Origin of the sequence: Bordetella pseudohinzii (assembly GCF_000657795.2) — a bacterium.
In the GTDB taxonomy this organism is placed as follows: Bacteria; Pseudomonadota; Gammaproteobacteria; order Burkholderiales; family Burkholderiaceae_B; genus Bordetella; species Bordetella pseudohinzii.
The window spans coordinates 1-114,749 of record NZ_JHEP02000009.1 but is presented as its reverse complement, the minus strand read 5'-3'; the positions used below and the strand labels follow the sequence as shown (position 1 = coordinate 114,749).

Sequence of the window (114,749 nt, the reverse complement as noted above, 5' to 3'; positions counted from 1 at the left end):
TTGAAATCATGGGCGGTGGGAATCGATATCGGTGGCACGTTCACCGATGTCGTGGCGCTGGACTACGAAGCCGGAAGATTGCACAGCCTCAAGGTGTTGACCACGCATGGCGACCCGGCGCAGGGCGTGGCCGACGGCGTGGCGCGGCTGATCCGCGACAAGCAGATCGATCCGGCGCGGGTGGCGCGCGTGGTCCATGCCACGACCTTGTTCACCAATGCGCTGATCGAGCGGCGCGGCAGCCCCACCGGCTTGCTGGTGACGCGCGGCTTCAAGGATGTGATCGAGATCGGTCACGAGCGCAAATATGATCTCTACGATCTGACCGTGGAGGCCGCGCCGCCGCTGGTGGAGCGCCGCCTGCGCGGCGAGATCTCGGCGCGCATGGATGCGCGGGGCGCCGAACTGGCGCCGGTCGATGCCGCCGAGGTCCGGGCGGTGGCCGCCGATCTGGTGGCGCAGGGGGTGGCGTCGCTGGCGGTCTGCCTGCTGCATTCCTATGCCTCGGATGCGCATGAGCGTCAGGTGCTGGACATCCTGCGGCGCGAGTTTCCGGCCCTGGAAGTCACGCTGTCTTGCGATGTCGCGCCCGTGGTGCGCGAATTCGAGCGCATCTCGACCACCACGGCCAATGCCTACATCAAGCCGCTGGCCAATCGCTATCTGGACCGCCTGCAGGCGCGCCTGGCCGATCTCGGCCTGCGCGCCGGGGTGCTCATGATGCTTTCCAACGGCGGGCTGTCGCATATCGCCGAGGCCAAGCGCACGCCCATCGAATTGCTGGAGTCCGGCCCGGCGGCCGGGGCGATTTCGGCGGCGCATTACAGCCTGCGCGACCGCCGGGCCGATCTGCTGGCCTTCGATATGGGCGGCACCACGGCCAAGCTCTGCCTGGTGGAGGACGGGCGGCCGTCGATCGCCTTCGGCTTCGAGGCCGCGCGCCAGAAACGCTTTGCCGAAGGCAGCGGGCTGCCGGTGCGCATCACCACGGTGGACCTGATCGAGATCGGCGCGGGCGGCGGCAGCATCGCGCACCAGGATGCGCTGGGCCTGCTCAAGGTCGGACCGCAAAGCGCGGGTTCGGAGCCGGGGCCGGCCTGCTATGGCCGGGGCGGCGAGGCGCCGACAGTGACCGACGCCAATCTGCTCCTGGGCTATCTGAACCCGGCCTATTTCGCCGGCGGCACGGTGGCCATCGACCCCGCGCTGGCCGGGCAGGCCATCGGCGGCATCGGCGCCAGGCTGGGGCGCGAGGCGCTGGACGTGGCCTGGGGTATGCATGACATCGTGGCCGAGAACATGGCCGGCGCGGCGCGCGTGCACGTCGCCGAGCGCGGCCGCGATCCGCGCGATTTCGTGCTCTTGTGCACCGGTGGCGGCGGCCCGCTGCATTCCTACTACGTGGCGCGCAAGATCGGCGTCAAGACCATTCTCTGCCCGCCGGCGGCCGGCGTCGCCTCCGCCTACGGCCTGCTGGTGGCGCCAGCGCGCGCCGACCGTTCGCGCACGGTGAGCGTGCGGCCGGCCCAGGATAGTCTGGAAGACCTGGAGGCCGCCTATGCCGAGCTGGAATCCCAGGCCCGGGAGTCGCTGGCGCCGCTGCATGACACCTTCGGTCCCATCGTCCTGACGCGCCAGGCCGACGGCCGCTATGCCGGCCAGGGATTCAACCTGACCGTGCGCATGCCGGCCGGCCCCTATGCCGGCCCGGACGCGCCCGGGCCGCAGGCGCTGCGCGCCGAGCTGGTGGCGGCTTTTGAATCGGGCTATCGCGAGAAGTTCGGCCGCACGCCGCCGGACGTGCCGGTGGAGCTGATGAATCTGCGCGTCACGGCCGAGGCCCCGCCGCGCCAGGCGCCGCGGGCCGCGCCCATGGAGGCGGGGGCCGCGCCCGCGCCCAAGAGCCGGCGCCAGGTCTATTTCCATGAAGCGGGCGGCTATGTGGATACCCCCATCTATGACCGCGAGGGCTTGCGCGCCGGTTTCGCCGGCCAGGGCCCGATGTTGATCGAAGACGCCGGCTCGACGCTGGTGGTCGGCCCCCAGGGCCATGTCGAACAGCTCGCCAGCGGCAATCTCGTGATCACTCTGCAGGAAGCCTAAATGCCTGAACTCAAGCCCTCGGCCGATCCCATTTTTCTCGAAGTGTTCTGGACCCGGGTGCGCTCGGTGGTCAACGAGGCCGCCAAGCTCATCGTGCGCACATCGTTTTCCACGCTGTCGACGGAGGCAAACGATTTTGCTGTCGTTCTGACCGACTCGGCCGGACGCGCGCTATCGGAAAACAGCGGCAGCATCCCGTCTTTCATCGGCACCTTGCCGCGCACGGTGAGGGCGGTGATCGAGCGCTTTGACCGCGCCGCCATGCGCCCCGGCGATGTCTTCATCACCAACAACCCTTGGATAGGGACCGGCCACCTGAACGATGTCAGCCTGGTCAAACCGGTTTTCCATGACGGGGCGCTGGTCGGCTTCGCGGCCACGGCGGCCCATGTCCCGGATATCGGCGGCAAGATCCGTTCGGTGGACGCCCGCGAGCTCTACGAAGAAGGTTTTCATATCCCGCTGATGCGTTTTCTGACGGCCGGCCAGCCGGACGAGACCCTGCTGGACCTGATTCGCTGCAATGTGCGCACGCCGGAGCAGACCGTGGGCGATATCTGGTCCCAGGTCGGCGCGGTGGAACTGATCGCCGCGCGCCTGCAGGACATCCTGCGCGAGTACGGCCTGCCGGGCATCGACGAGCTGGCCGAGGCCTTGTTCGCGCGCAGCGAAGCCGCCATGCGCCAGGCCATCCGCGCCTTGCCCCGGGGCGAGTACCGCTATGAGATGCAGACCGACGGTTTTGACGAACGCTTCCGCTACGCCGTCAATGTGCGCATCGGCGACGGCGAGATCGAATGCGATTTCGCCGGCACCTCCGCCCAGCAGCCGCGCGGCATCAACTGCGTGCTGGCCTACACCAGCGCCATGACGGTCTACGCCATCAAATGCCTGCTCTTGCCGGAGCTGCCCAACAACGATGGCCTGTTCCGGCCCATCCGCGCGGTGGCGCCCGAAGGTACCATCCTCAATCCGCGCATGCCGGCGCCGGTGGGCGGGCGCGCCTGCACAGGGCATTACGTGCCGACCGTCATCTTCGGCGCGCTCCATCCGGTGCTGCCGAACAAGGTGATGGCCGGCGTCGGTTCACCGCTGTGGATCGCCAATCTGAGCGGCACGCGCGCCAATGGCAAGTCCTTCGCCACGGTGCTCTTCTATAACGGCGGCATGGGCGCGACGGCCGGCAAGAACGGCGCCTCGGTCATGTCCTGGCCGAGCAATATCTCCGCCACCCCGGTCGAAGTCGCCGAGCGCGAGGCGCCGCTGCTCTTCCGCCACAAAGCCCTGCGGCCGGGATCGGGCGGCGAGGGCGCTTTCCGGGGCGGGCTGGGCGAGGAGGTCCGCTTTGTCAGCACCCACGACGGCCCTTTGTCGATTGTCTTCCTGACCGAAAGACTGAAGGTGGCGGCCCCCGGCCTGGGCGGCGGCGAGGAGGGCGCCCTGGGCCGCGTGCTCATCAATGGCCAGGCGGTCGACAGCCGCCGGCCGCACATCCTGCAGCCCGGCGACGAGGTGACGCTCTGCACCCCGGGCGGCGGCGGCTACGGGCCGGTCTCGCAACGCGACGCCGCCGCCCGGCAATGGGATCGCCGCCAGGGCTATATCGCAGCAAGCTGAGCGCCCCTGCGGGGCGCCCGGTTCCTATCCAACGCAGCAAGGGGAAAACGAAAAATGAAGCGTATTGCACTGCAGTCAGCCAGGATTCTGCTGGTCTCGGCCGCGCTGGCCGGCGCCCTCGGCGCACAGGCGGCGAGCTATCCCGACAAGCCCATCAAGCTGGTCGTGCCGTATCCCGCGGGCGGGTCGACCGACGTGCTGGCCCGCACCCTGGGCCAGAAAGTCGCCGACAGCCTGGGCCAGCCCGTCATTGTCGAGAACCGCGCCGGGGCCAGCGGCAATATCGGCGCGGCCTATGTAGCCAAGTCCGATCCCGATGGCTATACGCTGTTCCTGGGCACTTCGACGGCGCTGTCGGTCAACCAGAGCCTGTATGCCCAGCTGCCCTATGACGCGCAGAAAGACTTCAGCCCCATCGTGCTGGCGACCATGCTGCCCAGCCTGGTGGTGGTGAACCGCTCGGCCCCGGCGCGGACCATGCCCGAGCTGACGGCCATGCTCAAGGCCTCCGCCACGCCGGTGAACTATGCCTCGGCGGGAGCCGGCACGCCGTCGCACCTTGGCGGCGAGCTCTACAAACGGATGACCGGCGCCAAGGCGGCGCACATCCCCTACAAGGGCGGCGCGCCGGCCTTGCAGGACCTGGTGGGTGGACAGACAACCTATATGTTCGCCATCCTGCCCGAAGCCATGCCGCTGGTCAGGGGAGGGCAGCTGCGCGCCCTGGCCGTGACGACGGCGCAGCGGCTGGCCAACTATCCCGATATCCCCACGGTGGCCGAGTCCGGCGTGCCAGGGTATGAGTTGCTGGGCTGGTATGGTTTCCTGGCGCCGGCCGGCACGCCGGCCGACATCGTGCTCAAGCTCAACCAGGCCTTCAACCGCGCCCTGCAGGACGCCGACACGAAGAAGAAGCTGTCGGACATGGGTTTTGAAATCGCCGGGGGGCCGCCGCAGAAGCTCGCCGACATGATGCGCAGCGAGTCCGCCAAGTGGAAGGCGGTGATCGACGAGGCGGGCATCAAGCTGGACTGATCAGTCCCCGCGCGTGCGCGCCTGCAGCAGGCGCACGCCGGGGGGCACGGGCTTCTTGCGCATTTCTTCGCGGATGAAGCCCAGCAGATGCTCCGAGCTGGCCGACAGCGAACGCAGCCGGCGGGTGATCAGGCAGACTTCGCGCGCCAGCCGGGGAGCGGCCAGCTCGCGGAAGCGGAACGCCGTGTAGCCCCCCACGCTGGCCGCCAGGGCCGGCAGGATGGAATAGCGCGCGCCGCGGCGCAGCACCGCCAAGAGCGATGTGGTGCTGGAGATCTCGTCGCGGCTGCCTTCGAATAGCGCCGGGTTGGGCGCATTGGCGCGCAGGAAGGCGCCGATGCCGGTATCGGCGGTAAAGCCCACGTAATCGGCGGGATCCAGGCTCGTCCAGCGCACCGGACCCCGGCCGCCGGCCAGGGGATGGCCGCCCGCGCAGACGACGCCATAACGGTCCTCGAACAAGGGCGTATAGATCAGGTCGTCATAGCCCTTGTGCCGGCTGGTGACGGCGAAGTCGATGTCGCCGCCGGCCACCATGCGCTCGACCAGTTCGGCGCCGGCATCGCGCAGCGAAATCGTGATGTTGGGGTAGGTGGCCTGGAAGGCGTGGATGGCGTCGGCCAGGAAATGATCGATGACGGAGGCCGCCGCCGCGATGCGGATGTGGCCTTGCTGGCCTTTGGAGAAGGCCTGCAGATCGCTGATGGCGCCATCGAAATGGCTTAGGATTTTCTCGGCCTCGACCTTGAAGCGGACCGCCTCCGGGGTCATGGAGACGCGGCGCGTATTACGGTCGAAGAGCTTGACGCCGACCGCTTCCTCGAACTGCTGGATGGTCGCCGTCAGCGAGGATTGGGTCAGGAACAGCCGCGAGGCCGCCACGGTGAAGGAGCCGGCATTGGCCACCGCCATGAAGCAGCGCAGATGGCGCAGGGAGACGTTTCTCAGCATGGGAAAAGGGCATGGCCGCGGAATGGCCGATCCTATATTGGCCAAAACGAATAATCAACGACTATCCATCGGCCGTGCCGATGCCGGCTGCGAGTGGCCGCCCGCAGCGCGTGTTGTTTTTATAAAAAATGCAGAGTACGCTACAGATTCGTTGAATACCCTACACAATACCGCGCTGCCCGGAAATGCGCTGGCTGATCCTGATTCTTTCCCTGCCCACGGAGAACGCGGCGGCGCGCATGCGCGCCTGGCGCGCGCTGAAGGCCTGCGGCGCGGCCGTGCTTCGTGATGGCGTCTATCTGCTGCCGTCGCATGAGCGCGGCCGGCAGACCCTGGAGACGATCGCGCACGAGGTGCGCGACAGCGGCGGCAGCGCCTATCTGGCCGAGGCCGCTTTTGCCGATGAGGATCCGGCGAGGCTGCAAGCGCGGTTTGACCGCTCCGCGGCGTATGGCGAGCTGATAAGCAAGGGCATCGAGCCGCTGCGCGTCGCGCTATCGCCCGAAACCGCCATGGACACACTGAAACAGCTGCGCAAGTTGCGTAAAACCTATGCCCAGCTGACCGATATGGATTTCTTTCCGGCGGAGGCGCAGCGCCAGGCCGATGCCGCCTTGCGCGAACTGGAGGAGGGCGCGCATCGCGCCCTGTCCGCCGATGAGCCGCATGCCCGGGATTGCGCCATCGTCCGCTTGCGGGTCGAGGACTACCAGGGCCGGACCTGGGCGACGCGGGCGCGGCCCTGGGTGGACCGGCTGGCGAGCGCCTGGCTGATCCGGCGCCGCATCGACAAGAACGCCCGCATCCTGTGGCTGGCATCGCCGGCCGACTGCCCCAATACGGCGCTGGGTTTTGACTTCGACGGCGCGCGTTTCTCCCATGCGGGCGCCAAGGTCACCTTCGAGCACTTGCTCACCGCCTTTGGTCTGCAAAGCCGGAGCATGGATAGGCTCGGCGCCATCGTGCATTTTCTGGACATGGGCGGCGTGCAGCCGGCCGAGGCCGCCGGCGTGGAGCAGGTCCTGGCCGGCCTGCGGGCCACGGTCGACGATGACGACCGTTTGTTGGCGCTGGCCAGCGGCGTCTTTGACGGATTGCTCGCCAGCTTCGAGCAGGAGGGCGGGGCATGAGCACACGCGATACGGTTGTCTCCGACGCGGCGCCGGGCGACAAGGCCCTCGATCGGCCCGGGCCGGTCAGTTTCCGGCAGGCGCTGTGGTTCTGGCTCAAGCTGGGCTTTATCAGCTTCGGCGGTCCGGCGGGCCAGATCGCCATCATGCACACCGAACTGGTGGAGCGCCGGCGCTGGATCAGCGAGCGGCGCTTTCTGCATGCCCTGAACTACTGCATGCTGCTGCCCGGACCGGAGGCGCAGCAACTGGCGACGTATATCGGCTGGCTGCTGCACCGGACCTGGGGCGGGGTAGTGGCGGGCGGCTTGTTCGTCCTGCCGTCGCTGTTCATTCTCATCGGCCTGTCCTGGGTCTACATCGCCTGGGGCGACCTGCCCGTCATCGCCGGGCTGTTCTACGGCATCAAACCGGCCGTGACCGCCATCGTCCTGCATGCGGCCCATCGCATCGGATCCCGGGCCCTCAAAAACCCCGTGCTCTGGAGCATCGCGGCCGCGGCCTTCGTGGCGATCTTCGCCCTGGGGCTGCCGTTCCCGCTGATTGTCGCCATCGCGGCCTTGGCCGGCTTGGTGGGCGGGCGGCGATGGCCGGCGTATTTCCATGCCGGCACGCGCCACCGTTCGGACAGGCAAGGCCATGGCCCCGCCTTGATTGACGACGACACCCCCACGCCGGAACATGCCCGTTTTCGCTGGGGCCGCCTGATCGGCGTGCTGGCCGTCGGCGGCGCGCTCTGGGCGATCCCGATGGCAGTCCTCATGGCGGCGGGAGGTTGGCAGGGCGCCTACACCCAGATGGGCTGGTTCTTCACCAAGGCCGCCTACCTGACCTTCGGCGGCGCCTACGCCGTGCTGCCCTATCTTTACCAGGGCGCGGTCGATCACTACGGCTGGCTGACGCCCGTCCAGATGATCGACGGCCTGGCGCTGGGAGAAACCACCCCCGGCCCCTTGATCATGGTCGTCGCCTTCGTCGGCTTCGTCGCCGGCTACGCGCACAGCCTGCTCGGCCCGGATCTGCTGTTCACGGCCGGCGCCCTGGCGGCCGTCATCGTGACCTGGTTCACCTTCCTGCCGTCCTTTCTCTTCATTCTGGCGGGCGGGCCGCTGGTCGAAGCCACCAAAGAAGACCTGAAATTCACGGCGCCCCTGACCGCCATCACCGCGGCGGTCGTCGGCGTCATCCTGAACCTGGCCGTCTTCTTCGGCTATCACGTGCTCTGGCCAGAGGGGCTGGCAGGGCATTTTGACGTCTTGTCGGCGCTCATCGCCCTGGGCGCGGCGCTCGCGCTTTTCCGCTTCAAGCGCGGCGTGATCGAAGTCATCGCGGCCTGCGCCGTCATCGGTCTGCTGGCCAGGCTGGTGTTCTGAGGGGCTGCCTGCATGGGCGACAAGGACGGCGCCAAGGAGCGCGGATCAGGCCGCCGCTTGCGCCAAGTGGCGCGCGAAGGTCTGCGGGTCGGTGTTCGTTCCACACAGGAGCACCCCGACCCGTTTGCCCGCCAGCTTGTCGTGCAAAGGACCCAGCAGGGCCGCGGTAGCCGCCGCGCAAGCCGGTTCGGTCGCCAGCTTCAGCTGGTCAAACAATAGGCGCATGGCCTGGCGCAGCTCGTGATCAGAAACCCTCACCAAGTCGGTGATGTGGCGCCGGCACAGCGCATAGCTGTATTGCTCGGTGTGCGGCGCCATCAGGCTGTCGGCAATCGTGGCCATCGCTCCCATTTTGACCGGTCCTTCGTTGGCGAAGCTTTGGTGCATGACGTCGGCGCCTTCCGGCTCGACGCCATAAATGTCGCATTGGGGGGCAGCGAGCCGGATCGCGGTGCTCATTCCCGCCATCAGGCCGCCGCCGCCCACCGGAATGATGACCGCATCGAGTGCTCCGGCCTGCGCCATCCACTCCTGCCCCAGGGTGGCCGTGCCAAGTACGGTGTGATAGCCATTAAAGGGATGGACGAAGAACCGGCCTTCCTCTTCCTGGATGCGGCGCACGGCCTCGAAGGCCAAGGCCCCGTTTTCCGCCAACTCGACCTGCGCGCCATAGCGATGGCAGAGCTCCACCCGCGCGGCGCTGGCCGTCTTGAGCATGACCACCTTGGCCGAGATATTCAGCCGCATGGCGGCATAAGCCACCGCCACGGCGTGATTGCCCGCGGAAACGCAGGTCACGCCTGCCGCCCGCTGCGCCGCGTCCATGGCCAACAGGTTGGAAAAAGCCCCCCGGGTCTTGAAGGTGCCGCCCACCTGCAATAGCTCGAACTTGAAGTTTATTTTCGTGCCCGGGATAGGCTGGAATTCATCCGTCTCCAGGGTGGGGGTTTGGCGAACCCAGGCCCGGAGACGGTTGTTTTGCTCCGTAATCGCGGCAATATCGGGGATGGTGGTCGTGTCGGCGAGGAGCGTCATGTCCAGCGGTTCTCATCGGAAATGGTTTTGCGCAAAGGCCAGCTTAGTGCAGGTCTGGCATCCAAAGGTTTGCGCGTTTGCCTCATTCTTCTTCCAGATCGGCAGAAATCCCAGATGCCGCCCGGCGCCGGCGGCACGCCGACCCAACTTGACGCATCCGGCGCTTCGTCATAGCGTAGCGCCTCCCGAGGCGTGATGTTGTCTCCGATTTCGTGAATACCCCCGATCAGTTGCAGAGCTTCGTTCCGCACCACTATGAGGTGGCGAGCGTCCGCATGGCCGGTTCCGCCTGTTTCGTGGAGACGCGCCCCACGCATCAAAACGTCTCGGGCTACCGTGACACGCTCATGCTGGGGGGTGGATTATCCGCCAGTTGGGCGGAGATCATCCGTCCCTGCGCCATGGAAGAAGTCTACGAATGCAGCGGCGCCTTGAAGATCCATCTGCGCTTGGCGGGCGCTTCTTCCCTGACCGATGGGCACCTGGTCCCGCATGGCATCGAAGCCTCGTCGTTCAGCGCGCTGCTGCAGCCCAGAGGCGCCAGCAAGATTGAAATCTTTGGCGCGGGCGTGCATGAGCGATCGCTCACCGTCTCCTGTTCCCGCGAGTTCCTGGAGCAGGAGCTGGGCTTGATCGGCGCGGGCGGCCCCATCGGCCGCTACCTGGACGGGCAGGCGGGAAACTTCACACTGTTGCGCGGCGGGTTGAGCCCGGCGATGCGGCGGGCGGCCCAGTGCTTTTTCGAACCCTCGGCGGATCTCCCGGCGCGCCGCCTGTTGCTGCAAGCGCGCATCCACGACATCTTGCGCGAATGCATGTTTGGCATGCAGGGCGGGGGAGTGCCAGCCGTCCGGCCTCGCCACCGCGCCCTGGCCACCCAGCTTGCCGCCCGCCTGGACGCCGAGTTTCGTGATCCGCCCCGACTGGACGCCTATGCCCGAAAAGCCGGGGTCAGCGTGTCCCAGCTGGCCCGCTCGTTCAAAAGCGCCCATGGCGAGACCATCTCCGGCTATGCGCTTTCCGTCAGGATGCGGCAGGCCATGAAGCTGCTGCGCGAGACGCAACGCCCCATCGGTCTGGTGGCTTTTGACGTGGGATACGAGCATCCTGGCAATTTTTCGACGGCCTTCCGGCGCTATTTCGGCATGTCGCCCAGAGAGGCTCGGACCTCGCGGGCAGCGCGCTGATCGCCTGGCCTCAGGCCGAGGACTGCAATGTCTGGCGGCAGTATTCGCGCGCCACGCGGGAGGGCTCGCTTTCTGTCTTGCCTCGTACCGTCACATAGGCAAACGCGGCTTCCAGCTTGAGCGGCACATCCAGCTCCAAAGGCGCCAGGACGCGGCAGCCCCGTTCGCGATTGAACTTCGTCACCGCGGCGCCGACGCCCAGGAAGATGGCATCGGATCGCGAGACCACCTGAAGCAGATCCGGGATGTCTTCGCACTCCATGTGCAAATGGTCTTCGTGGCGGGAAGCCGCATCGGCCAGCGCCTCGTTGATGAGCCGGCTCATTTCCGGGCTCAGGCCGGTGGATACGAGGGGATAGTGCATCGCCTCGCGGATGGATACCGGGCGCTGCAATACCCGCAATGGGTGATCGTGGCGGCAGATAAAGGCCGGCTGCAAGGGCGGAAGCCCATCCAGATGGAGATCCGCGCCGCCGTCGATGGTGCGGACATGGGCCAGCACCGCGTCCAGCTCCCGCAAGCGCAGGGAATGCAGCAATGCGCGGGTGGGGCCCCGCTGGAGCTTCAGCCTGACAGCCGGATGGTCGCGCAGCATATGCAACATCAGTCCCGCGCTGAGCAATGCGCTGGGCCCCGAGCCCATGCCCAGGCGCAAGCTCACCGGATGGCCATGCTCCAGGCGGGCGGCCTGATGAATGGCCCTGACTTCTTCCAGCGCATTGCGCGCCCGCTGCACGACAAAATCCCCCAGCGGCGTGGGTTCATTGCGTTTGCCGACGCGATCGATCAGCTGAAGGCCCAACTCCGCTTCCAGCGCCTGAATGCTGCGGCTGAGCGCCGGTTGCGAGAGATTGACGCGCTCGGCGGCCTGCCGGAAGGAGCCGGTCTCGGTCAACGCCACCAGATGACTGAGTTGCTGGAGGTTCATCTTGCCTCTCATTGATGCATTGAGCGCATCGTCAGGATGAAAATAATGCAATGGACGCTGTCATATCGAGACTTTAGCATCCAAAAACAATCACTCACCGCAAGGGGACTCTCCATGAAACGACTGCTCGGCCTGCTGGCCTTCTCGGCCTTGATGGCGGGTAGTGCCCACGCCGCCTACCCGGACAAGCCTGTCTCCCTCATGGTGCCGTACCCGGCCGGGGCGGCATCCGACATCACCGCGCGGGCGATCCAAGCGCCGCTTTCCCGGGCCTTGGGCGCCACGGTGATCGTCGAAAACCTGGGAGGGGCCAATGGCTCCCTGGGCGCCAACCGCGTGCTGAACGCGCCGGCCGACGGACTGTACATTTTCCAGGGCTCGCCCAATGAGCTGGTGCTCGCGGGGCTGACGAACTCGGCCGTTCGCTATAAGCCGGAAGACTTCGTGTTCCTCAACGCCGTGGCAAGCTCCCCCTATGTGGTGGTGACCCGGAAAGACATCCCGGCGGCGAATATCGATGAACTCGCGGCGCTGGCGCGCAAGGCCGACATTCCCATGACCTACGCCTCGGGCGGCGTCGGGTCCATGATCCACCTGATCAGCCTCGATTTTGAACAGCGCGCGAAGGCCAGGCTCACGCATATTCCGTACCGGGGAGGGGGGCAGATCCTGCCCGACCTGATCGGCGGGCAGGTGGATTTCGCCATCATCCCGTATCAGGCCAACTACCAGGACTTGAGGCGGGAAGGCAAGATCAAAGTGATCGCCACCCTGAACGCGGAGCGGTTGGCCGCGATGCCGGATGTGCCCAGCGTCAGCGAGTCCGTCGGAATGAAAGACTTCAACTACAACATCTGGACGGCCTACCTGGTCAAGCGTGGCACGCCCGAAGCGATCGTGCGCCGCTTGCACGGCGAAATCGACGCCGCCCTGCAAGATGCCGAATTTCGCAAAACCATGGACCAGCAGGGAAAAATCATGTACCCCAGCGCCTCCCTGGAGGCAGCCCAGGCCTTCTATGCAAGCGAGATCGAGCGTCTGCGCAAGCTGGTACTAAGCATCAACTTCAAGGGCGAGTAAACCATGACGTCTAGCGTATCCGCCGATCCCGTGGCGGAGTATTTGGTCAGGCATCAAGACCGGGCCGAGGCCTGGCTGTTCGAATTGCTCAGGATTCCCAGCGTCAGCGCCGATCCGGCCTACGCCGCCCACATGGAAGCCGCCCGCCAGGCGCTGATGCAGCGGCTGCGCCAGATGGGCCTGACCGCCGTACAGACCCTGGAAGGCGGCGGCGAACCCGCCGTCTATGCCGAATATCTGCATCGGCCCGACAAGCCCACGATACTGATTTACGGGCACTACGACGTGCAGCCGCCCGACCCCCTCGATGCATGGCGATCGCCGCCTTTCGAACCTACGGTCGTCGGCGACCACATCTATGCGCGCGGCGCATCCGATGTCAAAGGGTCCACCATGATCGCGCTTGAAACCGTGGCCGCCTTCCTGGCCGTGGAAGGCGCATGCCCGGTCAATGTGAAAATATTCCTCGAAGGCGAAGAGGAAACCGGCAGTCCCAGCCTCAAGGAAATCATCCGCCGCCATGGCGAGCGGCTGCGCGCCGACGCGGTGCTGTCCGCCGATGGCGGACGCGCAAGCCCGTCGCATCCCTCCATCAATGTGGGCGCGCGCGGCGTCACGACACTGGAATTCAGCGTCGAGAGCGCCCGCAAAGACCTGCATTCCGGCCGTTATGGCGGCGCGGTGCGCAATGCGCTGCATGAAATGAGCATGCTGCTGGCCTCGCTGCATGACAAAAACGGCGCGATCGTTGTCGACGGCTTCTTGGACGACGTTCCGGAATTGCTCCCGGCGCAGCGCGCCGACACCGCGGCCTTGCCGTTCTCCGAGCACGACTTTCTGGAGGAGGTCGGCGGCATCGCCGGCGGCGAGCCCGGCTATACCCTGCGGGAGCGGGTCACCTTGAGACCCAGCATCGACGTCAATGGGATGTGGGGCGGGTATACGGGAGTAGGGGCCAAAACCATCATTCCCTGCCGCGCATCCGCCAAATTGTCCATGCGCCTCGTGCCTGGCCAATCCCCCCAGCGCGCCCGGGAAACCGTGATTGCCCACCTGCGGCGGGCCGTCACGCCTGGGATGCGTCTGTGTATCTCCGACCAGCACGCCAGCTCCCCGGCTTCTACCTTGTCGCCGTCCCATCCCTTGGTCATCGCCGCGACCCGCAGCCTGGCCTCCCTGAGCGGCAAACCGGTAGCGCATGTGCGGCTGGGCGCCTCAGTGCCCATCACCGCCTTGTTCAAGGAGACCCTGGGGATCGATACGCTGATGTTCGGCTACAACCTGCCTGACGAAGACGTGCATGCGCCGAATGAATTCTTTCGCCGCAGCTCCATCACCGATGGATTCCGGGGATGGACAAAAATATTGCGGGAGCTGTCGCGGTTTTCGCGAGAGGATTTCTGAGTCCTGATGGCGCTTCATCCCGTGCCCGGCCCTGGCTTGCGATGGCGAGCAAGCCCGGCATCCCAGGGCGGGCCGGGATGAACAAGCGATCAAGACATCAGGCCTTGCCCTTGCGCACTTTCTCCTCGATGCGCGCGCCCACGTCCGCATCGATCTTGCGCCAGTAGTCGAAGGCGCGGCTCAGGACGGGCTCGCGCACGCCGCCCAGCAGGCTGCCCGCCACCGTTTCGACCAGGGCTTGGCGCTCGGCATCGGTGAACACCTTGCGCACCAGGATGCCCGGTTGGGTGAAGTCGTCGTCCTCGGGGTGCAGCGTGTAGGCGCTGCGCACCATTTCGCCATCCGATTCCCAGCCATTGTCGACCTTGCCGGTTTCATCCGACCACGGGCGGTCGCCGCTGTTGGGCACGTACACAGGCGCCGCGCCGGTATGGTGATAGGCCATGGGCCCGTCGATCATGTAGGTGTTGACCGGCACCTTGGGCTGGTTGACCGGCAGCTGATGGAAGTTGGCGCCGATGCGGTTGCGCTGCGCGTCGTTGTAGGCAAAGGCGCGCCCCAGCAGCATCTTGTCGGGCGACAGGCCGATCCCGGGCACGGTATTGCCTGGCGAGAAGGCCGCCTGCTCGATTTCGGCGAAAAAGTTCACGGGGTTGCGGTTCAAGGTCATCGTGCCGACCTTGATGAGCGGGTAGTCCTTGTGCGACCAGGTCTTGGTCAGGTCGAAGGGATTGATACGGTACTTCTTGGCGTCGGCGTAGGGCATCACCTGCACCGACATCACCCACGACGGACAGTCGCCGCGCTCGATCGCCTCGAACAGGTCGCGGCGGTGGAAATCGGCATCGGCGCCGGCCATGGCCGCGGCCTCGGCGTTGCTGAAGAAGGCCATGCCTTGCTGGGTATGGAAGTGATACTTCACCCAGAAGCGCTCGCCCTTGGCGTTGACCCACATATAGGTATGCGAGCCATAGCCGTTCATCTGGCGCCAGCTGCGCGGCAGCCCGCGCACGCCCATCAGATAGGTCACTTGGTGGGCGCTTTCGGGATTGTTGGTCCAGAAGTCCCACTGCATATGATTGTCGCGCAGGCCGCGGTCGGGCAGGCGCTTCTGGCTGCGGATGAAATGCGGGAATTTCATCGGGTCGCGCACGAAGAAGACCGGCGTATTGTTGCCGACCAGATCGTAATTGCCTTCGCTGGTATAGAACTTCAGTGAAAAGCCGCGCACATCGCGCCAGGTGTCGGGGCTGCCTTGCTCGCCGGCCACGGTGGAAAAGCGCGCCAGCATCTCGGTCTTGGCGCCGCGCTTGAAGAGCGCGGCCTTGGTGTACTTGGAGACGTCCTCGGTGGTCTCGAAGACGCCGAAGGCGCCGGAGCCCTTGGCGTGCGGCTGGCGCTCGATGACTTTTTCGCGGTTGAAATGCGCCATCTGCTCCAGGAAATGCACATCGTGCAGCACGATGGGGCCATCCGGGCCCACGGTGAGGGAGTTGCGGTCGCTCACCGCGGGCGCGCCCGTGGTCGTGGTCGAAGGAGCTTTGGTATCGAAAAGTTTGTCGGTCATGATTTCAGCTTTCCCTTTCAGATGCCGTTGATGTGATGATCTCCCTCGGGGAGACCGCCTGACGGGGAGGGTGGGGCCACCCTGCAACGCGAAAATCCGCGTAGTGAACAAACGTGCCGAAAAAAACGCCTGAACCCTCCGGTTCTCGACGGCCGCGCGGCCGATGGCGTGCTTAATAGTAGTACAGCGTGACGCTTTCCGTATCCGCGCGGCCGCCACGGGCGCCACGCCATGGACAGCGCGCGATGCGACGCGGCCCGCAAGCGCACAGAAAGTGTTACACGCTTTTTTTGACAGGCGCGCGCAAGTTACAGAGTATTAAGCGGTTTGAGGCCGCCCCGCCAGGCGGCAAAGCGTCGCCCGTTCCCGTCTGCCATCCCCGCCAGTGGAGAAAGGTATGCCTACGCACCGCCCCTGTTCCCCCGCGCCCATACGCCTGGTTGCCAGGTGCCTGCCTTGCGCCATCGCCGCGGCGCTCGGCGCCATGCCGGGGCTTGCTCGCGCCCAAACACCGATTGGCCCCGGCACGATCAATACCTCCCAGGTTCTTAATGGCGGCAATTGGGTCGTCCAGGGCAATACCACCATCGATGTGCCGAACGTCCCCTCGGCAGGCTGGGGCATCCTCGCGCGGACGGGCTCCGTCGTTGCCCTGGATTCCGCCGCCGGGCCCATCCAGATCATTGGCCATACCGCCATCGGCCATGCGCTACAGGTGCAGAACGGTTCGACCCTGACCAATAACGGCGGCTCGCTCTCGTTGACGACCTCCGGCGCCGGAGAGTACGGCATCGACGTGTACGACCTCGGCCAGCTGACGCTGAGCAATGTCACGATCAATACCAGCGGGGGACGCCACAACACCTCCGTGGGCGCCTATGGCATCTGGGTCGGTGGCGCAGGCGCCTTGGGCAACCTGAGCAACAGCACGATCAACACGACTGGCGGCGCCACGGGAGCCGTAGCGTCCGCCGGCAACCTGAATCTGACCGATGTGACCGTGTCCGTGCAAAACGGCGGCAACAGCGACTATGGCGTCAACGCGCAATCGGGCGGCACCATCGTCATGACGCGCGGAAGCGTGACGACGGACGGCACCTATGGCGCCGCCCTGCGTGCTTCGGGTTCGTCGGCGCCCGGCAGCCTCGTACAGGCGTCGAACGTCACTCTCAGGACCTCCGGCCTGGGCGGTTACGGTGTGCTTGCCGTTTTCGACAACGCGCGGGCGGAAGTCAGCAATGCCGATATCGCCACCACGGGCGAACAGGGCTATGGCTATTCCGCGCGCGAGACGGGCCAGATCACCTCGAGCAACTCCAATGTGCGCACGGCAGGCGTCAACGGCTATGGCGCCTATGTCCGCTCGCAAGCGAATGTCACCCTCACGGGCGGCAGCATCACCACGACCGGCGCAAGCGCCCGCGGCGTATCCGTTGCCGACGCCAACACCTTCCTGAGCACGCGCGGGCTGGCCCTGGCCACGTCCGGCTCAGAAGCCATTGGCGCCTACGCCAGCGCCGGCGCCACGTTATCCATGGACGGCGGCAGCATTGCCACCAGCGGCCCCTCGGCCTACGGCCTTTTCGCCAATGCCGCCGGCACCACGGCCACGGCCACGGGATTGTCCATTTCAACTACCGGCAGCGACAGCCATGCCCTGATGGTGGTCAACGGCGCGACGCTGAATGCGGCGAGCACGCAGGCCTCGGCCACGGGCGATGGCGCCTCCGGCCTGTTTTTCTCGACCACGGCCGGCAACACCAGCCTGGCGACCTTGTCCAATGGCACGCTGAGCAGCGGCGCGGCGCCGACCATTGCCGTGGCTGGCGGCGACGCCACGCTCAATATGAGCGGCATGCGGGTATCCGGATCGCAGAACTGGCTGCGCGTGGCCAATGACACGGCATTCGCCGCCAGCGGCCGCCGGGCGCCGCTGACGCTGGGCACGCAGGCGGCCCCCGCCGCGGTGGTGGGCGACGCAACCGAAGCCGAGCCCGCATTGCCTGTGGTCACCGTGGGCGTGCTGGCGTCCAGTTTGCCTGGCAATCTCACGCTGAACGCGGACGCCAGCGAATTCACCGGGGCGGCCGTCACCGACGCCGGCAATACCTCTAACGTCACGCTGAACGCGAATTCTCACTGGACGCTGACGGGCGATTCCACGCTCACCACGCTGGCCCTGAACAATAGCGCCATCGATTTCCAGGCGCCCGCCGCGGGCGCCTACAAGACCCTGACGGTGAACAACTACAGTGGCAGCAACGGCGTGATCGGGCTGAATACCTATCTCGGCGCCGACGGCTCTCCCTCCGACAGGCTGGTGATCAACGGCGGCGCGGCCACCGGCAGCACAGGATTGCGCATCACGAATACCGGCGGCCCGGGGGCCTTGACGGTCGCGGACGGCATCAAGGTGGTCGACGCCCAGGCCGGCGCGACCTCCACGGCCAATGCCTTTTCGCTGGCCCACCGGGCCGTCGCCGGGCCCTATGAATACGGGCTGTACCGAGGCGACCAGGCCGGTGTCGATCCCGAATCCTGGTATCTGCGCTCCCAACGCGCCGACGATCCCGGCGAACCGCTATACCGCCCCGAGGTGGGCGCCTACCTGGCCAACCAGCACTTCGCGGCCACCATGTTCCAACACAGCCTGCACGATCGCCTGGGCGAGCCGCAGTTCATCGAGCGCACCGCGTTCGGCGACCAGGCGACGCGCCGCCGCTCGGCCTGGCTGCGCATGGTGGGCCGTTGGGAGCAAGCCGGCAGCCGCAATGACAACATCAGCGTCCGCAGCGACATCTTCATGCTGCAAGGCGGCGGCGACCTGGCCCAATGGCAGGTCGGCACCGAAGATGGCCGCCTGCACCTGGGTGTCATGGGCACCTATGGAAGATCCAACAGCACCGGGCGGGCAGGGGGGGGAAACAAGGTCCATGCCCACGGCAAGGTCGACGGCTATGCGCTGGGCCTGTACGCCACCTGGTTCCAGAACGACGCCAGCCGCCTGGGCGCCTACGTCGATACCTGGCTGCAGTACGGCTGGTTCAACAACCGCGTTTTCGGCGATGACCTGCCGCGCGTCGATTACGACTCCCAAGGCTTGAGCGCCTCGGCCGAAGCCGGCTACGCACTGGCGCTCACGCAAGGCTGGGTGCTTGAGCCCCAGGCCCAGGTGATCTACACCAGCACCGACACCGATACCATCGCCGACGACGGCACCGGCACCCGCGTCGGCGCGGCCAACACCAGCGGGGTCACCACTCGGCTGGGCGTACGCACCCACCGCAGCTTCGACCTCGATGGCGGACGCCAGGTGCAACCCTATCTGACGCTGAATTGGTGGCACATGCCGGGCGATGACAAAATTTCCTTCAACCATGTGCGCGTGGGCGACATCTATCCGACAAACGCCTACGAGGCCAAGCTGGGCGTGAACGCCAACTTCGCCAAGGGCTGGACCGGCTTCGTCAACGTCGCAGGCATGTTCGGCGAGAACAGCTACCAGCAGTACAGCGCGCGGATCGGCGTCAAGTACACATGGTGAGGGCGCGCAGCCGGGGCTAGCGCATCTGGAAAAACTCCCGGTGGAAGGCCGCCGGGTCCAGGCCGTGTTTCTGCATATCGGCCAGGAGTTCGTCGCCCATGCCGGCCGGACCACAGAACCAGATGCTGGCCGACTGCCAGTCGGGCAGCTGCTCGCGCACGACCTCGCCCGTCAGGCGGGGATCCCGGTGATTGATATGGATGTGTAAATTCACGCCGGCCAGGCGGGCGCGGCCTTGCAGCCTTTCCACGAAAACCTGATCGGGCAGCTGGGTCACGTAGAAAAGATCGATCCTGCGCTTATCCGGTTCGATGGCCAGCGTCTGCATGCGCGCGATGAAGGGCGTAATGCCGATGCCGGCCCCGATCCATATCTGCCGCTGCTGAGGCCCGCCAAACTGAAAAGACCCATAGGGCCCCTCGACCCTGGCCTTGCCGCCGACACGCAGCAGCTCGGGCAGGCGGCTGGTGTAGTCGCCCACGCCCTTGATGAGGAAATACATGCTGTCGCCGCCGCTCCAGGCCGACGAAATCGTGAAGGGATGCGCGCCCTCGCGGGGATCGAACGTCACGAAGGCAAACTGGCCCGCCTGATGGCCAGGCCAGGGCTTCTGAAGACCCAGCACGACTTTCAGCACGCGGTTATCGCGAAAGGGCTCCAGCGCCGTGATACGCGCGGGAACCTGGCGGCGGCGCCCGATCTGGCCGCACAGACCGATGAGGGCGCCCACGGCGCAGCCGGCGATCAGCAGGGCGGTCAACCAGCCCACCGGCTGCCGCCAATCGGCATACTCGGTCAACACCAGGGCGTGCCAGCAGAACAGCAGGGCGACGACCGCCATCAGCCTATGGGTAAGGCGGAAATACCGATAGGGAATACGAGAGAAGAGGGCGATGCACACCAGGATGATCAAGGCGTAGAAGGCGTATTCGCCCAGGGTTTCCGCAAGGCCGCGCTGTTGGCGAAAAACCGCTTCCAGGCCTTGCAGCGTTGGCCGTTCACCCCTGGGCGGACGGACAATCCAGCCCCAATCCACGGCCCATTTGGGCGCCTTGATCCATAACCAGTGCAATACGCCGGCGCACAGGGCGGTCAGCCCCAGCCACTTATGCAGGCGGTACATCTTGTCCAGCCCGCCCAGGGGGGGCTCGATCGAAGCCGGGCGCACCGACAGCATCGTGCCCACCGCCATGGCCGCGAACGCCAACAGGCCCGTGAGCAGGATGAATTGATGGCGCAGCTGGAAGAGTTCACGCAGAAACAGGATTTCGGCATGGGCGGCGAGCCACAAGGCCACCACGACAACGAATCCCCACACAAATGCCCAACGTATTCTGTTCATTGGTATCGTCTCGGGAAGATCACTGCGCAAATGCGCGGCCGGTTCCAAATCACGACGCAACGGTCCAGACAAGAGTAGGCGATCATCGGTGATCCGGCAACGATTTTCCTGACAGGGGCGCGACGACCGGGATTTGCCCGGATCGGCATTTCTTTTACTTTACATAATATACATTATGCGTATTTCGGGCGTCGCAGCCGACGACACGGCAAGACGGCCCGGCCGGCCATCCGTCGGCTCGGTTAAAGTGGCGCCTATGAGCAGAAACAGCAAACAAAAACCCGCGAGCAAAGGCGGCGGCCGCTCGCCCAACTCCTTCTACGATGCCGAGGCCATCGAGCACTTCATGGCCTTGATCGGCCTGCAATGGGAGCCCGGCTCGGTCCAGCGGGCCGAAGTGCGCGCCAGCTACCGGCTGGGCCCCGCCCGCCCGTTGATCATCGACCACACCGAAGTCGAGTTCCATTGCGACGAGCGCCGCGCCAAGGTCTGGGTGCCGGAGTTCCAGCGCACCAGCTTCCATCAATGGTTCGAAGTCCCCTACCAGGAGTTCGAATACACCCCGGGCGGCTCCATGCTCAAGATCAAGGCCCCCGCCCGCGGCAATGCGCCGCCCTACAGCGTCGGCCTCAAGCCGCTGGGCTAAGCCCTTTCTTCCCGCCCGATGCGGCCTAAGTCCTGCCGCTGCGGGCCGCCTAGGGAGCGACCAGCACCTTGCCGGCGAAACGGCCGCTCTCGACGCGCTCGTGCGCCGCGACGATGTCGGCCAGCGGATAGATCTCCACGGCGTGATGCCGCAGCTCGGGCAGCCGTGCCTGCAGCTCGGCGATCGCCGCCTGCCGTGCCTGGGGCGTGAGCGTATAGACCAGGAAGAAATGCAGGGAGATCGCCCTCGGCAGCCAGGAGGCGAAGTGGATGGGGATGTCGCCGCGGTCGTTGGACCCATAGCAGACAAAGCGCGCATGGCTGGCCAGCGCGCCATCGCGCACCAGGCGGGCGCTGCGCGAAAAATCCAGGTCGATCAGGGCATCGGCGCCGCGCCCATCGGTCCAGGCCCGCACGCGCTCGGCCACGGGCTCGCGCTTATAGTCGATCAGGCGCTTCAGGCCCAGCGCGCGCAGCGATTGCGCCTTGTCTTCGGCGCCCACCGTGGCCATGACCTCGGCGCCCGCCAGGCGCGCCAGCTGGGCGGCATAGAAACCCACATTGGACGCCGCTCCGGTCACCAGCACCGACTCGCCCGGCGACAGCGCCGCCAGCCGCAAGGCATGGACCGCGGTCAAGGCCGGGATACCCAGGGCTGCGCCGGCCTGCAGACTCACGCCCTCGGGCAGCGGCACGGCCTGCGCGGCGGGCAGGCAGACATACTGCGCCGCCGTGCCGTCGCGGCGGCCATATTGCGCGTTCCAGAGCCAGACGCGCTGGCCCAGGCTCGCGGGGTCCACGCCCTCGCCCACCGCATCGATCTCCCCCGCCCCGTCGCTGTGCGGGATGACGTAGCCTTGCTCGACCGGCCGGCTGCCGGCGCGCGACTTGACGTCCGAGGGATTGACGCCGGAATACGCGACTTTCACGCGCACCTCCCCCGGCCCCGGGCTGGGGTCGGGCAGCGTGGCCAGTTCCAGCACCTCGCGGGCGGCGCCATTGGATCGATAACGAGCGGCAAGCATGTCAGATCTTCTTTGTGCGGACGAAGCGGTTCCTCAGTGTACCCAGTCCGGTCAGCGACACCTCCACTACGTCGCCATCCTGCAAATCGGGTGAATGGCCGTCCGTGCCCATCCAGATCATGTCGCCGGGGTAAAGCGTCAGATAGCGGCTCATGGTGCTGATGAACTCCTCCACGCCGAACAGCATGTCGGCGGTGTCGAAAGCCGTGGTCGTCTCGCCGTTGACCGATACGGTGGTGCGCATGGCGGCGATGTCGGCCTGGGTGCTGATCCATGGGCCCATGGGCTTGAACGTGTCGCTGTTCTTGGCGCGCCAGAATGTGCGGTCGGCCGCCTGCCAGTTGCGTTCGCTCACGTCGTTGCCTATGGTGTAGCCGAAGATGCAATCCGCGACCTGGCTCACCTCGATGTCGCGCGTCTTCTTGCCGATCACCACCACCAGTTCGCCCTCGTAGTGCACGCGCATGGCATCGGCCGGCATGATGACCTCGCCCTCGTGCGGCAGCAGTGCATTGTTGGCGCGGTAGCCCACGTCCGGCTTGTTGGGGATCTTCATGCCTTCGGCGCTGATGTGCTTGGTGTAGTTCAGGCCCACGCAGTAGAAGGTGGGCGGCACCACCGGCACTTCGAGGCTCACATCGGCCAGCGCCAGGCGCTGCGGCAGCTTCTCATAAACGCCGAAGGGGTCTCCCGCCACCGGAACGATGCGGTCATCCTCATCCAGCATGCCGTGGGCGGTCTGGCCCTGCAGCGTATAGCGTATCCATCTCATGCCCTGTCTCTCCTCAAGCCTGGAAGCTGATGTCGTCGCTGTGCAGCCCCGTGATGCGCCATTGCCCGTCCTGCCAGGCGAAGTCGGCATACGTGCTGCGCAGGGATTCGATGCCGGCAAGCGGCGCGGGCCCGGCCAGCTCCCGGCCCGGCTCATGGCGCACCACCAGCATATAGGCCGCCAGCCGGCAGCGCCCGCCGTCGCCGTCCTGCGCCATCACATTGGACAGAAGATGATGGATGCGCATGGTGGGCGAGCGCTGCGCCAGCGCCTGGCGCACGGCGGCCCTGCCCTCCAGGCGCTGGCCCTGGCGCAGCCAGACGACGTCCTCGCCGAGCGTGGCCAGCAAGCCGTCATAGTCGCGCGTGTCGAGGCAGCGGTACATGCGCAGCCATTGATTGGTGCAAAGAGTGATGATGTCAGCCTGCATGGGTATGAAAGGGGTTGGAGCCGGCGATAAGCCGGCGGTCGATGTCGGAAATCCGCGGCGTGCCGCAAAGCTGCATGCTGCGGATGAGTTCTTCGTTCAGAATGTCCAGCGCGCGGTCGGCGCCGGGCTGGCCACCGGCCAGCACGCCATACAACGTGGCGCGTCCGGTGAGCACGCCGTCCGCGCCCAGCGCCAGGGCCTTATAGATGTCGCTGCCGCGCCGCACGCCGCCATCGAGCCAGACCGGCACGCGGCCGGCGGCCTGCGCCAGCACGCCGCCCAGCGCGTCCAGCGTGGCCACACCGCCGTCGAGCTGCCGCCCGCCATGGTTGGACACCACCAGGGCGTCGGCGCCCGCCTCCAGGATGCCCTCCACGTCCTCGGGATGGACCACGCCCTTGACGATGAGCTTGCCCGGCCAGCGTTCACGCAGGCGCGCCAACGCCTGCAGATCGAAGGCCGGGTCGTAGTTGCGCCCGGCCAGCGACTGCCGGCCATCGGCGCTCAAGGCCTTCAGGCCGGCCAGGCTGGGCATGGCCGGCGGCCGCCTGAACAGCATCTCCAGCGACCACCAGGGTTTGCGCGCGAACTGCCCGATATTGCGCGCGCCAAGCTTCATGGGAAAGCTCAGCCCATTGCGCAGATCGCGTTCGCGCTTGCCGCCCACGGGCAGGTCCACCGTAATCATCAAGGCCTCGTAGCCGGCCACGCGGGCGCGCTCGATCAGGGCGCGCAGCCTATCCTTGTCCTGCAGGATATAGGCCTGAAACCACAGCCGCCCCGGCGCCTGCTCGGCGATCTCCTCGATGCTGGCCGTGGCCGAGGTGGACAAGGCATAGGGAATGCCGTGGCGCGCCGCGGCGCGGGCCAGCGCGATATCGCCGCCCCGCCAGCCAAAACCCACCGCGCCCGTGGGCGCGATGGCCATGGGCAAGGCCAGAGGCCGGCCAAACAGCTGCGTGGACGGGTCCGGCCGAGAGACGTCGCGCAACACGCGCGGCAAGAGCCTCACGCGGCGGAAAGCCTCGCGGTTGTCGTCCAAGGTGAGCTCATCCTCGGCGCCGCCATCATAGAAATCGAAGACAGCGCGCGGCAGACGCGCGCGGGCCGCCTGCCGCAGGCCTTCGATGGAATGACAGGCGTGGAGATTGCTTCTCATGGCCGCACCCTATTCGCCCTTGACGCCGCCTTGCTGGATGACATCGGCCCAGCGCTGCTTGTCCTTGATGAGAAAATCGCGAAACTGCTCGGGTGTATCGCCGATGACATAAGCGCCCAGCTTGCTCAGCTGCTCGCGCACCTCCGGCTTGGACAGGGCGGCCACGGCGGCCTTGTTCAGCTTGTCGACAATGGGCCGAGGCGTGCCCGCCGGCGCCAGCAGGCCCACCCAGGGCGCACCGTCCTCGAAGCCCTTGTATCCCAGGCTGTCGAAGGTCGGCACGCCGGGGAAATCCTCCAGCCCGGACGGCGCGCCCACCGCCAGCACGCGCAACTTGCCGCTGTTGACATAGTCGGCGATGCCGATGCTGGGATAAAACATAAAGGCGATACGCCCGGCGATCATCTCCTGCAGCGCCGGCCCATTGCCCTTGAAGGGGATGTGCTGCATCTTCAGGCCGGCCTTGGCGGCCAGCATCTCGGCGGCCAGATGGGCCGAGCCCCCCACGCCCGATGAGCCGAAGGTCAGCTTGCCCGGATTGGCGCGTGCATCGGCCACCAGGTCGGCCAGGCTTTTATATGGCGAATCGGCATTGGTGACCAGCACCATGGGCAGGTTGACGAAGTTGCTGACCGGCGCGAAAGCCTTGTCGGCCTCGTAGCGATAGCGGTCCGGATAGAGCAAGGGATTGACGGTCAGGGTCAGCGAGGTCGCCAGCACCTTGTAGCCGTCTGGCGCGGCGCTCATCACGTCCTGCGCGGCGATGTGGGCGCTGGCGCCGGCCTTGTTCTCGACCACGATGGTCTGGCCCAGCTGGTCGCCCATATGCTTGGCCACGATGCGGGCGATGACATCGGTCGGGCCGCCGGCCGAGTAACCCACCACCATGCGGATGGGCCGGTCCGGATAGTCGCCGGCCCAGCAAGCCTGGCCCAGCAGCAGGCAGGCGCCCAGGGATAGCGCCAGCTTCTTCATGCGTTTCATCGCAAAGTCTCCTCTTGTCATTGTGGTGCCGGCCGCGGTCAGTACAGCTCGGGGAAATATCGATCCGCCATGACCTGACAGCGGCGGATGTAGCGCGGCTCGTCGGGGCGGTAGTCGGCCACGGCGTTATGGATGGTCCCCATGTTGTCCCACATCAGCACGTCGCCCTCGGTCCATCGGTGCTGGTAGCGGTACTTGTCCTGAAGCTGATGCTCGAACAGAAAGGCCAGCACTTCCTCGCTGCGCGCCTCGGGCAGCTCATTGATGCGCACCGAATAGCCCGGATTGGCATACAGCACCTTGCGCCCGGTGATCGGGTGCCGCAGGAACACGGGATGCGACACCGGCGGCTTGCGTCGGCGCTGCTCCTCGGTGAGCGGCGCGCGCCGGCTGCCCGGCTGGCTGCGCATCTTCTCCCAGAACTTGTTGAAATCATGCGTGATGGTCATGCCGTCGAGCTCGTCCTTGAGCGCCTGCGGCAGGTCCGTATAGGCCGCGTGCATATTGCAGAACTCGGTATTGCCCAGGGGCTGGCCGTCGCGCATCGGAATCCTGATGCCATAGAGCACATTGCTGAAGGCTATGGTCCGGCTGTACGACATATCGGTATGCCAGTCCTGACCGGCGTCGTTCAGGCCCAGCGGCCTGCCCTTCTCCACCATATTGGAGAGGATCATCACGTCCGGGAACTCGTTGTCCTGGCTGGTGTTGGCCACATTGATCTCCAGCTGGCCAAAACGCTGCGCGAAGGCGCGCTGCTGGGCCGTGGTCCAGGTCTGGCTTGGGAAAGACAAGACGCCATACCGGCCCAGCGCCTGTTCGATGGCGCGGAAGCGGGATTCATCCAAGGGCTGGGATAGATCGATGTCGTGGATGGTCGCGCCCAGCGCGGCGTTCTTGGGTTCGATTCTCATGCTGTGCTCCGGGAAAGCGCCGGCCCATAGGCCTGCTCAAGTAAATGCAGCACGGTGTCCGCATCGGGCACCGCGCGCGGATTCAGGGCCACGCCGCGCTCGTGCATGCACAAGCGCGCGATCTCGGGCAGATTGGCCGCGGCCAGACCAAGCGCCCGCAGCGACACCGGCAGGCCATGCGCCTCGCGCAGGCCAATCACCCAGTCGTGCGCGGCCACGCCGCCCTGGGCGCCGCTGGCGCGCCCGATGGCCTGGGCCGCGGCGGCCAGCGCCTGTGGCGCGGCCGGCGCATTGAAGCGCAGCACATGGGGCAGCATCACGCAATTGACCGCGCCGTGGGCCAAGCCGTGGCGCGCGCCGATCACATGGCAGATGGCGTGATGCAGGCAGGTGCGCGCCATGGACAGCACCATGCCCGACAAATGGGCGGCGGCCAGGATCTGGCGCCGCGCCGCCGCCGGATCGGTATCCGGCGCCAGCGCCACGGCGAACAGCCCCAATGAGTGCAGGGCCAGCGCATCCGACACGGGCGAACGCTGGCGCGAATACAACCCTTCCAGGTCATGGGCGATGCCGTTGACGGCGGTGGCCAGCAAGCGCTCCCGCGGCAGGCCGGCGGCCAGATCGGGATCGATCAGCACCTCGGTCGCCGCCACATCGCGGCACCAGAACAAACGCTTGCGGCCCTCTTCGGCCAGGCCGATGGACGGTGTGACCTCGGCCGCCGCCGCCGTCGTCGGCAGGCTGACGATGGGCAACAAGGCGCGGCGCGGCGGCGCGGGCTGGCCGACCGCATAGGCCGCCAGGTTCGCGCCTGCGGGCAACATCAGGGCCAGCGCCTTGGCGCTGTCGGCCACACTGCCCCCGCCCGCCGCCACAATGACATCCGGCTGGTGGACGCGCAGATCGGCCAGCGCTGCTTCCAGATACGCCACGCTGCCGTGCTCGGGCACGCCGTCCAGCACCGCGGCCGCCAGCCCCGCGAGCTGCGCGCGCAAGGCCAGGCCGGCCGGCGACGCCGCCAGGCGGCGCTGCATCAATAGCACCGGACGGCGGCAGCCCAGCGCAGCCAGCGTCTCGGCCAGCTTTGCGGCGCAACCCTGGGCAAAGCGCACCCGGGTGCCATAGAGGTGGTAGTCAAAATCAGGGCTGCCCAGCACGTCCGCATCCAGTGTTTCGAATAGGAGGTATTCTAGGAATGCGGTCCTATGGAGAACAGCGGACTGGCGACAAATCAGTTTTTCCAGAAAAGAAACACAGGTTGCGGCGCAATGAATACGATCGAGTGCATGGAGGTCTTCGTTGAAGTGGCCAAGGGCTTGAGCTTTTCCAAGGCCGCCGAACGCCTGGGCACCAGCCGCTCGGCCATCACCAAGAAGATCGCCTGGCTGGAGGCCGAGTTCGAGACCCAGCTGCTCAATCGCAACACCAAGCGCGTCAGCCTCACCGAAAGCGGCGCGGTGCTGCTGCAGAATGCGGACCTCCTGGCCCACGCCGTCAAAAACCTGAAGGACCTGGTGCGCAGCCCCGTGCAACGCCCCAGCGGACGCATCCGCGTCGGCTCGCCGCCCTCCTTCGGCGCCGTGCACCTCGCGCCGGCCGTGCAGGCCTTTCTGCAGACCTATCCCGAAGTCCAGGTCTCGCTGCTGATCGACGACGGACGCGGCGACCTTATCGCCGAGAACATGGACCTATCGCTGCGCATCGCCCCGCGCCTGCGCAACAGCAACCAGATCGCCTACAAGATCGCCATGGTTCCACAGCTGCTGGTCGCCACGCGCCAATACCTCGACGCCCATGGCCGCCCGCGGCGCCCCAAGGACTTGGAGCAGCACAACTGCCTGATCCACCAACTCAAGGCGGCCACCGGCCACTGGCAGTTCACCGGCGCCGACGGCGAACTGCACAGCGTGCACGTGCGCGGCGACTTCAACGCCAACCTGGGCGAAGCCATCCTGCGCCTGGCCAAAGGGCATCACGGGATCTCCATGCACCCCAGCTACATGGTCGACGAAGACATCCGCAACGGCAGCCTGGAAGTACTGCTCCCGGACTACCGCTGCGAGGCACTGGACATCTACGCCATCGTGCAGAGCAAGCGCTACCAGCCCTTCAAGGTGCGGCTCTTCGTCGACCACCTGCGCGGCTGGTTCCAGGCCCAGGATTGGAGCCGCGAGGCGGGCCGGTCTTCGCAGGCGCGGCGGTAAGTCTCCAGGAAACGCCGCCGCCCGCCGCGCTCAGCTGAGTTTGATGCCGCTGGCGCGGATCATGCGCACGGCGTCCTCGGTGCCTTGGGCAACCAGGGCCGCGAACTCGGCGCGGCTCATGTCGCCGGGCTCTTGGCAGAATCCCTCCAGGCGCGCCAGCAGTTCCGGCGCCCGCAACGCGCTGCGCAGGGTCTGGCTGGCGCGTTCGATGATGGACTCCGGCACCCCCTTGGGCGCGAACACGCCTATCCACGACGGGGTATCGAAACCCGCGACCCCGCACTCCTTCAAAGTAGGCACCTGGGGCACGAAGCGGTAGCGTTTACCGCCCGTGACCGCCAGGGCCAGGAGGCGGCCCGACGCCACATGCTCCTTGACCGTGCCCAGATTGGTCAGCGCCAGCGCCACCTCGCCCGCCATCACGGCCTGCACGGCGGGCGCCGCGCCCTTGTAGGGCACATGGAGGATCTCGACGCCGGTCGCCTTGTTGATCTCATTGAGCAGCAAATGGGATTGCGAACCCACGCCATAAGAGCCGAAGGCCAGATTTTTCTTGCCCCGGGCGACCTGCTCCATCTCGGTGAAGCTCTTGAACCCGGACCGCGGATGGGTGACCAGCACCAACTGCTCCAGCGTGAGCGCGCCTACCGGCAACAGGTCCCGCATGGGATCGAACGGGACCTCGTTCATCAAGGCCGGCAGCTGCATGGTCAGGCCGATGGTGGCCAGGAAAGTGCTGCCATCGCGCGCCGAATTGAGCACCGAGCTGGCCGCGATCACGGTGTTGGCGCCGGCCTTGTTCTCCACGATGGCTGGCACGCCGCCCCAAAGCGCCTGCAGGCGTTCGGCCGTCATGCGGGTGGCGATGTCGGCCCCGCCGCCCGGCGCGAAGGGCACGATGAACCTCACTGGCCGCCGCGGCCATTCGGCGGCTTCGGCCAGGGCCAGGCCAGGCAGGCCGATGAGCGCGGCGCTGGCCTTGAGCAGGCTGCGTCGCCGGGAATTTAGCCTCGATTGCATGGTGTGTCTCCTGTCGTTTTTATGCGCGTGCCGCGCCTACTCGCGGGGAACGCGCGTGACGTCGTGGGCGTAGATCCACTCGGCCTGGTGCGAAGTGGCCGCCGGGTTTCTCAAGCCCTGCAGCTTGAAACGCAGATTGCGGCGCCATCGCGCCAGCGGCGAGGCCAGGTGCACGGTCTTGCCGCGCGCGCGGGCGCCCAGCTGCACGCGCGCCGTGCGGCCCTGGCGCTCTTGTTCATAGGCGCGCAGGGCCCCGACGGGATCCCGCGGGCGGGCCGCCAGCCAGGCGGCCAAGGCGTAGGCGTCCTCGATGGCCTGCCCGGCGCCCTGGGCCAGGAAAGGCAACATGGGATGGGCCGCATCGCCCAGCAACGAAATGCGGCCCCGGCTCCATTGCGCCAAGGGATCGCGGTCGAACAGGCCCCAACGGAATATCTCGCCCGAGCGCTCCAGCACGGTGCGCAGCCGTGGATGCCAGCCCGAGAAGGCCGCCGTCAGTTCCTCCACGCTGCTGGGCGTGGTCCAGGATTCCGAGGTCCATTGGCGGGTTTCGAGCACGGCCACGATATTGACCGCGCGGCCGCCGCGCACGTAGTACTGCACCACATGGCCGTGCGGGCCCAGCCAGTTCGAGGCCACCGGCGGCACCCAGCCCGGCGGCAGGTCCGCGGTGTCCACCATGGCCCGCCAGCACATATTGCCGGTAAAGCGCGGCGGCGCATCGCCGAAGAGATGGCGCCGGACCACCGAATGGATGCCGTCGGCGCCGATCAGCACGTCGCCGGCCAGGCTGCGGCCATCGGCCAGACGCACGCGGACCGCTTCGCCCTCCTCCTCGATAGCCTCGACCTGGGCGTCCAGGTTCAGGACCTCGGGCGGCAGCGCGCGGGCCAGCAGGCCATGGATATCGGCGCGGTGGATGTGCAGATAGGGCGCGCCATAGAGCGATTCGTACAGGTCTTTGATGGGTGTGCGGTACAGCGCCTTGCCAGACTTCCAGTCCCAGCCCACGAAGGCCTCGGGCTGGAAAGCGCAGTCTCGCGCGCCGGTCTCCAGCCCCAGGGCGCGGACCACCTTCATGGCATTGGGACTGAGTTGGATGCCGGCGCCGATCTCGCCCAGCCGCGCCGCCTGCTCGCAGACCTGCACCTGCATGCCGCGGCCAAGCAGCAGGCCGGCCAGGGCCAGGCCGCCGATGCCGCCGCCCACGATGATGATGCGCGCGCTCATGCGGGCAGCCCGAAAGTGGCCATGCCGCTGGCGATGGCCTTGCCGCCCGCCGACACAATGTCCACGCGCGTGAAGGCATGGCCGCGCCCGGAGCGCAGCAATTCGGCGGTGGCGACCACCTCCTCGCCCGCGCAGCCGCTGATAAAAGTCATATGCAAATCGATGGTGGCCACTGGGCGGCGGCCCCGGCCGTCGGTCCAGACGGCAAAACACATGGCGGTATCGGCCAACGCCGAGAGCGCCTGCCCGGAGAAGATCCCGCCCTCGCGGCATGCCGCCTCGCCCGGCGGCATGCGCAGCACCGCGCGTCCCGGGCCCAGATCCTCCACGGCGATGCCCAGGCCGCGCACGCAGCCCGGCATGGCCGTGCGCAATGTCTCTTCGGCTTCTTGCCTGCCCAGCATGATCATGACTGTCTCCCTATTGCGCATGAAAGCGCGCGTCCGCCCGCGCGCGCAGCGACGCCGGCGCGCGGAAGCGCTCGCCGTGGCGCTCGGCCAGCGCTTCGCATTGGCGCAGGAACTCCCGGGGACCGGTTGCGTCGATATGGCCCAGCACCCCGCCGCGCCAGGCCGGATAGCCCCAGCCCAGCACCGAAGCGAGGTCGATCTCCAGCGGCGCGGCCACGACGCCTTCGTCCATCGCATGCAGCGTTTCCAGCGACTGGATATGCAGCAGACGTTGCTGCACCTCCTGTAGCGCGGGCAGACGCGCCGCGGGCGGGAACAGGCCGGCGCAGCCGTCCCAGGGCGCGCGGACGGAACCGGCGTAGTCGTACACGCCGCCGCCGCACTTGCGTCCGCTGCGTCCCGCCTCCACCAGGCGGCGGGCGGCCGCCAGGGCGTCGGTCGATTCGCGCGCCGTGCCCAGGCCAGTGCGCGCCAGGCTGGCGAGAATGTCCGCCAGCAAGTCATAGGAGGTCAGGTCGGCCATGGCCAGCGGTCCGATGGGCATGCCCGCGCTCACGGCGGCGTTGTCGATCAGGGCGGGCGGCAGGCCCTCCTGCAGCATGATCAGCGCCTCGCGGGTATAGGCCGCCACCACGCGCGATGTGAAAAAGCCCGGACCATCGTTGGCCACCACCGGCGTCTTGCGTATCTGCTTGAGGAAATCCAGCGCCTCGGCCTGGCTGCGCCGCGAAGTCTGTCTGCCCAGGATCACTTCGACCAGGGCCATGCGTTCGACAGGCGCGAAAAAATGCAGGCCGATGAAGCGCTCGGGCGAGCGCTGGCCGCGCGCCAGGCCGCTGATGGACAGCGTCGAGGTGTTGGACGCGATCAGCACATCCTCCCCGGCATGCGCCCGGATCTTGCCGAACACCTCGGTCTTGACCTCGGCCGATTCCAGCACGGCTTCGAGCACCAGATCACAACCCGCTAGCGCGGCATAATCGCTCGCCACCTGGATGCGCGCCAGGATGTCCTGGCGCTGTCGCGCCGTCATGCGGTCCCGCGCCACGGCAGCCTCCAGATTGTCGGCGATGCGCTGTTTGCCGCGTTCGGCCTGCTCGGCCGAGGCGTCCAAGAGCACGGTCTCGATGCCAGCCTGGGCGCACACCAGCGCGATGCCGCCGCCCATGAGCCCGGCGCCGACCACGCCGGCGCGGCGCGCCTCGAAGGCGGGCTCTCCGGATGGACGGCCCTGCTGCTTGCGCGCCGCCGAGGCGGCGAAGAACTGCGTGCGGATGCGGTTCTTGGCCGAGGGCGACGCCGCCACCATGCCGAAGTAGCGGGCCTCGATGGCCAGGCCGGCATCAATGCCGCGCTCCAGCCCCTGGCCCAATACGTGCAGCAGGACGCCCGGCGCCAGATCACCGGCCGGCGACTTGCGGCGCAGCTTGGGCCACTCGTAAAAGAAGAACCAGCGTCCTTCGCGCGACTGGGGTTCGAAGTCCGGATAGCGAAAGCCTTTGGCGTCCCAGGGCTGGCGCGCCTGCGGATGGGCCAGCACCCAATCGCGCGCGGCTCCGGCCAGCGCCTCGGGCGCGACCACCTCATCGATCACCCCCAGGCGCGCGGCCTCACCGACCGGCAGCGCCTGCCCGGCCAGCATCAGCCTTGCAGCCGGGGCGATGCCGATCAGGCGCGGCAGCCGTTGCGTGCCGCCGCAGCCCGGAATCAAACCCAGCGCGACCTCGGGCAGGCCCAGGCGCGTGCGCGGCGTATCGGCCGCGATGCGATGATGGCAGGCCAGGGCCAGCTCCAGCCCGCCGCCCAGGGCCGAGCCATTGATGGCGGCGACAAAGGGCTTGCCGCAAGTCTCCATACGGCGCAGGCACTGGCCGATCTCGCGCACATTGGCGATGGCTTCGGCCGGCGTGGCGGCCGCGTAGACCGCGTTGAGGTCGCCGCCGGCCAGGAAGTCCCGCTTGGCCGAGGCAATGACCACGCCCTTGACCGCCGGATCGGCGATGGCGCCGTCCACGGCCGCCACGAAGGCCGCCATGGAAGCGGCGTTCTTGATGTTGACGTCCCCTTCGGGGTTGTTCCAGACGATGTGCGCCACGCCATCGTCATCCAGCCTGTAGTCGATCATCTTTCTTCCCCTATTGCGCCACGCGCTCGATCAGCGTCGCCACCGCCATCCCCAGGCCGGTGCACATGGTCACCAAGGCCCGGCGCGCGCCGCGCCGCTCCAGTTCGTCCAACGCCATGCCGACCAGCATCCCTCCGGTCGCGCCCACCGGATGGCCCAGGGCGATAGCGCCTCCAGCCACATTGATCTTCTCTTGCGGGACGTCCATGTGCCGCATGTAGTGCAGCACCACCGAGGCAAACGCCTCGTTGACTTCGAACAGGTCGATGTCGGCCGCCGTCAGGCCGGCGCGCGCCAGGCAGCGCTGGCTGGCCGGCACGGGCGCGGTGAGCATCAGACAAGGGTCGGTGCCGGCGCTCGCCGTGGCCAGGATGCGCGCGCGCGGGCGCAGGCCGGCCTGCTTGCCGAAGGCCGCGCTGCCTACCAGCACGGCCGAGGCTCCATCGGCGATCCCCGAAGAATTGCCCGCATGATGGACATGGCGGATGCTGTCGACCCCCGCATAGCGGTAGCGCACCGTGGCGTCAAAACCCAGCTTCTCGCCGCTCTCTGCGAACGATGGCTTGAGCTGGGCCAGGCTTTGCACCGTGGTTTCGGGACGCACCAGTTCGTCATGAGCCAGCATGAGCGCGCCATTGGCATCATGGACCGGCACCAGCGAGCCCTCGAACCAACCCTCGCGCTGGGCGCGGGCGGCGCGCGCATGCGAGGCCGCCGCGTAGGCGTCCACATCGTCGCGCCCGAAGTCCTCCAGGGTGGCGATCAAGTCGGCGGCGACACCCTGCGGGGTCTGCAGCACCAGGTCGTTGAAGAACACATCGCTCACCGAAGGCCCGCCGGTGCCCACCAGCATGGGCACCAGCGAGTTCATCTCCACGCCTCCGGCCACCACGCCGTCCGCCTGTCCGGCCATGACCTTGGCGGCGGCGGCATTGACGGCATCCAGCGCCGAGCCGCAGAAGCGCGCCACCATGAAACCGGGCACGCTATCGCCATAACCGGCGGCCAACGCCGCCGAGCGCGCCAGGTTGGCTCCCTGATCGTCGACCGCCTCCACGCAGCCGAGAATGACTTCGTCCAGCGCCTGGGGCGCGAATCCGCCGCGTTGCGGCACGGCGCGCAGCACGGCCGCGCCCAGTTCCAGCGGGGACAATGTGTGCAAGGCGCCATTGGCCTTGCCCCGCCCTCGGGGCGTCCTCACCGCATCGTAGATATAGGCTTGCATGTTCATCCTTGTTGCCCAGACGCGCGCGGCAGCAGCGTGCGCGCGATGATTTCTTTCATGACTTCGGAACTGCCGCCGGCGATGCGCTCCACGCGCGCATCGGCATAAGCCCGGGCCACGCCGTATTCGGTCATATAGCCCCAGCCGCCATGCAGCTGCAGGCAGGCGTCGACACAGCGGCCCAGCATCTCGGTCACCCAGAGCTTGGCCGCGGCCGCCGTGGCACTGTCCAGCGCGCCGGCCACGTAATCGCCGATGAGGCGGTCCACCAGGGCGCGGCCGGCCGTCAGGTCCGCCTTGACCGTGGCCAGCGCAAAGCGCGTGTTCTGCATATCGGCCAGGCGCTGGCCGAAAAGCTCGCGTTGGCTGACATAGGCCACGGTGTCGGCCAGCACCGCCTCGGCCCGCGCCACGCAGGTCACGCAGATCGTCAGGCGTTCGCGCGCCAGGCCATGGCCCAGATACTGCAGCCCCCTGCCCGCCTCGCCGATCAAATTGGCCGCTGGCAGACGCACATCGTTGAAAAAGATCTCCGAGGTGTCCTGGGCGTGATGTCCCAGCTTGTCCAGATTCCGGCCGCGGGCGAAGCCAGGGCGGTCGGCCTCCACCAGAAACAGCGACAGCCCGCCGTCGCCGCCAGCGATGCGCGCGGCCACGATGAAGACATCGCCCAATTGGCCGTTGGAGATGAAGACCTTCTGCCCCGCCAGGCGGTAGCCGTCGCCGTCCGGGTGCGCCAAGGTGCGCAATCCGCGCAGGTCGCTGCCGGCGCCCGGCTCGGTCATGGCCACGCCCGCCACGGCCTCGCCCGAACACAGGCGCGGCAGCCACTGCCGCTTCTGCGCCTCGTTGCCGAAGCTCACCAGATAGGGCACGGCCATCTCCGAATGAATCGCAAAGCCGGGGCCAGGCGTCTGTGCGTAGGCCAGCTCTTCGAGCACCACCGCGCTGAAGCGGTAATCCACGCCCGCTCCGCCCCATTCCTGAGGCACGGTGCAGCACAGCATGCCCAGCTCCCCCGCCTGCCGCCACACGGCGCGCGGCACCTGTCCGGCTGCTTCCCACTGCTTGTGGTGCGGCGCGATCTCGGCGGCGATAAAGCGCCTGACCTGCTCGCGAAAAGCCTCGTGCTCGTCCGCGAAAATCGTCCTCGGCAGAATGCTTGCCGGATTCATTGGCTTTCTCCTTGGGCACGCAGATACTCCGCGCGCAGTACATTCTTCTGAACCTTGCCCACCGCCGACAGCGGCAAGTCCGTGTGCCGGATGTCATAGCTGCGCGGCACCTTGTAGCCGCCGACCAGGGCGCGGCAATGCGCATCCATCTCGGCCGCGCTGATGTCGCTGCCTTCGCGCAGCACCACGACCGCATGCACTTTCTCGCCCCACAGCGCATCCGGCACGCCAATCACCGCGCAGGCCGCCACCTCCGGATGCCGCGCGATGGCGTTCTCGACCTCGGCGCAATAGATGTTCTCGCCGCCGCTGATGATCATGTCCTTCAGGCGGTCGACCACATGCAAATAGCCGTCCTCGTCCAGGTAACCGGCATCGCCCGAGCACAGCCAGCCGTCACGCAGCGTCTTGCGGGTTTCCTCAGGGGCATTCCAATAGCCGCGCATGACCGCCGGCCCCCGGATCTGGATTTCTCCGGCCACGCCGGGCGCGCAGACCTGCATCCGCGCGTCCACCACGCGCAGCTCGAATCCGGTGGTGGCCTGGCCCACCGAACCCAGCCTGTCGGGTTGGCCGTCGGCCAGGAGATGGCACTCCGGCGGCAGCATGGCGCAGGCGCCGCAGCATTCGGTCATGCCATAGAACTGCTGGATGCGCGCCTGAGGAAAGGCCGCCAGCGCACGGCGCAGCAAGGCCTGCGAGATCGGCGCCGAGCCATAGGCGATGGAGCGTATGCCGGCCAGCAGCGCGTCATCGCGCTCGGGCGCATCCAGCACCATGGCCAACATGGTGGGCGCCAGCTGCAGATGGGTCACGCCATCGTCCCTCAGGCGCTCATAGAACAGGCGCGTGGAGAAGCGGTCCATGAAGCTATGGCCGCCGGCGGCCAGCGTGACCCCCAGGCCGATGCCAAAGTCGGCCAGGTGAAACAAAGGCGGGGCGTGCAGATAGACCGTCTGGCTGTCGTGCCGCAGGTCGCGCTGCATGTTCAGCGCGGCAAAGGCGAAGTTCAGCTGCGTCAATGCCACGCCCTTGGGCTGGCCGGTCGTGCCGCCGGTATAAAAAATGCCGGCCAGCGCATCCTTGTCCACCTCGGTCGGCGCCAGCGCCGGCGCGTCGATAGCGCGCGCGTAATCGTCCTCTGCCAGGGACAAATAGCGAACCGCGCCCTCCTCGCCCAGCTGCCGGGCGATGGCGTCGAAGTGCTCGTCCGCCACCAGCATGCGCACGCCGGCATGGCGCAGGATGAAGGCGATTTCGGCCTGGGACAACCGGGTATTGATGGGCACGAGCACGGCGCCCGCCCACCAGACAGCCATCAGCAACTCGTAGTACTTGGGCGCGTTCAGCGCCAGCGTGGCCACGCGCTCGCCCGGGCGCAAGCCCTGCTCGCGCAGCCAGCCGGCCAGGGCCGCGATGCGCCGTTCGGTCTGCCGCCAATCGCGGCGCTGGCCACCGTGGACAATGGCCGCGCCCTCGGGCCGTATGCTGGCCGCCCGCTGGACGGCTGAGGTAAAGATCATGCTCCAGTCTCCGAATCGTATCCCGCGGCGTCAGCGCACGGTTCCAGCGTGTATCAAGCGATCGATCTCGGCTTCGCCCAGGCCCGCTTCGGCCAGGATCTCGCGGCTATGCTGACCCGGCGCGGGCGGCGCGGCGCGCAGGCTGCCCGGCGTGCGCGAAAAGCGCGGCGCGGGATTGGCCTGCACGCGGCCGGCAAACTCCGTATAGGTATGGCGCGCCAGATGCTGCGGATGCGCGGGCGCCTGCGCCATGGTCAGGACCGGCGTGACGCAGGCGTCCTTGCCCTCGAAACGCGCTTCCCAATAGGCGCTGGGCTGGCTGCGGATGACCGCGGCGACCAAGGCCTGCTGCGCCTGCCAGTTGCGCGGCTGCATCCGGCCGTCGAAATCGGCCGGCGCCAAGCCCAGGCCCTCGATGAACTGTGCGAAAAACGGCGGCTCTATCGGCCCCACGGCCAGGTAGCGCCCATCGGCCGTCTCATAGCAGCCGTAGAACGGCGCGCCGCCATCGAGCAGATTGCTGCCCCGGCTTTCCGTCCACACGCCAGCCTGACGCAGGCCCTGCATCGGTGTCATAAGCGCGGCCATGGCATCGATCATGGCCGCATCGACCACCTGGCCCTGGCCCGATTGCCGCGCATGCAGCATGGCCGAGACCAGGCCCAGCGCCAGGAACATGGCGCCGGCGCCATAGTCGGCCAGCAGGTTCAGGGGCGGCACGGGCGCGCCGCCGCGCGGCCCGATGGCATGCAGGGCGCCAGTGATGGCCAGGTAGTTGATGTCATGTCCGGCGCGCTGCGCCCAGGGGCCGTCCTGCCCCCAGCCCGTTACGCGGCCATAGACCAGCCCGGGGTGGGCCGCCAGGCAGGCCTCGGGCCCCAGGCCCAGGCGCTCCATCACGCCAGGCCGAAAGCCTTCGATCAGGCCGTCGGCGCCCGCCGCCAGTGTCAGCGCCAGCGCCTGCCCTGCGGGCTGGCGCAGATCAATGGCGATGGAGCGGCGGTTGCGGTGCAGGATGTCGAAGGCGCGCTCGGCATCTGCGATCTCGCTGGCCTGCGCCGGCCGCTCGATGCGCACCACATCGGCGCCCAGGTCGCCCAACAGCATGCCGCACAGGGGCGCGGGCCCCTTGCCGGCGAACTCGATGATGCGCAGGCCGGCCAGCGGCCCCTGCGTCTTGGTCTGTGTCTCCATGGGACCCATTACATCCCATGAAAAACTAAAAGTAAATTTAGATTTACCTAGGAGTTACCCTGACGCAAGATAGCCGCTTGGGCCTTACCGGGGCAGATAGGCTTGCACGGAGGGATGCGGGTTGAGCGCGCCCAGGGCCAGCCGCGTCAGAATCTCGATGGCGGTCTCGTCATCGATCTCGCGGCCCGGGAAATCGCCCACTTTGGCCGTCCAGTTGTAGCAGGCGTACTCGATCATGGAACTCAGCGCCGAGGCCACCAGCTCCAGATCCTTGTCCGGCGCCGGCTGCTGCTTGCGGCTCTCGCGTATCACCGTGACCAGACCCTTGATGCCCTGCTCGCGGATGTGGTGCCAGGCGCGCGCAAAGCTTTCATCCTGCATGGACATCTGGAAGGCCGCGGTGGCCACCGGCCAATGCCGGCGATAGATCCGCCAGAACACCTGCAGCCGCCCGGCCAGGTTATGCATCGGGTCCTCCTTGCCGCTCAGCGGCCGGTTGACCTCGCTTTTGAGCGTATGGCGAAAGTCCTCCAGCAGCTCGTGCAGCAACTCTTCCTTGTTCTTGAAATAGATGTAGAAAGCCCCGGGCGATTTGCCCGCCCCGCTCATAATGTCGGCGATGCGCATGGCCGCGAAACCGTCGCGGGCCATGACCTCGCGCGCCGCCTCCTTGATGGCGAGCCGCGTGTGCTCGCCTTTGGTCCGTCCGCGGGCCGGCTCCTGCTCAAGTTCGGGCTTGCTGGTGGTTGTCATGTTCAAAGTCTGGGGTCAGCGCTTTAGGGACTGTAGCGTATACCACAAGCCCTGGCGCTTCCATGCCCCTTCTTGCTTGCAGCGCCTCAGCCCAGCGCCGCGACCGCCTCGCGGCGCCCAAGCGCCTCATTGGCGGCAGCCCTGCGCGCCGATCCCGCCAGCGCGAGCACGCTGGCCACGGCTTCGTCCAGCCGTTCGCGGATGGCCTCGACGATGCGCGGCAGGCCGTCCTCGCCAAAGCCGACCTCCTTGTCGGTGGCATAGACACCGGCCAGGATATGGCGCGCGCCCAGGGCGGAGAGCACCGGTTTCAGGCCATACTCCAGCGCCAGGAGATGGGCCGCGCTGCCGCCCGTGCCCAGGGGCAGGACGATCTTGCCGGCCAGGGCTTTCTCGTCCAGGAGATCGAGCAGGGCCTTGAGCCCGCCGGCGAACGAGGCCTTGTAGATCGGCGTGGCGACGACCACCACGCTGGCGGCCGACACGCGGGCGCGCAAGGCGGCGGCGGCCGGGCCGGCGTAGAGGCCCTCGACGAGGTCCTGGGCCGGCAGGTCGCGCAGGCCAATCTCGCTGACCTCATGGCCGTGGCGCGCCAACGCCTGGGCCACATGCCGCAAGAGCGACGAGGACCGCGAACGCGCGGACGGGCTGCCTGCCAGGGTGAGAATGGTCATGGTGATGTCGCCGCGGGCCTTGGCCCGCCGAAGAAAACAATGCCTTCGATTCTGGCAGCGCGCCCGGCGGGCGGAAAATACTTCCTCGACATGACTTTATGCCCGTCCGCCGGCCCGGCGCTCAGGCCAGGCCGCGGATATTCACCGAGACCGGCGCGCCGCGCGAGACCGAACCGTGGATGGGGCAGATCTCCAGATACACGATGCTGGCCATCGGCCGGGCGCCGCGGCGCGCCGCCTATCCGCCCTGCAGCGCCGCCACCGCCGATGCCGGCAGCATGGGCCCATGCCCCAGGCCGGGAAACACCCGCCAGCTCACGTCCAGCCCCGGCTTGCCGGCCAGCAGGCGGGCGATCTCGCGGATGTCGCCCTGGGTGGCGCGGCCGGCCAGGCGCTCCTCGCCGCCCACCATGAGCCGCAGGCTCCGCTCGCCCGCCGGCTGCCAGGCCGCCAGGCGCTCCTGCATATAGGGCGCGTTCCACCACAAAGAGGGGCTGGCCGCCACATAGTGCTGGAAAGCCTCCGGACGGTTCAGCAGCGTCTCCAAGACGAACAGGCCGCCATAGGAATGGCCATAGAGCGTCTGGCGGCCCGGATCCACCGGCGCCTGGGCCCGCACCCAGGGCTTGACCTCGTTTTCGATGAAATCCAGCCAACCCTGCGCGCCGCCGTTGCGGCGCGTCGGGGCGCGCGGATCCGGCGTGCCCTCGGGCCCCGCCCCAGGCAGGCGCGGCGTGTAGTCCCAGGCCCGCGACGCGCCGTCCACGCGGCCCGGACTGTCATAGCCCAGGCCCACCACCACGGCCTCATGCGTCAGGCCCTCGGCCCGCGTCAGCGCCTGGAACACGGCCGCGCCGTCCAGCATATAAATGACCGGCCAGCCCGTGGCCGGCGCCGGCCGCATGGGCGCCCACAGGTAGATGCGCGCCGCGGTCAGGCCGCCGGCGCGCGGCATCACCTGTTGCTGCACCAGGCCCAGCAAGCCCAGGCGCGCGCGCTCGGCGGCCGCATCGAAGGTCTCGGGCGGACGCGGCTGGGCGCTGGCGCCGGCGGCCGCAAGCGCCAGCGCCGCCGCCAACAGACGAGGCGCCCGCATCAATAGCTCACCGTCAGGGTGGCGTAATAGGCGCGGCCCGGCTCGTTATAGGTCGCCGCCCCGGCGCTGGACGCATTGCCTTCGCGGTACTGCTTCTTGTCGAACAGATTGCTCACGCCGACGCGCAGGCGCAGGTTCTTGTTGACCTCATAGCCGGCGCTCAGGCCCACCAGCGCATAAGGGCTGACCGTCTGCAGCGCATCGCCCGACAGGTCCACGCCGGTGCGTTCATTGACCGAAGGGCCTTGCTGCTTGCCGTAATAGGTCACATTGGCCTGGAAAGACAGCTGTTCGGTGTAGAACCAATCCAGCGTGCTGTTGATCGTGTACTTGGGAATCACGCTCAGGGGCTGGCCCGTGCTCTTGTTCTTGGACTCGATCATGTAGGTGAAATTGGTATTCCAGTCCAGGTTGTCGGCCAGCGGAACGAAGAGATTGCCTTCCAGGCCCTCGACCACGGCCTTGCCGCTATTGGTCCATTGCAGCACCCGCGCGCCGTTGTTCATGCGGTAGAGGACATCCGTGCCGGCGACGATCTTGTTCTTGTAGTCATTGCGGAAGTAGGCCATGCTCGTGCGCCAGGTGCCCGGATCGTACTCGAAGCCGATCTCCTTGTTGACGCTGATTTCCGGCGACAGGTTTTCATTGCCCACCAGATAGCAGCCATTGCTATTGGCCTGTGACGCCAGGCAGCCTTGGCCGCGGCTATAGAGCAGGTAGTTGGGGTTGGACTGATAGAGGTTGGGCGCCTTGTAGGCGCGCGCGATGCCGCCCTTGATCCTGAAGGCGTCGGTGGCCGCCCACGAGGCATTCAGGCTGGGGCTCCAGTTGTTGCCGAACTCGGAGTTGTGGTCCAGCCGCAGGCCCGGCGTCAGCGTGACGTCCTGGGTGGCCTCGATGTTGTCCTCCACGAAGAGCGCATAGCTGTTCTGCTTGGCCTTGGCGTCGCGGTTGGCCGCGTCCGTGCCGGCGATGCTGCCGCCCGTGTAGGTCTGGCGCAGCCCGCTGGGGTCGTCCAGCGACTCGCGCAGGTATTCCACGCCCAGGGTGGCGACCTGGCTGACGCCCAGCGTGAAAGGCAGGTTGACCTCGCCGGCCGCGCGCCAGTTCTTCAGCCGCGCGGTCGCAAAGCCATTGCCAGTGGGCGCGCCTTCGGGGCCGCCGGCCAGGCCTTCCTCGCGGCGCGTATTGCGCGTGTAGTCGTAGCCGATGCTGGCCCGGCTCGTGCCCCAATCGTAGGAGCCGCGATGCGTGAGCGACACATTATCGCGGTACATGATGTTGGTCTCCTCGCCATACATCGCATCCGAGACCACGCTATTGGCGTTGTTCATGGTGTCGCCAGCGTACAGATTGCCCTGGCGGCTGAAACCGGCGTCCAGCTCGAAGGTATTGTTCTTGTCCATCTTCCAGGAGAACAGCGTGTTCAGGTCCTGGTTGATCACCCCCTCCCGGCCGGCCGTCGAGGTCACGCCATCGGTGCCGGGCGCGGCATGGCCGGCGTTGATGTCGCGCGCATCCGGGTTGGTCTTGTTGTAATTGCCATAGAGGCGCATGGACAGCGTATCGCTGACCGGCGTGGCCAGGCTGAAGTTGACCCGGTTGGTATTGCCTTCCTTGCTGTCCTCGGGCTGGTTGATGTAATACGTCGCCGAGGCCGAAGTCTTGTCCGTGGGCCGCTTGGTGATGATATTGACCACGCCGCCCATGGCGCCCGAGCCATAGCGCGCCGCCGCCGGGCCGCGTATGACTTCGATCCGCTCGACCTCCTCGGCCGGCACCCAGTTTGAGTCCCCCCGCGTGTCGCGGTCGCCGTTCCAGCCATAGCGCACCGAGTTGCGCGAGCTCACCGGCTTGCCATCGACCAGGATGAGGGTGTTCTCCGGCCCCATGCCGCGGATGTCGATCTGGCGGTTGTTGCCGCGCGCGCCGCTGGCGCTGTTGCCGGTCAGGTTCACGCCCGGCTCGCGGCGGATGATATCGGCCAGGTCGTTGACCGGCGGGCGGCGCTGGATTTCCTCCGCCGTGATCACCGACACGCCCAGCGACTCTTTCACCTCTTCCTCCGCCGTGCCCAGCACCTGGACAACCGGCATGTCCTGCACCAGCGAGGAATCCTGGACCTGGGTCTGGGCCCAGGCCGGTCCGGCCATGGCCAGCAAAACTGCGGTGCGGGCGTAGTGCCGCGAAAAGCGCGCGAACGACATGCGAAAACTCCTGTGTGACCCGGCCGTCCGCTATGCAATATTTAGGGACAGGCCTTTCTAATTAGGAATGATTTGTAATACCATTTGTCGTTCATGATTATGTCAGCTTGATATTGAGAAACATTTGCCGTGCCACCACAAAGCTTTGTCCCAGCACCAAAGGCGGGAACCGCCGCCGCCAACCGCTACCTGGGCGCGGGGCGCGCGAGCCCGGCCCGCTTCGAGGGCATGTGCGAAACACATGAGTTGGGCGCCGGCCTGGTGCTGCGCCGCATGGACTGGCGCGATGTGCAAGGGATTGCCCTGCGCAGCCAGGAAGGCCCCGGCCTGCACATCGTGATGGCTTTGAGCGGCGGCGCGGACCTGAGCGTGGAGGGTGTGGTGTTGGCGCGGCGCGCCTCCCTGGCCGGCCATGGCCTGGCCTGGAGCACGCCGGCGAGCTTTGAATTGCTGCGGCAATCGCGCCGGGGCGACATCGAGCGCGCTGTCATGCTGTCCGTCTCGCCGCCATGGCTGGCCGCCCGCCTGCGGCCCGATGGCGCCCTGCGCCAGCTGGCGCCGCTGCAGCCGCGGCGCTGGCCCTTGTCGCGCAATGGCCTGGCCCGCTTGCAGCAGCTCCTGCATCCGCCGCGCCAGGATCCGGATCTCCTGCCGCTCTATCTCGAAGCGCGCGCGCTTGAACTGCTGCGCGAGGCGGCCAGCGTGCTGGGCCAGCCGTCCGCCACGGCGAACCCGCTCAGCCGCCGGAAATTCCTGCGCATGGCGCAGGTGCGCGAACTCCTGGAAAGCGGCGCGGCCGACGAATGGTCATTGGCTCAGATCGCGGCGCGCTACCACTTGAGCGTCAACACGCTGCAAAGGCACTTCCGCGCCGCCTGGAACAGCGCGGTGGACGAATACCGGCGCGATGCGCGCCTGCGCCGGGCGCGCGCCGCGCTGGAGCGCGACGGCGTGAGCGTGGCGCGCGCGGCCGAAATCGCCGGCTATGGCAGCCCGGCCAATTTCTCGACGGCTTTCCGGCGCGCCTATGGCATCGCGCCGCGCCAGGCCGGGGCCCGGCCGGCCGGGCCAAGCTAAACCCGCCGCGTCGTCATGCCACGCCGGAATTGCCCTGGGGCCGGACGCGGCGCACGCGCTTGGCTTCGTACATGCGCGCATCGGCCAACAGCACGGCGTGATCGGCGTCCGCGCCCGGGCTGACCACCGCCACGCCCACGCTGGCGCCGCCATAGGCCAGGCGCAGCCCGCCCAAGGCATACTCGCCTACCGATTCGGCCTGCATGCGCCGCTGCAGCATGTCGGCCGCCTCGTCGGCCTGGGCGCGATCAGCCGGCCCGGGCGCGACCAGCATGAATTCATCACCGCCCAGCCGGCCCAATACGTCGCCGGGGCGCAGGGCGCCCGCCACCCGCCTGCCCAGCGCGCACAACAGCGCGTCGCCCGTCTGGTGCCCATGCGTATCGTTGATCTGCTTGAAACCATCCAGGTCCATCAGGCCCACCAGCACCGTGTCGCCGCTGGCCGCCGCGCGCGCCAGCGCCATGTCCAGCGTTTCGTAGAGCGCGCGCCGGTTGGGCAGGCCCGTCAGCGCATCGCGCAGCGCCACATCGCGCAGCGACTGATTGGCATCCTGCAGCTCGCGCATCAGCATCTCGCGTTCGATGAAGCCGGCCACCAGACTGGAAAACAGCGTGATCGCGGCCCGGGCCTCCGCCGACAGCGGCTTGACGGCGGCGCTGGCCGCGCAGATCGTGCCCAGCAGACGGCCGTCCTCGGCGCGCACCGGCGCGCTCAGGTAGGTCTGTATGCCCAGGGCGCGCGCGGCATCCGAATCGCCCCAGCGCTGCCCCACGTCGGCCGTGTATTGACAGCCTTCGTCCAGGGCCCGCCGGCACAAGGTGTCCGACCAATCGACCTCCAGGCCTTCGGGAATCTCCATCGCGCCCTCGTTGCGCGCGTAACGCACCTGCTGGACGTTTCTCTGCAGATCGATGGAAGTCAGATAGGTGGACTCCATGCCGGTGACCACGCCCAGCATGTCCAGCAAGGGCCGGGTGAGCTGCTCCAGGGTTTTGGCCGCGGGCAGCGAAGCGGCAAGTTGGGAGATGAGCGGGTCCATGATGGTCGGCGGTCATGAGGCGATGCAACGATCCTAGCCGCGGCCTGCGCCCCGCGCAAGCCGGCTCCCGACATCACTTGGCCGGCGGCGCATAGTCGCCGCGCGCGATGGCCGCCAGGATCTCCCGGCGCCGCTCGGCCGCCCGCTTCAGATTGGCCGCCGTCGGCTTCAGCCGCAAACGCTCGACGCAATGCCGGCCCTCGAAAACGAAGCCGATCTCGATCGACGACTCCGATGCCGGGCGCACGCCCTCGAATCCCCGGTCCATGTCCGCCTCCCTTCAAGTCACCACGGCCTGGTCCAGGCGCAGGGCGCCCCGGCTGGCATCCAGGGTGACGCGCGCGCCCAGCGGCAGCATGAGGTTGGGATCCCAGTGCCCGCTGGGCCAGCCGGCCAGCACCGGCACGCCCAGGCCCTGCAAAGCCTCGCGCAGAATGGGCCAGTACAGGCTCTGCCCGCCCGGATCGCTGCCCGGCGCGCCGCGCGTGAAATTGCCCACCAGCACGCCGGCCACGCCGTCGAACTTGCCGGCCGCGGCCAGCTGCGCAAGCATGCGGTCGACCCGGGGCGGCAATTCATTGACGTCCTCGATGAAGAGGATGGCGCCGCGCGTGTCGATCTCGTCGTCGCTGCCCATCAGCGCGCACATCAGGGCGAGATTGCCGCCGGCCAGCCGGCCGCTGGCCTGCCCGGGCGCCAGCGCGACGAGCTGGCTGGACGCCGGCGCCTCTATCCAGCTGCCCTCGCCCAGCTGGCCGCCCAGCATGGCCCAGGCCAGGCTTTCGGTCGGCGCTTCGCGCCCATGGATGAAGTCCTGGCCCAGCATGGGCCCATGGAAGGTCACGAAACCCGTGCGCCGCTGCAAGGCCAGATGCAGCGCCGTGATGTCGCTATAGCCGATGAAGGGCTTGGGATGCTGGCGGATCATGGCGTAATCGATCTGGTCCAGCAGACGCCAGGAGCCGAACCCTCCCTGCAGACACCATACGGCGCCGACCTCCGGGGCGGCGAAGGCGGCGTGCAGCTGCGCCAGCCGCAGGCTGTCGGGGCCGGCCAGGTAATCGTAGGGCGCGTCCATGCGCGCGCCCACCAGCAGCCTGGGCTCGTAGCCGCGGCCCGCCAGCCATTGCGCGGCGTCCTCGGCCGCGCCCTCGGCGGCCGAGGCCGGCGCCACCACCGCCACCACCGCGCCAGGCTTGAGCGCCGGCACCGCCCGCGCCCCAGGCAGGGGCGGCGCGGCGGGCGCGGCGGCGCGCGGGACACGCGGCGCGCGCGTCGGCCGCGCCGCGCAACCGGCCAGGGCCAGCGCGGCCGAGGCGCCGGCCAGGCCGAGAAAACGACGGCGGTCCCAGGCATCGATCATGATTATTCCCCGCAATGCGAATGCCGCGATTATGCCAAGCGCGCCCCGCGCTTCGCCAGCCCGCGCGGGCTGCGCTTTCCAAGACAGCCTTGTACAATCCCGGGCCATGACCCGCCTCGTGTATGCCGCCCGCCTGGATTGCACGCCCGCTCCGCTGCGCGGCGCGCTGCCGCGTGGCCGCCAGGCCGGCACCACGCCCCTCCTCGCCGCAGATGATTAAGCCCGGCGACCTCAGCACCCTCCCCTAAGCGCATTTCCTCCAGGTCGTCGGGCATAGCCCGCGCCCAACTGCGCGCCCCTGCCGGCGCGCTTGTCGTCCCGCTCCAAGGCGGGCGGTAGGAATACGCATGGACATCACCAAGGCTTTCATCAAGGCCAAACAGCCCTGCGCGGACGGTTTTCGCTGGTACGTCCGCCATGCCCGCCAGGACAGCAGCTACCAGGAACTGCTCGACGCGCTGGTGGCCGACGACCGCGTCAATGACGCCTGCTGGCTCCTGGACCAGTTCGGCCCCACCGACGCCGTCCTGACCCTGGACCAGGTCAACGCCGAGGCCCTGGTCTTTGCCGGCACGATCCGGGTGCGCGGCAGCATCGAGGTCGGCGGCCTGCTGCGCGCCGGCCGCGACATCCACGCTGGCGGCGGCATCACCTCCGGCGGCGCCATCGTGGCCGGCGGCGACATCAAGTGCGGCGCCTCGCTGCGCGCCGAGGGCAAGCTGCAGGCCGGCGGCCTCATCCAGGCCGAGTGGAATATCGAAACCGGCGCTGAACTGGACTGCGAAGCCCTGCGCGCGGGCTGGGAACTGCTGTGCCGCGGCGCGGCCGAGGTGGGCGGCGACTGCATCGTGGGCGAATCGCTCACCGCGCTGGACGACTTCTGTTGCGCCAAAGGCCTGCGCGCTGGCGGCGGCATCGACGCGGCCCAGCGCCTGCAGGCCGGCCATGGCATCGAATGCGGCGCCGACGTGCGCGCCGGCGGCCACCTGGGCGCCGGCTGGGGCATCAAGGCGCGCGGCGACATCCTGGCCGAAGGCAGCATCCGCGCCGGCGAAAGCCTGGCCGCCGAGGGCCGCATCCAGGCCGGCGAAGGCTATGGCGTCTATGCCGGCGTCGAGGTCTGCGAACACGCCTGGGAATCCAGCGCGCGCGTGCACGCCGCGCGGCCGCCGCGCGAACTGCGCAGCGGCTGCTGGGCCGGCCCCCTGCCCGGCCTGGGACAGGCGGCATGAGAATCGATGTGCAATGGGATATCGCCGCTGTCGAAACCGAACTGGACGCCCTGGAAACCCGGCTGCGCGATGCCGGCCGGCTGGATCCCGCCCGGGCCCTGGCCGCGGCCCTGCCCGCGCCTCTGCGGGTCTGGCGCCAGGAGGCCGATGGCGAGTTCTTCGTCTATATCGAGGATGCGGACCAGGGCCGGCTGGCGGGCTGCATCGTCTTCAACCGCCTCATCGAGGTCAACCGGCGCATCGACGGGGTCTTGCGTTCGCCGCATGCGCGCCTGCGCGCCGCCTACCAGCGCCGGGGCCTGGCCGCCAGCCTCTACCAGCGCGAACTGCAGGCCGGCTATTGCCTCATGAGCGGCGCGCGCCAGTCGCCGGGGGCCCATGCGCTCTGGCAGGCCCTGGCCGCCCGCCACGAATCCGGCTATGTCCGCGTCGCCGACAAACGGCTCTACGGCCTGCCGCGCCGGCCCGACCCCGGCACCCTGGACGACCTGCATACCCGGCGCATCCTCTGCGGCCGGGGCTGGACCCTCGACACCCTGCTGCGCCTGGCCCCGCGGCGCGGCCAGGCCGGCCGGCACCGGCCGCACGCGGCCGCGCCGCGCGACGGTATCCGTCCCTGACCTCGGGGCCGCCGCCGCGCGTGACGCCGGCGCAGGTATTACAATCGAGAGATGTGGCGGCCCCGCAGCTCTCCAACCCAATAAGGAGGCGCGTGCCGGCATGGAAGGGACGACGCTGCCCGTTCAGACGGGATGCGCCCGCTTTTCCGCTCCCGCCGGAGCGGCCAAGCGAGCGCCTCTCGATCCGCGGCGGTTAGCGGCGGCGCGTCGACCTGCTTAACACTCCCGACAAACTCTACAGCGTATTGCGCAAAGTATGTCCGGATGCGCGCAGCGCACACGGGCAGTCCAAAAAGACTATGTCTAACACTCCGAAGATTATCTATACCTTCACCGACGAAGCCCCGGCCCTGGCCACCCGTTCGCTGCTGCCCATCATCCAGACCTTCGCCAAGCCCGCCGGCATCACGGTCGAAACCCGCGACATTTCGCTGGCCGGCCGCATCATCGCCGTATTCCCCGAATTCCTGACCGACGCGCAGCGCATCGGCGACGCGCTGTCCGAGCTGGGCGCGCTGGCGCTCAAGCCCGAAGCCAACATCATCAAGCTGCCCAATATCAGCGCCTCGATGCCCCAGCTCAAGGCTGCCATCAAGGAACTGCAAGCCCAGGGCTACAAGCTGCCCGACTACCCGGACGAGCCCAAGACCGACGCCGAACGCGACGTCAAGGCCCGCTACGACAAGGTCAAGGGCAGCGCCGTCAACCCGGTCCTGCGCGAAGGCAACTCCGACCGCCGCGCCCCGCTGTCGGTCAAGAACTACGCCCGCAAGCACCCCCACAAGATGGGCGCCTGGTCGGCCGACTCCAAGTCGCACGTCGCCAGCATGGATAGCGGCGATTTCTACGGCTCCGAAAAATCCACCACCGTCGCCGCCGCCGGCGATCTGTCCATCGAACTGACCGCCGCCGACGGCAAGAAGACCGTCCTGAAGGACAAGGTCGCCGTCAAGGCCGGCGAGGTCATCGATGCGGCCGTGCTGTCCACCGGCAAGCTGCGCAGCTTCCTGCAGGCCCAGATCGACGACGCCAAGAAGCAAGGCGTGCTGTTCTCCGTGCACCTGAAGGCCACCATGATGAAGGTCTCCGACCCGGTCATCTTCGGCCATGTGGTCTCGGTCTTCTACAAGGACGTCCTGGCCAAGCACGCCGACGCCCTCAAGCAGGCCGGCTTCGATCCCAACAACGGCATCGGCGACCTCTACGCCAAGCTGGGCAGCCTGCCGGCCGACCAGCAAGCCGCCATCAAGGCCGACATCGAGGCCCTGTACAAGACGCAGCCGGCGCTGGCCATGGTCAACTCCGACAAGGGCATCACCAACCTGCACGTGCCCAGCGACGTCATCGTCGATGCCTCCATGCCGGCCATGATCCGCGACTCCGGCAAGATGTGGAATGCCGCCGGCCAGCTCGAAGACACCAAGGCCGTCATTCCCGACCGCGCCTATGCCGGCGTCTACCAGGCCGTCATCGAAGACTGCAAGCGCAACGGCGCCTTCGACCCGGTCACCATGGGCAGCGTGCCCAACGTGGGCCTGATGGCCCAGGCCGCCGAAGAATACGGTTCGCACAACAAGACCTTCATCATCCCGTCCAATGGCGTGGTGCGCGTGATCGACGCCAGCGGCGCCGTGCTGCTGGAGCAGCCCGTCGAAGCCGGCGACATCTGGCGCATGTGCCAGACCAAGGACGCCGCCATCCAGGACTGGGTCAAGCTGGCCGTCACCCGCGCCCGCGCCACCGGCACGCCGGCCGTGTTCTGGCTCGACGAGAACCGCGCGCACGACGCGCAGCTCATCGCCAAGGTCAAGCACTACCTGAAGGACCACGACACCAATGGCCTGGATCTGCGCATCCTGTCGCCCGTCGAGGCCACCAAGCTGTCGATCGAGCGCATCCGCGCCGGCAAGGACACCATCTCGGTGACCGGCAACGTGCTGCGCGACTACCTGACCGACCTCTTCCCCATCATGGAGCTGGGCACCAGCGCCAAGATGCTGTCCATCGTGCCGCTGATGGCCGGCGGCGCGCTGTTCGAAACCGGCGCCGGCGGTTCCGCGCCCAAGCATGTGCAGCAATTCCTCGAAGAAGGCTTCCTGCGCTGGGACTCGCTGGGCGAATTCATGGCCCTGGCCGAATCGCTGGATCACCTGGGCAGCGCCTACGGCAATGCCCGCGCCCGCGTGCTGGCCAAGACCCTGGACCAGGCCACCGGCAAGTTCCTGGACACCAACAAGTCTCCCGACCGCAAGGTCGGCGGCCTGGACAACCGCGGCAGCCATTACTACCTGGGCATGTACTGGGCCCAGGCCGTGGCTGACCAGACCGAAGACAAGGAACTCGCCGCGCTGTTCGCGCCGGCCGCCGCCGCCCTGGCGGCCAATGAGGCCAAGATCCTCGACGAGCTCAAGGCGGCCCAAGGCAAGCCGGTCGACATCGGCGGCTACTACCAGCCCAACGCCGACAAGGCCAGCCAGGCCATGCGCCCGAGCGCCACGCTCAACAGCATCCTGGCCACCATCGCCTGAACGCTGTCGGCATGACCCAAAAGCGGCCTGCGGGCCGCTTTTTTTTGCGCCGCGCTCCCGGGATGCCCGGCGCCGCGCGCCGCCTTTCCACTCCGACACCTTAAAGAAAGCTTAATGAAAGTTATAGGTATTTTCCCGTAAATTAGCGCCACTTAAGCGACGATTGAAAGCAGAACGGAAGTTTCGGCTTTTAGACTGCACGCCTTTTCAACCCAACGTCAGCTTGGATTAAGACATCCGTCAGCCAAGCAAGAGGAGAGACGAGGATGCAGCAAGAGCCAAGGCCTGCCCGCCGGGAGTGGGTGGCAGGCGGAACCATGATCGTGTTGGGGCTGGGCGCTTTCGCCCTGGCCACCACCTACCCGCTCGGGACGCTGGCCCGCATGGGCCCCGGCCTGTTTCCGGCCATTCTGGGTGTGTTGCTGGCGTTGCTGGGCCTGGCCATCGCCCGCAGCCGCAGCCCCGAGGAAGACCCAGCCGAAGCCGCCGAACACGAGGCCCCGCCCCAATGGCGCGGCTGGGGCTGCATCACCGGCGGGCTGGCCGCCTTCATGCTGCTGGGCCAGTACGGCGGCCTCGTGCCCGCCACGCTGGCGCTGGTCTTCATCTCCGCGCTCGGCGACCGCCAGCACACCCTCAAGAGCGCGGCCCTTCTTGCCGTCGGCGTGACCATCCTGGGCGTCGCCATTTTCTCCTGGGGCCTGCAACTGCAGTTCCCGCTGTTCCGCTGGGGCTGAGCACACCATGGAAATCCTCAACAACCTGGCCCACGGTTTCAGCGTGGCCTTCGCCCTGGACAACCTGCTGTGGGCGGTCTTCGGCGTGTTCATGGGCAACCTGATCGGCGTGCTGCCCGGCATGGGCGTGCTGGCCGCCATCTCCATCCTGCTGCCGCTGACCTACACCATGACGCCCACGGCGGCCCTGGTGATGCTTTCCGGCATCTATTACGGCTCGCAGTATGGCGGCGGCATCACGTCCATCATGCTCAACCTGCCCGGCACGGCCTCGCACGCGGTCGCCTGCCTGGACGGCAATCCGCTGGCGCGCAATGGCAAGGCCGGCTCGGCGCTGTTCATGCTGATGTTCTCGTCCTTCTGCGGCGCATCGGTGGGCATCCTGGCGATGATTCTGTTCTCGCCCATGCTGGTGGACGTGGCCTTCAAGTTCGGTCCGGCCGAATACTTCTCGATGATGATGCTGGGCCTGCTGGCCGGCGCCACGCTGGCCAAGGGTTCCGCGCTCAAGGGCGTGGCCATGGTGGTCGTGGGCCTGCTGCTGGGCGTGGTCGGCACCGACGTCAACACCGGCACCATGCGCTTCCATTTCGGCATCCTCGAGCTCAGCGACGGCCTGCAGATCGTCGCGCTGGCCATGGGCCTGTTCGGCGTCGCGGACTTCCTGAAGAATATCAACCGCATCGGCGACGGCGGCGGCATCGCCACCAGCAAGATCAGCATGAGCGCCATGCGCCCCCAGCCCGGCGACATCAAGCAGGCGCGCGGCGCGCTGGTGCGCGGCACCGCCATCGGCGCGGCCTTCGGCATCCTGCCGGGCACCGGCCCCACGATCGCCTCCTTTATCTCCTACGCCACGGAGAAGAAAGTGGCGCGTGAACCGCAGCGCTTCGGCCGCGGCGCCATCGAAGGCATCGCCGGCCCGGAGGCCGCCACCAGCGCCTCCACCCAGACCAGCTTCATCCCCACCATGAGCCTGGGCATCCCCGGCGACCCGGTGATGGCGCTGATGCTGGGCGCGCTCATCATCCACGGCATCCAGCCGGGTCCGCAGATGATGGTCGAACATGGCGATATGTTCTGGGGCCTGATCGCCAGCTTCTGGGTCGGCAACGTCCTGCTGCTCCTGCTCAACCTGCCGCTGATCGGCATGTGGGTGCGCATGCTGACCGTGCCTTTCCGCTATCTCTTCCCGGCGGCCCTGTTCTTCGTCTGCGTCGGCGTCTACAGCACCAACAACAATCTCTTCGACGTCGGCATGGTGACTTTCTTCGGGGTGGCCGGCTATCTGCTCATGCGCCTGCGCTTCGAGCCCGCGCCGCTGCTGCTCGGTTTCGTGCTCGGCCCCATGGTGGAGGAGAACTTCCGCCGCGCCCTGCTGCTGTCGCGCGGCGATCTGTCGGTCTTCGTCAGCCGCCCGATCAGCCTGGGCTTTGTGCTGGCCTGCCTGGCCTTGATCGCCCTGCTCGGCATCTCGGCCCTGCGCCAGCGCCAGCGCCGCAAGGACATGGCCCTGCAAGGCTGAGCCCGCCCATTGCGGCCGCCGTCCCCGACACCGCGGGGGCGGCCGCTCCCGAGGGAGCGCTTTTTTTGGGGTCAGCGGGATGGAAAACGGCCCCAGCGGGCCGTCAGAGCATCTGCCCCAGGAAGGCCTTGGTGCGCGATTGCCGCGGCGCATCGAAAAACTGGCGCGCCGGCGCCTCTTCCACGACGCGCCCCTGGTCCATGAAAATGACCCGATGGGCCACCTCGCGGGCAAAGCCCATTTCGTGGGTGACCACCAGCATGGTCATGTGCTCTTCGGCCAACTGGCGCATGGTGCGCAACACCTCCACCGTCAGCTCCGGATCCAGGGCCGAGGTCGGCTCGTCAAAGAGCATGATGTCCGGCTCCATGGCCAGCGCGCGCGCAATGGCCACGCGCTGCTTCTGGCCGCCCGACAGCCGCCCCGGATAGTTGTCGCGCTTGTTGATCAAACCCACCTTGCGCAAGAGCTCCTCGGCCTTGGGCACGATGGCGTCGCGCTTCATGCCCTTGACCGTCATGGGCGCCTCGATCACATTCTGCAGCACCGTCATGTGCGGAAACAGATTGAAGGACTGGAACACCATGCCCATCTTGCGGCAGATGCGGCGCACCTCGGCGTCCGGGGCATATTGGCTTTTGCCGCCCGGCACGGCGCGGGCAAGCGCCTCGCCTTCTACCTCGATGCCGCCCTCGTCTATGGTCTCCAGGTGATTCAGGCAGCGCAGAAACGTGCTCTTGCCCGAACCGGACGGGCCGATCACGGCCACGACCTCGCCTTTCTGCAGGGTCAGCGACACACCATCGAGCACCCTGGCCGCGCCAAAGGATTTGACGATGCCTTGGGCGCGGATCATGGGCGGGCTATTCGTCATACTTGGCATAGCGTTTTTCCAGGTGCTGGAAGAACCAGGTCAGCACCAGCGTCATGATGAGATAAAAAGCCGCCGCCACCAGAAAGGGCGTGGTGGTGAAATCGCGCTGCACGATGCCGCGCGCCGTGCGCAGGATGTCATTGAGCGCGAGCACATAGATGAGCGAAGTGTCCTTGACCAGCGTGATGGTCTCGTTGCTCATGGGCGGCAGCACGCGCTGCACCATCTGCGGCAGCACGATGCGGCGCAGCGTCTGCAGATAGGTCATGCCCAGGACCTTGCTGCCCTCGTACTGCCCCCGGTCCACCGACAGGATGCCGGCGCGGAAGATCTCGGCGAAATACGCGGCATAGTTGAGCGCGAAAGCGACGATGGCCGCCGGAAAGTCCGGCAGCCGCACGCCCACCACCGGCACGAAGGGCAAGGCAAAATAAATGAAAAGCAGCTGCAGCATCAGCGGCGTGCCGCGCATCAGCCAGATATAGCCGTTGACCAGCCTGGACAAGAGCTTGAATTTGGAGATGCGCGCCAGCGCCAGGGCCAGGCCCAGGGGCACGGCCAGGGCCAGGGTAATGAAGAACAGCGAGAGGGTGACCTTGGCACCCTCGGCCATGGGCCCCAACAGGGATATGACGTAGTCCATGGGGTGAGCGGGCCAAGGCCCGCCGGCCTTATTTGATGATGTCGGCGCCGAACCACTGGGTGGCGATGCGGCCCGAGGTGCCGTCCTGCTTCATCTCGGCCAGGGTTTTATCCAGCTTGCCCAGCAGCTCGGTGTCGTCCTTGCGCACGCCCACGCCATAATCCTCGGTGCCGAAGTTTTCTTCCAGCACGCGGTATTGGCCCTCGCGCTTGGAGGCCAGGTAGCGGCCGACCACCTCGTCAACGACCACGGCGTCCAGGCGCGTGGCCGACAAGTCCATCAGCGCGGTCACGTTGTCGCCGAACATCTTCAGTTCTTTCAGGCTCTTGAAGACCGCCTCGTCCTTCTTGATGGCGTCCACGGCGCTGCTGCCGTCCTGCGCGCCCACGACGTGGCCGGCCAGGTCGGCGCGAGTCTTGATGGGCGAATTGGCGGCCACCAGAATGATCTGGTGATTGGCCATATAAGGCGCCGTGAAGGCGATGTTCTTCTTGCGCTCCTCGGTGATGGTCAGGCCGTTCCAGAGCACATCGACGCGCTTGCCGTTCAGCTCGGCCTCCTTGGCGCTCCAATCGATGGGCTTGAACTCCACCTCCACGCCCAGGCGGCGGCTGGCTTCCTTGGCCATGTCGATGTCAAAACCCACCAGCTGGTTTTTCTCATCCCGAAAGCCCATGGGCGGGAAATTATCGTCCAGGCCGACCACGACCTTCTGGGCCACGGCCGCGGCAGGCGCGCTGGCCTGCGGGGCGTTATCGCTCTGGCCGCAGGCGGCGAGCAAGGCGGACATCATCAAGACAGCACTGAGTTTTTTCATTTGGATAGGGCGCAAAAACGGGTAAATGCCGGGGCCCCACGCCCCGGCAGCGAACCGAATCCGCCATTATATCGGTCCGGCCCCATCCCTGCCCCGGCTAGGGGCGCCGCAAGGCCTCGACCTGGATCTTCAGCTCCACCTTGGGCTTAAAGCCCATGTCCAAGCCGAAATCCAGCCCGAAATCGCGCCGGTTGAACTCGGTCGACACATCGGCGCCGCAGACCTCGCGCTTCTCCATGGGGTGCATCATGCACTTGAAGTCGTCGATGTCCAGGGTGACGGTGCGGGTGACGCCGCGCAGCGTGAGCTCGCCCCGCGCCTTCTCAGGCTCGTCGCCGTCGAACTCGGTAAACCGTCCCTTGAACGTCGCCGTCGGGTATTTCTGCGCATCGAAAATATCCGGCGCCACGGCGTGCTTATTCATCTCGTCATGGCCGAAATCGACCGAATTGATATCCACGGTGACATCGATCGTGCCGCTCTTGGCCTGGCGGTCCAGCACGATCACTCCGCTGGAGCGATTGAACTTGCCCCGCCACGTCGACAGCCCGCCCATATGGTCGGCCTCGAAACTCGGATAGGTATGCGAAGGATCAATGTCGTAGGTGACAGGCGCGGCCTGCGCCGCTTGCACCGCCAAGGCCAGGCCGGCGGCCAGCAAAGCCAGGGATTTCATACTGACTCCTTATTAGGAGAGCGGCCCTCGCGGCCGCCCTGGTTTCAGTTTATCGTCAGGCAGCGTACCCGTGGCTTGCGCCGGGTCAAACCGGCTTCAATCGAAAATATCGATCATCATGCCGGCGCCGGCGCCTATCATGGCGCCCGCCGTGCCGTCGCCGCCCGAAGCCCGGTCCACGCCCCCGCCGATCAGGCCGCCGGCGGCCGTCGCGCAGCCGGCCAGCGCCAGCACCAGGAGGGCCGCCGCGAATTTGGCTTTCCGCTTCATAATCTGTCCTCCTTGCTCAACGAGCCTGCTTGACGATGTCGCGCCAGATGACGCCCATGACCGGCGTGGACAGCTTGTCCGGATGGGCACGGTACCAGGCGCTCACCCGCTCGCTCCACTGCCAGAGATTCATGCCGCTAAGCGCCTCGGTAATCGCCTTGGCCGCTCCGGGTTCGTCCAGCTTGCGCCGCTTGGCATAGGCGTTCTCGGCCACGATCATATTGGCCACGCCCACCAGAAAGGCGCGCCGCTCCAGGTCGGAAGCCGCCAGCCAGCCATTGCCATCGACCACGATGGCGCTGCGCGGCGCCGGTTTGGCGGGCGCGGCCGGCGTGGCGATCTGCGCCTGCGCCGGCCCCAATGCCGCGGCCAGGCAAGCGGCCGCCAGCCAGCATTGCATTCGTTTGTGCATGTGGACCTCCCTCTATGAACGTTTCCGGGGCGGAAACGGATAGGCCGGTGACCCGGCCCGCGAGGGGCGGCCGGCGCCAGGGCGCGGCCACCCAGGAACCAGCGTGTTACCCAGGGATACGCCCCACTATGCCATAGGCGGCCCGAAAACCGGAAGACCGGCGTCCGAGCCGCCCCGAACCGAAGGAACTCCGCGAATAAGCGCGTTTTTGTTCGAAAACGAATCCATGTTGACGGGCCGTCTCGACCGAGCACAATGGACCAAGATGTGTCCCCTTGAAAGCCCGGGGTCCAATTCCATTACTATTAGGTCAATAGCGTTTTCTGTCATTTATTACATCGATAAATGGAATAATCTTTTCAGGATTACCGGGTTTATCCTAGATCAATGCAGGCGCACAATGCAGTCATTGGGAAACAAAAACGAACTTTGACGGTAGCTCCGCCAGGTCCGCTCCCAGGAACCTAGACCTAAAGGAAACCGCTATGAAAACCCTGACTTCCGCCCTGTTGATGTCCATGGCCGTGCTGAGCGCCGGCGCCTATGCCTCGCAGAACATCGAGCCCAACAACGTCCCCTTCCAGGGCGTCTACGGCCAGCAAGACCAGGCCAAGAGCAGCGCCCAGGTGAAAGAAGACCTGGCCCAGGCCAAGGCCAACGGCCAATACACCTTCGGCGAAAACGACTACCCGCCCGTCACGGCCGTGAGCACCTCCGGCAAGACGCGCCAACAAGTCAAGGACGAGCTGGCCCGCGCCAAGGCGAATGGTGAATACACCTTCGGCGATCTGGACTACCCGCCCCACGCCAACTAAGCAGTCAGCGCGAGCCACGCGCGATGCAGTTGCAGTAGCGAGCCAGAGCATCGGCTCGCGCAGTACCTGGACCAGAGCATCGGTCCAGCGCAGCAAGAGGCCAGAACATCGGCCTTGGCCGGACAGGTTCCGGCCGGAAACGCCGGCTCCTCCGCCGGCGTTTCTTTTTGGGCGATGTGCTTTACCATGCGCGCTTGCCTGGTATACCGAGTCGTCTCTTGCCTTCCTCTTCCCCGCCGTCCAGGGCCACGGCCATCGGCCTGCTCGCCATTGTCTGCTGGAGCGCCGCCGTCGGCCTGATACGCAGCATTTCCGAAGCCCTGGGTCCGGCAGGCGGCGCCGCCTGCCTGTTCACCGTCAGTGCCCTGCTGGTCTGCCTGGTGCGCGGTCTGCCCGCCCTCTCGCGCTTTCATCCCGCCTATCTCTATGGCTGCGGCGCCCTCTTTGCCGCCTATGAAATCTGCCTGGCGCTGGCCATCGGCCTGGCGCATACCCGGGCCGAATCGCTGGAACTGGGCATGATCAACTATCTCTGGCCCAGCCTGACCATCGTCGTGGCCGTGCTGGCGCGCCAGGCGCGCGGCAACTGGCTGCTGTGGCCGGGCGCCGCGCTGTCCTTTCTGGGCATCGTCTGGATCACCGGCGATGGCCAGGTCTTGTCGCTGGGCCGCCTGCAGGCCCATATCGCGGGCAACCCGCTGGCCTACGGCCTGGCTTTCGCGGCCGCCGGCCTGTGGGCCGCTTATTCCGTGCTCACGCGCCGCTACGGGCGCGGCGAAAACGGCGTGGCGCTATTCCTGCTGGCCACCGCCACGCTATTGTGGATACAACATGGCCTGAGCGCCGAGGCCCATGTGCTTGATGCCCTGGCCGCCCATCCGGGCGCGGCCGGGCAAGTGCTGGTCCTGGGCGCGCTGGTGGCCACGGGCTATAGCTGCTGGAACCACGGCATACAGAAAGGCAATATGGCCTTTCTGGCCGCGGCCTCATACTTCACGCCCGTGCTCTCGGCGCTCCTGGCCGCCGTCTGGCTGCGGCAACAGCCCGGCGCGGCCTTCTGGCAGGGCGTGGCCATGGTGACGCTGGGCTCGCTGGTGTGCTGGCAGGCCACGCGGGCGCGCGCCTGAGTCACACGCTCAGATAGGCGCGCCGCGCGGCCTCGTCGGCGATCAGCCCGCCCATGCTGCCCTGGAAGCGGATCTGGCCTTTTTCAAGCACATAGGCGCGGTCGGCCACCAGGGCGGCAAAATGCAGGTTCTGCTCCGACAGCAGAATGCTCGCGCCCAGGGCCTTCAGGCGCAGGATCATCCGCGCCATCTGCTCGACAATAAGCGGCGCCACCCCTTCCGAGGGCTCATCCAGCAGCACCAGATAGGGATTGCCCATCAAGGTGCGCGCCACCGCCAGCATCTGCTGTTCGCCGCCGCTCATCTGTCCGCCCGGCCGCTGCGGCATGGCGCCCAGATTGGGAAACAAGGCATAGAGGTCCTGCGGCCGCCAATTCGGCGCCTCGCTGCCGTCCGGCCAGCGGCGCGGCGGCTGACGGCCCATGTCAAGGTTCTCGGCCACGCTCAGCTCCGTGAAAATACGCCTGTCCTCGGGCACATAGCCCAGGCCCAGGCGCGCCACCTCATAGGGCGCGAGCGACGCGATATCCCGGCCCATGAAACGCAGCTCGCCGCGCCGCCGCGCCACCAGGCCCATGATGCTCTTGATCGTGGTGGACTTGCCCGCGCCATTGCGCCCCATCAGGGCCACGACTTCGCCGCGGCCGACCTCCAGGTCGACGCCGAAAAGAATGTGGGCCGCGCCATACCAGGCATCGAGCCCGCGCACCGCAAGCAAGGGCGTGCTCATCGGTTCCCCCCCGCGGCTTCGAACGTCCTGCCGGTGCCGAAATACACCTCCTGCACCTTGGGATGATTGCGGATCGCATCGGCCTGCCCTTGCGCGATAAGCTGCCCGCGCGCCAGCACGATCAAGCGGTCCGCATAGGCAAAGACCACGTCCATGCTGTGTTCGGTGAAGAGCACCGCCAGGCCGCGCTCCAGGACGAGGCGCTTGGTGAGCGCCATCAAGGCCTGGCGCTCGCCCGGCGCCATGCCGGCCGTGGGCTCGTCCATCAGCAGCAGCTTGGGGTCGCCGCCCAGCGCGACGGCCAGCTCGACCCGCTTGACATCGCCATAGGCCAGTTCGCTGCAAGGGCGGTCGGCCTGCTCGGCCATGCCCACCTGCGCCAGCAGGGCCAGCGCCTCGCCGCGGTAACGCCGGGCGGCCGTCCGGCCGAAGGCAAAGATCTGGCCGTGATGGGACAGCAAAGCCATCTGCACATTTTCGGCGACCGTCAGCGAGGCGAAGGTGGCGGCGATCTGGAAGGTGCGCCCCACGCCCAGCCGGCAGATCTCGCGCGGCTTGCGGCCGAGCAGTTCCTGTCCATCCAGGCGCACGGACCCATTGCTTGCGCGCAGCTGCCCGCCCAGCAGGTTGAACAGGGTGGACTTGCCGGCGCCGTTCGGCCCGATCAAGGCCAGGAGCTCTCCGGCCCGCAAATCGAAACTCACGCCATCGACGGCGCGCACGCCGCCAAAGGCCACGGCCAGGTCGCGCACGTGCAGCATCATGCCCGCGCCCCCCGCCAGCGCCGCGCCAGCTGGCCGCAGAATCCGGCAATGCCTTGCGGAAAGGCCAGGACCAGCAAGAGGATGATGGCGCCGAACAGCGCCCGCCAGTACTCCGTGGCGCGCATCACATAATCCTGGATGAAGGTGAAGCTGGCCGCGCCCACAATGGGGCCGACCAGGGTCTGCACCCCGCCCAGCAGCACCATGACCAGGCCGTCGACCGACTTGCCCACGGCCATGACATCGGGCGAAATACTGCCCTTGGAAAAGGCAAAAAGCGCGCCTGCCAAGCCGCCGAACAGGCCGGCCACGACAAAGGCGGCCCACTGCACGCGCCTGACGTCGATGCCGATGGCCTCGGCGCGCAGCGCCGAATCGCGCGCCGCGCGCAAAGCATAGCCAAAGGGCGAAAACAGGATGTGGCGCAAGGCCCAGAGCGACAGCCCGGCCATGACCAGGACGGCATAGTAGAACGCCGTGCCCGACAGCCAATCGGCCGGCCAGACGCCGACCATGCCATTCGAGCCGCCCGTGAAGGCATCCCACTGGAACACCACCGACCACACGATCTGCGAGAAGGCCAGGGTCAGCATGGCGAGATAGACGCCCGACAGCCGCACGCAGAACCAGCCGAAGACCAGGGCGCCCAGGCCGGCGGCCAGCGGCGCGAACAGCAGCGCGGCTTCCATCGGCAAGGCGGCGGCCTTGAGCAGCAGCGCCGCGCCATAGGCGCCCAGCCCGAAATACGCGGCATGGCCAAAGGAATGCATGCCGCCCGGCCCCATGATGAAGTGCAGGCTGGCGGCAAACAGCACGGCGATCAGGACGTCCTGGGCCAGCACCACCGCATAGGGCAGCGCCTGGGCCGCCAGCGGCAGCAGCGCCAGGCAGGCCAGCACGGCGGCAAAGACCGCCAGCGTGCGCGGCGAGGCAAAGGCCAGCGGCGCCTCCACCGGCGCGGTGCCGCGGCTGGCCACCTGAGGCTTGCCGAACAGGCCCCAGGGCCGGATGACCAGCACCACGGCCATGAAGAGAAACTCCACCACCAGCGTCAGCTTGGAAAACGACAGGCTGATCCCCAGCCACTGCACCGTGCCCAGGCCGATGCACAAGGCCTTGATCTCGGCGATCAGCAGGGCCGCCACATAGGCGCCCGGCAGCGATCCCATCCCGCCCACCACGACGACCACGAAAGCGTCGCCGATGATGCGCAGATCCAGGCCCAGGCTGGCCGGCTCGCGCGGCAGCTGCAGCGCGCCGCCCAGGCCGGCCAGCATGGCGCCCAGCGCGAACACGCCCGTGAACAGCCAGGCCTGGTTCACCCCCAGGGCGCCCAGCATTTCCCTGTCCTGCGAGGCCGCCCTCACCAGCCGGCCCCAGCGGCTGCGGGTCAGGAGCAACCACAACAGCCCCAGCACCACGGGGCCGATCGCCATCAGGACCAGGTTGTAGACCGGATAACGCCGGCCCAGCAGGTCGACCGCCCCGCTCAAGCCCGGCGCCCGCGGGCCCAGCAAATCCTCCGCGCCCCAAAGCCAGAGCGCCGCGTCATTGATCACCAGCACCAGGGCAAACGTCGCCAGCAACTGGAACAGTTCAGGCGCGCGGTAGATGCGGCGCAGCAGGACTATCTCGATCAGCGCCCCCAGGGCGCCCACCGCCAGGGCGGCGGCCAGCACCCCGAACCAGAAACCCAGCGCGCCGCCCCCGATGCGCTCGACCAGGGCATAGGCGATATACACGCCCAGCATATAGAGCGAGCCATGGGCAAAATTGACCAGCCGCGTGACCCCGAAGATCAGCGACAGCCCGGCCGCCACCAGAAACAGCGAAGACGCCTCGGCCAGGCCGTTGAGCAGCTGCGCCAGAAAACCCGTCAAATCCATGCGCTTCGCCGCGGCCTCAGTCCGCCCGACGCAGCTTGCGCACTTCTTCGTCCGGCGGCATCACCTTGGCGCCATCCACATAGCGGAAATCGGTCATGATGCCCTTGCCGTCCTTGTAGGCCAGCCGGCCTACATAGGCGCCCATGGTGGATTGATGGTCCAGGGCGCGGTACTCGATCGGGCCGAAGGGGATGGTGAGTTTCAGGCCCGCGAAGGCCTTGATCATGGCCTCGGTATCGGTCGAACCCGCGCGGCGCATGCCCTCGGCCAGCGACTTGATGGCGCTATAGCCCACCACCGAGCCCAGGCGCGGATAATCCTTGAACTTGGCCTCATAGGCCTTCAAGAAGGCCTGGTGCTCGGGCGTGTCGATGAACTGCCAGGGGTAGCCGGTGACGATCCAGCCTTCGGGCGTCTCGTCGCGGAAAGTGTCCAGGTATTCGGGCTCGCCGGTCAGCACGCTGACGACCGGCCTGTTCGTGAACAGCCCGCGGGTGGTTCCTTCGCGCACGAACTTCGTCACGTCGGTGGCGAACAGCACATTGAAGATCGCGTCCGGCCTGGCGTCGGCCAGGGCCTGGGCCACGCTGCCCGCGTCCACCTTGCCCAGCGGCACGGCCTGTTCCGTCACGAACTCGATGTCCGGCTGCGCGGCCTTCATGAGCGTCTTGAAGGTGCCGACGGCCGACTGGCCATACTCATAATTGGGATAGACGATGGCCCAGCGCTTTTTCTTCAGTTTCAGGGCCTCGGGCACCAGCATCGCCACCTGCATATAGGTCGAGGTGCGCAAACGGTAGGTGTAGCGATTGCCGTCCTGCCAGACGATTTTGTCGGTCAGCGGTTCGCTGGCCAGGAAGAACACCTTTTTCTGGCGGGCGAAATCGCTCAGCGCCAGCCCGATATGCGAGAGGAAAGAACCGGTCAGCACATCGACTTTTTCGCGCGAGAACAGCTCCTCGGCCGCTCGCACGGCGTCGCCCGGATTGGCGTTGTCGTCGCGGATCACCAGTTCGAGCGGTTTGCCGCCGATGCCGCCGGCCGCGTTGACCTCGTCCACGGCCAGCTGCATGCCTTTTTTATACGGCTCCAGAAAGGCGGGCTGCGCCTTATAGCTGTTGATCTCGCCGATCCGGATCGTGTCCTGCGCGGCCGCGGCCGCGCCCAGGGCCGTCAAGCCCGCCGCCATCAGCAGCCGGACGCCGCCCAAGCAAACCTTCATGATCTTCCTCATCGTGATATGTGACGCGCGCCGGCGCGCGAGCCACAGAGTACACCGAGGCGCGGCCCTCAGGCGAGCGGGGCCTGTCCCCGCACCCGGTACCACTGGGCAAAGGCCTCGGCCCGCAAGGGCCGCGAAACCAGGAAACCCTGGGCATAGGTCACCTCATGGGCGCGCAGATAGTCCAGTTGCGCCTGCTCGCTCACGCCCTCGGCGACCACCGCCAGGTCCAGGCGCCTGGCCAGCGCCAGAATGAGGTCCAGGACGGGCGTTTCCGGCTCGGAACCGGTGATCGCCTCGATAAAAAGCTTGTCTATCTTCAGGTAATCCACCGGAAACTGCTGCAAGTACGACAAAGAGCAATAGCCGGCGCCGAAGTCGTCGATGGCGATGCGCACCCCGGCGGCGCGCAGGCTGCGCAGATGCAGCTGCACCCGGCCGCTGTCCTCGACCAGGCTGCGCTCGGTCAGCTCCAGCACCAGTTGCGGCGCGCTGGGCGCGACCCGCGCGGCGAAGGTCTCGATGTCATCGATAAAATCGTCGCGCCGCAGATGGTCGGCCGCCACGTTCACGCTCAGATGAAAACCAGGCGGCAAGGTCATCAGCGGCAGGTCGCGCTCGATCAGGCGCAGCGCGTGGCGTGTCAAGGCGACGATGATGCCCTCGGCCTCGGCCGCGGCAATGAATACCTCCGGGCTGACCGCCCCCATCCCCGGCCGCTCCCAGCGCATCAAGGCTTCGGCGCCTTCGCAGCGGCCGCTGGCGATGCCGAAGATGGGCTGGTACTCCATATGGAACTCACCGGCGCGCATGCCGCGCTGCATCTGGTCGCGGAAGCTCAGGCGCTGCATCTGCAGGCGATGCACGCCCCATGCCATCAGGCAGCCCAGAACCAGCGCCACCGGAAGAAAGACCAGCAACAGGCTCCGCCATTCCTCCCGAACCTCCGCGCCCGGCAAGGACACCTCGATGATGACGGGCACGCCCTCCGAGGTGAAAGACTCCCGGGCGCTCACCGCGCCGTCTGGCGCCATGGGCGGATCCTGCGCCGGACGGCTGGTCAGCATCATGCCGCCATCGATCTTCAGTTCGATATGGTGCTGGTTCAAGGACGCCACCGAATCCAGCAGATCCTGCAGGTGCTGGCTGTCGATGACCGCCATCGCGTGGCGCTCGCCCGGGCCAGCCGCGCCGGCCAGCAAGGCCGGGCGCCCCTGCATGAGCGGCGTGCCGCCGACCAAACGCAGCCAGCGTCCGGTCGGGATGTCCGCGGGCCATTGGTACACGGTGCCGCGCGGCAGGGTGATGAGCGTGGAGCAATACACCTGCCGCCCGTCGAACAGGGCCAGGGCGCGGAAATACGAGCGCATGCTGATGATGCGCGACAGGACGGGCTGGGCATCCTCGCAGGGCTCGGACAGCAGCGGCCCCATGGCGTCGACCGCCGCCCAGGCCTCGCGCAGGATGCGCTCGATATGGTTGCGGCTGATGCTGGCCTCGGTCTGCGCCTGCTTCAGGTTCAGCCGCTGCGCGCCGGCCCATGTCAGCAGCAGGCAGGCCAGCAGGGGCAGCAGCAAGGCCGCCGCCAGCGCGATATAGCGCCAATGCCTGCCATGACGGACGGTCAAATCGGCGTTTTGCACTCTTCGCTATCGCCCCTGTGTCTAGGCCACATTGCCTCGTGGCTCCAGCGTACCTGAGTTTTGCGCGCTCAGGCTTGTTCGCGTCTGCGGGAGAACAACCAGCCCAGGAAAACCAGCGCGCCCGCGCCCAGCAGACCGGCCGCCGCGTAATAGACCGGCCGCGCGCGGCTGGCATGCTCGGCATGCAGGCCGGCGCGCGCGATGGCCTTTGCATCCGCGCCGGCGGCCAGCGGCGCCGGATCCAGCGGCGCGACGATATAGGCAAAGGCGAGCAAGATCCCGCCCAACAGAACCAGGAAGAGCGCGCCCCAGCCCAGGCCGGCCACGCGCGGCGCCCGCGCGGGCTTGGCGGCCTTGCGGGTCTTGGCCGCGCTCTTGGCGGGCATGACAGGTTTGGCGGGGCGCTGCGGGGTTTTCTCGGCGCGCGGTTCGCGCAGACGGCGCCACAGGCCGGGGGCGGCGGCGGCCAGGCCCAGGGCCGCGGTCGCCCCCATCAGCGCGGCGGCCGAGACATGGCTGTTGCCCGCCAGCCAATGGGCTTGGCCGCCGACCAGCGCGCTGCGGCCCAGCCAGGCATGCAAGGCATGGCCGCTGGCATAACAGGCGGCCAGCGCCGCGACCACGGACACAAACACCAGGACGCCGCTGGCCAGGTCCTGATGCCGCTCCGTCTCGAAAGTCTGCACGGCACGCCGCACCAGGACCAGGCATAGCCCGGCCAGGGCCAGCAATATCGCGGCCGCGATCCAGGCCAGGGAAAAACCGTAAACAAAGCGCGCCAGGGCGACAGTCATCGAAGAAGCCATTCCGTTATCAGGCGGCGCCCCTGCAAGCAGGCGCCTATTGCCAATTAAATCAGTGGCTTATTTACCATAATTAAAGTAAAAAATCTAAGAAATCACTTGATGTACGGGGCGCGGCGCGCCGGCCCTCAGGCCAGCTGGCGCGCCTGCACCTGGGCAATGCGGCGGCCGTCCAGACGCTTGACCTCGAACTCCCAGTCGCGCCAGCGCACGCGCACGCCCACCTCGGGCAGGCTGTCCGCGGCGCGCAGCACGCAGCCGGCCAAGGTGGCGTCGTCGGCGTAGTCCTGGCCCAGCTGCGGCGCGCCGATGATGCGCGCGGCTTCCGGCGTGGCCAGCCGGCCATCGAGCAGCCAGGAGCCGTCGGCCATGCGCGCCGCTCCCGTGATGGTCTCGCCCGAATGCTCGGGCAGATCGCCGGCCACCGCGGTCAAGAGATCCATGGGCGTCACCAGACCCTCGCACACGCCATGCTCATCGACCACGATCAGCAGGTGATCGCGCGATTCGCGCATGACCTCGAGAAGCTTCATTACCGGCACCGTCTCGGGCACATAATGCGGCTCCTGGGCCAGCTCGACCAAATCCACCGCCCCCGGTGTGCGCAAGGGGCCCAGCAAGTCCTTGAAGTGCAGCACGCCCACCACATTGGCCGGGTCGCCATCGCACAGGGGCAGGCGCGAATGGCCCGAGGCAAACTTGTCCAGCACGGTCTGGGCGTCGTCCCGCACATCCAGCCACACCATCTCGCCGCGCGGCACCATGATGCTGCGCAGGTCGCGCTGCCCCATGGACAGCACCCCCTCGATCAGACTGCTCTCCTCGGGGGCGAAGGCCGCCTCCTCCTCGCCCGCGTCCTGCGGCTCGGCCGGCGCGCCATGGCCGTCGCCGGCGCGCAGCAGCTTGAGCACCATGCGCGCCGTGCGTTCGCGCCGTCCCAGGCCATGCTCATCGCGCTGGCGATTGCGCTGCGCCAGCTGGTTGAACAGCTCAATCAGGATGGAAAAACCGATGGCGGCGTAGAGATAACCCTTCGGGATATCGAAGCCCAGGCCCTCGGCCACCAGGCTGAAACCGATCATCAGCAGCAGGCCCAGGCAGAGGATGACCACCGTCGGGTGGCGCCCCACAAAGGCCATCAAGGGACGGCTGGCCAGCATCATCACGGCCATGGCGATGATCACCGCCGTCATCATGATGCTCAGGTCCTGCACCATGCCCACGGCCGTGATGACGGAGTCCAGCGAAAACACCGCGTCCAGCACCACGATCTGGGCGATCACCTGCCAGAACACCGCGTACTGCTGGCGGCCGCCGGTCGCGTGCGCGCGCCCCTCGACCCGCTCATGCAACTCCATCGTGCCCTTGAACAGCAGGAACAGCCCCCCCAGGATCAAGATGAGATCGCGCCCGGAGATCTCCGCGCCCAGCACCGTGAACAGCGGTTGGGTCAAGGTCACCACCCAGGCAATGCTGGCCAGCAAGCCCAGGCGCATGAGCAGCGCCAGCGTCAGGCCCAGCATGCGGGCCCGGTTGCGCTGCTGCGCGGGCAGCTTGTCGGCCAGGATGGCGATGAACACCAGGTTATCGATGCCCAGCACAATCTCCAGCACGATCAGGGTGGCCAGGCCCACCCAGGCCGTGGGGTCGGACATCCAGTCAAACAGCATCGACTTTCCTCAAACGAAAAAGGCCCGCCGCCTCAAGGCGAGGCGCGGGCGCATGACAAAACGAAAACAGCCGCGGCGGGCGGCGGAAGATGAAACGCTGGGGTCCGCGAGGGGACAAAGGGGCGCGGCATGGGCCGCGCCTAGATGGAGGCTCTTCGGTCATAGAGGGGGAAGACGGTCCATGCGACCATCTTCCCGATAATCTGACAGGAACCTGAATCATACCAAAATCCGGACTTCCACCAGGCCGACGGCTATGGCGCCTTGCCCGCCGAAATATCCATGATCATCCTGGCCGTCAGGTAGAGCCGCGGCACGATGGTTTGCGTGTCCACATACTCGGCGTCGTTGGAATGCGCGCCGAAGCCGCTCAGGCCGAAGCCCTCGATGACGGGTCCGCGCGCCTTGAGCTGGGCAAAGGCCGCGTCGGTGCCGCCGCCCGTGGCGCGGTCCAGCACTTTCATGGGCAGGCCCAGTTCTTGGTAAATGGCCACGCCGTGGCGGGCCAGCGCCCGCGAAGCCTCGGTGGCCTCCAGCGGCGGACGGCGCACTTCGAACTTGAGTTCGACCTTGGACTCGGGCAGCAGCTTGTTGCGTATCTTCTCCTCCATGGCTTGCTGCAGCGCATCAAAGTCGGCCACGCGCAGCGCCCGGGCATCGGCCTGGGCCGTGGCCTGTCCGGGGATTACATTGCGATTGCTGCCTGCCTGGGCCAGGGTCCAATTCAGTTTCAGGCCTTGCTCCGGCTTGGAGAGATCCTTCATCTGCAGGACCTGATGCGCCAATTCGTAGAGCGCGTTCACGCCGCCTTCGGGCCGCGCCCCGGCATGCGATGTCTTGCCCTGCACCGTCAGATAGGCCGCGCCGATGCCGCTGGTGGCCAGGCGCAGGTCGCCGGCGCTGCCGCCGCCCTCGAAAGAGAACACCGCGTCCTGGTCGGCGGCCAGCCGCGTGATGGTGGCGCGCGCGCCCGGCGAACTGATTTCCTCATCGCCGTTCACCAGGACGGTCAGCGTGCCGTAGTCCTGGTAGTCCAGCGCGCGCAGCAGCGCCAGCGCATGGATGATCAGCGCCACGCCCTGCTTGTCGTCGGCAATGCCCAGACCGTAGGCGCGCTTGCCGTCGATGCGAAAAGGCTGGTCCTTGAGCATGCCGTCGCGATACACCGTATCCATGTGCGCGATCAGCATGATCTTCTTCTGGCCGCGCCCCTTGAAGACCGCCTGGACCATGGGGCCGGTTTCCTTGGGGGTATCGTCCATCCGGAACACCTCGTCCGGCGGCAGCACCTGCACCTGCCCGCCCTGCGCCCGCAGCCCTTCGGCCACCCGCTCGGCGATCCGCTTGACGCCATGCACATCCCGGCTGCCCGATTCGATGTTCACCAGGTCGCGCAAGGTGTCCAACAGCCCCGCTTCCTGCGCCTTCGCCGCGTCCAGGACCGGCTGCAACGGTTCGGCCATCGCGGACCCGCCCGCCAGAAGCGCCGCGGCCAAGACCAGCCGCCACCCCGCTTTTACCGCTTTCGCCATGCTTTTCCCCTCTGCGCCCGCCTCACGTTGGACTGCCGCTTTCCCCTGGCGCCGGCCCGCCGCGCCAGGGCGGGCCGGCGCGCAAATACCCTGGACGGCATGGCATACGGCAAGACGGGCCGGTTGGCCCGCCCCGCGCGCCGGGGTCTGCCCACTGTCTGACGCGACAAGCGCCAAGTCAAGCCCCGGGGCCGCGCCGGACGTTAAAGTTTCGCGGGCGGCGGACGTTAAGGACGTAATACGCCGTTGCGAAACAAGCCAGCCTTTTCATGGGATCAGCCCTGGATCGCAGCATTGCCGATAGCACCCAAAGATTTATCTGATAGTTTTCAAGATCAGAGGCAACGATATCGGTAATTAACGCGCATCGGGCCTGGATATTTTCTCGATTCGCCGCAGGGCGACCGCTTTATCCTTATGGCATTGTCGGGTCCCTCCAACGAGGCGCAGCCCCGTTGTCGACAATATACGGGACATGACCTTGGAAATTTGTGCTCAACCGGATATAAAAACGGATATAAATCGCAGGGATTCTGTCCTAGGCAAGCCCGGGAGAGAGCCGGCAGCAACGCATGCGCCGCGCCACCACGGTGCGGTTCCTCATGCTTTTGCCACCATTGATCGTCACTATTTCGCATGAAACAGCCGGCCGTCCTCGTGATCGAAGACCACCCTGTGCAGCGGCTGGTCATAATCCGAGCCCTTGAGATGCTCGGGTACACCCGTATCCTGCAGGCGCCGGAGGGCCAGCAGGCGCTCCAGCAGCTCGAGGAGCATGGCGCCGCCGACATCGTGATCTGCGATGTCCGCACCCCGGGCATGGACGGCACCCAGTTCCTGCGCGAAGCCAGCCAGCGCACGCTCGTCAAATCCCTCATCCTCAGCAGCGACGTCTCCAGCGATCTCACCGCGGCCATCCTGCACATGGCCAGCCTGTCCGGCATACAGGTGCTGGGCGACCTGGGCAAGCCCCTCAAGCTCAGCCGCCTGGAGTCCCTGCTGCGCCGCTACGAGACCGACTCGGCCGCCGCCCCGGGCAATGCCGAGACGCCCGACTACGCGCCGCCCAGCGCCGAGGAAATCCGCCGCGGCCTGGATCGAGGCGAGTTCATTCCCTATTACCAGCCCAAGTTCGACGTGCGCACCCTGCAGCCGGCCGGCGCCGAAGTGCTCGCCCGCTGGGATCACCCCGAGCGCGGCCTGCTCTCGCCTTGTTACTTCATGGAGGCGGTCAAGGACTGCGACGCGCTCGACCGCATGACCTCGGCGCTGGCCGACCAGGCCATGGCCCAGACCGCCCGGTCGGTGCTGATGGGCCGGGGCGCCAGCCTGGCGCTCAATGTCGAAACCTGCCAGTTGGGCAGCGCCCAGTTGACGACCGATCTCATCGCCGCCCTTGAGCGGCATGCGCTCCCGGCCACGGCGCTCACCATCGAAGTGACCGAAACCGGCCTGCTGTCGGTGCAGGCCTCCACGCTTGAAACCCTGGTACGCCTCAGGCTGCTGGGCTGCACGGTTTCCATCGACGACTTCGGGACCGGGTTTTCTTCCATGGAGCGGCTTTGCAACCTGCCGTTCAATCAGCTCAAGATAGACGCTTCTTTCGTCCGACGCCTTCCTGGCGATGCACGCAGCGAAAGCGTGATCGCCGCCACGCTCTCCCTGGCCGAAAGCCTGGGGATCACCGTCGTGGCCGAGGGCATCGAAACCCCCGACCAACGCAACGCCTTGCTCGATATGCGCTGCGCCCTGGGCCAAGGCTATTGGTATGCGCGCCCCATGTCCGGCGCCGAATACGAATCCTGGCTCTTCAACCCCATGGTCGCCAACACCTGAGCGGACGGACCTGGGCGTTACTCCAACAACCGGCTGCGGCGCCAGCCCGGTTTGTCCCTGCTCGCGGTCATATCGTCTTATTCGATATTCCTTACCGGCTGACTCGGCTCGCCCGGCGGAACCTGCTCGCTACGCTATATCCGACAGCTTCATCAGATAAGACGGAAAGAACAGGGTCGGTCTGAGAACCTAGACTTGCCCTTGGAGCACATACTTAAACTAGCCTGATTTTTATTGGGTTCACCGTGACGTGTGTTCTCGCAACATGTGGTATCCAAAAAGCAGAATATGCTCTAACTTGTCGCTGACCCTGTAGCTTTGGATGCTTATCTTTCAATGTGATCCCCGCCACGAGAAAAAAGCACCTCTGGCTGACTACAGCTTTTCAAACATAATAACGATCATTACAACTGAAGATTTGTGAGGCAGCGCACGGCCATGCAAAAGCTACTGATTATTGATGATCATCCCGTCATCCGCTATGCAGTAAAAGGTTTGATGGAGAAAGAAGGTTTCGAGGTTGTGGGCGAAACCGACAATGGTCTGGACGGCATCACCATGGCGCGAGAATTGCTGCCCAACCTGGTCATCCTGGATATCGGGATCCCCAAGCTGGATGGCCTGGAAGTACTGACCCGGCTGCAGGCCCTGGGCCTGCCCATGCATGTGCTCATCCTCACCGGCCAGCAGCCGGCGCTCTTTGCCCGCCGCTGTCTGAATGCCGGCGCGGCTGGCTTTGTCTCCAAGCATGGCAACCTGCAGGAAGTCGTGGACGCCGCCAAGGCGGTGGTCGCCGGCTACACCTATTTTCCGAAAACCACGCTCACCGATATACGCGGCGTCGAGAATCAAGACGACGCAATGATGATTTCTTCGCTGTCCAACCGCGAGTTGGCAGTGCTTCAGTTATTGGCGCAAGGCCTGACCAATAAGGACATCGCCGACAGCATGTTCCTGAGCAATAAGACCATCAGCACCTACAAGACCCGCTTGCTGCAGAAACTGAACGCCACCACGCTGGTCGAGCTGATCGACATGGCCAAGCGCAACAACCTCGGATAATCCCATGCCGCTGTCCCTGGCTTGGCGCCTTTTGCTGTCCAGCCTGGCCGCCGCCCTCTTTCTGGTCTGCGCGCCCGCCGCAGGGTCCGCCGCTGGGCGCAGCCTGCCCGAGGGCTCGACCGCCGAGACGCCCAAGCTGGCCGTCGACCTGGACGCCGAGGACTGGCAGTGGCTGGCCCAGCAAAGAGAATTGCGGGTAGGCATATATGCGCCCGATTACGCGCCTTTCCAGTTTACGCAGAGCCAGCGCTTCCAGGGCCTCAATGCGGACTACCTCAAGATCATCAGCCACAATCTCGGCCTGATCCCTGTGGTGACCATTTACCCGGATCGCGACAGCGCGCTGCGGGCCCTGAGCGACGGCCAGGTCGACGTGGTCGACGATGTCGCCGGCGGCACGCTCATGGGAGACGGGTTTTCCACCACCCAGCCCTATATCAGCCACCCTGCCGTGGTCGTGGCGCGGCGCGAAATGGGCGATCTCCCCCAGGATCTCAAGACGCTGCGCGTCGCCGTCAACCCCCGCTCGCAGCCGGCCGCGCTGCGGCAAGGCGGGCCTCAGATCCGCTGGACGAGCTATGCCAACCCGCTGCTGGGCCTGAGCGCCGTGGCCTATGGACAGGCCGATGTCTATCTCGGAGACCCGCTGGCCGTGGCCTATTACCTGACGGCGGGCATCTTCAGCGATATGCAGGTGCAGCGCCGCGACGACCTCGGCATGCGGGCCAATGTCTATACGCTGCTGCGCGCCAACAGCCGGCTGCGCCACATCCTGGATCAGACCATAGCCAGCATCCCCGACATCTGGCGCCAGAACGCCGTCTACCGCTGGGGCCTGCCCAGCGGCGCCTTCATTGCGCCGCCCCCTCTTGCGCTGACCGAGCGGGAACGGCGCTGGCTGCAGCGCCACCCCGTGGTGCGTGTGCGGGCGCTGAATGTCTTTCCGCCCTTCTCCATGCACAGCCAGGACAGCCCCACGCTGTCCGGGCTGTCCATCGATATGCTGCAACGCATCGGCCGCCTGACCGGGCTGCGTTTCGACATCGAGGGCGCGGACTCCACCGCCGAGATGCAGGCCGCGCTGCAAAACCACGAAGCCGACATGAGCGCGGGCCTGTTCTGGAGCGAAAGCCGCGAGGATGTGCTGGATTTCAGCACGCCCTATCTCAGCACCGCCTTTGTGCTGGTCGGCAAGCAGGACGGCCCCAACCAGGCGGCCGGCGCGGATTTCGCGGGCATGCGCATCGCCAGCGTGGCCAGCAGCACGGCCTCCGATGCCTTGCGCCGCTACTATCCCCAGGCCCGGCTGGTGCCGGCGACCAGCCCCAATGATGCCCTGCTCAAGGTGGTCGACGGCAAGGCGGACTTCGCCGTGCAGACCCAGGTGGCGGCCAATTTCTACCTGCGCAATTATTTCCGCGACGAGCTGCGCATCGTCACCGCGCTGGATACCATGCCGGCGCGGCTGGCCTTCGCCTTCCCGCGCGACCAGGATGAACTGCAAGGCATCATCAACAAGGCGCTGGCGACGCTGCCGGCCGACGAGCCCATCTATCTCATGAACCGCTGGCGCGCCGAGTCGCCGCCGACCATCAACACCTGGTATGCCTACCGCCAGGAGATCTATCTGCTCATCGCCGCGGCGGCGGCCTCGGCGGTCATATTCCTGGCCTGGATTCTTTACCTGCGCAGGCAGATACGCAAACGCCGCGAGGCCGAGCGCGCCCTGAGCGACCAGCTCGCCTTCATGCGCGTGCTGATCGACGGCATCCCCAACCCGGTGTTCGTGCGCGACCGGCAAGGCCGCATGGTGACCTGCAACCGCAGCTATCTCGACACCTTCGGCCTGAGCGCCGAGGACGTCACGGGACGCACCCTGCCCGAATCCCCCATGTACGCCGAGAACCCGGAAGAGGCCGTGCGCGTGCACCAGCAGTATCTGGACGCCATGGAAACGGCCAACAGCCACGTCATCCAGGACATGGAGGTCAAGTTCAATGGCGAGAAGCATCATCTCTACCATTGGCTGATGCCCTATTCCGATTCGCTGGGCCATGTCAGCGGCCTGATCGGCGGCTGGACAGACCTGACCGAACGCATGGAACTGCTGCGCGACCTGCATGACGCCAAGGAAGAGGCCGACGCCGCCAACCGCGCCAAGACCACTTTCCTGGCGACCATGAGCCATGAAATCCGCACCCCGATGAACGCCATCATCGGCATGCTGGAACTGGTGCTGCGCCGCCCGCCCGACCAGCAGGCCGACCGCCAGGCGCTGCAGGTCGCCTACGACTCGGCGCGCTCGCTGCTCGACCTGATCGGCGACATCCTCGATATTTCCAAGATCGAGGCCGATAAGCTCGAACTGACGCCGATTCCTACCGACCTGCGCCATCTGCTCGAAAGCGTGGTCAACGTCTTCCAGGGCATGGCGCGGCAAAACGGCCTGAGCCTGAAACTGTCCATGACGCCGCCATCTCCGCCGGGTGTCTCGCTGGACGCCGTGCGCCTGAAACAGGTGGTGTCCAACCTGGTGAGCAATGCCCTCAAGTTCACCGAAGTGGGCGGGGTCACCGTTACGCTGAACGCCGTCGCCGCCGACGACGGCCAGGTCAACATCGAGATCGCCGTCGACGACAGCGGCCCGGGCATCAGCGCGGCGGACCGGCGCAAGCTGTTCGAACCCTTCACCCAGGTCCACGACGAAGCCCGCGCCAACAAGAACCGCGTGGCCGGCACCGGCCTGGGGCTGGCCATCAGCCGGCGCATCATCGAAGCCATGGGCGGCAGCCTCGAACTGAGCAGCATTCCGGGCAAGGGCACGCGCATCGACGTGCATTTGCGCGCGCCGCTGATCAAGGCGGACATGGCGGCGACTTCCTCGATGCAGGCCGAGACGCAGCAGGACGCACCGACCGCCCGCCTGCGGGTCCTGGTCATCGATGACCACGCGCCCAACCGCATGCTCCTGAGCCAGCAGCTGGCCTATATCGGCCACGATGTCCTGGAAGCGGCCGATGGCCCGCAGGGCCTGGCGCTGTGGCGCCAGCACGCCCTGGACGTTGTGCTCACCGACTGCAATATGCCCGGCATGAGCGGCTACGAAGTGGCGCGCGAGATCCGCCGCATCGAGGGCGAGGAACAGCGCCCACCCATCGCCATCTACGCCATCACGGCCTCGGCGCAGGCCGAAGAATTCGCGCGCTGCGAAGCGGCGGGCATGGATGGCTGCCTCTTCAAGCCCCTGGACATCGACACCCTCAAACAGCGGCTGCATCCCCTGGCCGTCCGCAAGGCCGAGCGCCCTGCCATGCCCTTCTCGCCCACGACCTTCCGGCCCCAGGGCCTGCTCGACCTGACCCAGGGCGATGCCGTCATGACGCGCCGCATCGCCGAAGAACTGCTCAAGACCAACCGTCAGGACATCGCCGCCCTGATGCAGGCGGCCGAGGCCCGGGACCAGACGGCCGTGGCCGACCTGGCCCACCGCATCGCCGGCGGCGCGCGCGTGGTGGCGGCCGACCAGGCCGTCGCCCAGGCGCAAGCCCTGGAAGCCGCCGCCCGCGGCGGCCAGGATGACACGGCGCCGGCCGTCGAAGCCCTGGTCCAGGCGCTGCACGCCCTGGAAGCCGACTTGCAAGCCTGGCTGGCCGGCCGGCAATGAGACGGGGCATGCTGGCCGCGCTTTGCGCGCCTGCCTTGCGGCTTGACTTGACAGGCGCTCGGGCGGCGGGGGAATCTCATACCTACGGGCCCCATGGGCCGCCGCGGCAGGAGACTTCCTCCCCCATGTTGCAACCGCCTTCCGGACAAAACGACCTGCCGCCGGGCACCACGCCCAGCACGGCGCCCGCCTCGGCTGGCGTGCTCGCTCCCCTGCGGCGGGAGGCTTTCCGCACCATATGGATCGCCAATCTGTTCGCCAACCTGGGCGTCTGGGCGCAATCCGTGGCCGCGGCCTGGATCGTGACCACCCAGCAAAGCAGCCCCGTGGTCGTGGCCATGATCCAGGTGGCCGCGGCCGTGCCCCTGGTGCTGCTGTCCATCGTGACCGGCGTGCTCGCCGACAACTACGACAGGCGCAAGGTCATGCTGGTGGGCATGGGGCTGGAACTGATCATGGGCCTGGTCATCACGACCCTGGCTTTCATGGGCATGCTGCACCCCTTCAGCCTCATCATCGCCGTGTTCTTCGTGTCGGTCGGCAGCGCCATCGTCACGCCGGCCTGGCAGGCCGCCGTGGGCGAACAGGTCCCCAAGCCCGAAGTGGGCCGGGCCATCCTGCTCAATTCCGTGAACTTCAACGTGGCCCGCGCCCTGGGCCCCGCCCTGGGCGGCCTGATGCTGGCCGTCTTCGGCGCGCCCTGGGTCTTCCTCTTCAATTGCGCCTGCTACGGCGCCCTGATGTGGGCCATCTGGAGCTGGCGCCGCGAGCTGCCCAAGCGCACGCTGCCGCCCGAACGCATCCTGGAAGGCGTGGTCGCCGCCCTGCGCTTTACCGAATACTCCAGCGTCACCCGCCTGGTCATGCTGCGCTCTTTCAGCTTCGGCATCTCGGCCAGCGCCCTATGGGCCCTGCTGCCGCTGCTGGCCCACGCCCACGCCTCCGGCAGCGCCTCGCTCTACGGCTATATGCTGGGCGCCCTGGGCCTGGGGGCCATCGGCGGCAGTTTCTGGATCAGCGCGGCCCAGCGCCGCCTGGGCACCGGCCGCCTGATCAGCGCCGGCGCTTTCCTGATGTCGGTCTGCCTGCTGCTGCTGGGCACCGTGGACAGCCTGGCGCTGCTCTTTCCCGCCCTGCTGGTGGCCGGCAGCTGCTGGATCGCGGTGCTGGCCACCTACAACACGTCCATTCAGGTCCTGGTGCCCGACTGGGTCAAGGCGCGCGCCCTGGCGCTCTACCAGATGTCGATGTTCGGCGGGCTGGCGCTGGGTTCCTTCGCCTGGGGGCATTTCACCGAGACACTGGGGGTCAAGGGCAGTCTCGCCGCGGCCGGCATCACGCTGACCTTCACGGCGCTGCTGTTTTTCCGCTCCCATCTGCCCAGCCTGAACGAAACCCAGGACCTGGCGGCCTGGCCGCTGGCGTCCCAGTCGCCCGGCAAGCAGGATTTCGACCCGGAGCGCGGCGCCATCATCATCAATGTGCACTACATCATTGAAGAAGCGCGCCAGCCGGGCTTTCTGAGCAGCCTGCGGCCGCTGCGCCGCATGCGCATGCGCAATGGCGCCGATCAATGGCAGATGTTCCGCGACCTGAATGATCTGTCGCGCTGGACCGAGGTGTTTGTCGTGGATAATTGGCTGCAATACTTGCGCATGATGGACCGCATGACGCTGGCCGACAAAATGGTGCTGGAGGCCGTGGAGGCCTATCATCAGGGTCCCCATCCGCCGCAGGTCAGCCAGGGCGTAAGCTATCTGGCCATCCGCAGCCGGGCGGAGGCTCTTACGCCAGCCGACCCGGACGGGCAGGCCGGCGACTGACATTGCAAAAGTCGTAACAAAAACGCGGCACAGTTGTTATCATTTCGAACATCAGGCATCATCAATAAATTGGTACCGCAACGGTACCCGGCGCGATGCCCGTCACCGCGCCACCGCAGGAAAAACGCAAGTCATTGGGGCCCGTTGCCCGGATCAAGGGCAGCGGTTTGCATAAATTGTTTATGTGAGCACTACCCTATGAAAGTCAGCGCGCTTGCCTTGTTCTGCCTTGCCCCCTACGGCGCCTCGGCCGCGCCGCCGCCTGCCATCCCCGCCCTCTGTCTTCGCAACTAAGCCTTTTCAAGCCTGGCCCTGGCCTGTCCTCCTCGGACGTGACCAGGAATTTCTGCCGTGGCTCAGGCCAGGCAGCCCCAAATCGTAGAGCGTGTGTCTTTTCGGAGAATCGAGCATGAGCCAATCCCCTGATCTCTTGACCCCGTATGACCAGTTCAATTTCGAAGTCCCCGAGGACCATTTCCCCAAGATGGGGATGAGCTCGCGGGCGGCCCAGGCCCTGGTCCTCAGCGACGAGTGGACCGACACCAACCCGATGCTGAACATGTCGTCTTTCGTGACCACCTATGCCGAGCCCGAGGCCCGGTCGGTGGCGCACCAGAACATGTTCAAGAACTACATCGACCATGACATGTATCCGCAGCTGTTCGCCATGGAAACGCGCATGGTCAAATGGCTGCACGAGCTGTGGAACGGCCCCAAGGGCGTCGAACCCTATGGCACGGCCACCGTCGGCTCGTCCGAGGCGTGCATGCTGGCGGGCCTGGCCCACAAATGGAATTGGCGCCAGCGCCGCCAGAAGGAAGGCAAGGACGCTTCGCGCCCCAATATGGTGACCGGCGGCAATGTGCAGATCGTATGGAAGAAATTCCTGCGCTACTTCGATGTCGAACCGCGCATCGTGCCGCTCAAGCCCGGCCAGTACACCCTGACCGCCGAAGAACTGGACAAATACGTCGACGAGAACACCATCGCCGTGGTGGCCATCGCCGGCCAGACCTTCACCGGCGAGGATGACGACATCCAGGGCATCCATGACTGGCTCGACGCCTACGAGAAGAAGACGGGCATCTCCATCCCGATGCACATCGACGGCGCCTCGGGCGGCTTCGTCAACCCCTTCCTCTACCCTGACTACAAGTGGGACTTCCGCCTGCCGCGCGTGCAGTCCATCAATGCGTCCGGCCACAAATACGGCCTGACGCCCCCGGGCCTGGGATGGGTGGTGTTCCGCGAGCGCAAGATCTTCAATGAAGACCTGGTGTTCTACGTCAACTACCTGGGCGGTGAAATGCCGACCGCAACGCTGAACTTCAGCCGCAACTCCATGCAGGTCGCGGTGCAGTACTACCAGTTCCTGCGCCTGGGCTTCGAAGGCTATAAGCGCATCATGCAGCGTACGCTGGACAATGCCGTGGCCCTGCGCCAGCGCCTGGTCGACAGCGGCTACTTCACCATCATGAACGACACCCAGCGCATCCCGGTCGTGGCCGTGACGCTGGACAAGAAGGTGAAGAAGTTCAGCGAGTTCGATGTCTCGAACAAGGTGCGCGAAAAGGGCTGGGTGCTGTCGGCTTACCAGATGCCGCCCAACGCCGAATCGGTCAACAGTCTGCGCGTGGTGGTGCGTCCGCACATCAATCACAACGTGTCGATGAAGCTGGCCGACGACATCATCAACGCATGCAAGTGGCTGGAGCAGCATGGCGGCACCGCCACGCCGCCGAAGCTGCATGGCCATGCGGACGAAAAGTCGACAGCGGCCAAGTGCTGATGCCGGCCGTGTTGTTTGCATGATGCGCAACGCGCGCCACTGGCGCGCGTTGCCGTTGGCTTGGATGCTACCTGGAGCGCCCTATGCACTCAGCAATGCAGTTTCTCGCGGACAATCCGTATATCCTGCTCTTTCTGACCATCGGCTTGTCGGTCTGGGTGGGCAAGTTCAGCATCAAGGGCTACGGCCTGGGTTCGGTGGCCGCGGCCATCGTGGTGGGATGCCTGCTGGCCACGCTCGGCGCAAGCTTCGGCGTGAAGTTCCACCTCGATGACTTCGCCAAATCGCTGCTTTACTACCTGTTCATGTATGGGGTCGGCCTGCGCGTGGGTCCGTCCTTCATCAATGCCCTGAACAAGGACTCCATCAACTACGCCATCCTGGCCATCATCGCCCCCGTGCTGGGCCTGGCCATCGTGGTCCTCGGCGCGCAGTTCTTCGGCCTGCCCCAGGGCGCGGCCGGCGGCATGCTGGCGGGCTCGCAGACCATGTCGGCGGCCATCGGCTCGGCCGAACAGGCCATCTCCTCGGGCACGCTGGCGCTCCATGAGGGCATGACCAAGGAACAGGTCGATGCCATGATTGCCCTGTCCTATGGCATCACCTATATCTGGGGCACGGTCGGCATCATCCTGTTGTGCAAATACCTGCCTCGCATCTGGGGCGTGAACGCCAAGGAAGCCGCGCTGCAGTTCGAAAAAGAACATGGCGTGCCCAACGTCGATGACGCCGGCATCACCGCCTTCCATCCTTTCGACGTGCGCGCCTACCGGGTGGTCAACGATGCCCCCGTGGGCAAGACCATCAAGGAGTTCCGCGCCCGCTTTCCGGAGTACCAGGTCGTCAACGTGGAGCGCGGCGGCCAGCTGCTGGGCGCCGACGAGAAGACCGTGCTGCAGAAAGACGACGTGGTGGCCCTGGGCGGCAATCTGGAGTCCATGACCGCGAACATGGGCGTGATCGGCCCCGAAGTGCCGGATGCCAAGGCCTTGAACATCCCGCTGGATCAAGCTGAGATCCTGGTGATGAACAAGGAAACCATGAACATCCCGCTCAAGGAGTTCCGCAGCCATCCGCTGGCCGGCCAGATCCAGCTGCAGCGCATCGAGCGCGGCGGCGTGCCCATCCCCATGGGCCTGGAAACCAAGCTGCAAAAGCGCGATGTGCTCTTTGTCACCGGCCTGCAGACGGCTGTGGACAAGGCGGGCCAGATCTTCGGCGTGATCGCGCGGCACAGCTCGGCCACCGACCTGCTGACCCTGTCGGCCGGCATGATCCTGGGCTTCCTGATCGGCCTGATCGAGGTACCGGCCTTCGGCGCCGCCGTGGGCCTGGGCAATGCCGGCGGTCTGCTGCTGTCGGGCATCATCGTGTCCTCCATTTCGTCGCGCCTGCGCTTCTTCGGCAATACGCCAAACGCCGCGCGCAACATCCTGGAGGATCTCGGGCTGATCGGCTTCGTGGCGATTGTGGGCATCAATGCCGGCGCCGAGTTGCTCACCCAGCTCACTGGCGCCATCGCCCTGAAGATCTTCATCGTCGGCTTCCTGGCCTCGACCATCCCGCCGATCATTGTGTGGGCCATCGGCTTTCACATCATGAAGATCAACCCGGCCCTGCTGATGGGGGCCACCGCCGGCGCGCGCAGCCACTCCGGGCCCGCGCGCGAAGCCGCCAAGGAAGTCGGCTCCAGCGTTCCCTGGCTGGGCTTCCCGGTGGGCTACGCGGTCTCGGGCGTGCTGCTCACGGTGTTTGGCTACTTCGCCATGATGCTGGCACACTGACATCCCGGGCCCAGGCAGGCCCTGCTCAGGGCGGACCCGACGGGTCCGCCCTTTTTCATTCCGGCAGGAGACAGCCATGCGCAAGCCCAAGGACATCGTCATGAAGCGCGCCTACGAGGCCGCGGCGCCCGAGGACGGATACCGTGTCCTGGTCGACCGTCTTTGGCCACGGGGCCGCTCCAAGGACACGCTCAAGCTGGACGAGTGGGCCAAGTCGCTCGCGCCCAGCGAAGCCGCGCGCAAGGCCTATTGCCATGACCCCGCCCTCTGGGGCGACTTCCGCAAGGCCTACCGGCACGAACTGGCCCAGGCCGAGCAGCAGGCGGGGATGCAGGCCCTGCTCCAGGCCGCCGCCGGCCGGCGCCTGACCCTGGTCTATGCCTCGCGCGACGGCGAACACAGCAACGCCGAGGTGCTGTTCGAAGTCCTGCGGGACCAGCTCAAGCGCGCCTAGTGGTTTTCCCTAGATCCTGTTCTTGATGATTTTTTTACGGCCGGCAGTCCGGTATAGTCCAGTGGCCTGACCACTCGGCCACCGGATACCCAGACAGAATGGCTATTTTCCAAGCGGTTGCTCCCACCCGCCTCTATCGCATGATTGCCGACCAGATCGCCAGCCGCATACGCGCGGGCGACTTCGCCGCTGGCGGCCGGCTGCCCGCCGAGCGCGACCTGGCCGAACAGTTGCAGGTCAGCCGCGCCTCGGTGCGCGAAGCCTTGATCGCGCTGGAAATCGAAGGCTATGTGGAGGTCCGCGTGGGCACGGGGGTTTTCGTCTGCGCCCCGCGCGAGGACGGCCAGTACGGCAGCGCGCAGTCCGCCTCCCACGGCGCCGAGCGCACCGACATCGGCCCCTTCGACCTGCTGGATACCCGGCTGCTGCTGGAGCCCGAGTGCGCGGCGCTGGCCGCCCAGAAAGCCTCGGCCGCCCAGATCGCCGCCATCCGCGCCGCCCATGAGGCCATGTCGCTGACCGAAAGCCCCAGCCTGCATGACCAGGCGTTTCACGGCGCGATCGCCGCGGCCTGCGGCAACGCCGCCCTGGCCGCCGCCATCTCGCATATCTGGCATCTGAGCACCATCAGCCCGGTCTTCAGCCGCCTGGAAACCCATTTCGTGACGACCCGGGTCTGGAGCGCCGCGCGCGACGAGCACGAGCGCATCCTCGAGGCCATCACCGAGCGTGACCCCATCCGCGCCCGCCACGCCATGCACGACCATCTGGTCGGCATCCTGGCGCGTCTGCGCGAAGACTTCGGCAGCGGGCCCATCCGATGACGACAGACTGACCCTCTCCCACCGTTTTTCCGTATTGCCCGACAGGCGCCAACAAAGGCGCCGGGGCCCGTTTGCGCCGGCGGTTCCGGCCGACGGCACGGCCCCTCGCGGGGACCCGCCACAACATTCCAAGGTGAAACATGCAGCTAACCCGTATCTTCCGTTCTCTCGTGGCCGGCGCCGGCCTGGCGCTGGCGGCCATCCCCGCCGCCCACGCCCTGGATGTCAAGCTCGGCCATGTGCTCGCGCCCAGCCATAGCTGGAACAAGGCCGCCGAAGGCTTTGCCGCCGAGGTCAAGGAAAAGACCCATGGCCGCGTGAACTTCATCCTCTTCCCGAGCGGCCAGCTGGGCAATGAGAAGACCATGCTCGAAGGCCTGCAAATCGGCAGCCAGGGCGCGGCCATCATCGGTTCGGGTTCGCTGCAGCCCATCGAGCCCAAGTTCGGCATCGTCGAGCTGCCCTACACCTGGAACACCGCGGCCCAGGCCTATCGCGCCTATGACGGCGAGCTGGGCGCGGCGCTGGCCAAGCTGGCCGAGAAGAAAAACCTGGTCATCCTGTCGTGGTGGGAGAACGGCTTCCGCCATCTGACCAACAACCGCGGCCCGATCAACGCGCCGGCCGACCTGAACGGCCTGAAGACCCGTGTCACGCCCGACAAGATGCGCCTGGACACCTTCAGCGCCCTGGGCGCCAACCCGGCCCCGCTGGCCTTCGGCGAACTGTACTCGGCCCTGCAGCAGAAGGTCTTCGATGCGCAGGAGAACCCGCTGTCCATCATCTACACCTCGTCCTTCTTCGAAGTGCAGAAGTATCTGTCGCTGACCGGCCACGTCTGGGGCCCGGCCAACCTGATCGTCTCCAAGTCGGTCTGGAACCGCATCTCCGCCGATGACCGCAAAGTGGTCCAGGCCGCCGCCGACCACTGGCGCGACGAGCAGCGCAAGATGATCACCGAGAGCGATGCCCAATACATCGCCCAGCTCAAGGAAAAGGGCATGCAGGTCAACGAGGTCGACAAGACGCCGTTCGCCGCCGCCGTCCAGCCCGTGTGGAAGACCTATTCCGCCGCCTACGGCCCCGAGTTGATGGGCCTGGTCCAGAAGTATCGCGAGGCGAAATAAACATGCTCCAACGACTGTCCGTCATTCTGTCGGGCATCAGCAAGGCCGTCGCCGCCCTGGCGGTGGCCTTGCTGGCGATCCTGATCAGCTACGTGGTTTTTTCGCGTTTCGTCACGCACACCACTCCCCACTGGGCCGAGGAACTGCCCCGCCTGGTCCTGGTCTGGTCCGCCTTCATCGGCGGCGTCACCTGCAGTTTCGAACGTTCCCACCTGATGGCCGGCCTGCTGCCCTTCGTGGTGCGCAGCCCGCGCGTCCTCAATTTCTTCGAGCGCCTGAACCAGGTGTTCGTCATCGTCGGTCTCATCGTCCTGGGCTATGCCGGCTGGGAACTGGCCGACCTGACCATGGACCAGACGCTGCCGGCGCTGGATGTGTCGGCCGGCGCGGTCTATCTCGCCCTGCCCTTCGCCTGCGCGATCACCGTCATCGTGCACCTGGCGCAATTGTTCGAGCCCGCGCCCGCAAAGGAATAACAAGATGTCTACCGGTGCCCTTTTTCTCATGGGCGTTTTCACACTGACCGTGCTGATCGACATGCCGATCGCCTTCGGTCTGGTGCTCGCCTGCCTGGCCTATCTGGCCGTCTACGACGCCGCGCCCATGATGGTCGCGGCCCAGCAATACGTCGCCGGCCTGGACAGCTTCACGCTGCTGGCCATTCCGTTGTTCATCCTCGCCGCCCAGCTTATGAACGGCGCGGGCCTGACCCAGCGCATCGTGCGCCTGTGCGCGGCCATCGTCGGCGACATCAAGGGCGGCCTGGCCGTGGTGGCCGTGCTGGCCTGCCTGATGTTCGGCGCGCTGTCCGGCTCGGGCGTGGCCGACGTGGTGGCCATCGGCAGCCTGCTGCTGCCGGCCATGGCCCGCAGCGGCTACGACAAGGGCTTTAGCTGCGCGCTCGTCGGCAGCGCCGGCGCCACCTCGACCATCATCCCGCCCAGCATCGTGCTCATCGTCTATGGCACGATCACCGACACCTCGGTGGGCAAGCTCTTCCTGGCCGGCATCGTGCCCGGCCTGCTCCTGGGCCTGTCGCTGATCGGCGTGGCCATCTGGCAGGCGCGCAAGCACAATTGGGCCGGCGGCCAGCCCTTCAGCTGGGGCGAGTTGCGCGCCGCCCTGATCGACGCCATTCCCGCCCTGATGGTGCCGGTGCTCATCATCGGCGGCATCCGCTTCGGCCTGTTCACCGCGACCGAAGCCGCCTCCAGCGCCATCGTCTATGCGCTGCTGATCGGTTTCTTCTGGTACCGCACGCTGACGCTGAAGTCGCTCTGGGAAAGCCTGAAATCCACTGGCGAAGGCAGCGCCTCCATCCTGCTCATCATCGGCGCCTCGGGCCTGTTCGCCTGGGTGCTGATCGCCGAACAGGTGCCTCAGGCCCTGTCGCAGCTGCTGGTCGACTGGACCGACAGCAAGGTCGCCGTGCTGCTGGTGCTGACCGTGGTGCTGCTGGCGCTGGGCACGTTCATGGAAGCCATTCCGGTCATCATCATCGTGGCCCCCGTCGTCATGCCCGTGCTGGCCCACTACAACATCGATCCGGTGCACTTCGGCATCCTGCTGTCGATCAACATGGCCATCGGCGCCAACACGCCTCCGGTGGGCGTGGATCTCATGGCGGCCTGCAAGATAGGCGGGATCAACATGATGCAGACCCTGCGTCCGCTGTCCTGGATGATGCTCGCCATGACGGCCGTCATGCTGCTGCTGACCTTCGTGCCCGAGCTGGTGCTCTTCCTGCCGAGGCATGTGCAATGACGCTGCGACCCATTGCGCTGCGCCGCAGCTGGATGTTCGTCCCGGGCCTGGATGCCCGGGCCCAATTGGCCGGGCTGGACGGCGGGGCCGACGCCCTGGTGGCCGACCTGGAAGAGTTCACCCGTCCCGAGGACCGGCCGGCGGCCCGCCTGCGCATCGTGGCGCTGATGCGCGAATGCCGCGAGCGCCGGGTGGTCGCCGCGGTGCGCATCAACAAGCTCGACGCCGATGGCCTGGCCGACCTGGACGGCGTGATGCCCGGCGCGCCCGACGCCATCTTCCTGCCCCATGCCGAAAGCGCCGCGCAGATCGCCGCGCTGGACGCCGCCATCACGGCGCGCGAACAGGCCCTGGGCCTGCCCGCCGGCCGCACCGAGATCATCCCCACGCTGGAGTCCGCGTTGGGGCTGGTGCGCGCCTACGACATCCTGACGGCCAGCCCGCGCGTCTCGGCCTGCCTGCTGGCCGCCGAAGACCTGAGCGCCAGCCTGGGGGCCGAACGCGCTCCCGACGGCCTGGAGCTGCACGCGGTGCGCGCGCGCTTCCTGGTCGACTGCACGGCGGCGGGCTGCCTGCCCATCGACTGCCCGTTCAATTTCCGCGACGCCCAGGCGCTCGAGGCGGACCTGCGCTGGGCGCGCCGGCTTGGCCTGAAGTCCAAGTGCGCGACCTTCCCGGAGCAGGTCAGTCAGATCCATGCGGTCTTCACGCCGCAGCCCGACGACGTCGCCCGGGCGCGGGAACTCGTCGGCCGGCGCGAGGCCGACCTGGCCGCCGGCCAGCCCAGCCCGGTCGATCCCCCCCTCTACAACACGGCCCGGCGCCTGCTCGCACGCCACGCCGAATTCGAACAATGGGCCAATGCAGCCCAAGGAGTACACGCATGAGCCAGCCCCTCGTCGAACGCAACGGCGGCCAGATCCTGATGCAGCAGCTGCGCATTCATGGCGCGCGCCGCATTTTCATGATCCCCGGCGAGAGTTATCTGCCCTGCATCGATGCGCTCAATGAGCACAAGGACGCCATCGAACCCATCGTCTGCCGCCAGGAAAGCGGCGCGGCCTATATGGCCGAAGCCTATGGCAAGCTCACCGGCGAGCCGGGCATCTGCTTCGTGACCCGCGGCCCCGGCGCCACCAATGCCAGCATCGGCGTGCATACGGCCTTCCAGGACTCCACGCCCATGATTCTGTTCGTGGGCCAGGTGGGCAACGACTTCTACGAGCGCGAAGCCTTCCAGGAAATCGACTACCGCCGCATGTTCGGCCAGATGGCCAAGTGGGTGGCCCAGATCGACCGCACCGACCGCATCCCGGAATTCATCGCCCGCGCCTACGCCGTGGCCACCAGCGGACGGCCCGGCCCCGTGGTGCTGGCCTTGCCCGAAGACACGCTGTGGGGCCGCGCCGCCGTGGCCGACATGCCGCGCTACCAGCGCAGCCGCAGCCACCCCGGCGCGGCCGACCTGGCCCGCATGACGGCTCTGCTGGACGTGGCCGAGCGCCCCTTCCTGCTGCTGGGCGGATCCGGCTGGACCCACACCGCCATCGAACAGATCGCCGGTTTCGCGGAACGCTTCGAGCTGCCCGTGGGCACGGCCTGGCGCCGCCTCGAATGCTTTGACCAGCGCCATGCCAACGCCGCCGGCCACGTGGGCTGGGGCATGACGCCCGCCCTGCGCGAGCGCCTGAGCCAGGCCGACCTCGTGCTGGCCGTGGGCACCCGCATGGGCGAGGCGACCACCGAAGGCTATACGGTCATCGAAAGCCCGATGCCGCGCCCGAAACTCATCCATGTTTATCCGGATCCCTGCGAGCTGGGCCGCGTATTCGCGCCCACCCAGGGCATCGTGGCCGACGTGGCGAGCTTTGCCGAGGCCGCCGCCTCGCTGCGCCCGGGCCACCAGGTCTCGCGCGCCGCGCACGTCGTGCAGGCCCGCCAGGATTATCTGGACAGCACCCGGCCCCTGCCCTCGCCCGGGCCCCTGAGCCTGGATGAAGCGGCCGCCTGCGTGGATGCGCGCCTTCCGGCCGATGCCTGCGTCACCGTGGGCGCCGGCAACTACGCGCTCTATCCCCACCGCTACCGCCGCTTCACGGGCCCGGGCACCAGCCTGGCGCCCACCGTGGGCTCCATGGGCTACGGCCTGCCCGCGGCCATCTCGGCCAAGCTGGAAAACCCCGGACGCACCGTGGTCTGCTACGCCGGCGATGGCTGTTTCCAGATGAATCTCCAGGAACTCGGCGTGGCGCTGCAATACCGCGTCGGCATCGTCGTGCTGGTGTTCAACAACGGCATGTGGGGCACCATCCGCGCCCACCAGGAAAGAGACTTCCCGGCGCGCACCATCGCGCTGACCTTCGAGAACCCGGACTTCACCCAGATCATCCGCGGCTACGGCGGCCATGGCGAAGCCGTCGAGCGCAGCGAGGATTTCGCGCCGGCGCTCGAACGCGCCCTGGCCTTCGCCGACAGCCAGCGCCTGCCGGCGCTGCTGGAGATCCGCTATGACGCCGACGGCATCGCGCCGGGGCAGACGCTCAGCGGCATCCGCGCCGCCGCCCTGGCACGTCAGCAGTAACCCGCATCAGTTAGGAATCGCATCATGACTACCCCTCTCTCCGTCAACGGCAACCGTCTGTGGCAGTCGCTCATGGACCTGGCTCGCATCGGCGCCACGCCCAAGGGCGGCAATTGCCGCCTGGCGCTCACCGCGCTGGACGGCCAGGGCCGCGACCTGGTCACCGGCTGGATGCGCGACGCCGGCCTGAGCGTGCGCGTGGACCAGGTGGGCAATATCTTCGCCCGCCGCGCCGGCCTGGACGACAGTCTGCCGCCGGTCATGACCGGCAGCCATATCGACACCCAGCCCACGGGCGGCAAGTTCGACGGCTGCTATGGCGTGATGGCGGGCCTGGAGGTCATGCGCACCCTCAACGACCACGGCGTGCAGACCCGCGCGCCGCTGGAGGTGGCCATCTGGACCAATGAGGAGGGCTCGCGCTTTCTGCCCGTCATGATGGGTTCCGGCGTCTTCGCGGGCAAGTTCCCGCTGCAGACGGCCCTGTCGGCGCGCGACGCCGAAGGCAAGTCGGTGGCCGAGGAATTGCGCGCCATCGGCTATGCCGGCGAGGATCCGGTCGGCGGCCGGCCGGTGGGCGCCTATTTCGAGGCGCACATCGAGCAAGGCCCCATCCTCGAACACGAGGCCAAGACGGTGGGCGTGGTCACCGGCTCGCTGGGCGTGCGCTGGTATGACGTCACGGTGACCGGCATGGAAATGCATGCCGGCCCCACGCCCATGCCCATCCGCAAGGACGCGCTGTACGCCGCCAGCTTTCTGCTGCAGACGGTGGTCGAGCTGGCGCGCGCCAACGCCCCGCATGGCCGCGGCACCGTGGGCGAGATCCACGCCCATCCGGGCTCGCGCAACGTCATTCCGGGCCAGGTGCGCCTGACGGTGGACCTGCGTCACGAAGACGAGGCCACCCTGGCCGAGATGGACCGGCAGTGGCAGGCCCGCGCCGCCGAGGTGGCGCGCGAGCACGGCGTGCAAATCGAGGTGCGCCCGGTGCAGTATTTCCCCCCGACGCCCTTCGCCCCCGAACTGGTGAACTGGGTCCGCGAGGGCGCGCAGCGCCGCGGACTGCCGGCCATGGACATTGTCACCGGCGCCGGCCACGACGCCGTCTACATGGCCAGCGTCACGCCCACGGCCATGATCTTCGTGCCCTGCAAGGACGGCGTGAGCCACAACGAAATCGAGGACGCCAAGCCCGCCGACCTGGAGGCCGGCGCCAACGTCCTGCTCGATGCCATGCTGGCGCGCGCCAACGCCTGACGTTGCGCGCCCCCCAAGGCCCGGGCCGCCACGGCCCGGGCTTTCAACCCGCATTCCCCCATCGCCATGACTCTGCATGACTCCGCCTACTGGCACGCCCGCGCGGCCAGCCTCTCCATCGCCGGCCAGGCGTATATCGACGGCGCCTATTGCGATGCCGCCGACGGCGCGACCTTCGCCGCGCACAGCCCCATCGATGGACGCAAACTGGCCGACGTAGCCGCCTGCGGCACGGCCGATATCGACCGCGCCGTGGCCGCGGCCCGCCGCAGCTTCGAAGCCGGCGTCTGGGCCGGCCTCGCCCCGCGCGAACGCAAGACCCGCCTGCTGCGCCTGGCCGCCCTGATCGAGGAAGACAGCGAAACGCTGGCCCTGCTCGAAACCCTGGACATGGGCAAGCCCATCCGCGACGCCCTGCTGTTCGACCTGCCGGAAACGGCGCGCTGCTATGCCTGGTACGGCGAGGCCATCGACAAGCAATACGACGAGATCGCCCCGACCGGACCCGACGCCCTGGCCACCATCACCCGCGAACCCCTGGGCGTGGTGGCGGCCGTGGTGCCCTGGAACTACCCCCTGATGATGGCCGCCTGGAAGGTCGCCCCGGCCCTGGCCGCCGGCAACTCCGTGGTGCTCAAGCCGGCCGAACAGTCCTCGCTGTCGGCCCTGCGGCTGGCGCGCCTGGTCGAGGCGGCCGGCATCCCCGCCGGCGTCTTCAACGTCGTCCCCGGGCTCGGCCCGGTGGCCGGCCAGGCCCTGGGACGCCATCCCGACGTGGACTGCCTGGCCTTCACGGGCTCCACGGCGACCGGCAAGCGCTTCATGGAGTACGCCGGCCAGTCCAATCTCAAGCGCGTCTGGCTGGAGTGCGGCGGCAAGTCGCCCCACATCATCTTCGACGACTGCCCCGACCTGGACCGCGCCGCCGAAGTCGCCGCGCTGGCCATCTTCTCCAATCAGGGCGAGGTCTGCATCGCCGGCTCGCGACTCTATGTGCAGGCCGGCATCTATGACCGTTTCATGGCGCGCCTGGCCGAGTTCGCCGCCACCCTGCAGCCCGGCGACCCGCTGGACCCGGCCAGCGCCATGGGCGCCATCGTCGATGAACGCCAGATGCAAGGCATCCTGGCCCGCATCGAGGCCGGCCGCGCCGAGGGCGGCAGTCTGCGCCTGGGCGGTCGCCGGGTGCGCGACGAAACCGGGGGCTATTACATCGAGCCCACCATCGTGGAATGCGCCAGCCAGGACAACTCCCTGGTGCGCGAAGAGGTGTTCGGGCCGGTGCTGGCCGTGCAGCGCTTCGTCGACGAAGACGAGGCCATCGCCCTGGCGAACGACTCCGCCTACGGCCTGGGCGCCGGCCTCTGGACCGCCACGCTGTCGCGCGCGCACCGCCTGTCGCGCCGCCTGCGCGCCGGCCTGGTCTGGGTCAACTGCTATGCCGACGGCGACATCTCCGTGCCTTTCGGCGGCGTGAAGCAATCCGGCTTCGGCCGCGACAAATCCCTCCACGCGCTGGACAAGTACACGGACCTGAAGACCACCTGGATCAGTCTGCGCTGAAGTTCCGGGCATCGCGGCCGTTAACAGGTCGGCGCGGGTAGAATGCCGCGCTTTCTTGCCAAGGTCGACGATGCCCCTATCCCCCTCCCTGCCCACGATATTTCTCTACACCGAAGAACAGCGCGGCAAACAGCTCGTGGAATCGGAGGTGGTCGGCATGTTTTCCGATGTGTCGGGCGCCGACAAGCTCGTCGTCATCCGCGACCCGCACACCCGCCTGCAATTCGTCTACCGTGTCGAGCACGACAGCAACAACCTGGACGCGGTCGCCATCACCGAACTGGACGCCGGCCTGTTCGACGGCAAGCACAGCACCCAGATCAATGCCATGAGCTACCGGCTCGGCAACCCCGCTTCGGCGCTCAAGCTGCTGCGCGGCAAGACGCAATGGATCCAGGACAAGGGCGCCGTGCTGTCGGTGCTGCTGCAGAATGCGGCCGCCCGCAGCGCCAGCTTCAGCCTGCGCCGCATTCACCGCGACCGCATCGACAAAGTCCCCCCTGGCGTGCCGGTCGAGCACCTGCCGCGCGAGGCGGCCGAACCGCAGGCCGACGCCCCGTGGCTGGCGCCCGAAGGCGATAAGCACTGAAGCGCCCCAGACGTTACACTTCAGCCTTGTTTCGACCCGCCGGCCCCAGAGAGCCGGCTATGCAGGGTATCCATGTCCATCAAAGACCAGCTCTTCCTCGCCAGCCAGTATCTCGCGCCCCATCATCTCGTCTCGCGCGCCATGGGCCTGCTGGCCGACAGCCGCGCGCCCGAGATCAAGAACGCCATGATCTCGCGCTTCGTGCGGCGCTATCGGGTCGACATGAGCGAAGCCCTGGTCGAGGATCCGCGGGCCTACGCGAGTTTCAATGATTTCTTCACCCGGGCCCTGAAACCCGACGCCCGGCCCTTGGACGACGACGAAAGCAATATCGTCTCGCCGGCCGATGGCGCCATCAGCCAGCTGGGCCCCATCCAGGCCGGCCGCATCTTCCAGGCCAAGGGGCATAGCTTCGGCCTGAACGCCCTGCTGGGCGGCGACGCCGAGCGCGCCGCGCCCTTCGAGGGCGGCGATTTCGCCACCATCTATCTGTCGCCGCGCGACTATCACCGCGTGCACATGCCGGTGACAGGCACCCTGCGCGAGATGATCCACATCCCGGGCCGCCTGTTCTCCGTCAATCCGCTGACCGCCAGCCATGTGCCGGAATTGTTCGCCCGCAACGAACGGGTCGCCTGCATTTTCGACACCGAATACGGCCCCATGGCCCTGGTCCTGGTGGGCGCCATGATCGTCGCCTCCATCGAGACCGTCTGGGCCGGCCTGGTCACGCCGCACAAGCGCCAGGTGCGCAGCCTGCGCTATGACAGCCAGGCCCGCCAGCCCATCACGCTGGCGCGCGGCGCCGAAATGGGCCGCTTCAAGCTGGGATCGACCGTCATCGTGCTCTTCGGGCCGCGCCGCATCCGCTGGCTGGACACGCCGTCGGTGCGCGGCCCCATCCGCATGGGCGAGACCCTGGCCCTGCCCGCGGCCAGCAGCGCCGACATCTTCGCCGTCTGAGCTACTTTCCATAAAGCGAACAATCATTTCCTGATTTATTCGCTTTCTGGCATATTGGGGCCCTGGTAGATTGCCGGTCTTTGGCGCATGCCGCGCCTGCCCGGAGTCCCGATGTCCCTGCCCCGCGCCCTCAAGTCCATCCTGTCCCTGGACGATTTCGAACAGGCGGCCCGCCGCCGCCTGCCGCGGCCGATCTTCGGCTATATCGCCGGCGCGGCGGAGAACAATCTATCGCGTGATGACAACCGCGCCGCCTTCGCCGAACTGGGCTTCGTCCCGCGCGTGCTGCGCCAGGTCTCGGCGCGCGACCAGGGCGTCGAGCTCTTCGGCACCCGCTACGCGATGCCCTTCGGCATCGCCCCCATGGGCATCAGCGCCCTGTCGGCGTATCGCGGCGACATCGTGCTGGCGAGCGCGGCGCGCCAGGCCGGCATTGCCGCCATCATGAGCGCCACCTCGCTGATACGCCTCGAAGAGGTGGCCCAGGCCGCGCCCGGCACCTGGTTCCAGGCCTATCTGCCTGGCGACGTCGAACGCATCGACGCCCTGGTCGACCGCGTCGCCGCCGCCGGCTACCGCCAGCTGGTGCTCACCGTGGACATCCCGGTATCGGCCAATCGCGAAAACAACGTCCGCACCGGCTTTTCCACGCCGCTCAAACCCAGCCTGCGCCTGGCCTGGGACGGCATGATCCGCCCGCGCTGGACAGCCGGCGTCTTCCTGCGCACCCTGGCTCGCCACGGGATGCCGCATTTCGAGAATTCTTTCGCCACGCGCGGCGCCCCCATCATGTCGGCCAGCGTGCTGCGCGACTTCAGCGCCCGCGACCATCTCAATTGGGAGCATGTGGCGCGCATCCGCGCCCGCTGGCAGGGGCAGTTGATCATCAAGGGCATCATGCATCCGGCCGACGCCGCCCTGGCGCGCGAGCATGGCGCCGACGGCATCATCGTCTCCAACCATGGCGGACGTCAGCTCGACGGCACGGTCTCGCCCCTGCGCGTGCTGCCCGAGGTGGCCCGCGCGGCCGCCGGCATGGTCGTGATGATGGACAGCGGCATCCGCCGCGGCACCGATGTGCTCAAGGCCCTGGCCCTGGGAGCGCATTTCGTCTTTGTCGGCCGCCCCTTCAATTACGCGGCCGCCGTCGGCGGCCAGGCCGGCGTGGCCCATGCCATCCGGCTGCTGCGCGAGGAAGTCGACCGCGACATGGCCATGCTGGGCATCCTCTCGCCCGCCGACATGAAACCCTCGCTGCTGGCCGCGCGCGCCGCCCCCGCGTCTATTCCCAGGGAAAACGGATGAGGTCGCCGTACAGGCGCTTGAGCGTGGCCTTGACTTCGGGCGAGTGCTGGTAGAGGGCGATGAATTTCAGGAGGCGCGGGTCCTGCGCCTTTTGCGGCGTGGTCACCCAGCGGATGGCATAGCGCTTGACCGTGTCGGGATCGGTATTGTCAAAGGCCAGGCCGTCCTTCTCGTCGATGCCGGCGTGCTTGGCAAAGGTGGTGTAGGTGACCGAGGCCGTAACGTCGTCGAAGGTGCGCGCCGACTGCGAGCCCTCCAGCTGCACCAGCTTGATGCCGCGCGGATTGTCGGCCACATCCTGCAAGGTCGCGCGGTGGCCCGCGCCCGGCTTGAGCCCGATCAGGCCGATGCGGTCGAGCAGCAGCAAAGCGCGGCCGGTATTGACCGGATCGTTGGGCACGGCAATGGTCGCGCCCCGCGGAATCGCATCGCCGCGCTTGAGCTTCTTGGAGAACAGGCCGATGGTGGTCGAATACCCATAGGCGATGGCCGTAAGCTGCGTGCCCCGGCTCTGGTTGAACAGCTGCAGAAACGGCTCATGCTGGAAAAAATTGGCATCGATGGAGCCATCGGCCACGGCGATATTGGGCAGCACCCAATCGCTGAACTCGACCAGCTTGACCTCCAGCCCCTGGGCGGCGGCCTGCCGGATGGCGATTTCGGTCGCCTCGTTGGCCACGCTGGCGATCACACCGATGCGCAGGGGCTGGGCCTGGGCGGCGGTCCCCATGAAGACCGACAGCGCCAGCAGGCCCCATCCGAATATCCCGGCCCGCAAGCCGCCCATCCTGCCCTGATTCATGTCCTTACCCGCCCGTGGCTGGGCCACGCATGTGGCCAATGGCGCCATTGTGCCCCAGCCAGCGGCGCGGCCCTCCCTTACCCCTGGCCGCCCCGCGGCTTTTGCGGCGGCTCAGGCCGGACGCGGCCCCAGCCGCGGGTCGTAGATGAATTTTTCGCAGCGCGCCACGCGGATCGCGCCGGCGTCGGCATGCCGGGGATTGATCAGCACATTGCCATCGGGCAGGCCCTGGTGCGGCAGGATGGCGCTGGGCAGGGCCAGCAGGGCGGATTTGCCCGCCCGCACCCATTCGTCGCCGATGCGCTGCGAGGCCTCGGCAAAAGGCACCGCATCCCAGAAAGGATGCTGGCGCCGCAGCTGCGCCACCGTCAAGGTCTGGCGCGCCTCATAGACGGGCAGCGGCACATGCAGTTCGACCAGGTAGCGGTTGGCCTGCCCGCCGGCCTTCACCCCGAGATGGACCAGCGTCTCCAGCACGGCCAGGGCCACGCTGCTGCTGGTGTAGACCACGGCGATGCCGGCGCTGTTATACCGCCCGCCCACCGCGGCCGCGCCGGCGCCGCTGAGGTCGTCGGCGCGATACTTGCCCACGGTGGCGGCGATCCGCCACAGCGAGATCGTGCTCAAGCCAGGACTCCGGCCGCCGAACGGGCCAGCGTGTCTTCCACCATGCGGCTGCCGGCATCCGAGGTCAGCAGCGACAGCGGACGCACATTGCCCAGGGCGGGCACCGGCGTATTGAGCCACTGCACGGCCTCCTCGGCGCTGCCCAACAACTGGCGCGCCAGGCGCGTCACCCGCGCCACCCGCGCCAGGCGATCCGACTCGCCCATGGGCAGGGGCTGCCCCTCGCGGCTCCAGCGCGACAGGGAAGCCGCCTTGACCTCGGTGATGGCCATGATCTCGGCCTTGCTGACCTGCAGGAAATCCGCCGCGTCGTCGACCAGCCGCGGCGACAAGCCGCGGCCTACCTCGCGGGCCAGGTCCGGCAAGGCCGAATCGACCAGCGCAAGAAAGGTCTTAGGCGAAGTCTTGCCGGCGCGGCGGCGGGCAGGCTGCTCGGTGGTGCTGGCAAGCGCGACTGACATGAGGATTCTCCGGCACGAGGCAAGTAAATTCCGATTGGAATATATTTTATACCAAATGGGAGGCGCCGGGAGCATTCAGCGCTTGCCGCGCCAGGCGTCGATGACGCGGCGGTCGCGCTTGGTGGGCCGGCCGTCGGCAATGTCGCGGGCGGGCTCCGGCGCCAGGCGGCGCATTTCGGCGGCCTGCTCGCGCGCGGCCTGGCTCGCGGGTGTTTCTTCGTACAGCAGCCGCGCCGCCGGCGCCGGCCCGCGCACCGCGCTCACGCCGCGCACCCAGACCTCGATGGCCGGGTCTTCCTTGCGCACCCTGACCCGGTCGCCGGGCGCCACTTCGCGCGCCGGCTTGGCGAGCTGATCATTGACCAGCACGCGCCCGCGCCCGATTTCATCGGCCGCCAGGCTGCGCGTCTTGTAGAAACGCGCCGCCCATAGCCATTTGTCCAATCTCAGCTTCTCGGTCACACTGCTATCCTTGCACACAAGCGTCCTATGATAGCCCCACCGTCGCGGCCCGCCGCCACTGCAATACCCGAGGATTCCATGCCAGACCGCCCCTTCATCGTTCTTGCCGCCCTCAATATGATCATCGCCGTGGGCGCGGGCGCATTCGGAGCGCATGGCCTGAAACGGGTGCTGGATCCGGACATGCTCGCCGTCTGGCAGACCGGCGTGCTCTATCACCTGATCCATGCGCTGGGCCTGCTGGCCGTGGCCTGGCTGGCCACGCGCTACACCTCGGGCCTGCTGCCAGTGGCCGGCTGGCTCATGTTCGCCGGCATCGTGCTCTTCAGCGGCAGCCTGTATCTCCTGGCGGGCACCGGCACCCGCATCCTGGGCGCCATCACACCGCTGGGCGGGGTGGCTTTTCTGCTGTCCTGGGCCTTGATCGCCTGGACCGTCTGGCGCCATCCCCTGTAACGCCATGGCCGCCGCACCTTCCCAGGCGCCCGGCCGGAGCGCGGGCCCGCTGGCGGGCATCGCCTGCGTCGTGGCGGGGATTTTCTGTCTCACCCTGAGCGACGCCCAGGCCAAGTGGCTGGGCGCGCACTATGCGCCCATCCAGATCCTCTTCCTGCGCGCGCTGATCGCCTCGCCCTTCGTGCTGCTGCTGGCGGTCGGCCTGGGCGGGCGGCGCAGCCTGCGCACCCGCCATCCCGGCATCCACCTGCTGCGCGGCGCGATCAACATCCTGTCGGCCACGTGCTTCTACCTGGGGCTGAGCTATCTGCCCCTGGCCGAGAACACCGCCATCGCCTTTGCCGCGCCGCTGTTCGTCACGGCGCTGTCGGTATTCTTCCTGAAAGAAAACGTCGATGGCCGGCGCTGGCTGGCCGTGGCTGCCGGTTTTGCCGGCGTGCTGGTGATCGTGCGCCCGGGCTCGGCGAGCTTCCAGCTGGCCGCCCTGCTGCCCCTGGTCACCGCCCTGCTCTACGCCGTCATGATGATCACGGCGCGCGCCATCGGCCAAGGTGAAGGCATGCTGACCACCATGGTCTATATCGTGGCGGGCCAGCTGGTGTGCAGCGCCGCCCTCGTGCCCTGGTTCTGGGACACGCCGCGCCTGGTGGACCTGCCGCTGTTTGCCGGCGTGGCCCTGTTCAGCACGCTGGGCCTGACGCTCATCACCCAGGGCTTTCGCATCGGCCCGGCCTCGGTGGTGGCGCCCTTTGATTACACCGGCCTGCTGTGGGCCACGCTGCTGGGCTGGCTCATCTGGAACGAAAAGCCCGAAGCCTCGGCCACCATCGGCGCCGTGTTCATCGCCGGCAGCGGCCTGTACATCGCCTGGCGCGAAACCGGCAAGCGCCGCCGCGCCTGATCACTCCAGGGGCGGATCAAAATGCCGCGCGAGCACCCCCGCCACCACCGGGGACTCGGCCGCGCGCAAGGCGGCGGCGTGGATCCTGGGGCATTCGGCCTCGAACCAGGCCCGCCCCGGATACCAATGGGTCATCACGGCCACATAGAGATCCAGCACGGAGTAGCGGCGGCCCAGCACATGGGGCTCGCCGGTCTGCGACTCGAACTCGCGCCAGAGCTGCTCACGCCGCTGGCGCACGGTCTGGCGCAGGCGCTGCGCCGGCGGGCCCGCCGTCGTCCAGTTCTCCGGGATGTCGGAATAGGTAAAAGTCGGGTAGATGGACGACACCAGCCGGATCAACAGATTCCAGCAGCGCGCGCGCTCCTGCCCCTTGGGCGGGATCAAGCCGGCCGCCGGCGCGATATCGTTCAGATGCAGCATGATGGCCGCGCTCTCGGTCATCACCTGCCCATCGGGCAGGACCAGCGTGGGCACCTGCCCGGCGGTGTTCAGGCTCAGGAGGCGGTCGCGGCCCGGGCCGGGCTTGAGATAAGGCAGGTCGGTCAGGCGATAGGGCATATTGGCCTGTTCCAGCGCCATCTCCACAATGGCCGAGCCGCAGCCGCGCGAGCCTATCAATTCCATATCGCTCATTTTTCCTCTCCCGGCGTCACGCGCAGCAAGGCGCCCTGCGGCGCATCGGTCAGGACATAGACCGCGCCGTCGGGCCCCACCCGCACATCGCGGATACGCGCCCCGCGGTCCTTGAGCAGCCGTTCTTCGGCCACCACCTTGTCGCCCTCCAGGCTCAGCCGGATCAGCGCCTGATCGGCCAGGGCGCCGATAAAGAGCGAGTGCCGCCATTGGGGATAGGCCTGGGCGTCATAGAAAGCCATGCCGGAAATGGCCGGGGATTTCTCCCACCAGTAGAGCGGGTCCACCCCGCCGGCCAGGCTCGTCCCCTGGGCCTCGGGAATCTTGAGGCCGGAATAATTGATGCCATGGGTGGCCAGGGGCCAGCCATAGTTGCCGCCGCGCTGGATGATATTGACCTCGTCTCCGCCGCGCGGGCCATGCTCGTGCTCCCAGAGCGCGCCGCTCCAGGGATTGAAGGCCAGGCCCTGGGGATTGCGATGCCCGTATGACCAGATCTCCGGCCGGGCCCGCTTGTCGGCGCGGAAAGGATTGTCCTCGGGCACCGCGCCATCGGCTCGCAGGCGCACGATCTTGCCCTGCAGCTTGTCCAGGTCCTGCGCGGTGGGCCGTTGGTTGTTCTCGCCCAGGGATACGAAGAGATTGCCCTGCCGGTCAAAGGCCAGGCGCGAGCCATAGTGCTGTCCGCGCGACAGCTTGGGCTGCTGGCGGAAGATGACGGTAAAGCCCGTCAGCGCCTTGCCGTCCTCCGACAGGCGGCCGCGGCCCACGGCGGTGCCGCTCTTGCCGTCGCCGGCTTCGGCATAGCTCAGATAGACCAGCCGGTCCTGGGCGAAACCCGGCGACAGCGCCACATCGAGCAGCCCGCCCTGCCCCTCGGCATGGACCTTGGGCAGGCCCGAGATCGGCGGCGACAGGCTGCCGCCGCGCAGCAGACGCAGGCTGCCCGTCCTTTCCGTGATGAGCGCCGAGCCCTCCGGCAGGAAAGCCAGGGCCCAGGGATGGGACAGGCCGCTTGCGACCTCGCTGACCCGCACTTTCGCCGGCGCCGCCTGGGCCAACCCCAGGGACAAAAAGCCGATCGCCAGGACCATCCGGCCGAAGCAGTGACACAACATGAGACCTCCCCGCGACAGGTGTCGGATGCGTGTGAACACGCCGTCTCCACCAGGCGTACCATATGCGCTGGACAAGATACGTCCTCTTTTGGGAGACCACGCTCAATGAAACTGTACTACATGCCCGGCGCCTGTTCGCTGGCCGACCACATCGTCCTCGAATGGACCGGCAAGCCCTATGAAACGCAGATGCTCAGCCGCGAAGCCCTCAAGGGCCCTGAGTTCCTGAAGATCAATCCGCTGGGCGCGGTGCCCGCCCTGGTGGACGGCGATCTGGTGCTCACCCAGAACACCGCCATTCTCGAATACCTGGCCGAATCGGTCCCGGAAGCCGGGCTGATGGGCGACGGCAGCGCGGCCGGCCGCGCCGAGACGCGCCGCTGGCTGGGCCTGATCAACTCCGACCTGCACAAGACCTTCTCGCTGATCTTTGGCGCCCAGCGCTACATCGAAGACGAAGCCGGCCAGAATGCCCTGCGCGCCAGCGCCGCGCGCCAGTTGCGCGTGCTCTTCGGCATCATCAACGACCGTCTGAACGGCCGCCCCTACCTGACCGGCGCGCAGCACAGCATTGCCGATGCCTACCTTTACGTCGTACTGCGCTGGGCGCATGCCAAGTCCATCGACCTGAGCGGCTATGATGGGCTGGCCGCCTTCTTCAAGCGCATGGAAGCCGACCCCAAGGTCCAGGCCGTGCTCAAGGCGGAAGGCCTGGCCTGACGGCCGGTCACGGGCGGGCGGCCCCCGGGGGGTCCGCCCCGGCAACATAGGCGCGGCCGGCCCGCGCCTCGCGGAGCGCTGCATGAGCTATGAACTCTGGTATTGGAGCGATATCCCCGGACGGGGCGAATTCGTGCGGCTGGCCCTGGAGGCCGCCAACATCCCCTACCGCGACTGCGCCCGCGAGCCCCAGGTGGGCAGCCAGGGCCTGATCGAGGACATGCTGCGCACCCGCCAGCATCCACCCTTTGCCCCGCCCTATCTGGTGGCCGAGGGCATGACCCTGGGCCAGACGGCCAACATCCTGTATTTCCTGGGCGAGCGCCACGGCCTGGCGCCGGCCGATCTCCCCGGCCGCCTCTGGGTCAACCAATTGCAGCTGACCATCGCCGACATCGTGGCCGAGGCGCATGATGTCCACCACCCCATCGCCGCCAGCCTGTACTACGAAGACCAGCAGACCGAGGCCCTGCGCCGCGCGGCCTATTTCCGCAAGGAAAGAATGCCTAAATACCTGGCTTATTTCGAGCGCGCCCTGTCCGGCGGCGGCGGCTGGCTGGCCGGTGGCGAGCGCTGGAGCTATGTAGATCTGTCCCTCTATCACGTGATCTTTGGCCTGCTCTATGCCTTTCCGCATCGGATGGCCATGATCGCGCGCGACTATCCGCAAGTCATGGCCCTGCATGACCGGGTGGCCAATCTGCCCGAATTGCAGGCCTACCTCACCAGCCCGCGGCGCCTGGCCATGGGCGCGGACCTTTTTCGCCACTATGTCGAGCTGGACGACAAGCCCACGCAGCAAACCTAGGGTAAACCCTGGCAAAATCAGCCACTCCGCAGTATGATGAAGCGGTAGTTTTGATCGGCAGAGCCTGTCCCCTTTTGTGTCAACAGGCTGGCCGACCTGGCCGGCTGTCCCGGACAGCCGTTACAAGACGGGCGATCCGCCCGTCTGTTTCACCGCTTTGTCATGAATCACTCCGCTTCTTGTTACTTGGGCGTACTCGGGGGCATGGGCCCGCTTGCGGGCGCCGCATTCGCCATGCGCCTGGCGGCCCTGACCCCGGCCAGCGTCGATCAGCAGCACATCCCCACCCTGCTCCTGAATGACCCCCGCATCCCGGACCGCAGCACGGCCCGGCTGTATGGCGGCGCCGACCCCTGGCCCGCGATGCTGCGCGGCATCCGCATGCTCAACGACGCCGGCGCGCGCCTTATCGCCGTGCCTTGCAACACCGCCCACCTCTGGTACGAGCAGATGGCCCAGGCTTCCGAATGCGAAGTGCTGCACATCATCGAAGCCGTCGCCGAAGACCTGCGCCGCCAAGGCATCACGCGCGGCCGCATCGGCCTGATGGGCACGGCCGCCACCCTGGCGCTGGGTCTGTACCAGCAAACCCTGGAGAAGCACGGCTACACCTGCATCGTCCCGACCGAAGAAGAGATCGACACGCTCTGCATGGGCTCGATACGCGCGGTCAAGGGCAACCAGCTCGAAGCCTCCTTCGCGCCGGCCGCCGAGTGCATCAACCGGCTGCGCATGCGCGGCGCCGACGCCGTGGTGCTGGGCTGCACCGAACTGCCGCTGGCCGTGCCGCATGTGCTGCGCAAAAGCCTGGGCATTCCCCTGACCGACTCCATCGATGCCCTGGCCCAGGCGGCCATCGCCCATTACCAAGCGCACAATCTCGCCGCCGACACCCTGACGGCCTGATCCGCGGCGCCCAAAAAAAAACCCGCGCCATGGGCGCGGGCTTGCAACAGGCCGGGGACGATCAGCCCCCCAGATAGGCCTTGCGCACCTCATCGTTGATGAGCAGGTTGGCCCCGGTGTCATGCAGCACCACGCGGCCGTTTTCCAGCACATAGCCGCGGTCGGCGACCTGCAAGGCCTTGTTGGCGTTCTGCTCGACCAGAAAGACCGTGACGCCTTCGTCGCGGATGGTGCGGATGATCTCGAAGATCTGCGCGATGATGAGCGGCGCCAGACCCAGCGTCGGCTCGTCCAGCAGCAGCAGCCGCGGGCGCGTCATCAGCGCGCGGCCGATGGCCAGCATCTGCTGCTCGCCGCCGGACATGGTGCCGGCGCGCTGCGCCGCCCGCTCCTTCAGGCGCGGAAAGAGCTTGAACACATGCTCCAGGCCCGCCTCGATGTCGGCGCGCTTGGAAAAAAAGCCGCCCATCATCAGGTTTTCCGTGACGGTCAGATCCTTGAAGACCCGCCGTCCCTCGGGCGAAATGGCGATGCCGCTGCGCATGATGTTGTGCGTGGGCTCCTGCGTGATGTCGCGGCCCTCGAAGCTGATGCGGCCTTCGCGGGCGCGCGGATCGCCGCAGACCGTCATCAGCAAGGTGGTCTTGCCCGCGCCATTGGCGCCGATCAGGGTGACGATCTCGCCCTTGTTGACCTCCACCGACACATTGTTCAGCGCCTGGATGGCCCCGTAATAGGTATGGATGTTTTCCAGCTTGAGCATTTATTCTTCCCCCAGATAGGCCTTGATGACGCGCGGATCATTGCGCACCGCGTCGGGGGTGCCCGTGGTGATGGGCTTGCCGTGCTCCATGACCAGGATGCGGTCGGAAATACCCATGATGAGGCTCATATCATGCTCGATCAGCAGCACGGCCACGCCGAACTCGCGGCGCAGTTGATCGATCAGCTGCTGCAGATCGCGTTTTTCCTGGGGGTTCAGGCCGGCGGCCGGCTCGTCCAGCATCAGCAGCCGCGGCTTGGTGATCATGCAGCGCGCGATCTCCAGGCGGCGCTGGTGGCCATAGGCCAGGTTTCCGGCCTCTCGATTGGCCAGCTCGCGCAAGCCCATGAAATCCAGCCATTGCGCCGCGCGCGACAGCGCGTCGGCCTCGGCCTGGCGATAGGACTTCAGCTTCAATAGGCCGGGCAGCAGGCGCGACTCCACCTGGGTATGTTGCGCCACCAGCAGGTTTTCCAGCACGGTCAGCTGCTTGAACAGCCGCACGTTCTGGAAAGTGCGCACCAGGCCGTGGCGCGCCACCTTGTGGCTGGGCAGGCCGGTGATGGACTTGCCGTCCATCACGATATCGCCGGCGCTCGGCTTGTAAAAGCCGCCCACGCAATTGAACACCGTGGTCTTGCCGGCCCCGTTGGGGCCGATGATCGCGAAGACCTCATCGCGCTTGACCTCGAAGGCCACGCTGTCGACAGCCAGCAGGCCCCCGAAACGCATGGTCAGGCCGGAGACTTTCAGCAGGGTTTCACTCATTTGCCCAGCTCCACATGCGGACGCTTCATGGGCAACAACCCCTGCGGACGCCACATCATCATCAACACCATCACAAGGCCGAACATCAACATGCGGTATTCGGCGAATTCGCGCGCCAGTTCCGGCAGCACCGTCAGCAGGATGGCGGCCAGGATGACGCCGATCTGCGAACCCATGCCGCCCAGCACCACGATGGCCAGGATCAGGGCCGACTCGATGAAGGTGAAGGACTCCGGATTGACCATGCCCTGCCGGGCGGCGAAGAAAGCGCCGCCAAAGCCGGCGAACATGGCGCCCAGCGTAAAGGCCGAGAGCTTGATGCGCGTCGGGTTCAGGCCCAGCGAGCGGCAGGCGATCTCGTCTTCGCGCAAGGCTTCCCAGGCGCGCCCGACCGGCATGCGGATCAGGCGGGTGGACACGAACAACGTAACCAGGGCCAGCGCGAGCGCCATCAGATAGAGATAGACCACCAGATGCTGGTTCTGGAAGGTCAGGCCGAAGAACTGGTGGAACGTCTCGGCGCCCTCCTGGCTGGCGCGGCGCGTCAGCTCCAGGCCCAGGAAGGTGGGCTTGGGTATGCCAGAAATCCCGTCAGGACCGCCAGTCAGCGACGTCAGGTTGATGAGCAGCAGGCGGATGATCTCGCCGAAGCCCAGGGTCACGATGGCCAGATAGTCGCCGCGCAGGCGCAGCACCGGAAAGCCCAGCACGAAGCCGAACAGCGCCGCCATCGCCCCCGAGAAAGGCAGCGCCTCCCAGAAGCTCCAGCCGCCCCAGTGGTACAGCAGGGCATAGGTATAGGCGCCCACCGCGTAAAAGCCCACGAAGCCCAGGTCGAGCAGGCCGGCAAAGCCCACCACGATATTCAGGCCCAGGCCAAGCATGACGTAGATCAGGACCAGGGTCGCGATGTCGACCGAACTGCGCCCGGCGAAGAAGGGCCAGATCACCGCCGCCAGTAGGACCAGCACGAACAGCCATTTGCGCCCGCCCGCCGTCGGCGCGGCCGGCAGCGTGGGCAGCTCCGTCTTCAGGCGGCGGAAGGGCTTGGCCAGCCAGGGGCGCAGCAATTGGAAGATGAAGACCACGGCGGCGGCCAGCGCCACCAGGTCCCAGCGGGACTCCATGGTGGTCCGCGCGCCCTGGCGGATGAGTTGCAGTCCGAAGACCGGTGTGACGATCACGGCCGTCAGCACGGCCGCCATGGTGGCGTTTTTGAGCGAATGATTGGCCATCAGACTTTCTCAACCTCAGGTTTACCGAGCAGTCCGGTGGGACGGAACAGCAGGATGAGCACGAGCAGCGCGAAGGCGACGATGTCCTTGTACTGCGAGGAGATGTAGGCCGCGGCGAAAGTCTCGGCAAGGCCCAGCAGCACGCCGCCCAGCATGGCGCCGGGGATGCTGCCGATACCGCCGAGCACGGCGGCCGTGAAAGCCTTGATGCCGGCCAGAAAGCCGATGAAGGGGTTGAGCTTGCCTATCGTGATGGCGATGAGCACGCCGCCCACGGCGGCCAGGCCCGCGCCCAGCACGAAGGTGAAGGAAATCACCTTGTTGGTGTCGATACCGAGCAGGTTGGCCATATGCATGTCCTGCGAGCAGGCGCGCGAGGCCCGGCCCATGCGCGAATACTTGATGAACAGCGTCAGCGCGATCATCAGCGCAACGGTCACCAGGATGATCATCACGCGGGAATACGGCACGGTCACGTCAAAATCGGAACCCATGTGGAACTGCATCGCGCCGGACACCAGCGAAGGCACGGCCATGTCGCGCGCGCCCTGGCCCAGGGCCACCCAGTTCTGCAGGAAGATGGACATCCCGATGGCGGAGATCAGGGCCACCAGGCGCGGGCTGCTGCGCACCGGCCGGTAGGCCACGCGCTCGACGCTGAAGCCGTAGACGCAGGTCACCACGATGGAGACGACCAGCATGGCCGCGATGATGAAAGGCAGCGGCATGCCGCTATTGGTGCCGATGGCGGTCAGGGTGACCAGGCCCACGTAGGCGCCGATCATGTAGATCTCGCCGTGGGCGAAGTTGATCATGCCGATGATGCCGTAGACCATTGTGTAGCCAATGGCGATCAGGGCATAGATCGCGCCCAGGGACAGCCCGTTGAAGAACTGCTGGGTCAGCTGGGGGATAAGATCATGCATATTGCGAATGCTCCAAATAGTTCCGGCTCCGGTAGTGTCACCCGGAGCCGGAAACCTTGGCTCAGCGGAGGGTGCTGGCGGATAGCCAGGCCCGCGGAGTGTTTACAGCTGGGTCTTCTTGCCGTTCTTGTCCCACTTGAAGACCGCGAACTCGAAGTCCTTCAGGTCGCCCTTGGCGTCGTACTCGACTTTGCCGATGGCGGTGTTGAAAGTCGTCTTGTGCAGATAATCGGCCACCTTGGCGGGGTCCTCGCCCACCGCGGTAATGCTTTCGGCCAGCAGTTGCACGGCGGCATAGGCCGGCATCTGGAAGGCGCCGTCCGGATCGCGCTTGGCGTCCTTGAAGGCCTTCACGATGCCTTCGTTGCCGGGCAGCTTGGTGAAGTCCGAGGGCAGCGTCACCAGCAGGCCGTCGATGGCCGGGCCGGCGATGGCGACCAGATCCTGGTTGGCCGTGCCTTCCGGACCCATGTACTGGACGTTCAGGCCTTGCTCGCGCGACTGGCGCAGCAGCAGCCCGAGCTCGGGGTGGTAGCCGCCGAAATAGACGAAATCCACGCCGGCCGATTTCAGCTTGGTGATGATGGCCGAGTAATCGCTGTCGCCGACGTTGATGCCTTCGAACAGGGCGACGTTGACCTTTTCCTTCTCCAGGGTGGCCTTGACCTGGTTGGCCACGCCCGAGCCGTAGGTCTGCTTGTCATGCAGCACGGCGACCTTCTTGGGCTTGATGGTGTTGGCGATGTAGCGCGCCGCGAACGGGCCTTGCTGGTCATCGCGGCCGATCGTGCGGAAGAAGTAGTGCGGCTTGATCGTGTCGGTCACCAGGGGCGAGGTCGCGCCCGGCGTGATGCCGACGATGCCTTCCTGTTCGTAGACATTGACGGCCGGCACGGTCACGCCCGAGCAGGCATGGGCCACGGCGAACTTCGCGCCGGAATTGACCACGCGGTTGGCGGCCGGCACGGCCTGCTTGGGCTCGCAGCCGTCATCGATCAGGATGGGTTCGAGTTTCTTGCCCTTGACGCCGCCTTTGGCGTTGATGGTCTCGATGGCGGTCAGCGCGCCGGCCTGGATTTGGTCGCCGTATTGGGTATTGGGACCGGTCATGGGCTGGGGAATACCGATCTTGATGGTATCGGCGGCGTGCACGGCGCCGGCCAGGGCCAGAGCGCCAATCGCGACGGCTAGCGGGGTAAAGCGTTGCGACAACTTCATGCAGATTCTCCCGGCAAGAGTATTGGAGCGGACTTATTAGTAGGTAGGCGAAACATCGTTATTCCGCAAGCCTTGCTTACACCGCGCTGTCATCAAACCGCAGCGCTCGATGTCGCGGGTATTCTGAAAGCAAGGCCCAAGGGTGTCACTGCGTGTAATCCCCAATATTGCGCGCGCCGCCCCAATACGGGACAGATAACGGGAATAACCGGCCAATTAACCGCCGTAAGCCTCATGTAAGTGTAAAAATCCGCCGCCGGAAACAGGCCGCTTTTAAACGAAATTGCTCTGTTTTGATTATCTGTTGGCGCTTGTTGAATACACCGCCGGGCGCCGCCCCTAACGGACCTGCGGCACCGGACGCGCCAGATTCCACATAAGGGCCCGAAACGGCGCCAGCATGCTGATATTGACCGCCAGCTTGATACCCAGGTCGCCCAGCATCCAGGTCAGCCAGGGCGTGCCGGTGGCGGCAAAGGCCACGCTGAAGAAAATGGCGGTGTCGGCCACCGCGCCGATCACCCCGGAGATCAGGGGCGCCCGCCACCAGCGCTGGTCGCGCAGGCGGTCGAAGACCTGGATGTCGATCAGCTGGGCGCAGATATAGGCCAGGCCGGAGGCCAGCGCGATGCGCGGCGAGGCCACCCATACGGACACCAGCAGCGCCGCGGCGAAACCGAACCAGGCCACGCGCCGGGCCGCCGCCGGACCGAAGCGCCGGTTCAGCACGTCGGTGACCAGGAAGGCCACCGGGTAGGACAGGCCGCCCCAGGTCAGCCAGTCGTTCAGCGGCACCTGGACCAGGATGTTGGAGCCCACCACCACCGCGCCCATGCAGAAAACCGCGACCAGGAATTGATAGCCGCGCATGGTCTCGAAACGCCTCACTTGCCGAACTCCTCGGCCAGCTCGCGCGAACGCCGCGCGGCGGCCTGGACGGCGCGCTCGACCATGCCGCGCATATCGGCGCTTTCGAAGACCTGCAGCGCCGCGGCGGTCGTGCCGCCCTTGGACGTCACGCGCTCGCGCAGCACCGAGGGCGGATCGCTGGCCTCGCGCGCCAGGCGCGTGGCGCCGGCGAAGGTGCCCAGGGCGAGCTGGCGGGTCTGTTCGGCCGTCAAGCCCACCGCCTGGCCGGCGGCGATCAGGGACTCAAGAAAGAGAAAAACATAGGCCGGACCGCTGCCCGACAGCGCCGTCACGGCGTCCAGGGCGGCGTCGCCGTCCACCCAGACGACCTCGCCCACCGCCGAGAGCAGGGTTTCGGCCAGCTGGCGGTCCTGGGCGCTCACGCCGTCCAGGGCGGTCATGCCGGTCATGCCCTGCCCGACCAGGGCCGGCGTATTGGGCATGCAGCGCACCAGGCGGCGCCAGGGCAGATCGGCCTGCCCCAGCCATCCGGCCAGGGTGTCGGCGCGCAGGCCGGCGGCCACGCTGATGACCAGCGTATCGGGCTCCAGCCAGGGGCGCGCGGCCTGGACGACCTCGCGCATGACCTGCGGCTTGACCGCGAAGATCCAGACACGGCAACGCGACAGGGCCGCGTCCGGCGCGGCGGCGGCGCTCATGCCGCGGGCCAGCCAGGCCGCATGCGCCTGGACATTGACGTCGACGACGTGAATGTTGCGGGCAGGACACACTTTGTCGGCCAAGCCGAAGGCCAGGGCGGAGGCCATATTGCCGCCGCCGATAAAGGCGATAGAGAGAGGGTTTTCCATGGCACGCCATTGTAAACCGGCCGGGCCGGATGCAGAATGCAGCATGCTCCGCGGCCGAGCCGCCGGCGGCGGCCCAATTTGACAGCCTTCCCCGGCAGTGTAAAAGTCACGCCTCTGTCACAAACTATTCATAAGGTGTAACGCCTCGCGCGCGCAGACCCGCCGCGCGGTCGCTTAAACCGGAGGAACACTTCATGCGACCCCAACGTATCGCCCTGGCCGCCGCCCTGATCGCGGCCTTTGCAAGCGTCTCGGCTCACGCCGCCACGGAAATCCAATTCTGGCACTCGATGGAAGGCGCCCTGGGCGACCGCGTCAACGGGCTGGTCGAAGAGTTCAACAAGCAAAACCCCGACTACCAGATCAAGGCGGTCTACAAGGGCAATTACGGCGAATCCATGAACGCCGGCATCGCCGCCTTCCGCGCCGGCAACGCGCCCGACATCCTGCAGGTCTTCGAAGTGGGCACCGCCACCATGATGTACGCCAAGGGCGCCATCAAGCCGGTGCAGCAGATGTCCGAGGAAGTCGGCGATCCCATCGATCCCAAGGCTTTCATCGGCGCGGTGGCCGGCTACTATTCCTCGCCCGAGGGCAAGCTGGTCTCCATGCCCTTCAACAGCTCGACGGTGGTCTTCTACTACAACAAGGACGCCTTCAAGAAGGCCGGCCTGGATCCCGAGAAGCCCCCCAAGACCTGGGAAGAAGTCACCGCCGCCGGCCAGAAGCTGAAGGCCGCGGGACAAGAGTGCGGTTACACGACCTCGTGGCCGTCCTGGGTGCAGCTGGAGACCTTCTCGGCCTGGCATAACGTGCCCTACGCCACCAAGGACAACGGCTTTGGCGGCCTGGACGCCCGCCTGGCGGTCGACACCCCGCTGCATGTGCGCCACCTCGAAAACCTGGCCAAGCTGGGCAAGGAAGGCATCTTCATGTACGGCGGGCGCGGCGACGAGCCCAACTCGCTGTTCATCAGCGGCAAGTGCGCCATGATCACCGGCTCCAGCGGCCTGCGCGCCAACATCATGAAGAACGCCAAGTTCGAGTTCGGCACCTCGACCGTGCCCTACTACGCCGACGTGAAAGGCGCGCCGCAGAACACCATCATCGGCGGCGCTTCGCTGTGGGTCTTCGCCAACAAGAAGCCCGAGGTCTACAAGGGCGTGACCAAGTTCTTCAAGTTCCTGGGCAGCCCCGAGATCGCCGCCCGCTGGCACCAGCAGACCGGCTATGTGCCGGTCACCGTGGCCGCCTACGAGCTGACCCAGAAACAAGGCTTCTACGACAAGAACCCCGGCACCGATGTGGGCGTCAAGCAGCTCAACGTCCAGACCACCGCGCAGTCGCGCGGCCTGCGCCTGGGCTACCTGCCGCAGATCCGCGAAATCGAGGACGCCGAGATCGAGCGCATCGTCTCGGGCAAGACCTCGGCCAAGGACGGCCTGCAGACCATTGTCAAGCGCGGCAATGACCTGCTCGAGAAGTTCGAAAAGAGCGTGAAGTAAACTTGCGGCCCAAGCGGCTCCGAAACCGTCCCAGGGCGGTATCGGAGCCGCCGCCCGAATGTATGCATGGGCCCGGCAGTACCACCGTTCCCCGCAGCTGTCCCGACCCGGCCCCGGCCGGCGTTTTCCCGGACTGTCTGCGGCGTTTGCGTTTTAGCGGGGCAGCGAGTCCGGCCAAGGCCGACCGGCGCATCACTCGGCTGAAGTTCCCTTTTCTATCCGCCCGTCGGACGTTCCGGCGGTCTTTGTATCCGCGGCCCTGCCGCCCTTGCCGTCCAGCCCCATGGAAAAACGTGTCGTATTTGGCCACAAAACGCTGCCTTACCTGCTGCTTGCGCCGCAGCTGATCATCACGGTGGTCTTCTTCTTCCTGCCCGCCGGGCAGGCGATGTGGCAATCCATGCGCCTCGAAGACGCCTTCGGCCTGTCGTCCGAATTCGTCGGCCTGGCCAACTTCGCCGACCTCTTCTCCCAGCCCGCCTATCTCGATTCCTTCAAGGTCACGGCCGTCTTCTCCATCCTGGTGGCCTTCGTGGGCCTGTCGGTCTCGCTGCTGCTGGCCGTGATGGCCGACCGCGTCATCCGCGGCGCGGGCATGTACAAGACCCTGCTGATCTGGCCCTACGCGGTCGCGCCGGCCGTGGTGGGCGTGCTCTGGCTCTTCCTGTTCTCGCCCTCGGTGGGCATCCTGGCCGTGGCGCTGCGCAGCCTGGGCGTGGATTGGAATCCGCGCCTGGACGGCACCCAGGCCATGATTCTCGTGCTGATCGCGGCTGTCTGGAAGCAGATCTCCTATAACTTCCTGTTCTTCCTGGCCGGGCTGCAATCCATCCCGCGCTCGCTGATCGAAGCGGCCGCCATCGACGGCGCCTCGCCGTCGCGCCGCTTCTGGTCCATCGTGTTTCCGCTGCTTTCGCCGACGACCTTCTTCCTGCTGGTGGTCAACGTCATCTACGCCTTCTTCGACACCTTCGCCGTGGTCGACACCACGACCCAGGGCGGCCCGGGCACCTCGACCTCCATCCTGGTCTACAAGGTCTACAGCGACGGTTTCCGCGGCCTGGACCTCGGTTCTTCGGCCGCGCAGTCCGTGGTGCTGATGTTCATCGTGGTCATGTTGACGGTCGTGCAGTTCCGCTACATCGACCGCAAAGTGCAGTACTGATTTTCCGAATACAAGGTTCGCAACCATGGTAGAACGCCGTCCCTGGCTAGATGCGCTGGCCCACGTCATCCTCCTGATGGGCGTGGCGCTGGTCGCCTTCCCGATTTACGTCACCTTCGTGGCATCCACCCAGACCGCCCAGGAAGTCGCCTCGGCGCCGATGTCGCTCATTCCCGGCAAGCATTTCGTCGACAACTACATGCAGGCCCTGTTCGCCGGTTCGGGCGGCGGCTCTTCGGGCACGCCCGTGGCCCGCATGATGTATGTCAGCCTGATCATGGCGCTGGCCATCTCGCTGGGCAAGATCGCGATCTCGCTGCTGTCCGCCTTTGCGGTGGTCTACTTCCGCTTCCCCGGGCGCATGTTCTTTTTCTGGATGATTTTCGTCACCCTGATGCTGCCCGTCGAAGTGCGCATCGCCCCGACCTACAAGGTGGTGGCGGACCTGGGGCTGCTCAACAGCTACGCCGGCTTGACCCTGCCGCTGATCGCCTCGGCCACGGCGACCTTTCTGTTCCGCCAGTTCTTCCTGACGGTGCCGGACGAGCTGATCGAAGCGGCCCGCATCGACGGCGCGGGGCCGGTCCGATTCTTCTTTGACGTGCTGCTGCCGCTGGCGCGCACCAGCATCGCCGCCCTGTTCGTCATCCAGTTCATCTATGGCTGGAACCAATACCTCTGGCCCCTGCTGATCACCACGCAGGAGGACATGTACCCCGTGGTCATCGGCATCAAGCGCATGATCAGCGGCGGCGACAGCGTCACCGAATGGAACATCACCATGGCGACCGCCCTGCTGGCCATGATCCCGCCCGCGCTGGTCGTGATCCTGATGCAGAAATGGTTCGTCAAGGGCCTGGTCGATACCGAAAAGTGACCGGCAACCCGCCCTCCCGACAAGATACCGCAGACGAATAACACCGTATGGCTACCCTAAGTTTCCGCAACGTCAAGAAAACCTATGCCGGCAATGTGCCGGTGATCCATGGCATCGACATGGACATCGCCGATGGCGAGTTCATTGTCATCGTCGGCCCCTCGGGCTGCGGCAAATCCACGCTGATGCGGATGGTCGCCGGCCTGGAGACCGTCACCAGCGGCGAAATCATCATCGACGGCAAGCCGGTCAACGACCTGGAGCCGGCCGAACGCGACATCGCCATGGTGTTCCAGAACTATGCGCTCTATCCGCACATGAGCGTGTTCGAGAACATGGCCTATGGCCTGAAGATCCGTAAAGTGCCCAAGGCCGAAATCCAGAAGCGCGTCGAGGCGGCCGCCCAGATCCTCGAACTGGGCAAACTGCTGGACCGCCGTCCGCGCCAGCTCTCCGGCGGCCAGCGCCAGCGCGTGGCCATGGGCCGCGCCATCGTGCGCGAGCCCAAGGTCTTTCTCTTCGACGAGCCGCTGTCCAACCTGGACGCCAAGCTGCGCGTGGCCATGCGCCTGGAGATCCTCAAGCTGCACCGCCGCCTGAACACCACCAGCCTGTACGTCACCCATGACCAGGTCGAGGCCATGACGCTGGCCCACCGCATGGTCGTCATGTACCAGGGCGTGCCCGAGCAGATCGGCACCCCCATGGAAGTCTTCGACAAGCCGGCCTCCACCTTCGTGGCCGGCTTCATCGGCTCGCCGCCCATGAATCTCGTCGAAGTGGACGTGGCCGGCGACGGCACCATGCACACCGCCGAAGGCACCGCCCTGCAGATCTCGCCCGTGCAGGTGCCGGCGGCCGTGCGCGGACGCAAGGTCATCATGGGCCTGCGCCCCGAGCACATGCTGCTCAATGCCCAGGGCATCCCGGTCGTGATCGAGATGATCGAAACCCTGGGTTCGGAGCAATTGGTGCACGGCCGCAACGGCAAGAACATGATCGTCGTGCGCTGCTCCACCCGCCAGCTGTCCGAATCGACGGTCAAGGTCGGCGAGACCATGAATATCGGCCCGGACGGCCGCCACGAGCTGCACTGGTTCGAGGCCGATACCGGCCGCCGCGTCGCCGGCCTCTAAACCGTCCGACGCCCGCGCGGCCAAAAAAAAACGCTGCCCCTCGGGGCAGCGTTTTGCTTGGCGCGCGAGGCTTACTTGAAGGCGGTCTTGCTGCCGTCCTTGTGCCAGGTAAAGACCTGGAACTCGAAGTTGGTCAAGTCGCCCTGCTTGTTCCAGGCGGTCTTGCCGATCGGCGTCTCGAAGCTGTTGGCGTGCAGGTATTGGGCCACCTTGGCCGGATCCGTGCTGGCCGCGCCCTTGATGCCGTCGGCGATGGCCTGGGTGGCGGCATAGGCCGTCAGCTGGAAAGCGCCGTTGGGGTTGCGCTTTTTGTCCTGAAAGGCCTTGACGATGGCGGCGTTGGCCGGGTTCTGGGCGAAATCGGCCGGCAGCGTCAGCAGCATGCCCTCGACCGCGTCGCCGGCGATGGCGTTGATGTCGGGATTGCCCACGCCTTCGGGGCCCATGAAGCGGGCCTTGACGCCTTGCTCGGCCGCCTGGCGCAGCAGCAGGCCCATTTCGGGGTGATAACCGCCGTAATAGACGAAATCCACGCCGTTGCTCTTGAGCTTGGTGATCACGGCCGAGTAGTCGGAGTCGCCGGCGTTGATGCCCTCGAACACCGATACCTTGACGCCGCCCTTCTCCAGGTCGTTCTTGACGGCGGTGGCGATGCCCTGGCCATAGGACTGCTTATCGTGCAGCACCGCGACATTCTTGGGCTTGATCTTGTCGAGGATGAACTTGGCCGCGGCCGGGCCTTGCTGATCATCGCGGCCGATCGTGCGGAAGATGAACTCGTAGTTCTTGCCGTCGGTCACGGCCGGCGAAGTCGCCGACGGCGTGACCATCACCACGCCCTCGTTGTTGTAGATTTCAGTGGCGGCGATGGTGGCGCCCGAGCAGACGTGGCCGACCACGAAACCGATCTTCTGATTGACCACGCGGTTGGCCGCGACCGGACCCTGCTTGGGTTCGCAGCCGTCGTCGATCACCACGGCCTCGAGCTTCTTGCCATTGACGCCGCCGGCGGCGTTGATCTGTTCGATGGCGGTATCGACGCCTTCACGCACCATGTCCCCATATTGCGTCACAGGGCCCGTCGTCGGGCCGACCACCGCGATCTTGATGTTCTGCGCCTGGGCGCCGGACCATGCCAGCCCCATGGCCACGCCGCAGGCGGCCAGGATCGGGGTCAGGCGGAAATGTTTCTTCATGGGGTCGCTCCTTCTTTGGCTTGTCTTCGTTGAGCTATGCCCGGGTGCCAGCCCGCGCATTTTGCAGGGCAAGCATAACCGAAGCGCCGCCGGCGTTGGAGGGCGCCAAAGCCCGCCTGGCATATATCCCTGACGATATATGCAATGGAATATATATTCGTTTGGGTTGGATAGCCGCGCGGGCAATATGGCGGTCATGAGACTCCAACCTATCATCATTCCTGGGTGGAAAGACTCCGGACCCGGGCACTGGCAGACGCTTTGGGCCGACAGCCTGCCGCACGCGCGGCGCCTGTCCCAGCGTGATTGGCAAAACCCCGAACGCGCCGAATGGGTGGCCGCGCTCTCGGCGGCCGTGGACGAAGCCGTCTCACCGGTGCTGCTCATCGCCCACAGCCTGGGCTGCCTGGTCACCGCCTCCCTGCCGGTCGCCCTGCGCGCCCGGGTGGCCGGCGCCTTGCTGGTGGCGCCCGCCGATGTGGAACAGGCCGGCATGCCGGCCTGTCTGCGCGACTTCGCGCCGGTGCCGCGCCAGCCCCTGAGTTTCCAGAGCGTGGTGGTCGCCAGTGACAACGACCCTTATTGCGACCTGGCGCGAGCGCGCGCCTTCGCCCAGGATTGGGGCAGCCGCTTCGTGGTGCTGCGCGACGCCGGCCATATCAACGCCGACAGCGGGCTGGGCAACTGGCCGCAGGGCCTCAAGCTCCTGGGCGCGCTGCGCCGGCGCGCCGTCTGGCGCGTCTCGCCGCCAGCGCAGCGCATCCCGCCCGTGCCGACCCTGGCCGGCGGGACCGGGCCCGGCTGAGGCTTACAGGCGCAGATCCGCTTCTTCGGCGGTCAGCACGTATTTCAGGTCATAGAGCACATGCTCGGGCTTGCCGAGCT

At 66.8% G+C, this 114,749-nt stretch carries 102 protein-coding genes; 47 read left to right on the top strand and 55 right to left on the bottom strand.

Annotated features, from left to right (window positions below; all coding sequences use genetic code 11):
- Window positions 1-15: 15 nt before the first annotated feature.
- The 3 genes from L540_RS13040 to L540_RS13030 are packed head-to-tail and all read left to right on the top strand — an operon-like array spanning window position 16 to window position 4,755.
- The gene (locus L540_RS13040) at window positions 16-2,103 is read left to right on the top strand and encodes a hydantoinase/oxoprolinase family protein (RefSeq protein WP_231584798.1); all 2,088 of its coding nucleotides are present in this window, start codon (window positions 16-18) and stop codon (window positions 2,101-2,103) included.
- Window positions 2,104-3,720 (top strand): hydantoinase B/oxoprolinase family protein, encoded by a 1,617-nt coding sequence (locus L540_RS13035; protein WP_043211825.1) that lies wholly within the window; start codon window positions 2,104-2,106, stop codon window positions 3,718-3,720.
- 54 nt (window positions 3,721-3,774) lie between these two features.
- Complete coding sequence (locus L540_RS13030; protein WP_043211824.1) at window positions 3,775-4,755, top strand: Bug family tripartite tricarboxylate transporter substrate binding protein; 981 nt, start codon at window positions 3,775-3,777, stop codon at window positions 4,753-4,755.
- Here the strand turns inward: L540_RS13030 and L540_RS13025 are convergent, their stop codons facing one another.
- Window positions 4,756-5,706, bottom strand: coding sequence for a LysR family transcriptional regulator (locus L540_RS13025; RefSeq protein WP_043211823.1), 951 nt, complete (start codon window positions 5,704-5,706; stop codon window positions 4,756-4,758).
- A gap of 185 nt (window positions 5,707-5,891) precedes the next feature.
- On the opposite strand from L540_RS13025, the gene L540_RS13020 reads away from it, so the two are divergent.
- Window positions 5,892-6,836 carry a chromate resistance protein ChrB domain-containing protein gene (locus tag L540_RS13020; protein ID WP_043211822.1) on the top strand — a complete coding sequence of 315 codons (945 nt, stop codon included), beginning with the start codon at window positions 5,892-5,894 and terminating at the stop codon, window positions 6,834-6,836.
- A complete protein-coding gene (gene chrA / locus L540_RS13015) occupies window positions 6,833-8,209 on the top strand; it encodes a chromate efflux transporter (protein WP_043211821.1) in 1,377 nt (458 codons plus the stop codon). Before L540_RS13020 ends, chrA begins: the two co-directional genes overlap by 4 nt.
- A gap of 45 nt (window positions 8,210-8,254) precedes the next feature.
- Here the strand turns inward: chrA and L540_RS13010 are convergent, their stop codons facing one another.
- Complete coding sequence (locus L540_RS13010) at window positions 8,255-9,244, bottom strand: threonine/serine dehydratase (protein WP_043211819.1); 990 nt, start codon at window positions 9,242-9,244, stop codon at window positions 8,255-8,257.
- Between the two features lie 212 nt (window positions 9,245-9,456).
- Between L540_RS13010 and L540_RS13005 the strand changes: the two genes are divergently transcribed.
- Entirely contained in the window at window positions 9,457-10,431 is a 975-nt protein-coding gene (locus L540_RS13005; protein ID WP_131726050.1) for a helix-turn-helix transcriptional regulator, read from the top strand.
- A gap of 10 nt (window positions 10,432-10,441) precedes the next feature.
- Here the strand turns inward: L540_RS13005 and L540_RS13000 are convergent, their stop codons facing one another.
- Complete coding sequence (locus L540_RS13000; protein ID WP_043211815.1) at window positions 10,442-11,359, bottom strand: LysR family transcriptional regulator; 918 nt, start codon at window positions 11,357-11,359, stop codon at window positions 10,442-10,444.
- Window positions 11,360-11,473: 114 nt separating this feature from the next.
- Here L540_RS13000 and L540_RS12995 point away from each other — a divergent pair, with 114 nt between their 5' ends.
- Together L540_RS12995 and L540_RS12990 are read left to right on the top strand one after the other, a co-directional pair.
- Window positions 11,474-12,439, top strand: a complete 966-nt coding sequence (locus tag L540_RS12995) for a tripartite tricarboxylate transporter substrate binding protein (RefSeq protein WP_043211812.1) — start codon at window positions 11,474-11,476, stop codon at window positions 12,437-12,439.
- 3 nt (window positions 12,440-12,442) lie between these two features.
- A complete protein-coding gene (locus L540_RS12990) occupies window positions 12,443-13,843 on the top strand; it encodes a dipeptidase (RefSeq protein ID WP_043211810.1) in 1,401 nt (466 codons plus the stop codon).
- Window positions 13,844-13,940: 97 nt separating this feature from the next.
- On the opposite strand, the gene L540_RS12985 is transcribed toward L540_RS12990, so the two are convergent.
- Window positions 13,941-15,410 carry a catalase gene (locus L540_RS12985; RefSeq protein WP_043211808.1) on the bottom strand — a complete coding sequence of 490 codons (1,470 nt, stop codon included), beginning with the start codon at window positions 15,408-15,410 and terminating at the stop codon, window positions 13,941-13,943.
- Between the two features lie 397 nt (window positions 15,411-15,807).
- On the opposite strand from L540_RS12985, the gene L540_RS12980 reads away from it, so the two are divergent.
- Window positions 15,808-18,954 (top strand): autotransporter family protein, encoded by a 3,147-nt coding sequence (locus L540_RS12980; RefSeq protein ID WP_048026397.1) that lies wholly within the window; start codon window positions 15,808-15,810, stop codon window positions 18,952-18,954.
- A gap of 16 nt (window positions 18,955-18,970) precedes the next feature.
- On the opposite strand, the gene L540_RS12975 is transcribed toward L540_RS12980, so the two are convergent.
- Window positions 18,971-20,296: a ferredoxin reductase family protein gene (locus L540_RS12975; protein ID WP_043211804.1), complete on the bottom strand. Its 1,326-nt coding sequence runs from the start codon at window positions 20,294-20,296 to the stop codon at window positions 18,971-18,973.
- A gap of 256 nt (window positions 20,297-20,552) precedes the next feature.
- On the opposite strand from L540_RS12975, the gene L540_RS12970 reads away from it, so the two are divergent.
- Entirely contained in the window at window positions 20,553-20,942 is a 390-nt protein-coding gene (locus L540_RS12970; RefSeq protein ID WP_231584797.1) for a hypothetical protein, read from the top strand.
- Window positions 20,943-20,991: 49 nt separating this feature from the next.
- Here the strand turns inward: L540_RS12970 and L540_RS12965 are convergent, their stop codons facing one another.
- From L540_RS12965 to L540_RS12935, 7 genes are read right to left on the bottom strand one after another with little or no spacing between them, the layout of a single operon-like run.
- Window positions 20,992-21,966 (bottom strand): NADPH:quinone reductase, encoded by a 975-nt coding sequence (locus L540_RS12965; RefSeq protein ID WP_043211802.1) that lies wholly within the window; start codon window positions 21,964-21,966, stop codon window positions 20,992-20,994.
- A gap of 1 nt (window position 21,967) precedes the next feature.
- Window positions 21,968-22,738 carry a fumarylacetoacetate hydrolase family protein gene (locus L540_RS12960; protein ID WP_043211801.1) on the bottom strand — a complete coding sequence of 257 codons (771 nt, stop codon included), beginning with the start codon at window positions 22,736-22,738 and terminating at the stop codon, window positions 21,968-21,970.
- 13 nt (window positions 22,739-22,751) lie between these two features.
- Window positions 22,752-23,168 carry a nuclear transport factor 2 family protein gene (locus L540_RS12955; RefSeq protein WP_043211798.1) on the bottom strand — a complete coding sequence of 139 codons (417 nt, stop codon included), beginning with the start codon at window positions 23,166-23,168 and terminating at the stop codon, window positions 22,752-22,754.
- Window positions 23,158-24,327 (bottom strand): alpha-hydroxy acid oxidase, encoded by a 1,170-nt coding sequence (locus tag L540_RS12950; protein ID WP_043211796.1) that lies wholly within the window; start codon window positions 24,325-24,327, stop codon window positions 23,158-23,160. Before L540_RS12950 ends, L540_RS12955 begins: the two co-directional genes overlap by 11 nt.
- A 9-nt stretch (window positions 24,328-24,336) precedes the next feature.
- Window positions 24,337-25,311 carry a Bug family tripartite tricarboxylate transporter substrate binding protein gene (locus tag L540_RS12945; protein WP_053073211.1) on the bottom strand — a complete coding sequence of 325 codons (975 nt, stop codon included), beginning with the start codon at window positions 25,309-25,311 and terminating at the stop codon, window positions 24,337-24,339.
- Window positions 25,312-25,349: 38 nt separating this feature from the next.
- The gene (locus L540_RS12940) at window positions 25,350-26,225 is read right to left on the bottom strand and encodes a TauD/TfdA dioxygenase family protein (protein ID WP_043211794.1); all 876 of its coding nucleotides are present in this window, start codon (window positions 26,223-26,225) and stop codon (window positions 25,350-25,352) included.
- Entirely contained in the window at window positions 26,222-27,385 is a 1,164-nt protein-coding gene (locus L540_RS12935; RefSeq protein WP_053073210.1) for an iron-containing alcohol dehydrogenase family protein, read from the bottom strand. The genes L540_RS12940 and L540_RS12935 overlap by 4 nt, the downstream gene beginning before the upstream one ends.
- Before the next feature lie 111 nt (window positions 27,386-27,496).
- On the opposite strand from L540_RS12935, the gene L540_RS12930 reads away from it, so the two are divergent.
- Entirely contained in the window at window positions 27,497-28,432 is a 936-nt protein-coding gene (locus tag L540_RS12930) for a LysR family transcriptional regulator (RefSeq protein WP_043211792.1), read from the top strand.
- Window positions 28,433-28,462: 30 nt separating this feature from the next.
- On the opposite strand, the gene L540_RS12925 is transcribed toward L540_RS12930, so the two are convergent.
- The 12 genes from L540_RS12925 to L540_RS12870 form a co-directional block, all read right to left on the bottom strand.
- On the bottom strand, window positions 28,463-29,452 hold the full coding sequence (locus tag L540_RS12925; RefSeq protein ID WP_043211789.1) for a Bug family tripartite tricarboxylate transporter substrate binding protein: 990 nt from the start codon (window positions 29,450-29,452) through the stop codon (window positions 28,463-28,465).
- A gap of 36 nt (window positions 29,453-29,488) precedes the next feature.
- Complete coding sequence (locus tag L540_RS12920) at window positions 29,489-30,682, bottom strand: FAD-dependent monooxygenase (RefSeq protein ID WP_043211787.1); 1,194 nt, start codon at window positions 30,680-30,682, stop codon at window positions 29,489-29,491.
- Complete coding sequence (locus tag L540_RS21900) at window positions 30,679-31,092, bottom strand: PaaI family thioesterase (protein ID WP_043211786.1); 414 nt, start codon at window positions 31,090-31,092, stop codon at window positions 30,679-30,681. The genes L540_RS12920 and L540_RS21900 overlap by 4 nt, the downstream gene beginning before the upstream one ends.
- A gap of 10 nt (window positions 31,093-31,102) precedes the next feature.
- Window positions 31,103-33,217 (bottom strand): 3-hydroxyacyl-CoA dehydrogenase NAD-binding domain-containing protein, encoded by a 2,115-nt coding sequence (locus L540_RS12910; protein WP_043211782.1) that lies wholly within the window; start codon window positions 33,215-33,217, stop codon window positions 31,103-31,105.
- 10 nt (window positions 33,218-33,227) lie between these two features.
- Window positions 33,228-34,442 carry an acetyl-CoA C-acetyltransferase gene (locus tag L540_RS12905; protein WP_043211945.1) on the bottom strand — a complete coding sequence of 405 codons (1,215 nt, stop codon included), beginning with the start codon at window positions 34,440-34,442 and terminating at the stop codon, window positions 33,228-33,230.
- Window positions 34,443-34,444: 2 nt separating this feature from the next.
- On the bottom strand, window positions 34,445-35,602 hold the full coding sequence (locus L540_RS12900) for an acyl-CoA dehydrogenase family protein (protein ID WP_043211944.1): 1,158 nt from the start codon (window positions 35,600-35,602) through the stop codon (window positions 34,445-34,447).
- An 11-nt stretch (window positions 35,603-35,613) separates the two neighbouring features.
- Window positions 35,614-37,140 (bottom strand): class I adenylate-forming enzyme family protein, encoded by a 1,527-nt coding sequence (locus L540_RS12895; protein WP_043211780.1) that lies wholly within the window; start codon window positions 37,138-37,140, stop codon window positions 35,614-35,616.
- A gap of 30 nt (window positions 37,141-37,170) precedes the next feature.
- Window positions 37,171-38,334: a CaiB/BaiF CoA transferase family protein gene (locus tag L540_RS12890; protein WP_043211778.1), complete on the bottom strand. Its 1,164-nt coding sequence runs from the start codon at window positions 38,332-38,334 to the stop codon at window positions 37,171-37,173.
- Between the two features lie 84 nt (window positions 38,335-38,418).
- On the bottom strand, window positions 38,419-39,087 hold the full coding sequence (locus tag L540_RS12885; protein ID WP_043211777.1) for a TetR/AcrR family transcriptional regulator: 669 nt from the start codon (window positions 39,085-39,087) through the stop codon (window positions 38,419-38,421).
- An 86-nt stretch (window positions 39,088-39,173) separates the two neighbouring features.
- Window positions 39,174-39,761 carry an NADPH-dependent FMN reductase gene (gene ssuE / locus L540_RS12880; RefSeq protein ID WP_043211774.1) on the bottom strand — a complete coding sequence of 196 codons (588 nt, stop codon included), beginning with the start codon at window positions 39,759-39,761 and terminating at the stop codon, window positions 39,174-39,176.
- Between the two features lie 238 nt (window positions 39,762-39,999).
- Entirely contained in the window at window positions 40,000-40,857 is an 858-nt protein-coding gene (locus L540_RS12875; RefSeq protein ID WP_043211772.1) for an alpha/beta hydrolase, read from the bottom strand.
- A complete protein-coding gene (locus tag L540_RS12870) occupies window positions 40,857-43,064 on the bottom strand; it encodes a TonB-dependent siderophore receptor (protein WP_043211769.1) in 2,208 nt (735 codons plus the stop codon). Before L540_RS12870 ends, L540_RS12875 begins: the two co-directional genes overlap by 1 nt.
- 228 nt (window positions 43,065-43,292) lie before the next feature.
- On the opposite strand from L540_RS12870, the gene L540_RS12865 reads away from it, so the two are divergent.
- On the top strand, window positions 43,293-44,141 hold the full coding sequence (locus L540_RS12865) for a helix-turn-helix transcriptional regulator (protein ID WP_231584796.1): 849 nt from the start codon (window positions 43,293-43,295) through the stop codon (window positions 44,139-44,141).
- A gap of 13 nt (window positions 44,142-44,154) precedes the next feature.
- Here L540_RS12865 and L540_RS12860 read toward each other — a convergent pair whose 3' ends face one another.
- The 3 genes from L540_RS12860 to L540_RS12850 all read right to left on the bottom strand — a co-directional run bounded on the left by L540_RS12860 (window position 44,155) and on the right by L540_RS12850 (window position 46,393).
- A complete protein-coding gene (locus tag L540_RS12860; protein WP_043211766.1) occupies window positions 44,155-45,183 on the bottom strand; it encodes a sensor domain-containing diguanylate cyclase in 1,029 nt (342 codons plus the stop codon).
- Between the two features lie 73 nt (window positions 45,184-45,256).
- Window positions 45,257-45,451 (bottom strand): Arm DNA-binding domain-containing protein, encoded by a 195-nt coding sequence (locus L540_RS12855; protein WP_043211763.1) that lies wholly within the window; start codon window positions 45,449-45,451, stop codon window positions 45,257-45,259.
- Between the two features lie 12 nt (window positions 45,452-45,463).
- Complete coding sequence (locus L540_RS12850; RefSeq protein WP_043211940.1) at window positions 45,464-46,393, bottom strand: S66 peptidase family protein; 930 nt, start codon at window positions 46,391-46,393, stop codon at window positions 45,464-45,466.
- A gap of 500 nt (window positions 46,394-46,893) precedes the next feature.
- Between L540_RS12850 and L540_RS12845 the strand changes: the two genes are divergently transcribed.
- From L540_RS12845 to L540_RS12825, 5 genes are all read left to right on the top strand, one after another.
- Window positions 46,894-47,778: a hypothetical protein gene (locus L540_RS12845; protein WP_043211761.1), complete on the top strand. Its 885-nt coding sequence runs from the start codon at window positions 46,894-46,896 to the stop codon at window positions 47,776-47,778.
- Entirely contained in the window at window positions 47,775-48,398 is a 624-nt protein-coding gene (locus tag L540_RS12840) for an N-acetyltransferase (RefSeq protein ID WP_197085654.1), read from the top strand. The genes L540_RS12845 and L540_RS12840 overlap by 4 nt, the downstream gene beginning before the upstream one ends.
- A gap of 299 nt (window positions 48,399-48,697) precedes the next feature.
- Window positions 48,698-50,926, top strand: a complete 2,229-nt coding sequence (locus L540_RS12835; RefSeq protein ID WP_043211759.1) for an NADP-dependent isocitrate dehydrogenase — start codon at window positions 48,698-48,700, stop codon at window positions 50,924-50,926.
- A 266-nt stretch (window positions 50,927-51,192) separates the two neighbouring features.
- Complete coding sequence (locus tag L540_RS12830; RefSeq protein WP_043211757.1) at window positions 51,193-51,663, top strand: tripartite tricarboxylate transporter TctB family protein; 471 nt, start codon at window positions 51,193-51,195, stop codon at window positions 51,661-51,663.
- A 7-nt stretch (window positions 51,664-51,670) separates the two neighbouring features.
- On the top strand, window positions 51,671-53,188 hold the full coding sequence (locus L540_RS12825; protein ID WP_043211755.1) for a tripartite tricarboxylate transporter permease: 1,518 nt from the start codon (window positions 51,671-51,673) through the stop codon (window positions 53,186-53,188).
- A 103-nt stretch (window positions 53,189-53,291) separates the two neighbouring features.
- Here the strand turns inward: L540_RS12825 and L540_RS12820 are convergent, their stop codons facing one another.
- The 6 genes from L540_RS12820 to L540_RS12800 all read right to left on the bottom strand — a co-directional run bounded on the left by L540_RS12820 (window position 53,292) and on the right by L540_RS12800 (window position 56,880).
- Window positions 53,292-54,044 (bottom strand): amino acid ABC transporter ATP-binding protein, encoded by a 753-nt coding sequence (locus L540_RS12820; protein ID WP_043211752.1) that lies wholly within the window; start codon window positions 54,042-54,044, stop codon window positions 53,292-53,294.
- Between the two features lie 7 nt (window positions 54,045-54,051).
- Complete coding sequence (locus tag L540_RS12815; RefSeq protein WP_043211750.1) at window positions 54,052-54,705, bottom strand: amino acid ABC transporter permease; 654 nt, start codon at window positions 54,703-54,705, stop codon at window positions 54,052-54,054.
- Between the two features lie 28 nt (window positions 54,706-54,733).
- Window positions 54,734-55,522, bottom strand: a complete 789-nt coding sequence (locus L540_RS12810) for an amino acid ABC transporter substrate-binding protein (RefSeq protein WP_043211748.1) — start codon at window positions 55,520-55,522, stop codon at window positions 54,734-54,736.
- A gap of 97 nt (window positions 55,523-55,619) precedes the next feature.
- The gene (locus tag L540_RS12805) at window positions 55,620-56,198 is read right to left on the bottom strand and encodes a YceI family protein (protein WP_043211747.1); all 579 of its coding nucleotides are present in this window, start codon (window positions 56,196-56,198) and stop codon (window positions 55,620-55,622) included.
- Between the two features lie 96 nt (window positions 56,199-56,294).
- Entirely contained in the window at window positions 56,295-56,468 is a 174-nt protein-coding gene (locus tag L540_RS21895; RefSeq protein ID WP_165590439.1) for a hypothetical protein, read from the bottom strand.
- A 16-nt stretch (window positions 56,469-56,484) separates the two neighbouring features.
- Window positions 56,485-56,880 (bottom strand): hypothetical protein, encoded by a 396-nt coding sequence (locus L540_RS12800; RefSeq protein WP_197085653.1) that lies wholly within the window; start codon window positions 56,878-56,880, stop codon window positions 56,485-56,487.
- 485 nt (window positions 56,881-57,365) lie between these two features.
- Between L540_RS12800 and L540_RS12795 the strand changes: the two genes are divergently transcribed.
- On the top strand, window positions 57,366-57,695 hold the full coding sequence (locus L540_RS12795) for a DUF4148 domain-containing protein (protein ID WP_043211742.1): 330 nt from the start codon (window positions 57,366-57,368) through the stop codon (window positions 57,693-57,695).
- Between the two features lie 218 nt (window positions 57,696-57,913).
- Complete coding sequence (gene yddG / locus L540_RS12790) at window positions 57,914-58,822, top strand: aromatic amino acid DMT transporter YddG (protein WP_043211740.1); 909 nt, start codon at window positions 57,914-57,916, stop codon at window positions 58,820-58,822.
- Window position 58,823: 1 nt separating this feature from the next.
- On the opposite strand, the gene L540_RS12785 is transcribed toward yddG, so the two are convergent.
- The 8 genes from L540_RS12785 to L540_RS12750 form a co-directional block, all read right to left on the bottom strand.
- Window positions 58,824-59,552 (bottom strand): ABC transporter ATP-binding protein, encoded by a 729-nt coding sequence (locus L540_RS12785; protein ID WP_043211738.1) that lies wholly within the window; start codon window positions 59,550-59,552, stop codon window positions 58,824-58,826.
- On the bottom strand, window positions 59,549-60,313 hold the full coding sequence (locus L540_RS12780) for an ABC transporter ATP-binding protein (protein ID WP_043211936.1): 765 nt from the start codon (window positions 60,311-60,313) through the stop codon (window positions 59,549-59,551). Before L540_RS12780 ends, L540_RS12785 begins: the two co-directional genes overlap by 4 nt.
- Window positions 60,313-62,202, bottom strand: a complete 1,890-nt coding sequence (locus L540_RS12775; RefSeq protein ID WP_043211736.1) for an ABC transporter permease — start codon at window positions 62,200-62,202, stop codon at window positions 60,313-60,315. The genes L540_RS12780 and L540_RS12775 overlap by 1 nt, the downstream gene beginning before the upstream one ends.
- Window positions 62,203-62,218: 16 nt before the next feature.
- Window positions 62,219-63,424, bottom strand: a complete 1,206-nt coding sequence (locus L540_RS12770) for an ABC transporter substrate-binding protein (protein ID WP_043211734.1) — start codon at window positions 63,422-63,424, stop codon at window positions 62,219-62,221.
- Between the two features lie 68 nt (window positions 63,425-63,492).
- Window positions 63,493-65,052 carry an EAL domain-containing protein gene (locus L540_RS12765; protein ID WP_043211933.1) on the bottom strand — a complete coding sequence of 520 codons (1,560 nt, stop codon included), beginning with the start codon at window positions 65,050-65,052 and terminating at the stop codon, window positions 63,493-63,495.
- A gap of 83 nt (window positions 65,053-65,135) precedes the next feature.
- Window positions 65,136-65,873: a hypothetical protein gene (locus L540_RS12760; protein WP_231584795.1), complete on the bottom strand. Its 738-nt coding sequence runs from the start codon at window positions 65,871-65,873 to the stop codon at window positions 65,136-65,138.
- Window positions 65,874-65,998: 125 nt separating this feature from the next.
- Window positions 65,999-67,540 (bottom strand): TerC family protein, encoded by a 1,542-nt coding sequence (locus L540_RS12755; RefSeq protein ID WP_043211729.1) that lies wholly within the window; start codon window positions 67,538-67,540, stop codon window positions 65,999-66,001.
- A 254-nt stretch (window positions 67,541-67,794) separates the two neighbouring features.
- Window positions 67,795-69,072, bottom strand: coding sequence for a M20/M25/M40 family metallo-hydrolase (locus L540_RS12750; RefSeq protein WP_043211727.1), 1,278 nt, complete (start codon window positions 69,070-69,072; stop codon window positions 67,795-67,797).
- A 636-nt stretch (window positions 69,073-69,708) separates the two neighbouring features.
- Between L540_RS12750 and L540_RS12745 the strand changes: the two genes are divergently transcribed.
- The 18 genes from L540_RS12745 to L540_RS12660 all read left to right on the top strand — a co-directional run bounded on the left by L540_RS12745 (window position 69,709) and on the right by L540_RS12660 (window position 93,460).
- Window positions 69,709-70,908 carry an EAL domain-containing response regulator gene (locus L540_RS12745; protein WP_043211725.1) on the top strand — a complete coding sequence of 400 codons (1,200 nt, stop codon included), beginning with the start codon at window positions 69,709-69,711 and terminating at the stop codon, window positions 70,906-70,908.
- 438 nt (window positions 70,909-71,346) lie between these two features.
- The gene (gene bvgA, locus L540_RS12740) at window positions 71,347-71,970 is read left to right on the top strand and encodes a virulence response regulator transcription factor BvgA (RefSeq protein WP_029580888.1); all 624 of its coding nucleotides are present in this window, start codon (window positions 71,347-71,349) and stop codon (window positions 71,968-71,970) included.
- Between the two features lie 4 nt (window positions 71,971-71,974).
- Entirely contained in the window at window positions 71,975-75,634 is a 3,660-nt protein-coding gene (locus L540_RS12735; protein ID WP_043211722.1) for an ATP-binding protein, read from the top strand.
- Between the two features lie 125 nt (window positions 75,635-75,759).
- Window positions 75,760-77,457 carry an MFS transporter gene (locus L540_RS12730; protein ID WP_043211719.1) on the top strand — a complete coding sequence of 566 codons (1,698 nt, stop codon included), beginning with the start codon at window positions 75,760-75,762 and terminating at the stop codon, window positions 77,455-77,457.
- 409 nt (window positions 77,458-77,866) lie between these two features.
- Window positions 77,867-79,246 (top strand): glutamate decarboxylase, encoded by a 1,380-nt coding sequence (locus L540_RS12725; RefSeq protein WP_043211717.1) that lies wholly within the window; start codon window positions 77,867-77,869, stop codon window positions 79,244-79,246.
- Between the two features lie 83 nt (window positions 79,247-79,329).
- The gene (locus L540_RS12720; protein ID WP_043211715.1) at window positions 79,330-81,030 is read left to right on the top strand and encodes an aspartate:alanine exchanger family transporter; all 1,701 of its coding nucleotides are present in this window, start codon (window positions 79,330-79,332) and stop codon (window positions 81,028-81,030) included.
- Window positions 81,031-81,106: 76 nt separating this feature from the next.
- Window positions 81,107-81,484, top strand: a complete 378-nt coding sequence (locus L540_RS12715; protein ID WP_043211713.1) for a DUF488 domain-containing protein — start codon at window positions 81,107-81,109, stop codon at window positions 81,482-81,484.
- Window positions 81,485-81,582: 98 nt separating this feature from the next.
- Window positions 81,583-82,308: a FadR/GntR family transcriptional regulator gene (locus tag L540_RS12710; RefSeq protein WP_043211711.1), complete on the top strand. Its 726-nt coding sequence runs from the start codon at window positions 81,583-81,585 to the stop codon at window positions 82,306-82,308.
- Window positions 82,309-82,448: 140 nt separating this feature from the next.
- Window positions 82,449-83,435 carry a TRAP transporter substrate-binding protein gene (locus tag L540_RS12705; protein WP_043211710.1) on the top strand — a complete coding sequence of 329 codons (987 nt, stop codon included), beginning with the start codon at window positions 82,449-82,451 and terminating at the stop codon, window positions 83,433-83,435.
- A 2-nt stretch (window positions 83,436-83,437) separates the two neighbouring features.
- A complete protein-coding gene (locus tag L540_RS12700; RefSeq protein ID WP_043211708.1) occupies window positions 83,438-83,911 on the top strand; it encodes a TRAP transporter small permease in 474 nt (157 codons plus the stop codon).
- A 4-nt stretch (window positions 83,912-83,915) separates the two neighbouring features.
- Window positions 83,916-85,199: a TRAP transporter large permease gene (locus L540_RS12695; RefSeq protein ID WP_043211705.1), complete on the top strand. Its 1,284-nt coding sequence runs from the start codon at window positions 83,916-83,918 to the stop codon at window positions 85,197-85,199.
- Window positions 85,196-86,086, top strand: a complete 891-nt coding sequence (locus L540_RS12690; protein ID WP_043211702.1) for an HpcH/HpaI aldolase/citrate lyase family protein — start codon at window positions 85,196-85,198, stop codon at window positions 86,084-86,086. Before L540_RS12695 ends, L540_RS12690 begins: the two co-directional genes overlap by 4 nt.
- Window positions 86,083-87,780, top strand: coding sequence for a thiamine pyrophosphate-binding protein (locus tag L540_RS12685; RefSeq protein WP_043211701.1), 1,698 nt, complete (start codon window positions 86,083-86,085; stop codon window positions 87,778-87,780). Before L540_RS12690 ends, L540_RS12685 begins: the two co-directional genes overlap by 4 nt.
- A 24-nt stretch (window positions 87,781-87,804) precedes the next feature.
- Complete coding sequence (locus L540_RS12680; protein ID WP_043211699.1) at window positions 87,805-89,040, top strand: Zn-dependent hydrolase; 1,236 nt, start codon at window positions 87,805-87,807, stop codon at window positions 89,038-89,040.
- 66 nt (window positions 89,041-89,106) lie between these two features.
- Window positions 89,107-90,603: an aldehyde dehydrogenase gene (locus tag L540_RS12675; protein ID WP_043211696.1), complete on the top strand. Its 1,497-nt coding sequence runs from the start codon at window positions 89,107-89,109 to the stop codon at window positions 90,601-90,603.
- A 70-nt stretch (window positions 90,604-90,673) separates the two neighbouring features.
- Entirely contained in the window at window positions 90,674-91,192 is a 519-nt protein-coding gene (locus L540_RS12670) for a hypothetical protein (RefSeq protein WP_043211694.1), read from the top strand.
- Window positions 91,193-91,264: 72 nt separating this feature from the next.
- Window positions 91,265-92,155, top strand: a complete 891-nt coding sequence (gene asd, locus L540_RS12665) for an archaetidylserine decarboxylase (RefSeq protein WP_043211690.1) — start codon at window positions 91,265-91,267, stop codon at window positions 92,153-92,155.
- Window positions 92,156-92,266: 111 nt separating this feature from the next.
- A complete protein-coding gene (locus L540_RS12660) occupies window positions 92,267-93,460 on the top strand; it encodes an alpha-hydroxy acid oxidase (protein ID WP_048026393.1) in 1,194 nt (397 codons plus the stop codon).
- On the opposite strand, the gene L540_RS12655 is transcribed toward L540_RS12660, so the two are convergent.
- The 4 genes from L540_RS12655 to L540_RS12640 form a co-directional block, all read right to left on the bottom strand.
- On the bottom strand, window positions 93,438-94,262 hold the full coding sequence (locus L540_RS12655; RefSeq protein ID WP_043211685.1) for a MetQ/NlpA family ABC transporter substrate-binding protein: 825 nt from the start codon (window positions 94,260-94,262) through the stop codon (window positions 93,438-93,440). The two genes, L540_RS12660 and L540_RS12655, sit on opposite strands and share 23 nt — an antisense overlap.
- 111 nt (window positions 94,263-94,373) lie before the next feature.
- Entirely contained in the window at window positions 94,374-94,889 is a 516-nt protein-coding gene (locus L540_RS12650; RefSeq protein WP_043211683.1) for an RES family NAD+ phosphorylase, read from the bottom strand.
- Window positions 94,886-95,350, bottom strand: a complete 465-nt coding sequence (gene parS, locus L540_RS12645) for a type II RES/Xre toxin-antitoxin system antitoxin (protein WP_043211681.1) — start codon at window positions 95,348-95,350, stop codon at window positions 94,886-94,888. Before parS ends, L540_RS12650 begins: the two co-directional genes overlap by 4 nt.
- A gap of 75 nt (window positions 95,351-95,425) precedes the next feature.
- Window positions 95,426-95,812, bottom strand: a complete 387-nt coding sequence (locus L540_RS12640) for an RNA-binding S4 domain-containing protein (RefSeq protein WP_043211679.1) — start codon at window positions 95,810-95,812, stop codon at window positions 95,426-95,428.
- Between the two features lie 78 nt (window positions 95,813-95,890).
- Between L540_RS12640 and L540_RS12635 the strand changes: the two genes are divergently transcribed.
- A complete protein-coding gene (locus tag L540_RS12635) occupies window positions 95,891-96,268 on the top strand; it encodes a DUF423 domain-containing protein (RefSeq protein WP_043211677.1) in 378 nt (125 codons plus the stop codon).
- Between the two features lie 4 nt (window positions 96,269-96,272).
- A complete protein-coding gene (locus L540_RS12630) occupies window positions 96,273-97,169 on the top strand; it encodes a DMT family transporter (protein WP_043211676.1) in 897 nt (298 codons plus the stop codon).
- Here L540_RS12630 and L540_RS12625 read toward each other — a convergent pair whose 3' ends face one another.
- Together L540_RS12625 and L540_RS12620 are read right to left on the bottom strand one after the other, a co-directional pair.
- Window positions 97,170-97,805 (bottom strand): glutathione S-transferase family protein, encoded by a 636-nt coding sequence (locus L540_RS12625; protein ID WP_043211673.1) that lies wholly within the window; start codon window positions 97,803-97,805, stop codon window positions 97,170-97,172.
- Window positions 97,802-98,899, bottom strand: coding sequence for a PQQ-dependent sugar dehydrogenase (locus L540_RS12620; RefSeq protein ID WP_231584802.1), 1,098 nt, complete (start codon window positions 98,897-98,899; stop codon window positions 97,802-97,804). Before L540_RS12620 ends, L540_RS12625 begins: the two co-directional genes overlap by 4 nt.
- A 129-nt stretch (window positions 98,900-99,028) precedes the next feature.
- Between L540_RS12620 and L540_RS12615 the strand changes: the two genes are divergently transcribed.
- From L540_RS12615 to cuyB, 3 genes are all read left to right on the top strand, one after another.
- Window positions 99,029-99,643 (top strand): glutathione S-transferase family protein, encoded by a 615-nt coding sequence (locus L540_RS12615; protein WP_043211671.1) that lies wholly within the window; start codon window positions 99,029-99,031, stop codon window positions 99,641-99,643.
- 82 nt (window positions 99,644-99,725) lie between these two features.
- Window positions 99,726-100,451 carry a glutathione S-transferase gene (locus L540_RS12610; RefSeq protein ID WP_043211669.1) on the top strand — a complete coding sequence of 242 codons (726 nt, stop codon included), beginning with the start codon at window positions 99,726-99,728 and terminating at the stop codon, window positions 100,449-100,451.
- 162 nt (window positions 100,452-100,613) lie between these two features.
- Window positions 100,614-101,357 (top strand): cysteate racemase, encoded by a 744-nt coding sequence (gene cuyB, locus L540_RS12605; RefSeq protein WP_043211666.1) that lies wholly within the window; start codon window positions 100,614-100,616, stop codon window positions 101,355-101,357.
- Between the two features lie 61 nt (window positions 101,358-101,418).
- On the opposite strand, the gene L540_RS12600 is transcribed toward cuyB, so the two are convergent.
- From L540_RS12600 to proC, 7 genes are all read right to left on the bottom strand, one after another.
- Window positions 101,419-102,120: an ABC transporter ATP-binding protein gene (locus L540_RS12600; protein ID WP_043211664.1), complete on the bottom strand. Its 702-nt coding sequence runs from the start codon at window positions 102,118-102,120 to the stop codon at window positions 101,419-101,421.
- Entirely contained in the window at window positions 102,121-102,888 is a 768-nt protein-coding gene (livG, locus tag L540_RS12595) for a high-affinity branched-chain amino acid ABC transporter ATP-binding protein LivG (RefSeq protein WP_043211662.1), read from the bottom strand. It lies immediately after the preceding gene.
- Window positions 102,885-104,123, bottom strand: a complete 1,239-nt coding sequence (locus tag L540_RS12590; RefSeq protein WP_043211659.1) for a high-affinity branched-chain amino acid ABC transporter permease LivM — start codon at window positions 104,121-104,123, stop codon at window positions 102,885-102,887. The genes livG and L540_RS12590 overlap by 4 nt, the downstream gene beginning before the upstream one ends.
- Window positions 104,123-105,049, bottom strand: a complete 927-nt coding sequence (livH, locus tag L540_RS12585) for a high-affinity branched-chain amino acid ABC transporter permease LivH (protein WP_043211656.1) — start codon at window positions 105,047-105,049, stop codon at window positions 104,123-104,125. The genes L540_RS12590 and livH overlap by 1 nt, the downstream gene beginning before the upstream one ends.
- Before the next feature lie 102 nt (window positions 105,050-105,151).
- The gene (locus L540_RS12580) at window positions 105,152-106,267 is read right to left on the bottom strand and encodes a branched-chain amino acid ABC transporter substrate-binding protein (RefSeq protein ID WP_043211652.1); all 1,116 of its coding nucleotides are present in this window, start codon (window positions 106,265-106,267) and stop codon (window positions 105,152-105,154) included.
- A gap of 339 nt (window positions 106,268-106,606) precedes the next feature.
- Window positions 106,607-107,137 (bottom strand): queuosine precursor transporter, encoded by a 531-nt coding sequence (locus tag L540_RS12575; RefSeq protein ID WP_109842576.1) that lies wholly within the window; start codon window positions 107,135-107,137, stop codon window positions 106,607-106,609.
- A gap of 14 nt (window positions 107,138-107,151) precedes the next feature.
- Complete coding sequence (gene proC, locus L540_RS12570) at window positions 107,152-107,985, bottom strand: pyrroline-5-carboxylate reductase (protein WP_043211648.1); 834 nt, start codon at window positions 107,983-107,985, stop codon at window positions 107,152-107,154.
- A 194-nt stretch (window positions 107,986-108,179) separates the two neighbouring features.
- Here proC and ugpB point away from each other — a divergent pair, with 194 nt between their 5' ends.
- The 4 genes from ugpB to L540_RS12550 all read left to right on the top strand — a co-directional run bounded on the left by ugpB (window position 108,180) and on the right by L540_RS12550 (window position 112,668).
- Window positions 108,180-109,490: a sn-glycerol-3-phosphate ABC transporter substrate-binding protein UgpB gene (ugpB, locus tag L540_RS12565; RefSeq protein ID WP_043211646.1), complete on the top strand. Its 1,311-nt coding sequence runs from the start codon at window positions 108,180-108,182 to the stop codon at window positions 109,488-109,490.
- Window positions 109,491-109,773: 283 nt separating this feature from the next.
- The gene (ugpA, locus tag L540_RS12560) at window positions 109,774-110,655 is read left to right on the top strand and encodes a sn-glycerol-3-phosphate ABC transporter permease UgpA (RefSeq protein ID WP_043211644.1); all 882 of its coding nucleotides are present in this window, start codon (window positions 109,774-109,776) and stop codon (window positions 110,653-110,655) included.
- A gap of 25 nt (window positions 110,656-110,680) precedes the next feature.
- Entirely contained in the window at window positions 110,681-111,532 is an 852-nt protein-coding gene (ugpE, locus tag L540_RS12555) for a sn-glycerol-3-phosphate ABC transporter permease UgpE (protein ID WP_005014043.1), read from the top strand.
- 47 nt (window positions 111,533-111,579) lie between these two features.
- Entirely contained in the window at window positions 111,580-112,668 is a 1,089-nt protein-coding gene (locus L540_RS12550) for a sn-glycerol-3-phosphate import ATP-binding protein UgpC (protein ID WP_043211641.1), read from the top strand.
- Window positions 112,669-112,739: 71 nt separating this feature from the next.
- Here the strand turns inward: L540_RS12550 and L540_RS12545 are convergent, their stop codons facing one another.
- Window positions 112,740-113,864, bottom strand: a complete 1,125-nt coding sequence (locus tag L540_RS12545; protein ID WP_043211639.1) for a branched-chain amino acid ABC transporter substrate-binding protein — start codon at window positions 113,862-113,864, stop codon at window positions 112,740-112,742.
- Between the two features lie 196 nt (window positions 113,865-114,060).
- Between L540_RS12545 and L540_RS12540 the strand changes: the two genes are divergently transcribed.
- Complete coding sequence (locus tag L540_RS12540; RefSeq protein ID WP_043211931.1) at window positions 114,061-114,669, top strand: RBBP9/YdeN family alpha/beta hydrolase; 609 nt, start codon at window positions 114,061-114,063, stop codon at window positions 114,667-114,669.
- Window positions 114,670-114,749 lie beyond the last annotated feature (80 nt).

Bases quoted from the DNA above. Each gene is read 5' to 3' on its own strand.
- ssuE (WP_043211774.1), bottom strand. From the start codon at position 39,761: ATGACCATTCTCACCCTGGCAGGCAGCCCGTCCGCGCGTTCGCGGTCC.
- L540_RS12615 (WP_043211671.1), top strand. From the start codon at position 99,029: ATGAAACTGTACTACATGCCCGGCGCCTGTTCGCTGGCCGACCACATC.
- L540_RS12730 (WP_043211719.1), top strand. From the start codon at position 75,760: ATGTTGCAACCGCCTTCCGGACAAAACGACCTGCCGCCGGGCACCACG.
- L540_RS12735 (WP_043211722.1), top strand. From the start codon at position 71,975: ATGCCGCTGTCCCTGGCTTGGCGCCTTTTGCTGTCCAGCCTGGCCGCC.
- L540_RS12780 (WP_043211936.1), bottom strand. From the start codon at position 60,313: ATGCTGCACGTGCGCGACCTGGCCGTGGCCTTTGGCGGCGTGCGCGCC.
- ugpA (WP_043211644.1), top strand. From the start codon at position 109,774: ATGGAAAAACGTGTCGTATTTGGCCACAAAACGCTGCCTTACCTGCTG.
- L540_RS12950 (WP_043211796.1), bottom strand. From the start codon at position 24,327: ATGAGAAGCAATCTCCACGCCTGTCATTCCATCGAAGGCCTGCGGCAG.
- L540_RS13020 (WP_043211822.1), top strand. From the start codon at position 5,892: ATGCGCTGGCTGATCCTGATTCTTTCCCTGCCCACGGAGAACGCGGCG.
- proC (WP_043211648.1), bottom strand. From the start codon at position 107,985: ATGGAAAACCCTCTCTCTATCGCCTTTATCGGCGGCGGCAATATGGCC.
- L540_RS12945 (WP_053073211.1), bottom strand. From the start codon at position 25,311: ATGAAACGCATGAAGAAGCTGGCGCTATCCCTGGGCGCCTGCCTGCTG.
- L540_RS12970 (WP_231584797.1), top strand. From the start codon at position 20,553: ATGAGCAGAAACAGCAAACAAAAACCCGCGAGCAAAGGCGGCGGCCGC.
- L540_RS12610 (WP_043211669.1), top strand. From the start codon at position 99,726: ATGAGCTATGAACTCTGGTATTGGAGCGATATCCCCGGACGGGGCGAA.
- L540_RS12795 (WP_043211742.1), top strand. From the start codon at position 57,366: ATGAAAACCCTGACTTCCGCCCTGTTGATGTCCATGGCCGTGCTGAGC.
- L540_RS12770 (WP_043211734.1), bottom strand. From the start codon at position 63,424: ATGAAGGTTTGCTTGGGCGGCGTCCGGCTGCTGATGGCGGCGGGCTTG.
- L540_RS12995 (WP_043211812.1), top strand. From the start codon at position 11,474: ATGAAACGACTGCTCGGCCTGCTGGCCTTCTCGGCCTTGATGGCGGGT.
- L540_RS12575 (WP_109842576.1), bottom strand. From the start codon at position 107,137: ATGCGCGGCTATCAATTCCTGGTCGCGGTTTTCTGCATGGGCGCGGTG.
- L540_RS12755 (WP_043211729.1), bottom strand. From the start codon at position 67,540: ATGCTGTTTGACTGGATGTCCGACCCCACGGCCTGGGTGGGCCTGGCC.
- L540_RS12695 (WP_043211705.1), top strand. From the start codon at position 83,916: ATGTCTACCGGTGCCCTTTTTCTCATGGGCGTTTTCACACTGACCGTG.
- L540_RS12675 (WP_043211696.1), top strand. From the start codon at position 89,107: ATGACTCTGCATGACTCCGCCTACTGGCACGCCCGCGCGGCCAGCCTC.
- L540_RS12825 (WP_043211755.1), top strand. From the start codon at position 51,671: ATGGAAATCCTCAACAACCTGGCCCACGGTTTCAGCGTGGCCTTCGCC.
- L540_RS12910 (WP_043211782.1), bottom strand. From the start codon at position 33,217: ATGATCGACTACAGGCTGGATGACGATGGCGTGGCGCACATCGTCTGG.
- L540_RS12630 (WP_043211676.1), top strand. From the start codon at position 96,273: ATGGCCGCCGCACCTTCCCAGGCGCCCGGCCGGAGCGCGGGCCCGCTG.
- L540_RS12925 (WP_043211789.1), bottom strand. From the start codon at position 29,452: ATGCAATCGAGGCTAAATTCCCGGCGACGCAGCCTGCTCAAGGCCAGC.
- L540_RS12620 (WP_231584802.1), bottom strand. From the start codon at position 98,899: ATGGTCCTGGCGATCGGCTTTTTGTCCCTGGGGTTGGCCCAGGCGGCG.
- L540_RS12830 (WP_043211757.1), top strand. From the start codon at position 51,193: ATGCAGCAAGAGCCAAGGCCTGCCCGCCGGGAGTGGGTGGCAGGCGGA.
- L540_RS12800 (WP_197085653.1), bottom strand. From the start codon at position 56,880: ATGCACAAACGAATGCAATGCTGGCTGGCGGCCGCTTGCCTGGCCGCG.
- cuyB (WP_043211666.1), top strand. From the start codon at position 100,614: ATGAATCACTCCGCTTCTTGTTACTTGGGCGTACTCGGGGGCATGGGC.
- chrA (WP_043211821.1), top strand. From the start codon at position 6,833: ATGAGCACACGCGATACGGTTGTCTCCGACGCGGCGCCGGGCGACAAG.
- L540_RS12705 (WP_043211710.1), top strand. From the start codon at position 82,449: ATGCAGCTAACCCGTATCTTCCGTTCTCTCGTGGCCGGCGCCGGCCTG.
- L540_RS12865 (WP_231584796.1), top strand. From the start codon at position 43,293: ATGTGCGAAACACATGAGTTGGGCGCCGGCCTGGTGCTGCGCCGCATG.
- L540_RS12860 (WP_043211766.1), bottom strand. From the start codon at position 45,183: ATGGACCCGCTCATCTCCCAACTTGCCGCTTCGCTGCCCGCGGCCAAA.
- L540_RS12655 (WP_043211685.1), bottom strand. From the start codon at position 94,262: ATGAATCAGGGCAGGATGGGCGGCTTGCGGGCCGGGATATTCGGATGG.
- L540_RS12815 (WP_043211750.1), bottom strand. From the start codon at position 54,705: ATGGACTACGTCATATCCCTGTTGGGGCCCATGGCCGAGGGTGCCAAG.
- L540_RS12985 (WP_043211808.1), bottom strand. From the start codon at position 15,410: ATGACCGACAAACTTTTCGATACCAAAGCTCCTTCGACCACGACCACG.
- L540_RS12965 (WP_043211802.1), bottom strand. From the start codon at position 21,966: ATGCTTGCCGCTCGTTATCGATCCAATGGCGCCGCCCGCGAGGTGCTG.
- L540_RS13035 (WP_043211825.1), top strand. From the start codon at position 2,104: ATGCCTGAACTCAAGCCCTCGGCCGATCCCATTTTTCTCGAAGTGTTC.
- parS (WP_043211681.1), bottom strand. From the start codon at position 95,350: ATGTCAGTCGCGCTTGCCAGCACCACCGAGCAGCCTGCCCGCCGCCGC.
- L540_RS12810 (WP_043211748.1), bottom strand. From the start codon at position 55,522: ATGAAAAAACTCAGTGCTGTCTTGATGATGTCCGCCTTGCTCGCCGCC.
- L540_RS12710 (WP_043211711.1), top strand. From the start codon at position 81,583: ATGGCTATTTTCCAAGCGGTTGCTCCCACCCGCCTCTATCGCATGATT.
- L540_RS12540 (WP_043211931.1), top strand. From the start codon at position 114,061: ATGAGACTCCAACCTATCATCATTCCTGGGTGGAAAGACTCCGGACCC.
- L540_RS12955 (WP_043211798.1), bottom strand. From the start codon at position 23,168: ATGCAGGCTGACATCATCACTCTTTGCACCAATCAATGGCTGCGCATG.
- livG (WP_043211662.1), bottom strand. From the start codon at position 102,888: ATGAGTGAAACCCTGCTGAAAGTCTCCGGCCTGACCATGCGTTTCGGG.
- L540_RS12775 (WP_043211736.1), bottom strand. From the start codon at position 62,202: ATGGATTTGACGGGTTTTCTGGCGCAGCTGCTCAACGGCCTGGCCGAG.
- L540_RS12840 (WP_197085654.1), top strand. From the start codon at position 47,775: ATGAGAATCGATGTGCAATGGGATATCGCCGCTGTCGAAACCGAACTG.
- L540_RS12960 (WP_043211801.1), bottom strand. From the start codon at position 22,738: ATGAGATGGATACGCTATACGCTGCAGGGCCAGACCGCCCACGGCATG.
- ugpB (WP_043211646.1), top strand. From the start codon at position 108,180: ATGCGACCCCAACGTATCGCCCTGGCCGCCGCCCTGATCGCGGCCTTT.
- L540_RS12660 (WP_048026393.1), top strand. From the start codon at position 92,267: ATGTCCCTGCCCCGCGCCCTCAAGTCCATCCTGTCCCTGGACGATTTC.
- L540_RS12745 (WP_043211725.1), top strand. From the start codon at position 69,709: ATGAAACAGCCGGCCGTCCTCGTGATCGAAGACCACCCTGTGCAGCGG.
- L540_RS12870 (WP_043211769.1), bottom strand. From the start codon at position 43,064: ATGTCGTTCGCGCGCTTTTCGCGGCACTACGCCCGCACCGCAGTTTTG.
- L540_RS12845 (WP_043211761.1), top strand. From the start codon at position 46,894: ATGGACATCACCAAGGCTTTCATCAAGGCCAAACAGCCCTGCGCGGAC.
- livH (WP_043211656.1), bottom strand. From the start codon at position 105,049: ATGCATGATCTTATCCCCCAGCTGACCCAGCAGTTCTTCAACGGGCTG.
- L540_RS12600 (WP_043211664.1), bottom strand. From the start codon at position 102,120: ATGCTCAAGCTGGAAAACATCCATACCTATTACGGGGCCATCCAGGCG.
- L540_RS12890 (WP_043211778.1), bottom strand. From the start codon at position 38,334: ATGGAGACACAGACCAAGACGCAGGGGCCGCTGGCCGGCCTGCGCATC.
- L540_RS13010 (WP_043211819.1), bottom strand. From the start codon at position 9,244: ATGACGCTCCTCGCCGACACGACCACCATCCCCGATATTGCCGCGATT.
- L540_RS12670 (WP_043211694.1), top strand. From the start codon at position 90,674: ATGCCCCTATCCCCCTCCCTGCCCACGATATTTCTCTACACCGAAGAA.
- L540_RS12635 (WP_043211677.1), top strand. From the start codon at position 95,891: ATGCCAGACCGCCCCTTCATCGTTCTTGCCGCCCTCAATATGATCATC.
- L540_RS13000 (WP_043211815.1), bottom strand. From the start codon at position 11,359: ATGAACCTCCAGCAACTCAGTCATCTGGTGGCGTTGACCGAGACCGGC.
- L540_RS12545 (WP_043211639.1), bottom strand. From the start codon at position 113,864: ATGAAGAAACATTTCCGCCTGACCCCGATCCTGGCCGCCTGCGGCGTG.
- L540_RS12625 (WP_043211673.1), bottom strand. From the start codon at position 97,805: ATGAGCGATATGGAATTGATAGGCTCGCGCGGCTGCGGCTCGGCCATT.
- L540_RS12590 (WP_043211659.1), bottom strand. From the start codon at position 104,123: ATGGCCAATCATTCGCTCAAAAACGCCACCATGGCGGCCGTGCTGACG.
- L540_RS12760 (WP_231584795.1), bottom strand. From the start codon at position 65,873: ATGGCTTCTTCGATGACTGTCGCCCTGGCGCGCTTTGTTTACGGTTTT.
- L540_RS12820 (WP_043211752.1), bottom strand. From the start codon at position 54,044: ATGATCCGCGCCCAAGGCATCGTCAAATCCTTTGGCGCGGCCAGGGTG.
- L540_RS12855 (WP_043211763.1), bottom strand. From the start codon at position 45,451: ATGGACCGGGGATTCGAGGGCGTGCGCCCGGCATCGGAGTCGTCGATC.
- L540_RS12885 (WP_043211777.1), bottom strand. From the start codon at position 39,087: ATGACAACCACCAGCAAGCCCGAACTTGAGCAGGAGCCGGCCCGCGGA.
- ugpE (WP_005014043.1), top strand. From the start codon at position 110,681: ATGGTAGAACGCCGTCCCTGGCTAGATGCGCTGGCCCACGTCATCCTC.
- L540_RS12920 (WP_043211787.1), bottom strand. From the start codon at position 30,682: ATGAGCGCGCGCATCATCATCGTGGGCGGCGGCATCGGCGGCCTGGCC.
- L540_RS12715 (WP_043211713.1), top strand. From the start codon at position 81,107: ATGCGCAAGCCCAAGGACATCGTCATGAAGCGCGCCTACGAGGCCGCG.
- L540_RS12805 (WP_043211747.1), bottom strand. From the start codon at position 56,198: ATGAAATCCCTGGCTTTGCTGGCCGCCGGCCTGGCCTTGGCGGTGCAA.
- L540_RS12895 (WP_043211780.1), bottom strand. From the start codon at position 37,140: ATGATCTTTACCTCAGCCGTCCAGCGGGCGGCCAGCATACGGCCCGAG.
- L540_RS12580 (WP_043211652.1), bottom strand. From the start codon at position 106,267: ATGAAGTTGTCGCAACGCTTTACCCCGCTAGCCGTCGCGATTGGCGCT.
- L540_RS12700 (WP_043211708.1), top strand. From the start codon at position 83,438: ATGCTCCAACGACTGTCCGTCATTCTGTCGGGCATCAGCAAGGCCGTC.
- L540_RS12905 (WP_043211945.1), bottom strand. From the start codon at position 34,442: ATGCAAGCCTATATCTACGATGCGGTGAGGACGCCCCGAGGGCGGGGC.
- L540_RS12975 (WP_043211804.1), bottom strand. From the start codon at position 20,296: ATGAACAGAATACGTTGGGCATTTGTGTGGGGATTCGTTGTCGTGGTG.
- L540_RS12725 (WP_043211717.1), top strand. From the start codon at position 77,867: ATGAGCCAATCCCCTGATCTCTTGACCCCGTATGACCAGTTCAATTTC.
- L540_RS12720 (WP_043211715.1), top strand. From the start codon at position 79,330: ATGCACTCAGCAATGCAGTTTCTCGCGGACAATCCGTATATCCTGCTC.
- L540_RS12690 (WP_043211702.1), top strand. From the start codon at position 85,196: ATGACGCTGCGACCCATTGCGCTGCGCCGCAGCTGGATGTTCGTCCCG.
- L540_RS12550 (WP_043211641.1), top strand. From the start codon at position 111,580: ATGGCTACCCTAAGTTTCCGCAACGTCAAGAAAACCTATGCCGGCAAT.
- L540_RS12980 (WP_048026397.1), top strand. From the start codon at position 15,808: ATGCCTACGCACCGCCCCTGTTCCCCCGCGCCCATACGCCTGGTTGCC.
- L540_RS12785 (WP_043211738.1), bottom strand. From the start codon at position 59,552: ATGAGCACGCCCTTGCTTGCGGTGCGCGGGCTCGATGCCTGGTATGGC.
- L540_RS12940 (WP_043211794.1), bottom strand. From the start codon at position 26,225: ATGAGAATCGAACCCAAGAACGCCGCGCTGGGCGCGACCATCCACGAC.
- L540_RS13025 (WP_043211823.1), bottom strand. From the start codon at position 5,706: ATGCTGAGAAACGTCTCCCTGCGCCATCTGCGCTGCTTCATGGCGGTG.
- L540_RS13030 (WP_043211824.1), top strand. From the start codon at position 3,775: ATGAAGCGTATTGCACTGCAGTCAGCCAGGATTCTGCTGGTCTCGGCC.
- L540_RS12750 (WP_043211727.1), bottom strand. From the start codon at position 69,072: ATGGCGAAAGCGGTAAAAGCGGGGTGGCGGCTGGTCTTGGCCGCGGCG.
- L540_RS21895 (WP_165590439.1), bottom strand. From the start codon at position 56,468: ATGAAGCGGAAAGCCAAATTCGCGGCGGCCCTCCTGGTGCTGGCGCTG.
- L540_RS12875 (WP_043211772.1), bottom strand. From the start codon at position 40,857: ATGCGGGCGCCTCGTCTGTTGGCGGCGGCGCTGGCGCTTGCGGCCGCC.
- L540_RS12685 (WP_043211701.1), top strand. From the start codon at position 86,083: ATGAGCCAGCCCCTCGTCGAACGCAACGGCGGCCAGATCCTGATGCAG.
- L540_RS12990 (WP_043211810.1), top strand. From the start codon at position 12,443: ATGACGTCTAGCGTATCCGCCGATCCCGTGGCGGAGTATTTGGTCAGG.
- bvgA (WP_029580888.1), top strand. From the start codon at position 71,347: ATGCAAAAGCTACTGATTATTGATGATCATCCCGTCATCCGCTATGCA.
- L540_RS12680 (WP_043211699.1), top strand. From the start codon at position 87,805: ATGACTACCCCTCTCTCCGTCAACGGCAACCGTCTGTGGCAGTCGCTC.
- L540_RS12835 (WP_043211759.1), top strand. From the start codon at position 48,698: ATGTCTAACACTCCGAAGATTATCTATACCTTCACCGACGAAGCCCCG.
- L540_RS12930 (WP_043211792.1), top strand. From the start codon at position 27,497: ATGAATACGATCGAGTGCATGGAGGTCTTCGTTGAAGTGGCCAAGGGC.
- asd (WP_043211690.1), top strand. From the start codon at position 91,265: ATGTCCATCAAAGACCAGCTCTTCCTCGCCAGCCAGTATCTCGCGCCC.
- L540_RS21900 (WP_043211786.1), bottom strand. From the start codon at position 31,092: ATGATCATGCTGGGCAGGCAAGAAGCCGAAGAGACATTGCGCACGGCC.